The 113642-nt window shown below is 67.6% G+C and carries 103 protein-coding genes, 2 pseudogenes and 1 riboswitch (2 of these 106 cut by a window edge); of the genes and pseudogenes, 35 read left to right on the top strand and 70 right to left on the bottom strand.

Features of this window, described 5'->3' with window-relative positions:
• The 3 genes from WS61_RS28095 to infA all read left to right on the top strand — a co-directional run.
• On the top strand, window positions 1-316 hold the 3' portion of the coding sequence (locus tag WS61_RS28095) for a type II toxin-antitoxin system VapC family toxin (RefSeq protein ID WP_179949714.1). The gene continues 101 nt to the left of window position 1, outside the view; the window shows 316 of its 417 coding nt (coding positions 102-417); its start codon lies off the left edge, out of view; the stop codon is at window positions 314-316.
• 422 nt (window positions 317-738) lie between these two features.
• Window positions 739-942 (top strand): cold-shock protein, encoded by a 204-nt coding sequence (locus WS61_RS28090; RefSeq protein WP_006483056.1) that lies wholly within the window; start codon window positions 739-741, stop codon window positions 940-942.
• 468 nt (window positions 943-1410) lie between these two features.
• Window positions 1411-1674 carry a translation initiation factor IF-1 gene (gene infA, locus WS61_RS28085; protein WP_027780754.1) on the top strand — a complete coding sequence of 88 codons (264 nt, stop codon included), beginning with the start codon at window positions 1411-1413 and terminating at the stop codon, window positions 1672-1674.
• Between the two features lie 150 nt (window positions 1675-1824).
• On the opposite strand, the gene WS61_RS35335 is transcribed toward infA, so the two are convergent.
• Together WS61_RS35335 and WS61_RS28075 are read right to left on the bottom strand one after the other, a co-directional pair.
• The gene (locus tag WS61_RS35335) at window positions 1825-2166 is read right to left on the bottom strand and encodes a hypothetical protein (protein ID WP_059505376.1); all 342 of its coding nucleotides are present in this window, start codon (window positions 2164-2166) and stop codon (window positions 1825-1827) included.
• Complete coding sequence (locus tag WS61_RS28075) at window positions 2163-3551, bottom strand: MFS transporter (RefSeq protein ID WP_059505374.1); 1389 nt, start codon at window positions 3549-3551, stop codon at window positions 2163-2165. Before WS61_RS28075 ends, WS61_RS35335 begins: the two co-directional genes overlap by 4 nt.
• A 40-nt stretch (window positions 3552-3591) precedes the next feature.
• Between WS61_RS28075 and WS61_RS28070 the strand changes: the two genes are divergently transcribed.
• The gene (locus WS61_RS28070; protein ID WP_157692789.1) at window positions 3592-3906 is read left to right on the top strand and encodes a hypothetical protein; all 315 of its coding nucleotides are present in this window, start codon (window positions 3592-3594) and stop codon (window positions 3904-3906) included.
• A gap of 12 nt (window positions 3907-3918) precedes the next feature.
• Here the strand turns inward: WS61_RS28070 and WS61_RS28065 are convergent, their stop codons facing one another.
• Window positions 3919-4209 carry a hypothetical protein gene (locus tag WS61_RS28065; protein WP_157692788.1) on the bottom strand — a complete coding sequence of 97 codons (291 nt, stop codon included), beginning with the start codon at window positions 4207-4209 and terminating at the stop codon, window positions 3919-3921.
• 253 nt (window positions 4210-4462) lie between these two features.
• Between WS61_RS28065 and WS61_RS35855 the strand changes: the two genes are divergently transcribed.
• The 6 genes from WS61_RS35855 (at window position 4463) to WS61_RS28030 (ending at window position 8744) form a co-directional block, all read left to right on the top strand.
• Window positions 4463-4711: a hypothetical protein gene (locus tag WS61_RS35855; RefSeq protein WP_034204763.1), complete on the top strand. Its 249-nt coding sequence runs from the start codon at window positions 4463-4465 to the stop codon at window positions 4709-4711.
• Between the two features lie 219 nt (window positions 4712-4930).
• Entirely contained in the window at window positions 4931-5230 is a 300-nt protein-coding gene (locus WS61_RS28055; RefSeq protein ID WP_059505367.1) for a hypothetical protein, read from the top strand.
• Window positions 5231-5396: 166 nt separating this feature from the next.
• Window positions 5397-6041, top strand: a complete 645-nt coding sequence (locus WS61_RS28050; protein WP_059505365.1) for a DUF1326 domain-containing protein — start codon at window positions 5397-5399, stop codon at window positions 6039-6041.
• Complete coding sequence (locus tag WS61_RS28045) at window positions 6038-6829, top strand: DUF2182 domain-containing protein (RefSeq protein ID WP_059505363.1); 792 nt, start codon at window positions 6038-6040, stop codon at window positions 6827-6829. Before WS61_RS28050 ends, WS61_RS28045 begins: the two co-directional genes overlap by 4 nt.
• A 53-nt stretch (window positions 6830-6882) precedes the next feature.
• Window positions 6883-7230 carry a copper-binding protein gene (locus WS61_RS28040; RefSeq protein WP_059505361.1) on the top strand — a complete coding sequence of 116 codons (348 nt, stop codon included), beginning with the start codon at window positions 6883-6885 and terminating at the stop codon, window positions 7228-7230.
• A 260-nt stretch (window positions 7231-7490) separates the two neighbouring features.
• Window positions 7491-8744, top strand: a complete 1254-nt coding sequence (locus WS61_RS28030; RefSeq protein WP_179949712.1) for a collagen-like triple helix repeat-containing protein — start codon at window positions 7491-7493, stop codon at window positions 8742-8744.
• A gap of 112 nt (window positions 8745-8856) precedes the next feature.
• Here the strand turns inward: WS61_RS28030 and WS61_RS28025 are convergent, their stop codons facing one another.
• Complete coding sequence (locus tag WS61_RS28025) at window positions 8857-9318, bottom strand: Lrp/AsnC family transcriptional regulator (RefSeq protein ID WP_059505357.1); 462 nt, start codon at window positions 9316-9318, stop codon at window positions 8857-8859.
• A 116-nt stretch (window positions 9319-9434) separates the two neighbouring features.
• On the opposite strand from WS61_RS28025, the gene WS61_RS28020 reads away from it, so the two are divergent.
• Entirely contained in the window at window positions 9435-10067 is a 633-nt protein-coding gene (locus WS61_RS28020) for a LysE family translocator (RefSeq protein ID WP_059505355.1), read from the top strand.
• Here the strand turns inward: WS61_RS28020 and WS61_RS35850 are convergent.
• The 8 genes from WS61_RS35850 to WS61_RS27985 all read right to left on the bottom strand — a co-directional run bounded on the left by WS61_RS35850 (window position 10064) and on the right by WS61_RS27985 (window position 17010).
• Entirely contained in the window at window positions 10064-10195 is a 132-nt protein-coding gene (locus WS61_RS35850; RefSeq protein ID WP_257127374.1) for a hypothetical protein, read from the bottom strand. The genes WS61_RS28020 and WS61_RS35850 overlap by 4 nt on opposite strands.
• Before the next feature lie 7 nt (window positions 10196-10202).
• Window positions 10203-11204, bottom strand: coding sequence for an alpha/beta hydrolase (locus WS61_RS28015; RefSeq protein ID WP_059505353.1), 1002 nt, complete (start codon window positions 11202-11204; stop codon window positions 10203-10205).
• 22 nt (window positions 11205-11226) lie between these two features.
• Window positions 11227-11799 (bottom strand): TetR/AcrR family transcriptional regulator, encoded by a 573-nt coding sequence (locus tag WS61_RS28010; protein WP_059505509.1) that lies wholly within the window; start codon window positions 11797-11799, stop codon window positions 11227-11229.
• A 107-nt stretch (window positions 11800-11906) separates the two neighbouring features.
• Window positions 11907-13835 carry a TonB-dependent receptor domain-containing protein gene (locus WS61_RS28005; protein ID WP_059505351.1) on the bottom strand — a complete coding sequence of 643 codons (1929 nt, stop codon included), beginning with the start codon at window positions 13833-13835 and terminating at the stop codon, window positions 11907-11909.
• Window positions 13836-14049: 214 nt separating this feature from the next.
• Window positions 14050-14243, bottom strand: a riboswitch (cobalamin riboswitch).
• Between the two features lie 201 nt (window positions 14244-14444).
• Window positions 14445-14693, bottom strand: a complete 249-nt coding sequence (locus WS61_RS28000) for a hypothetical protein (protein WP_059505350.1) — start codon at window positions 14691-14693, stop codon at window positions 14445-14447.
• A 116-nt stretch (window positions 14694-14809) separates the two neighbouring features.
• Window positions 14810-15784, bottom strand: a complete 975-nt coding sequence (locus WS61_RS27995) for a threo-3-hydroxy-L-aspartate ammonia-lyase (RefSeq protein ID WP_059505348.1) — start codon at window positions 15782-15784, stop codon at window positions 14810-14812.
• Window positions 15785-15853: 69 nt separating this feature from the next.
• Entirely contained in the window at window positions 15854-16492 is a 639-nt protein-coding gene (locus tag WS61_RS27990; RefSeq protein WP_059505346.1) for a transcriptional regulator, read from the bottom strand.
• On the bottom strand, window positions 16489-17010 hold the full coding sequence (locus WS61_RS27985) for a YbaK/prolyl-tRNA synthetase associated domain-containing protein (RefSeq protein WP_059505344.1): 522 nt from the start codon (window positions 17008-17010) through the stop codon (window positions 16489-16491). The genes WS61_RS27990 and WS61_RS27985 overlap by 4 nt, the downstream gene beginning before the upstream one ends.
• 404 nt (window positions 17011-17414) lie before the next feature.
• Between WS61_RS27985 and WS61_RS27980 the strand changes: the two genes are divergently transcribed.
• Window positions 17415-18998: an isocitrate lyase gene (locus WS61_RS27980; RefSeq protein ID WP_059505343.1), complete on the top strand. Its 1584-nt coding sequence runs from the start codon at window positions 17415-17417 to the stop codon at window positions 18996-18998.
• Between the two features lie 72 nt (window positions 18999-19070).
• On the opposite strand, the gene WS61_RS27975 is transcribed toward WS61_RS27980, so the two are convergent.
• A complete protein-coding gene (locus WS61_RS27975) occupies window positions 19071-19322 on the bottom strand; it encodes a hypothetical protein (RefSeq protein WP_157692787.1) in 252 nt (83 codons plus the stop codon).
• Window positions 19323-19833: 511 nt separating this feature from the next.
• On the opposite strand from WS61_RS27975, the gene WS61_RS27970 reads away from it, so the two are divergent.
• Window positions 19834-21699 (top strand): phosphoenolpyruvate carboxykinase (GTP), encoded by a 1866-nt coding sequence (locus WS61_RS27970; RefSeq protein WP_059505338.1) that lies wholly within the window; start codon window positions 19834-19836, stop codon window positions 21697-21699.
• Window positions 21700-21839: 140 nt separating this feature from the next.
• On the opposite strand, the gene WS61_RS27965 is transcribed toward WS61_RS27970, so the two are convergent.
• A complete protein-coding gene (locus WS61_RS27965; RefSeq protein WP_059505336.1) occupies window positions 21840-23504 on the bottom strand; it encodes an acid phosphatase in 1665 nt (554 codons plus the stop codon).
• A 461-nt stretch (window positions 23505-23965) separates the two neighbouring features.
• Between WS61_RS27965 and ftsH the strand changes: the two genes are divergently transcribed.
• Window positions 23966-25942, top strand: coding sequence for an ATP-dependent zinc metalloprotease FtsH (gene ftsH / locus WS61_RS27960; RefSeq protein WP_059505334.1), 1977 nt, complete (start codon window positions 23966-23968; stop codon window positions 25940-25942).
• A 142-nt stretch (window positions 25943-26084) separates the two neighbouring features.
• Here ftsH and otsA read toward each other — a convergent pair whose 3' ends face one another.
• The 3 genes from otsA to WS61_RS27945 form a co-directional block, all read right to left on the bottom strand.
• Window positions 26085-27491, bottom strand: coding sequence for an alpha,alpha-trehalose-phosphate synthase (UDP-forming) (gene otsA, locus WS61_RS27955; RefSeq protein ID WP_034204779.1), 1407 nt, complete (start codon window positions 27489-27491; stop codon window positions 26085-26087).
• A gap of 352 nt (window positions 27492-27843) precedes the next feature.
• Window positions 27844-29478 (bottom strand): methyl-accepting chemotaxis protein, encoded by a 1635-nt coding sequence (locus tag WS61_RS27950; protein WP_059505332.1) that lies wholly within the window; start codon window positions 29476-29478, stop codon window positions 27844-27846.
• 446 nt (window positions 29479-29924) lie between these two features.
• Window positions 29925-32009 carry a TonB-dependent receptor gene (locus WS61_RS27945; RefSeq protein ID WP_095211846.1) on the bottom strand — a complete coding sequence of 695 codons (2085 nt, stop codon included), beginning with the start codon at window positions 32007-32009 and terminating at the stop codon, window positions 29925-29927.
• A gap of 309 nt (window positions 32010-32318) precedes the next feature.
• On the opposite strand from WS61_RS27945, the pseudogene WS61_RS35845 reads away from it, so the two are divergent.
• A pseudogene (locus WS61_RS35845) lies at window positions 32319-32559 on the top strand (zinc-dependent alcohol dehydrogenase); the annotation flags it as partial.
• Between the two features lie 90 nt (window positions 32560-32649).
• On the opposite strand, the gene WS61_RS27940 reads toward WS61_RS35845, so the two are convergent.
• From WS61_RS27940 to WS61_RS27930, 3 genes are all read right to left on the bottom strand, one after another.
• Window positions 32650-34095, bottom strand: a complete 1446-nt coding sequence (locus WS61_RS27940) for a sialidase family protein (RefSeq protein WP_059505330.1) — start codon at window positions 34093-34095, stop codon at window positions 32650-32652.
• Window positions 34096-34549: 454 nt separating this feature from the next.
• Window positions 34550-34981 (bottom strand): MarR family winged helix-turn-helix transcriptional regulator, encoded by a 432-nt coding sequence (locus tag WS61_RS27935; protein WP_059505328.1) that lies wholly within the window; start codon window positions 34979-34981, stop codon window positions 34550-34552.
• On the bottom strand, window positions 34978-35895 hold the full coding sequence (locus WS61_RS27930) for a serine aminopeptidase domain-containing protein (protein ID WP_059505326.1): 918 nt from the start codon (window positions 35893-35895) through the stop codon (window positions 34978-34980). Before WS61_RS27930 ends, WS61_RS27935 begins: the two co-directional genes overlap by 4 nt.
• A 290-nt stretch (window positions 35896-36185) precedes the next feature.
• On the opposite strand from WS61_RS27930, the gene WS61_RS27925 reads away from it, so the two are divergent.
• Both WS61_RS27925 and WS61_RS27920 read left to right on the top strand, forming a co-directional pair.
• Window positions 36186-37154, top strand: a complete 969-nt coding sequence (locus tag WS61_RS27925; protein ID WP_059505324.1) for an ABC transporter substrate-binding protein — start codon at window positions 36186-36188, stop codon at window positions 37152-37154.
• A 52-nt stretch (window positions 37155-37206) separates the two neighbouring features.
• Window positions 37207-38301 (top strand): LLM class flavin-dependent oxidoreductase, encoded by a 1095-nt coding sequence (locus WS61_RS27920; protein WP_059505322.1) that lies wholly within the window; start codon window positions 37207-37209, stop codon window positions 38299-38301.
• 71 nt (window positions 38302-38372) lie between these two features.
• Here WS61_RS27920 and WS61_RS27915 read toward each other — a convergent pair whose 3' ends face one another.
• From WS61_RS27915 to WS61_RS27865, 10 genes are all read right to left on the bottom strand, one after another.
• Entirely contained in the window at window positions 38373-39305 is a 933-nt protein-coding gene (locus WS61_RS27915) for an ABC transporter substrate-binding protein (protein ID WP_059505320.1), read from the bottom strand.
• 34 nt (window positions 39306-39339) lie between these two features.
• Window positions 39340-41139, bottom strand: coding sequence for an amino acid ABC transporter permease/ATP-binding protein (locus WS61_RS34330; RefSeq protein WP_095211845.1), 1800 nt, complete (start codon window positions 41137-41139; stop codon window positions 39340-39342).
• A 60-nt stretch (window positions 41140-41199) separates the two neighbouring features.
• The gene (locus WS61_RS27900) at window positions 41200-42552 is read right to left on the bottom strand and encodes an LLM class flavin-dependent oxidoreductase (RefSeq protein WP_059505318.1); all 1353 of its coding nucleotides are present in this window, start codon (window positions 42550-42552) and stop codon (window positions 41200-41202) included.
• 10 nt (window positions 42553-42562) lie between these two features.
• Window positions 42563-43612 carry an LLM class flavin-dependent oxidoreductase gene (locus WS61_RS27895; protein ID WP_059505316.1) on the bottom strand — a complete coding sequence of 350 codons (1050 nt, stop codon included), beginning with the start codon at window positions 43610-43612 and terminating at the stop codon, window positions 42563-42565.
• A 53-nt stretch (window positions 43613-43665) separates the two neighbouring features.
• Complete coding sequence (locus tag WS61_RS27890) at window positions 43666-44619, bottom strand: ABC transporter substrate-binding protein (protein ID WP_059505314.1); 954 nt, start codon at window positions 44617-44619, stop codon at window positions 43666-43668.
• Window positions 44620-44685: 66 nt separating this feature from the next.
• Window positions 44686-45246, bottom strand: a complete 561-nt coding sequence (locus WS61_RS27885) for a GNAT family N-acetyltransferase (protein WP_059505503.1) — start codon at window positions 45244-45246, stop codon at window positions 44686-44688.
• 491 nt (window positions 45247-45737) lie between these two features.
• Window positions 45738-46658 (bottom strand): recombination-associated protein RdgC, encoded by a 921-nt coding sequence (locus WS61_RS27880; RefSeq protein ID WP_059505312.1) that lies wholly within the window; start codon window positions 46656-46658, stop codon window positions 45738-45740.
• Window positions 46659-46715: 57 nt separating this feature from the next.
• Complete coding sequence (locus WS61_RS27875) at window positions 46716-47750, bottom strand: succinylglutamate desuccinylase/aspartoacylase family protein (protein WP_059505310.1); 1035 nt, start codon at window positions 47748-47750, stop codon at window positions 46716-46718.
• A gap of 253 nt (window positions 47751-48003) precedes the next feature.
• Entirely contained in the window at window positions 48004-48279 is a 276-nt protein-coding gene (locus WS61_RS27870; protein WP_059505308.1) for a hypothetical protein, read from the bottom strand.
• A gap of 254 nt (window positions 48280-48533) precedes the next feature.
• On the bottom strand, window positions 48534-50084 hold the full coding sequence (locus WS61_RS27865) for a sensor domain-containing diguanylate cyclase (RefSeq protein WP_059505306.1): 1551 nt from the start codon (window positions 50082-50084) through the stop codon (window positions 48534-48536).
• A 453-nt stretch (window positions 50085-50537) separates the two neighbouring features.
• Here WS61_RS27865 and WS61_RS27860 point away from each other — a divergent pair, with 453 nt between their 5' ends.
• Genes WS61_RS27860 through WS61_RS27850 form a run of 3 tightly spaced genes read left to right on the top strand, consistent with a single transcriptional unit; the run spans window position 50538 to window position 55365 of the window.
• Window positions 50538-53417: a xanthine dehydrogenase family protein molybdopterin-binding subunit gene (locus WS61_RS27860; RefSeq protein WP_059505304.1), complete on the top strand. Its 2880-nt coding sequence runs from the start codon at window positions 50538-50540 to the stop codon at window positions 53415-53417.
• Window positions 53414-54109 carry a (2Fe-2S)-binding protein gene (locus WS61_RS27855; protein WP_059505303.1) on the top strand — a complete coding sequence of 232 codons (696 nt, stop codon included), beginning with the start codon at window positions 53414-53416 and terminating at the stop codon, window positions 54107-54109. Before WS61_RS27860 ends, WS61_RS27855 begins: the two co-directional genes overlap by 4 nt.
• Complete coding sequence (locus WS61_RS27850; protein WP_059505301.1) at window positions 54106-55365, top strand: cytochrome c; 1260 nt, start codon at window positions 54106-54108, stop codon at window positions 55363-55365. The genes WS61_RS27855 and WS61_RS27850 overlap by 4 nt, the downstream gene beginning before the upstream one ends.
• A gap of 91 nt (window positions 55366-55456) precedes the next feature.
• On the opposite strand, the gene WS61_RS35325 is transcribed toward WS61_RS27850, so the two are convergent.
• The 5 genes from WS61_RS35325 to WS61_RS27830 all read right to left on the bottom strand — a co-directional run bounded on the left by WS61_RS35325 (window position 55457) and on the right by WS61_RS27830 (window position 59883).
• Entirely contained in the window at window positions 55457-55612 is a 156-nt protein-coding gene (locus tag WS61_RS35325) for a hypothetical protein (protein ID WP_179949711.1), read from the bottom strand.
• Between the two features lie 133 nt (window positions 55613-55745).
• A complete protein-coding gene (pal, locus tag WS61_RS27845; RefSeq protein ID WP_034206187.1) occupies window positions 55746-56237 on the bottom strand; it encodes a peptidoglycan-associated lipoprotein Pal in 492 nt (163 codons plus the stop codon).
• A gap of 421 nt (window positions 56238-56658) precedes the next feature.
• Entirely contained in the window at window positions 56659-57870 is a 1212-nt protein-coding gene (locus WS61_RS27840) for a porin (protein ID WP_059505299.1), read from the bottom strand.
• Between the two features lie 319 nt (window positions 57871-58189).
• On the bottom strand, window positions 58190-58636 hold the full coding sequence (locus WS61_RS27835) for a VOC family protein (RefSeq protein ID WP_059505298.1): 447 nt from the start codon (window positions 58634-58636) through the stop codon (window positions 58190-58192).
• A 287-nt stretch (window positions 58637-58923) separates the two neighbouring features.
• Entirely contained in the window at window positions 58924-59883 is a 960-nt protein-coding gene (locus WS61_RS27830; RefSeq protein ID WP_059505296.1) for a LysR substrate-binding domain-containing protein, read from the bottom strand.
• Between the two features lie 110 nt (window positions 59884-59993).
• On the opposite strand from WS61_RS27830, the gene WS61_RS27825 reads away from it, so the two are divergent.
• Together WS61_RS27825 and WS61_RS27820 are read left to right on the top strand one after the other, a co-directional pair.
• A complete protein-coding gene (locus tag WS61_RS27825; protein ID WP_059505294.1) occupies window positions 59994-60392 on the top strand; it encodes a RidA family protein in 399 nt (132 codons plus the stop codon).
• A gap of 413 nt (window positions 60393-60805) precedes the next feature.
• Complete coding sequence (locus WS61_RS27820) at window positions 60806-61858, top strand: hypothetical protein (RefSeq protein WP_157692786.1); 1053 nt, start codon at window positions 60806-60808, stop codon at window positions 61856-61858.
• Between the two features lie 82 nt (window positions 61859-61940).
• Here the strand turns inward: WS61_RS27820 and WS61_RS27815 are convergent, their stop codons facing one another.
• The 10 genes from WS61_RS27815 to WS61_RS27770 all read right to left on the bottom strand — a co-directional run bounded on the left by WS61_RS27815 (window position 61941) and on the right by WS61_RS27770 (window position 73141).
• On the bottom strand, window positions 61941-63386 hold the full coding sequence (locus tag WS61_RS27815; protein WP_059505291.1) for an NAD-dependent succinate-semialdehyde dehydrogenase: 1446 nt from the start codon (window positions 63384-63386) through the stop codon (window positions 61941-61943).
• Window positions 63387-63539: 153 nt separating this feature from the next.
• Complete coding sequence (locus WS61_RS27810; protein ID WP_059505289.1) at window positions 63540-64850, bottom strand: cytochrome c; 1311 nt, start codon at window positions 64848-64850, stop codon at window positions 63540-63542.
• 15 nt (window positions 64851-64865) lie between these two features.
• The gene (locus WS61_RS27805; protein ID WP_059505287.1) at window positions 64866-67085 is read right to left on the bottom strand and encodes a xanthine dehydrogenase family protein molybdopterin-binding subunit; all 2220 of its coding nucleotides are present in this window, start codon (window positions 67083-67085) and stop codon (window positions 64866-64868) included.
• Window position 67086: 1 nt separating this feature from the next.
• On the bottom strand, window positions 67087-67542 hold the full coding sequence (locus tag WS61_RS27800; protein WP_059505285.1) for a (2Fe-2S)-binding protein: 456 nt from the start codon (window positions 67540-67542) through the stop codon (window positions 67087-67089).
• A gap of 148 nt (window positions 67543-67690) precedes the next feature.
• Entirely contained in the window at window positions 67691-67990 is a 300-nt protein-coding gene (locus WS61_RS27795; RefSeq protein ID WP_006482784.1) for a putative quinol monooxygenase, read from the bottom strand.
• Between the two features lie 92 nt (window positions 67991-68082).
• Window positions 68083-69141, bottom strand: coding sequence for an NADP-dependent oxidoreductase (locus tag WS61_RS27790; RefSeq protein ID WP_059505283.1), 1059 nt, complete (start codon window positions 69139-69141; stop codon window positions 68083-68085).
• Between the two features lie 234 nt (window positions 69142-69375).
• The gene (locus WS61_RS27785) at window positions 69376-69999 is read right to left on the bottom strand and encodes a TetR/AcrR family transcriptional regulator (protein ID WP_059505281.1); all 624 of its coding nucleotides are present in this window, start codon (window positions 69997-69999) and stop codon (window positions 69376-69378) included.
• Window positions 70000-70168: 169 nt separating this feature from the next.
• Window positions 70169-71188, bottom strand: a complete 1020-nt coding sequence (locus WS61_RS27780; protein WP_059505280.1) for a DNA-binding protein — start codon at window positions 71186-71188, stop codon at window positions 70169-70171.
• A gap of 339 nt (window positions 71189-71527) precedes the next feature.
• Window positions 71528-72448 (bottom strand): alpha/beta fold hydrolase, encoded by a 921-nt coding sequence (locus WS61_RS27775; protein WP_059505278.1) that lies wholly within the window; start codon window positions 72446-72448, stop codon window positions 71528-71530.
• A 6-nt stretch (window positions 72449-72454) separates the two neighbouring features.
• Entirely contained in the window at window positions 72455-73141 is a 687-nt protein-coding gene (locus WS61_RS27770; protein ID WP_257127373.1) for a hypothetical protein, read from the bottom strand.
• Between the two features lie 312 nt (window positions 73142-73453).
• Here WS61_RS27770 and WS61_RS27765 point away from each other — a divergent pair, with 312 nt between their 5' ends.
• The 3 genes from WS61_RS27765 (at window position 73454) to WS61_RS27755 (ending at window position 76342) form a co-directional block, all read left to right on the top strand.
• Window positions 73454-74119, top strand: a complete 666-nt coding sequence (locus WS61_RS27765; RefSeq protein ID WP_059505273.1) for a cation diffusion facilitator family transporter — start codon at window positions 73454-73456, stop codon at window positions 74117-74119.
• 472 nt (window positions 74120-74591) lie between these two features.
• Window positions 74592-74999, top strand: a complete 408-nt coding sequence (locus tag WS61_RS27760; protein WP_059505272.1) for a helix-turn-helix domain-containing protein — start codon at window positions 74592-74594, stop codon at window positions 74997-74999.
• Between the two features lie 2 nt (window positions 75000-75001).
• Window positions 75002-76342: a type II toxin-antitoxin system HipA family toxin gene (locus tag WS61_RS27755; RefSeq protein ID WP_059505271.1), complete on the top strand. Its 1341-nt coding sequence runs from the start codon at window positions 75002-75004 to the stop codon at window positions 76340-76342.
• A 158-nt stretch (window positions 76343-76500) separates the two neighbouring features.
• Here the strand turns inward: WS61_RS27755 and WS61_RS27750 are convergent, their stop codons facing one another.
• Complete coding sequence (locus WS61_RS27750) at window positions 76501-77628, bottom strand: 4-hydroxyphenylpyruvate dioxygenase family protein (protein ID WP_059505269.1); 1128 nt, start codon at window positions 77626-77628, stop codon at window positions 76501-76503.
• Window positions 77629-77986: 358 nt separating this feature from the next.
• On the opposite strand from WS61_RS27750, the gene shiA reads away from it, so the two are divergent.
• Window positions 77987-79291 (top strand): shikimate transporter, encoded by a 1305-nt coding sequence (gene shiA, locus WS61_RS27745; RefSeq protein WP_059505267.1) that lies wholly within the window; start codon window positions 77987-77989, stop codon window positions 79289-79291.
• Window positions 79292-79504: 213 nt separating this feature from the next.
• Complete coding sequence (locus WS61_RS27740) at window positions 79505-80806, top strand: UDP-N-acetylglucosamine 1-carboxyvinyltransferase (RefSeq protein WP_059505265.1); 1302 nt, start codon at window positions 79505-79507, stop codon at window positions 80804-80806.
• A gap of 72 nt (window positions 80807-80878) precedes the next feature.
• Here the strand turns inward: WS61_RS27740 and WS61_RS27735 are convergent, their stop codons facing one another.
• Both WS61_RS27735 and WS61_RS27730 read right to left on the bottom strand, forming a co-directional pair.
• Entirely contained in the window at window positions 80879-81292 is a 414-nt protein-coding gene (locus WS61_RS27735) for a PIN domain-containing protein (RefSeq protein ID WP_059505263.1), read from the bottom strand.
• Complete coding sequence (locus WS61_RS27730) at window positions 81279-81512, bottom strand: AbrB/MazE/SpoVT family DNA-binding domain-containing protein (protein WP_059505501.1); 234 nt, start codon at window positions 81510-81512, stop codon at window positions 81279-81281. The genes WS61_RS27735 and WS61_RS27730 overlap by 14 nt, the downstream gene beginning before the upstream one ends.
• Window positions 81513-81676: 164 nt before the next feature.
• Between WS61_RS27730 and WS61_RS27725 the strand changes: the two genes are divergently transcribed.
• Complete coding sequence (locus WS61_RS27725; protein WP_059505261.1) at window positions 81677-82447, top strand: IclR family transcriptional regulator C-terminal domain-containing protein; 771 nt, start codon at window positions 81677-81679, stop codon at window positions 82445-82447.
• Between the two features lie 107 nt (window positions 82448-82554).
• On the opposite strand, the gene WS61_RS27720 is transcribed toward WS61_RS27725, so the two are convergent.
• The 5 genes and pseudogenes from WS61_RS27720 to WS61_RS27700 form a co-directional block, all read right to left on the bottom strand.
• Window positions 82555-84855: an ATP-dependent DNA helicase gene (locus WS61_RS27720; protein WP_059505499.1), complete on the bottom strand. Its 2301-nt coding sequence runs from the start codon at window positions 84853-84855 to the stop codon at window positions 82555-82557.
• Complete coding sequence (locus WS61_RS27715; RefSeq protein WP_059505259.1) at window positions 84852-86546, bottom strand: VRR-NUC domain-containing protein; 1695 nt, start codon at window positions 86544-86546, stop codon at window positions 84852-84854. The genes WS61_RS27720 and WS61_RS27715 overlap by 4 nt, the downstream gene beginning before the upstream one ends.
• Before the next feature lie 107 nt (window positions 86547-86653).
• Window positions 86654-87532 (bottom strand): MipA/OmpV family protein, encoded by an 879-nt coding sequence (locus WS61_RS27710; protein WP_059505257.1) that lies wholly within the window; start codon window positions 87530-87532, stop codon window positions 86654-86656.
• A gap of 203 nt (window positions 87533-87735) precedes the next feature.
• Window positions 87736-88047: a hypothetical protein gene (locus tag WS61_RS27705; protein WP_059505255.1), complete on the bottom strand. Its 312-nt coding sequence runs from the start codon at window positions 88045-88047 to the stop codon at window positions 87736-87738.
• A gap of 307 nt (window positions 88048-88354) precedes the next feature.
• A pseudogene (locus WS61_RS27700) lies at window positions 88355-88665 on the bottom strand (hypothetical protein).
• A 138-nt stretch (window positions 88666-88803) separates the two neighbouring features.
• Between WS61_RS27700 and WS61_RS27695 the strand changes: the two are divergent.
• The 3 genes from WS61_RS27695 (at window position 88804) to WS61_RS27685 (ending at window position 90460) form a co-directional block, all read left to right on the top strand.
• Entirely contained in the window at window positions 88804-89052 is a 249-nt protein-coding gene (locus WS61_RS27695) for a hypothetical protein (protein ID WP_059505253.1), read from the top strand.
• Between the two features lie 367 nt (window positions 89053-89419).
• Window positions 89420-89851: a CBS domain-containing protein gene (locus tag WS61_RS27690; RefSeq protein ID WP_059505251.1), complete on the top strand. Its 432-nt coding sequence runs from the start codon at window positions 89420-89422 to the stop codon at window positions 89849-89851.
• 105 nt (window positions 89852-89956) lie between these two features.
• The gene (locus WS61_RS27685) at window positions 89957-90460 is read left to right on the top strand and encodes a PRC-barrel domain-containing protein (RefSeq protein WP_059505249.1); all 504 of its coding nucleotides are present in this window, start codon (window positions 89957-89959) and stop codon (window positions 90458-90460) included.
• A gap of 22 nt (window positions 90461-90482) precedes the next feature.
• On the opposite strand, the gene WS61_RS27680 is transcribed toward WS61_RS27685, so the two are convergent.
• The 4 genes from WS61_RS27680 to WS61_RS27665 all read right to left on the bottom strand — a co-directional run bounded on the left by WS61_RS27680 (window position 90483) and on the right by WS61_RS27665 (window position 94241).
• Window positions 90483-91109, bottom strand: a complete 627-nt coding sequence (locus tag WS61_RS27680) for a DUF4142 domain-containing protein (protein ID WP_059505496.1) — start codon at window positions 91107-91109, stop codon at window positions 90483-90485.
• 28 nt (window positions 91110-91137) lie between these two features.
• A complete protein-coding gene (locus WS61_RS27675; RefSeq protein ID WP_034204843.1) occupies window positions 91138-91683 on the bottom strand; it encodes a hypothetical protein in 546 nt (181 codons plus the stop codon).
• 79 nt (window positions 91684-91762) lie between these two features.
• Window positions 91763-92170, bottom strand: a complete 408-nt coding sequence (locus tag WS61_RS27670) for a BON domain-containing protein (protein ID WP_059505247.1) — start codon at window positions 92168-92170, stop codon at window positions 91763-91765.
• A gap of 88 nt (window positions 92171-92258) precedes the next feature.
• Window positions 92259-94241, bottom strand: coding sequence for an ATP-binding protein (locus WS61_RS27665; RefSeq protein ID WP_059505244.1), 1983 nt, complete (start codon window positions 94239-94241; stop codon window positions 92259-92261).
• 396 nt (window positions 94242-94637) lie between these two features.
• On the opposite strand from WS61_RS27665, the gene WS61_RS27660 reads away from it, so the two are divergent.
• Window positions 94638-95678 carry a sigma-54-dependent Fis family transcriptional regulator gene (locus tag WS61_RS27660; RefSeq protein WP_059505242.1) on the top strand — a complete coding sequence of 347 codons (1041 nt, stop codon included), beginning with the start codon at window positions 94638-94640 and terminating at the stop codon, window positions 95676-95678.
• Between the two features lie 36 nt (window positions 95679-95714).
• On the opposite strand, the gene WS61_RS27655 is transcribed toward WS61_RS27660, so the two are convergent.
• On the bottom strand, window positions 95715-97514 hold the full coding sequence (locus WS61_RS27655) for a methyl-accepting chemotaxis protein (RefSeq protein ID WP_059505240.1): 1800 nt from the start codon (window positions 97512-97514) through the stop codon (window positions 95715-95717).
• Between the two features lie 200 nt (window positions 97515-97714).
• Entirely contained in the window at window positions 97715-97969 is a 255-nt protein-coding gene (locus WS61_RS27650; protein ID WP_059505238.1) for a DUF3562 domain-containing protein, read from the bottom strand.
• A gap of 533 nt (window positions 97970-98502) precedes the next feature.
• On the opposite strand from WS61_RS27650, the gene WS61_RS27645 reads away from it, so the two are divergent.
• On the top strand, window positions 98503-98934 hold the full coding sequence (locus WS61_RS27645) for a hypothetical protein (RefSeq protein ID WP_059505236.1): 432 nt from the start codon (window positions 98503-98505) through the stop codon (window positions 98932-98934).
• Window positions 98935-99360: 426 nt separating this feature from the next.
• Here WS61_RS27645 and WS61_RS27640 read toward each other — a convergent pair whose 3' ends face one another.
• From WS61_RS27640 to WS61_RS35075, 6 genes are all read right to left on the bottom strand, one after another.
• The gene (locus WS61_RS27640) at window positions 99361-100296 is read right to left on the bottom strand and encodes a universal stress protein (RefSeq protein WP_059505234.1); all 936 of its coding nucleotides are present in this window, start codon (window positions 100294-100296) and stop codon (window positions 99361-99363) included.
• A gap of 212 nt (window positions 100297-100508) precedes the next feature.
• Complete coding sequence (locus WS61_RS27635) at window positions 100509-101891, bottom strand: amino acid permease (RefSeq protein WP_059505232.1); 1383 nt, start codon at window positions 101889-101891, stop codon at window positions 100509-100511.
• Window positions 101892-102590: 699 nt separating this feature from the next.
• Complete coding sequence (locus tag WS61_RS27630) at window positions 102591-103616, bottom strand: DedA family protein/thiosulfate sulfurtransferase GlpE (RefSeq protein WP_059505230.1); 1026 nt, start codon at window positions 103614-103616, stop codon at window positions 102591-102593.
• Between the two features lie 185 nt (window positions 103617-103801).
• Window positions 103802-104308: a cupin domain-containing protein gene (locus tag WS61_RS27625; RefSeq protein ID WP_059505228.1), complete on the bottom strand. Its 507-nt coding sequence runs from the start codon at window positions 104306-104308 to the stop codon at window positions 103802-103804.
• Between the two features lie 335 nt (window positions 104309-104643).
• Window positions 104644-105114 (bottom strand): universal stress protein, encoded by a 471-nt coding sequence (locus WS61_RS27620; RefSeq protein WP_059505227.1) that lies wholly within the window; start codon window positions 105112-105114, stop codon window positions 104644-104646.
• Between the two features lie 152 nt (window positions 105115-105266).
• On the bottom strand, window positions 105267-105428 hold the full coding sequence (locus WS61_RS35075; protein ID WP_156440506.1) for a hypothetical protein: 162 nt from the start codon (window positions 105426-105428) through the stop codon (window positions 105267-105269).
• Between the two features lie 3 nt (window positions 105429-105431).
• Here WS61_RS35075 and WS61_RS27615 point away from each other — a divergent pair, with 3 nt between their 5' ends.
• Together WS61_RS27615 and WS61_RS27610 are read left to right on the top strand one after the other, a co-directional pair.
• Window positions 105432-107534, top strand: coding sequence for a PAS domain-containing sensor histidine kinase (locus WS61_RS27615; RefSeq protein WP_059505225.1), 2103 nt, complete (start codon window positions 105432-105434; stop codon window positions 107532-107534).
• Window positions 107531-108178, top strand: coding sequence for a response regulator transcription factor (locus WS61_RS27610; RefSeq protein WP_034204855.1), 648 nt, complete (start codon window positions 107531-107533; stop codon window positions 108176-108178). Before WS61_RS27615 ends, WS61_RS27610 begins: the two co-directional genes overlap by 4 nt.
• Before the next feature lie 136 nt (window positions 108179-108314).
• On the opposite strand, the gene WS61_RS27605 is transcribed toward WS61_RS27610, so the two are convergent.
• The 5 genes from WS61_RS27605 to WS61_RS27585 all read right to left on the bottom strand — a co-directional run.
• Window positions 108315-108719: a lysozyme inhibitor LprI family protein gene (locus WS61_RS27605; RefSeq protein WP_059505223.1), complete on the bottom strand. Its 405-nt coding sequence runs from the start codon at window positions 108717-108719 to the stop codon at window positions 108315-108317.
• Between the two features lie 467 nt (window positions 108720-109186).
• Window positions 109187-109513 (bottom strand): DUF4148 domain-containing protein, encoded by a 327-nt coding sequence (locus WS61_RS27600; protein ID WP_059505222.1) that lies wholly within the window; start codon window positions 109511-109513, stop codon window positions 109187-109189.
• Between the two features lie 205 nt (window positions 109514-109718).
• Window positions 109719-112310, bottom strand: coding sequence for a penicillin-binding protein 1A (locus WS61_RS27595; RefSeq protein WP_059505220.1), 2592 nt, complete (start codon window positions 112308-112310; stop codon window positions 109719-109721).
• Window positions 112311-112507: 197 nt separating this feature from the next.
• The gene (gene lhpH, locus WS61_RS27590) at window positions 112508-113515 is read right to left on the bottom strand and encodes a trans-3-hydroxy-L-proline dehydratase (RefSeq protein WP_059505218.1); all 1008 of its coding nucleotides are present in this window, start codon (window positions 113513-113515) and stop codon (window positions 112508-112510) included.
• A 68-nt stretch (window positions 113516-113583) separates the two neighbouring features.
• Window positions 113584-113642, bottom strand: the end of a protein-coding gene (locus tag WS61_RS27585) for a branched-chain amino acid ABC transporter substrate-binding protein (RefSeq protein WP_059505216.1). Its footprint extends 1063 nt past the window's final position; the window shows 59 of its 1122 coding nt (coding positions 1064-1122); the start codon falls outside the window, past its right edge; the stop codon is at window positions 113584-113586.

Raw genomic sequence — 113642 nt, 5'->3', positions numbered from 1 at the left:
CCCGCTTTACCTGTCGGTCGTGACGGTGGCCGAGTTGCGGCGCGGTGTCGATCTGATCCGTCATCGCGGCGATCACAGCCAGGCGTCGGCGCTCGAGGCCTGGATGACGATGATCCTGTCCGGCTATGCGCCGAACATCCTGCCGGTCGATATCGAGATCAGCCAGATGTGGGGGCATTTGCGTGTGCCCGATCCGACGCACGAACTCGACAAGCTGATCGCAGCCACCGCGCTGATCAACGATCTGACGGTCGTCACGCGCAACGTCGACGATTTCGCCCGCACCGGCGTCCGGTTGCTGAATCCGTTCGACTAGTGTCGCAGCGGCCGCCCGACGTCGTGTGAAGTCGGGCGGCCAGGCTACGCACGACGTCTGGCTCCCGTGGCCGGCTCGACACGGCCGCCACATTTCGCGCTCCGGGCACCGAATCGTCTGCCGGCGCGCTTTCGCGGCGCAACTCCGCCTTTTACCGTCCATGCTCCCGTCCCGACAGACGATGTAACGCGCTCGACCGATCGGCCTCCTTGACGGCGCCTGAAGGTCCGCGCTTGTGCGCTGCATCAAAATAACTTGACGAGGCGGTCGTTACCGCGTAGTGTCCGAGACCGAAGTCGTCAAGAAGTCCGATTGCTCATCATTGGCCGCACACCGTGCGGCAGTCGTTGGTCTCTCCCTCTTTGATTCTTTCTGTGCCCGTCGCGGGCGCATGTTCAATTATTTGTATTAAGGAAGTATTTGTGGATACCGGTACCGTCAAGTGGTTCAACGAAACCAAGGGCTTTGGTTTCATTTCCCCGGACAACGGCGGCGACGATCTGTTCGCCCATTTCTCGGAGATTCGCGGCACGGGCTTCAAGACCCTGGCCGAAGGCCAGAAGGTCAGCTTCGAAGTGAAGCGCGGCCCGAAGGGTCTGCAAGCGTCGAACATCACGCCGCAGTAAGCCGCATCGGCAGCGGTCGCCGAGCGGCGGCCGCTGCCGGATGGAGTATCGCGCGGGGCGCCGCATGACGGCGGCCTGTGCGTTCCGATGCGCACGACCGATGCATCGCGACATTCACGATGCATCGGTCGTGACGCCTCCCTCATCGCATGCGTGACCCGCGTGCGACGCAACGCCCTCGCGAAGCGCCTGGCGCTTCGCCTGCGCATCACCGCTTCAACGCATCAACCCGAGCAGGCCGCCGCCATGCCCCGTAGCCGGCGCGGTCCCGACTTGCGCGGCGCTCATTGCGCCGCCGCCACCGACCGCCCGAACGCCGCAACGCGCCGGGCTCCGATCGCAAGACAGGCCAGTGGCCCGTCTGAACGAACCGATCCCGGCCGCCTGCCGGCCGCCGTCCCGTTTGGGGGAGCCGGCGCCGGGCAGTCGCCGCGGCCGCGGTCAATCACCTTGTCTGGAGGAATTGGTTTGGCAAAAGAAGAACTGCTGGAACTGGACGGAATCGTCGACGAAGTGCTGCCGGACAGCAAATACCGTGTCACGCTGGAAAACGGCGTCGTGGTTGGCGCGTACGCGTCGGGCCGCATGCGCAAGAACCACATCCGCATTCTCGCGGGCGATCGCGTGACGCTGGAACTGTCGATGTACGACCTCACCAAGGGCCGCATCAACTTCCGGCACAAGGACGCGAACTCGCCGCGTCCGCCGCGAAGCGGCCAGCCGCGCCGCTGAGCGGCCACGACCGGTGCGCATCGGCGCGCACCGACCGACACCTGTTCGGCCGCATGGCCGGATGAACCGGATGAACGGCGCACGGTGCGCCGTTCATCGATCGCCGGCGGCGCCGTCGCGCCGCGGCGGCTTTTTCCGCCTCTCCCGCCTTTACCGGCGCCGCGCGTGTTCCACGCTCAGGCGGCCGCGTCCCGCAGGAAACTCCATCATCACGGTCCGCACGCGTCGGCGAAACGCATCGTCGTTCGCACCGGCCGACGACTGAACGAACGCGTTGCGACGCCGTTCGCCTGCGGCTTTACGCACGGGCAGGTGCGGCAATACATCGAGGAACTGATGCCGGCGCTGTTGCAGAAGCGCGCCGAACATCGGGCGCGCAAGCAGGGCCGGGAGCATCGTTGATTCGGGCGGCGGGTATAGGCTATGGCCGTCATTTGCGACGGTCGCATGCGATGCGCGCGGGCCTTCGTGCGGCCGGCCGCGCAGCGTCACGCCGATTGCTGCGCGCGTCGCACACTGACCGCCGATCCGGCAGCGCCCGCCAACTGCACCGCGGCACCGGCGAACATCGCCGCGCGCAACCCTGCGGTGCCGCCATGCGCGACTGCGAACAGCGTGCCGAGCACCGCGATCCCGAGCGTCGCGCCGGTCATCCGCGCGACGTTGACGAGCGCGCTCGCGGTGCCCGAGCGCGCGGCATCGACGGCGCCGACCGCGACGGTCATCAGCGGGCCAGTCGCGATCCCCATCCCGAGCCCCGTCATGGCGAGCCCGATCTCGGCACCGAGCAGGCTCGACGAACCGGCCGATGCACCGATCGCGGCGAGGCCGCTTGCGATCACCGCGACCCCACCGGCCGTCGTCACCTGCGTGCCGATGTGCTCCGACAACCGCCCCGAGCATGGCGATACGGCGACGAACACGAGCGCCATCGGCAGCAATGCGAGGCCGGCGCCGGTCGAATCGAGGCGGCCGGTGCTCTGCCACGTCAGCGGCAGCAGGAACAGCACGCCGTACATCCCGAACGTCATGCCGGTGGTCGCGGCGATCGCGCCGCGAAACGCGCCGATCCGGAAAATGTCGAGCGGCACCAGCGCGGATTCGCCGTGGCGGCGCTCGATCGCCACGAACGCGACGAACGACGCGACCGCGATGCAGCCGGCGATCGCGCATGCGACCGGCGTCTCGCGGAACACGATCGCCGCATACGCGAGCGCGCCGAGTGCGAGTGCGCCCATGACTTGCGCCGCGCCGTCGAAATGCCGGCCGTGCGGATCGGACGACTCGGGCACGGCCGGGATCGCGAGCAGCATCGCGGCGATGCTCAGCGGCACGACGACGAAAAAGATGCTGCGCCAGCCGAAGTGCCGGATCAGTACGCCGCCGAGCGTCGGCCCGATCGCCATCGCCACGCCGTTGCACGCGGCCCAGATGCCGAGCGCGCGGCCGCGTTCGACCGGGTCGCGCCACACGACCCGCACGATCGCCAGCGACGCCGGCAGCAACAACGCCGCGCCGACGCCGGCCAGCGCGCGGGCGGCGATCAGCACCGACACCGACGGCGCAAGCGCGCACAGCAGCGACGCGATGGTGAAGACGGCCGCGCCGGCCACGAAGACGCGACGGCGGCCGTACAGGTCGGCGAGCAGCCCACCGGTCAGCAGCAGCACAGCGTACGTGAGGTTGTAGCTGTCGACGACCCATTGCAATGCGCCGACACCGGCATGGAAATAGGCGCCGATCGCGCGCGTGGCGAGATTGACGACGGCCGTGTCGACCTGGGCCACGAGTACGGCGACGCACAGCGTGAACAGGGTCACGCCGCGGCGTTTGACGGTGCGTTCGGCCAGTGCGGCCAGTCCTTCGGTATGGGCCAAGGGCGGTGCTCCTCGGGTGTCGGTCGATCGAGTCTGGACGTTGCCTGCTGACAGCGTGGTGTCAGCAGCCGAGAAACATCCGGCGTGCAAGCGGCATGCCCGCGCGTCACATGACGACGTGGTTTGCGCCCCGGTTTCCGTCGGCGTCAGTGGGGTCGTGAGGGCCGGCGCGACGATCGTCGCGACCCGGGGCATTCGTGAGGCCGGCTACGACGTGCCGCTTGCGAGCATGCCCGCACGTGTCGTGAGGCAACAGAGCGACGCGAAGGCGAACGGCACGCGGATTCATTGGCAACCGGCGGCGGACTACCTGAAGACCATCAGGTCGATCGCCGGTTGGGCGGGGGCGCTTTGAGCCGCCCGCGATTCATGCGGCGCCGCGCTTGATCGCTCGAAATCCTTCCACCGTCGACACGAAGCCAGAAAATCCGAACGCGTACAACGCGTGTCGCAGGCGCGCGGAAAGCGGCGTGCCGTAAACCGCCAGAATCGCGTGGCCGTCGAGATGCATCGCGTCGCCGTGATGGTCGTCCACCGCATCCAGTATTCCGGCGCACCAGCTTTCGCGGTCGTCGCCATGACGCAGGAACAGGGTCACGCCGCCTTCGGCGGCTCGGTCCGACTCCGCCCGGCGCGTATTCCAGATCTGCCTGATCACGGGATCGTTCGTGTCGCTCGTCACGACCCACGTATGCCGCGCGTGCGCGGCGATGTCGTGAATTCGCTCGCCGCTGTCGGGATCGACGATCAGTGCAATCGTGTTCCGTGTGGTCATGGTGGTCCGCATTGCCGGCGCGAGTTCGATGGGCATTCCTGCATGCCGGTCAATCGGGTCGATACCGGGTCGATTGCGTCGCGCATTGCCATTGACTTAAGATCGGTCGGGAGATCATCCCAAGCCTTCAGCGCCAATGAAAAAGAGCATACGCCTGCGGGTCGCCGTCATCGCGTCGGCCGTTGCCGTGTACAGCATCTACATGCATATCCAGCAGTTGATCAGCGGTTGCATGTGGGTCAGGGGCCATCAGCGCTGCAGTTTCGAAAACAGTACGAATTTCCAGGGCCTGATGGATCTGGACCTGATGATCACCTGTTGCTGGGTCGCCGCGGCGGTAGTCGGGTGGATTTCCGTTGCGCAGGGCACGAAGAAACCGGGCTAGCAACGTCATGGTCGTGCTGCCCGATTGAACGGGCACGAAATACCGCTCGTCCGGACCGAACCCGTCAATCCGTGACAACGCGCATTCGCCGAAGAGTGGAGACGGTGTGCTCATGCATGCGAGTCCGAAACGAACGCCTGATTCCGCTGCCGGCGGACAAGATTATGCCGATCTCCGGAGACAGGCGTTGCATCGCGCGCCGCGCGAGGGGAGGTTCCCGTGCAATTTCCAACAGGATCGGTGGTTGCGCTCAGCTCGGCCGCGGCGACGATGTTCTCGATCGGCATGCTGTTTCTCGGCTACTGGGGATTGCACGAAGCATCGCCCTGGCGGTTCGGCGACTACGTCGTGATCGTGCTCGCGCTAGCCGGTTTCGCATGCCTCGCCAGCGTGCCGTTTCTCGCGACGTCGCCGATGAAAACACCGGACGACGAATCGCGAATGTTCGTCGCGCGGCGCGTGTTTCTGTGCGGCGCGGGCGCGGTGTGGTGGGCGATCGTCGCGTCGTTATTCGTGTGAGAACGGATGACGAGACGGTTTCCGGAACCGCGCGGCGAACGCATTCGGAAATGTCTTACGTGAGGCCGAAACCCACGTTTTTCACGCTGCCATTACCGCTTTGCTTTCCCCGATGGCGTGCACTAGATTCGAAGCGTTCGTCCGTTTCAGAGCGCGAGGTGGAGCCATGACGCCGTGGGAGATTCAGGGCACCGAAATGATCAGTTGCAATTGCTCATACGGTTGCCCTTGCCAGTTCAATGCGCTGCCGACCAACGGCAACTGCGAAGCGATGGGGGCGATTTCGATCGACAGCGGCCATTACGGCGACGTGGTGCTCGACGGCGTCAGGATCGCGGTGGTGTTCCAGTGGCCGGGCGCCGTTCACGAAGGCAAGGGAAAGTGCCAGCCGATCGTCGACGAGCGCGCGAGTCCGGCGCAACGCGATGCCGTGCTGAAGATCATGACCGGTCAGGATACCGATCCATTCGCGACGATGTTCTCGGTGTATGCGTCGACGCTCGAGCACGCGTTCGATCCGATCTTCACGAAGATCGATTTCGACGTCGATGTCGATGCACGGCGCGGCCGGATTCACGTGGACGGCGTGTTCGACGTCGCCGGCGAACCCATCCACAATCCGGTGACGGGTGCCGAGCATCGCGTGCGGATCGACCTGCCGAACGGTTTCGAATACGAGCTTGCCGAGGTCGGTTCGGGCACGGGGCGCTCGCAGGGCAACATCGCGCTGAATCTCGACGGAACGTATGCGCAATTCGCGCGACTGCATCTGAACAACCACGGGCTGATCCGGCATCGCGCCGCGGCATGACGCCGTTCGACACCTGGCTCGCGCGCGAGCGCGCCGTCATGCTGATCGGCATGGCCGCGCTCGTCGGCCTGTGCTGGTTCTACCTGTGGACGGGCGCGGGAACCGGCATGTCGGCGCGGGAGATGACGGCCGTCGCGCTGTTTCCGCATCGGCTGGCGGACGGCATGGGCAGCATGGATCCGTCTCTGCCGATCGTGATCGCGATGTGGTGGGTGATGATGATCGCGATGATGACACCCGGCGCGGCGCCGGTCGTGATGCTGTACCGGCGCGTGCTGCTGCAGCACGGCAACGGGGCGGCGGGATCGGCGTTCACGTCGGTGGCGCTGCTGGCCGGCTATCTGACGACATGGCTCGCGTTCTCGATCGGTGCGGCGTTGCTTCAGGCGCTGCTGCAGCCGGCCGGGCTGATCTCGGCGATGATGTTGTGGTCGAAGAGCGCGAGCCTTTCCGCCATCGTGCTGGCGCTGGCCGGACTCTATCAATTCTCGCCGCTGAAACGCGCGTGTCTGCGGCAATGCCGCGCGCCGGCGGCGTTCCTGATCGCGCACTGGCGTCCCGGCGTCGCAGGCAGCTTTCTGCTGGGCGCGCGGCACGGCATGGTTTGCGTGGGCTGCTGCTGGTTGTTGATGGCGCTGCTGTTCGTCGGCGGCGTGATGAATGTCGTGTGGATCGTCGCGTTGTCGCTGTTCGTGTTCGTGGAAAAGGTCCTGCCCGGCGGCGATCGTATCGGCCGGGTGCTGGGCGTCGTGCTGATTGCCTGGGCCGGCGTGACGTTGATCGTGTAAGGCGCGGCACCGGCTGGCAGCAGAAACACGCCGGACGCGAAGGGAGGCGCTCGATGAAGATCCGCTTTCACGCTGTCGCGATGTCGTGTGCGATGGCGGTCGTTGCAATGTCGGCACTCGCAGGCGGCGACATGTCGGGCATGAATTCAGGCGACGCGAGCATGTCGACGCAGGATGCGAAGCTGACCGATGCCGAAGTCAGGGAAATCGATGCAGGGCGCAGACTCGTGACGCTGAAGCACGGCGCACTCGACAACATCGGGATGCCGCCGATGACGATGGCATTCAAGGCCGGCGACGCGGCGATGATCCCGTCGCTGCATGTGGGCGACAAGGTCCGGGTTCGGGTGGAAAACGTCAACGGCACACTGACGATCGTGAAGCTGGTGAAGCGGCCGTGACGACGATGCGGCGCGTGTACGGTGCGCCGTCGATTTTCTCTTCTCGTGCTACGTAACGCGGGGGCGGTGTTACGTCAGCGTTATCGGACGGCCTGCACGGGCCGAGCCGGGCGGCACGATCCGGATCCGATGCGCGCTGCCCCGCAGCGCGGCCCGGACGGCCAGTGTAAGGCAATTGTGAAACTGTGAAGGAGGCCGATGGAAATGGCACGGTAGATGCTTGATGAAATGCTTGCGCTGAATAATGGACGGGGGCTTCCATGCGAAATCATTTCATCACGGCGAACGTTGCGCTCGCCGCTATGGCCGCGGCGTGTACGCTCGCGGCGTGCGGCGGAAGTGACATTACGGCGCCGACGCTTGCTGGTAACAACATTGGGACGAGCACGAGCGGGACGAGCGGTAGTAGTGGCTCAAGCGGCAGTAGCGGCACCAGCAGTAGTGGCACCAGCAGTAGTGGCACAAGCAGCAGCGGCACGAGCAGCAGTGGCACGAGCAGCAGCGGCACAAGCAGCAGCGGCACGAGCAGTAGCGGCACGAGCAGCAGTGGCACGAGCAGCAGCGGCACAAGCAGCAGCGGCACGAGCAGCAGTGGCACGAGCAGCAGTGGCACGAGCAGCGGCAACACCAGCGGCTGGGGCACGAGCGGCGCGCCGGGTACGAACGGTATCGTCAGTTCCATCGGCGGAATCGTGATGGACGCGGGCGCCACGCTCGGCAGCGTGAGCGTGCCCGGCGTCAGCAAGGGCGTCACCGTCGGGCCGGCCGATACGGTAACCGGCGTCGGCACGATCATCCGCGATACGTCGAACGCCGTGAGCGGCGGTCTCGGCCAGATCGGCATCGTACCGAACCCGGTCGGCACGACGGTCGGCAGCCTCGGCACGGTCGTTGTCGCGACCGGCAATCCGGTCAGCGGCATCAGCGAAACCGTCAAGGCGCTCGGCTCCGGCCCGCTGTCGCCGCTGGCGCCGATCACGACGCCGGTCAGCGGGCTGCTCGACACGGTGGCGAGCGGTTTGCGCACGGGCGGCGCGACGCTCGGCGCGTCGCTGTCGTCGGCCCCGGTCCAGCAGGCGACGCAGGCGGTCAGCACCGCGATCACGCCGCTCGTGACGACGGCGGGCCACCTCACGCAGCAGGTCGGCACCGCAACCGGCCTCGGGCAGCCGGTCGCTGGCCTGCTCGGACAAGTCGGCGGGGCGATCACGTCGGCCGGATGGAAAGTGACCGCCGCGTCGCCGCAGCCGATCGTCGGTGGCGTCGGCGACCTCGTCCGTGCGGTCGGCAACACGGTAACCAATGTGGGCGGCCTCGTGAACCCGGCCGGTGCGAACGGCGCGGTGCCGATCTCCGGGCTGGTGACGAGCGTGGTCGGCGGCATCCCGGCCACCGTGCACGACGGCGCCGCGACCGGTACGGGGGGCAGCTCGCCGCTGGGCGGCCTCGCCAATCCGCTCGCGCCGGTGACGTCGCTGGTGGGCGGCCTGCTCGGCGGCGCGGTCGGCAAATAGCCGGCGCGTACCGATCGTCATGCGGGAACCGGTCGCATGAGTGCGGACGGCCGCCGTCGATCGTCGCCGGTCCCCGCACGGAACCGGCCGACGATCGCGAAACCGCGACTCGCTACCTGCGGCCGTCGCCGGGCTTCGCAGCCGGGCGCGCCATCCCGCGCGCCGGCAGCGGCGTCGACATCACGATCGACGTGCGCGTTTCGCCGTACAGGTTGATGCGTTCGATCAGTCGTTCGAGATGGGCCATGCTGACGGCAACGAACCGCATCACATACGAATCCGCGCCTGTCACGTGATGGCATTCGACGACTTCGGGAATCGTCTCCAGCAGCTTGAGGAACTTCGCTTTCGCCGGTTGCGGCACCGTGATGCCGATCAGCGCGCTCACCGGATAGCCGGCCGCGGACGGATTGACCCGGGCGGTGTAGCCTTCGACTACACCGGCCGCTTCAAGACGCTTCACGCGTTCCGTCACCGCCGGCACCGACAGGTGAACCTGGCGCGCGAGCTCCGTATAGCTGATGCGTCCGTTGTCCTGCAACAGCGCCAGTATCTTCCAGTCCAGATCGTCCATCGCAGCGGGAATTTTTAAGGTGGAGCCGCCATTTTTCCTTAAAAACCGCATTCAACGGGGAGCGGACTTTCCCTACGATGCCTGTTCGATCCATGGGATGTTGGAAGGGGCAGGCGATGCTGTTCGTCAAATCCGTCGTGATGGGGTTGTCGATCGCGGTGCCGGTCGGCCCGATCGGCATGCTGTGCATTCAGCGCAGCCTGAGCCGTGGCTTCCGGGCGGGATTCGCGACGGGCATCGGCGCCGCATGCGCCGATGCGATTTACGGCCTGCTCGGCGCGCTGGGCGTCGCGGGCATCGTCACTGCGTTCCCGATGCTGACCGTCGGCCTGAAAATCGGCGGCGGCGCGTTTCTCGTGTGGCTCGCGTGGACCATCGCGCGCCAGGCGCCGGCCGCACCGGCGGGGCAACGCGAGCTGCCGCGTACGACCGTCCTGCGCGATTTCCTGACGACGTTCGGTCTCACGCTGTCGAACCCGATGACGATCGTGTCGTTCGTCGGGATCTTCGCGGCGCTCGGCCCGCTGCCGGGTGCGCGGGAAGGCGCGATGTGGGCGACCGTCGCGCGGATGGTCGCCGGCGTGTTCGTCGGCTCGGCCACGTGGTGGCTGTGCCTGAGCAGCGCAACCGCCGCGCTGCGCGCGAAGCTGTCGGTCGCGTTCATGCACGGGTTGTCGCGCGCGTCGGCAGCCGTCGTCGCGATATTTGGTGCGATCCAGGTGGTCGCCGGCCTGCGCGGGCTGATCTAGTCGTGCGGGGCTGCGCGGGCCGACCGGATCGCGTCGACAGCATGCCCGTGGCCGCCCGCGAGACCGCCGCATTCGATCCAGCGATCCGGGCCGATGCCGATGTCGTCTTCGTGTGCTTTTCCGTTCATCGCCGGCTCAATTCGATGCGTGCAAATGCAAGTGCGCATGCACGAAGCGTGCGATTTCCCGGCTCAGCTCGATATCCTCCGGCGCGCCCATGAACCCGCCATGCGGCATCGCCTCGAACACGTGCAGCTCGGTCGGCACCTGCGCACGCCGCAATGCGCGATGCAGGCGAACGGCGTTCGACAGAAACAGGTCGCGTGTGCCGCTCTGGATGAAGGTCGGCGGGAAGCCGGCGGCGAAATCGCCGAACAGCGGCGACAGGTACGGATGCGCGAGATCGGCGCCGTTCGCGTAGAGCAGGTTGTTCGCCATCAGTGGCCCCGGCAACACGACGTCGACGAGCCGGTTGGTCTCGAAACTGTCGCCGGATTCGGTCAGGTCGGCTTCCGGCGACAGCAGCACGAGCGCGGCCGGCAGCGGCAGGCCCTCGTCGCGGGCCCGCAGCACCATCGCGGCAGCGAGATTGCCGCCGGCCGACCGGCCGCCGATGACGACGTTTTCCGGGGCGTAACGCTCCAGCACGTAGGCATAGGCCGCGATGCAGTCGTCGAGCGCGGCCGGATACGGGTGTTCCGGCGGCATCCGGTAGTCGACGCCGTAGCAGCGAATGCCGAGCCGATCGGCCTGCATCTGCGCGCCGGCGCGGCACGCGGCGCCGCCGCCGACGACCAGCGCGCCGCCATGCAGATCGATGATCGCGCAGGCGTCGGAAGCCGCCGCTTCGGGGGTCGCGACATGCACGTCCGCATCGCCGACGCGGACCGTTTCGACGTGCGAACGCAAATAGCCGGCGAGCTGCTCGACTGCGGCCGCGTAATGCGCGTCGGCGCTGGCCTTCACGCGCATCCACGCGTCGATGTCGTCCGGGGCCGGCATTACGTGCGCTGCGTTCAGCGGCACGCCGTCGTCGCCGGTCAGGCGTTGCAGCGCCGCGCGCGCTTCGTCGCTGATCGAGGTCGGGAAGGGGACGACTCGGCTCGGCAGCACGACGCCGTCTGGTTTGTCTTTCATCGCCTGGGTTGCGTTCGGGGCGTCATGCGGCCGAAGGCCAGTGGCGCAACATCACGTCGAGCGCATCGAGGCAGCGCGACCACGACGCGTCGGCATCCGGCGCGCTGTGCGAGAAGCCGCCGGCGTTTTCGAGCGTCACGTAGCCCATGAAGAAGCCGCCAAGCAGGCGGATCGCATGCGCGTGTTCGGTATCGGGCAGGCCGTAGCCGCGCAGCACCGCCGACGTCATCCTGACGAGCTGCCCGCCCGCGCTCGCGGCGGCGCGCTCGGCGCTCACCGGATGGCGAGCGGCCGCGAAGCGGCCCGGATGCGTACGCGCGTAGTCGCGATAGACGTTCGCGAGCGCGGCCAGCGCGTCCTTGCCGGTGCGGCCGGCCAGCGCGTCGGTGGCGCGATCGGCCAGCTCCTGCAGCGCGAACAGCGCGATGCGGCTCTTGAGATCGTCGAAGCTCGGGATATGGGAATACAGGCTCGCGAGCTTGACGTCGAAATGCCGCGCGAGCGCCGCGCCGGTCAGTTGCTCGAAGCCGGTTTCATCGGCCAGCTGCGCGCCGGCTTCGACGAGCTTGTCCACGGTGATACCGGCACGCGCCATGACGAATACCATGCGGGTGAGTCAAAAAACTAATTCTATTAGCTTTTGCCGCGATGTCAATTTCCCGCGCGTGCCGGTGTGGCGCGTTTCGTCGATGCGCCGGGCCGTCAGAACGTGTAGCTGACCTTGCCGAACGCGGTGCGCCCGAGCGTGTTGTAGCCGTACGCGGTCATGTATTGCCGATCGAACAGGTTCGACAGCGACGCCGACACCGTCAGGTGCGAATTGATCCTGTACGACGCGCGCAGGCTCACCGTCAGGTACGACGCCAGATACTGCCGGTTGGCCGGATCGTCGAACGTCGAGCCGCCGTACAGCAGCGACGCACCCGTGCTCAACGCGTGCAGCTTCAGTTCGTCCCACGTGTGGTCGACGTTTACGCTGACCGTCTGGCGCGGCCGGCGGCTGAGCCAGGTCTGGTTGGTCTCGTCCTGTGGATTCAGGATGCCGACGGCAACGCTCACCGGCGTCGAGCGGCCGATCGTCCCCTTGTACGACAGGTCGATGCCGCGAATGTGCGAACGGCCGATGTTCATCGGCGAGAACGTCGCCGGGTTGTACGCGATCAGGTTGTTGACGCGCGTGTCGTAGATCGCTGCGGTGAACGTACCGTATGCCGTGTTCGCGTCGAGCGCGGCCTCGACCGACGTGCTGCGCTCCGGGCTGAGGTTCGGATTGCCGTAGCCGGGGTAGTACAGGTCGTTGAACGTCGGCAGGTGGAACGCATTGCCGTACGACACGCGCGCCGCGTAGACCGGCGTGATCGCCCACGACAGCGCGGCGTTGCCGGTGTTCACGGCTTGCCCGGCGATGATCTCGTGACGGCCGGCGACGAACATCGTCACGCTGCCGAGCGTCGCCGACTGGTGCAGCGAGAACGCGGAGTCGTTGCGTGTCGGCACGCCGCCGGGAATGTCGACCGGCAGGAACGCCTGTTCGCGCGTGAAGTCGTAGGCGAGCTTCGATTCGCCCGACAGCGGCAGGCCGAACAGGTGAAACCCGCGCTCCTGATGGGTCAGCGACGTCGACGTGCTGATCCGCTGCGAGTCGATCTGGTCCGTCGCGAGGGCCGGGTTGTCCGCATGGATGAACTGGCGATCGTTCGCATAACCGAACGACTGGTCGAACTGCGTATCGGGCGTGATGTCGAGATGGAACGCAACGCCGGTCGTCAGTTGGTGATCCAGCTCGCGATTGGCGTAGCCGCTGTTGTCGTAGGACAGATCGGAGCGGTGATACAGCGCGAACGTCGAGATCGACCAGTTGTCGCGCGCATAGCCGAGCCGCGCATCGAGATCCTGCGCGTGATACGGATTGCGGCCGTCTTCGTGGCCGTAGAAGAACGGCCGCGTCGCATCGATGCCGGCCGTGTTGTAGTCGTGCAGCCCGAGCGAATAGGTGAGCCCGCCGAGTGCGGCGAGGGGCCCCGTCGACGGCACCGTGCCCGACGTGCGGAACTGCGTGTCGAACGTCTTGTTCGAGCCGCCGCCGAACGACACGGTGGTCTGGTTCGGCTGGTTGGCGGCGCGGCGCGTGAACAACTGCACGACGCCGCCCATCGCGTTGTTGCCGAACGATGCGGCGGCCGGGCCGGAGATCACTTCGACGCGCTCGAACGCTTCGGTCGGCAGGTTGGCCCACGGCGCGATGCCGGTGGTCGGCGAGCCGATCCGGATGCCGTCGATGAATACGGCGACTTGGCTCGCCGACGCGCCGCGAATGCTGACCGTCGCGGACGAGCCGGGCCCGCCGTTCTGCGCGACGGTCACGCCCGGCAGCGTCGCGAGCGCCTGCGTGATGCTCGGGTCGGTCGGCGACAGCCGGTCGAGATCCTCGCGCGTGAGCACCTGCGTCGACGCATAGCGCCGGTCGAACGATTCGGGCAGGTGCCGCGTGTCGGTCACGCTGATCGTCGGCAGGTCCGTGCCGTCGGCGGGCGCGGCGGGCCGTGCAGGCGCAGTGTCGCCGGCCGCATGGGCGAGCGGGGAAAACAGCGCGGTGGCGACGGACGTGGCGAGCAGGTGACGAATGTTCATGAGGCGGCGGGACAAAGCGTAGGGCGGGTACGGCGATCGTGAGCGCAAGGCGGACAGGGGGCGCATGCCGACGGCGTGTCGGTGCGACGCTTCCGGCCGGGAAGCGGATTCGGGAACGATGGACATCTGGCGGATCCTGAGGTCGGGTCGTCCATGCAACGGGCGGCCGCCAACGGCGGTGCTTGCACATCGGGACACCCCGCCCGGTGCGGCTGCTGGACCTCGGGTCGATGGCAGGTCTCCTGGCTCGCGGGTCGCCATCCGTGCAGGCCTTCCCGGTTTCCCAGTGGCACGCGGTGGCACGGATTCGCCGCTCACAGTTGCGGGGGCAGCCGCAGATTCGAGGCGTCGCCTCGCCTGCGTTCCCTTTTGATCCCGTCTCCGGGAACCATCAGCGCGCAAGGGTAATGGCGTGCGCGCGGGCACGTCAATCGTTCGTCTGCGCGCGGATGCGAAAAAACGTCATCGATCGGCGCCGGCTTTCCAGATCCTTTCGTTCGATGTGCGCGGACGGCGTTTCAGGTCTGAAGAAACGGCCGGGTTCGACCGCATGCCGCCGTGCCGGAACCGGCTGCCGTCGTTCAGAATCCCGACGGCCGGCGCGTGTCGTTACATATGCGTGCCGGCGTGCGTGCGGCCGCCCGGTTCGCCGCCGCGATCGGGCGGCGTATTGTTCTGATCGATCTTCGCGAGCACGAAGCCGGCGGGCGGCCACGCGGCGGGCGAACGGTGCATCGCGTGCCCGACTGCGGGGTGAGGCGAGGCGGCGGAAACACCGGATGACGTCACGTCCGGTTGAGCGAACGCCGACAGGGAAGCGGCCGCGAGGGCGGCGGCGGCGATCGCGTGCGTATTCATGAACACTCCTGCATGACCGATTTCGGGGCGACGTAATCAGTCTAGGGAGCGAAACTTACGCGGCGTGAAGGCCGGGCGGCGCGCGCATGACAGGATCTTCATGCGCGCGCAGACGGTCAGGCCGGTGCCGACACCAGCGCGCAGAAGTTCTCGAGATCGACGTTGCCGCCGCTGATCACCACGCCGACGCGCTTGCCCTGCAGCGCATCCTTCATCCGCCGCGCGGCGGCGAACGACAGGCAGCCGGTCGGCTCGACGACGATCTTCATCCGCGTGGCGAAGAAGCGCATGCAGTCGACGAGTTCCGCGTCCGTCGCGGTCAGGATGTCGTCGACGTCGCGGCGCAGGATCGGGAACGTCAGGTTGCCGAGATGCTGCGTCTGCGCGCCGTCGGCGATCGTACGCGGCGTGTCGATGTGCACGATCGTGCCGGACCGGAACGATTGCTGGGCGTCGTTGCCGGCTTCGGGCTCGACGCCGTACAGCTTCGCATGCGGCGACAGCGCACGCGTGGCGAGCGCGGTGCCCGACAACAGCCCGCCGCCGCCGAGCGGCGTGAACACCGCGTCGAGCGGGCCGACTTCGTCGAACAGTTCCTTGGCCGCGGTGCCTTGGCCGGCGATCACGTCCGGGTGATCGTAGGGCGGAACCAGCGTGAGCCCGTGCTTCTCCGCGAGCGCGCGCCCGATCTGCTCGCGATCCTCGGTGTAGCGGTCGTAGGTCACGACATTGCCGCCGTAGCCGCGCGTCGCGGCCATTTTCGCGGCCGGCGCGTCCTGCGGCATCACGATCGTCGCGGGAATGCCGAGGATGCGCGCCGACAGCGCGATCGCCTGCGCATGGTTGCCCGACGAGAACGCGACGACGCCGTGGCGCCGCTGTTCCGCGTTGAAGCGCGACAGCGCGTTGAATGCGCCGCGGAACTTGAAGGCGCCCATGCGCTGCAGGTTTTCGCACTTGAAGAACACCTGCGCGCCGAGTGCGTCGTCGACCGTGCGCGACGTCATGACCGGCGTGCGGTGTGCGTGGCCTTCGAGCCGGGCCGCGGCGGCGGCGACGTCGTCGTACGTGGGAAGCATCGGAGAGTTCATGGTCGCTCGAGAGCCGAAAAGATCAGTCAACGGGAAAACTCGAAATGGGGAAGTCGGACGCGCGGCGCGTCACTTCGCGTCGTTGTAGACGGTGGCGCGCGAGACGCCGAGATGCTGCGACACGATCTCCATCGCGCGGCGCACCTCGAGGAAGCCGTCGGCCTTCAGCGCCTGCATCAGCTCGCGGCGCTGGTCGGTCTTCAGCTCACGCGGCGTCGTCGCGAGGCGCGTCGCGAATGCGTCGATGCGCTGCCGGATCGCGTCGGCACCGGCCGGGTCGAGCGTTTCGACGACGGCTTCGCCGTCCGTGCGGCAGAACTGGTTGAGCATGCCCTGGAAGCCGCGGAACAGCGTGACGTCGGCATTCAGGCACAGCGCGGCCACGTAGCGCCCGGTCGAATCCTTGATGCCGATCGACGTGCTTTTCGCGGTGCGGCCGTCGGCGAAGCGGTTCGGGTAATTCGCGAGCACCTGCGGGAAATCGTCGTCGGCGATGCGGGCGAGGCCGAGTTCGGTCGCGGGATCGCCAACCGCGCGTCCGGACAGGTTGTTGTGGATCGCGAGGATCGCATGCTCGGGCGTGCGCAGGTCGTGCACGACGACCTCGGTGAACGGCGCGAACATCTCGCCGAGCCCTTCGGCGATGCGCTGCACCTGCTCGATCAGCGATGCCTGCTCCGACGGCGGCGGTTTGCGGTTCGTGCTCATGCGTGGTCCCGGGAGGCGGGCGTGTCCGTCGTTTCCGGCCGCGTGATGTCGGCCAGCAGCGGGCGCGCGATCCGGACATAGTCGGCCGCGTCGAGCACGACCGAGCGGTCGAGGCGGCCCGCGTTGAACGCGATCTCGGCGTTGCGCTCGACCAGCGCCGGATCGACGACGAGCGTCACGTTCGGATCGAATACGAATGGCGGCACGGCGCCCATCACGCAGCGCGTGACGGCGGCCGCGACGTCGGGCGACGCGAGCGTCGCCTTGCGCCGGCCCACCGCATCGGCGACCTTGCGGAAGTCGATCTTCAGGTGGCCGGGAATCACCGCGAGTGCGGCGGTGTCGCCGCCATCCTTGAACGTGCAGAGCATCGCCTTCGCGCCCTGTTCGGGGCGTGTGCCGCGCAGCGCGGCGATCGCATCGGATTTGCCTTCCGCCGGATGCTCGAGCACGCGGAAACGCGCGCCGGACGTATTCAGCAGTTCGCAAAGGGTGTCGAAAACGGGAGAGTCGTTCATGTCGATCCGGGACGCAGGCCGATGCGCTGACACGCGTGTATCAAATAATCGTCCAAGTATAGACGTTTTGTCATGGCGATGACAAAGCCTGACGGTCGTCGTTGCTCCCGGCCTGATCGAAGCGTGCCCGTCCTTCAGCAGCCGAAAGGGCATTTCATATCGCGAGATGCTGGCCGGATTCCTGCCGCCGCGTTTTACCGCCGCTTGAAACCGTGTTTTGCATCGCAAAAACGCTTGGCTATCTCATTGAAAAACAATAGAAATTTATATCTTATGTCTTATATAAGACTTGGCCGAAATCGCGCCGGGCAGGATTACTATTGAGTCCATGCAGTTCGCTTCGTCACACGCGGCGGGCACGCTGAACCCTTTACTCAAATGCGCTTCGTTCCCAGGAGATAGACATGTCCCAATATCAAGACGACATCAAGGCAGTGGCAGGTTTGAAGGAAAACCACGGCAGCGCGTGGAATGCCATCAACCCGGAATACGCCGCCCGCATGCGTGCCCAGAACAAGTTCAAGACCGGCCTGGACATCGCGAAGTACACCGCGAAGATCATGCGCGCCGACATGGCCGCGTACGATGCCGATCCGTCCAAGTACACGCAGTCGCTGGGCTGCTGGCACGGCTTCATCGGCCAGCAGAAGATGATCTCCATCAAGAAGCACTTCAACAGCACCGAACGCCGCTACCTGTACCTGTCGGGCTGGATGGTCGCCGCGCTGCGCTCGGAGTTCGGCCCGCTGCCGGACCAGTCGATGCACGAAAAGACCTCGGTCAGCGCGCTGATCCGCGAGCTGTACACGTTCCTGCGCCAGGCCGACGCCCGCGAGCTGGGCGGCCTGTTCCGCGAGCTGGATGCCGCGAAGGACGCGGCCGCCAAGGCCGCGATCCAGCAAAAGATCGACAACCACGTCACGCACGTCGTGCCGATCATCGCCGACATCGACGCCGGTTTCGGCAATGCGGAAGCGACCTACCTGCTGGCCAAGCAGTTCATCGAAGCGGGCGCATGCTGCATCCAGATCGAAAACCAGGTGTCGGACGAGAAGCAGTGCGGCCACCAGGACGGCAAGGTCACGGTGCCGCACGAGGACTTCCTCGCGAAGATCCGCGCGATCCGCTATGCGTTCCTGGAGCTGGGCGTGGACGACGGCATCATCGTCGCGCGCACCGATTCGCTGGGCGCCGGCCTGACCAAGCAGATCGCCGTGACCAACGCGCCGGGCGACCTGGGCGACCAGTACAACTCGTTCCTCGATTGCGAAGAGCTGTCGGCCGACCAACTGGGCAACGGTGACGTCGTCATCAAGCGCGACGGCAAGCTGCTGCGTCCGAAGCGCCTGCCGAGCAACCTGTTCCAGTTCCGCGCCGGCACGGGCGAAGCGCGTTGCGTGCTCGACTGCATCACGTCGCTGCAGAACGGCGCCGACCTGCTGTGGATCGAAACCGAAAAGCCGCACATCGCGCAGATCGGCGGCATGGTCCGCGAGATCCGCAAGGTGATCCCGAACGCGAAGCTGGTGTACAACAACAGCCCGTCGTTCAACTGGACGCTGAATTTCCGCCAGCAGGCCTACGACGCGATGAAGGCCGAAGGCAAGGACGTGTCGGCTTACGACCGTGCGCAGCTGATGAGCGTCGAATACGACGAATCCGAACTGGCCAAGCTGGCCGACGAGAAGATCCGTACGTTCCAGGCCGATGCATCGCGTGAAGCAGGCATCTTCCACCACCTGATCACGCTGCCGACGTACCACACGGCCGCGCTGTCGACCGACAATCTGGCCAAGGAATACTTCGGCGACCAGGGCATGCTCGGCTACGTGGCGGGCGTGCAGCGCAAGGAAATCCGTCAGGGCATCGCCTGCGTGAAGCACCAGAACATGTCCGGTTCGGACATCGGTGACGATCACAAGGAATACTTCAGCGGCGAAGCGGCGCTGAAGGCAGCAGGCAAGGACAACACGATGAACCAGTTCTGATCGTCGTCCGACCCGAAGCACGACGCCAGCCCCTTGGGGTTGGCGTTTTTTTTGCCTGCCCGAGCAGGTGCGTTACCCGTGCACGCCCTTCGCGACGTGCCGGTTCGTCGGCACACCGTCGATCTCGTCGAGATCGACGAAGCATTCGCCACTGTCGATCATCCCGCCCACGTCGTGCCGGAATCGTGCGTCGTCGCCAACCGCGTCGAACAATGCCGGCGGACCGTCATCGCGGGACCGGCAGTACTCCTCGACGATTCGCGTCGTAGCCGGGCGCGTATTACCCCGGATTGCCACGCGCACCGTCATGAGCGGTGGCTGCATCGGGGCATTCGATCAGGATGTTTGTGTGCGCAACCTAATTCAGGGTTTGCCTGAGTAGCGAAAACGCGAATGGGCGCTGTGCGTGTTCGCATTGCCGGCATGGACGATACGCAGGTTGAAATTACCGCTCGCGCGAAACCCTTGCCGGGCGGCTGTCGCGGCCGTTTTGTCCCCCAGTCGCCTGCGATGACACCGTAAAAAAGCACCTGTCTGCAACGCGCGTGCCGGTGCGCCGTCACAGTTGTTTCTTGTTGCAACGCAACGCCCGCCCAATAACGGCGATGGTATGCTGGCCGGCATGGAGTTGTATGGCAGGTTGCTTGCATGGCGAAACTCGCGTTCGCACCCTCTAACGAGACTTCACCTTCTCTCGCACGCATCGCGGCATCGACGCGCGCTCCGCTCGCGCGTCCCGTTCCACGTGCCGCATCTTCCTGCGCTCCGCACGCATTCCCCATCTCGCGGGCTCGCCCGCATCCCCATCCCTGCCCAATAATCTGGAGACATCCCCATGTCGCAAAACACTTTGGCCGAAGCGACGCACGGCCCGCTGATCGCTCCGCCGGCTTTCGTCAAACATCGCAAGCTGATCGACTGGGTAGCGCGCATTGCGGCGCTCACGGAGCCCGAGCGCATCGTATGGTGTGACGGTTCGCAGGAAGAATACGACGCGCTGTGCCAGGCGATGGTCGACCAGGGCACGCTCACACGCCTGAATCCGGCGAAGCGCCCGAACTCGTATCTCGCGCAATCCGATCCGTCGGACGTCGCGCGCGTCGAGGATCGCACGTTCATCTGCGCGGCGTCGCGCGACGACGTCGGCCCGACCAACAACTGGATCGATCCGGCCGAAATGCGCGAGACGCTCAACGGGCTGTTCCGCGGTTCGATGCGCGGTCGCACGTTGTACGTCGTGCCGTTCTCGATGGGGCCGCTCGGCTCGCCGATCGCGCACGTCGGCGTCGAGCTGTCCGACAGCCCGTACGTCGCGGTGAACATGCGGATCATGACGCGCATGGGGCGCGACGTGTACGACGTGCTCGGCGAGGACGGCGATTTCGTGCCTTGCGTGCACAGTGTCGGCCATCCGCTCGAGGCCGGCCAGCAGGACGTGCCGTGGCCGTGCAATCCGGTCAAGTACATCGTGCATTTCCCGGAAACGCGGGAGATCTGGAGCTTCGGCTCAGGCTACGGCGGCAACGCGCTGCTCGGCAAGAAGTGTTTCGCACTGCGCATTGCGTCGACGATGGGCCGCGATCAGGGCTGGCTCGCCGAACACATGCTGATCCTCGGCGTGACGTCGCCGGCCGGCAAGAAGTATCACGTCGCGGCCGCGTTTCCGTCCGCGTGCGGCAAGACCAACTTCGCGATGCTGATCCCGCCGCAGGGCTTCGACGGCTGGAAGGTCACGACGATCGGCGACGACATCGCGTGGTTGAAGCCCGGCCGCGACGGCCGCCTGTATGCGATCAATCCGGAAGCCGGCTTCTTCGGCGTGGCGCCGGGCACGGGCGTGAAGACCAATCCGAACGCGATCGCCACGCTGAAGGAAAACGTGATCTTCACGAACGTCGCGCTGACGGAAGACGGCGACGTGTGGTGGGAAGGGCTGACCGACACGCCGCCCGCGAAGCTGACCGACTGGCAGGGCAATCCGTGGACGCCCGAAACGGCCAAGGAAACCGGGCGCAAGGCCGCGCATCCGAACTCGCGCTTCACCGCGCCGGCTGCGCAGTGCCCGTCGATCGACGACGACTGGGAAAACCCGGCCGGCGTGCCGATCGACGCGTTCATCTTCGGTGGCCGCCGCTCGACGACGGTGCCGCTCGTGACCGAGGCGCGCGACTGGGTGGAAGGCGTGTACATGGCCGCGACGATGGGTTCCGAGACGACCGCGGCAGCCGTCGGCAAGCAGGGCATCGTGCGCCGCGATCCGTTCGCGATGCTGCCGTTCTGCGGTTACAACGTCAGCGATTATTTCGCGCACTGGCTCGAACTCGGCAAGCAGCTCGAAGCCGCCGGTGCGAAGCCGCCGAAGATCTATTGCGTGAACTGGTTCCGCAAGGATGCGAACGGCAAGTTCGTGTGGCCCGGCTTCGGCGAGAACATGCGCGTGCTGAAGTGGATGCTCGATCGTCTGGAAGGCACCGGCGGTGGCGGCGAGCATGCGTTCGGCGTGTCGCCTTCGTATGAAGACCTGCACTGGGACGGTCTCGATTTCACGCGCGATCAGTTCGATGCGGTGACGTCGATGAACGCGGACGAATGGCGTGAGGAGCTGAAGCTGCATGCGGCGCTGTTCGAGACGTTGAAGCTGCGCTTGCCGGCTGAAATGACCGACACGATGAAGAAGATCGAGCAGCGTATCGGCGGCTGACGCGCGGAATCGGCGTCGCGCACGTTGCGCGCGGCGCATGGCCCGGCGCCGCATGGCATCGCCGGGCCGAAAACGAACGACGCCCCGGGCCATCCATCGCGTGGCCCGGGGCGTCGTTGTTTCCGGTGATCGACGGGCGATCAGCCGAGATCGAGCGCGTTCGTCAAATCGCCCGGCGGCGTCGCGCCGCGTGCGGCGAACGCGTTGTTGCGCAGGACCACGCCGTCGAGCGGCGCGAGGCCGTGCACGCGGCTGATGAAGCGCAGGATCGAGTTCGTGTCGTACAGCGTGTGATCGACGAAGCCCTTTTTCGCGAACGGCGAGATCACGAGCGCCGGGATCCGCGAGCCGGGGCCCCAGCGATCGCCGACCGGCGGCGCGACGTGATCCCACCAGCCGCCGTTCTCGTCGTGCGTCATCACGATCACGGTGTTTTCCCATTGCGGCCCGCGCCGGATATGGTCGATCACGGTTGCGATGTGACGGTCGCCCGATTCGATGTCCGCATAGCCCGCATGCATGTTCAGGTTGCCCTGCGGCTTGTAGAACGTGACGGCCGGCAGGCGGCCCGCGTCGATGTCGGCGATGAAGCGGTTGGTCGACGGCGCGTCGCCGAGCCCTGCATCGCGCAGGTGCTTGCGGCGGGCTTCGGTGCCGGGCGCGTAGTTCGCGAAGTAGTTGAACGGCTGGTGGTGGTACTGAAAGTCGGGCACGGCGCCGGTGTCGCGATGCTCGAGTGCGTACTGCCACGCGCCGCTGTACCACGCCCAGTCGATGTTCTTTTCCGACAGGCGGTCGCCGATCGTCGCGTAGCCCTGCGGCGGCATCACGCGATGGTCGGCCGGATCCGCATACGCAGCGTTGCCCGGATCGGGCGGCGGCACGTAGCTCGGCTGGTACGGCGGCGCCATCGTGTTCACGCCGTAGCCGTCCGGCGTCAGCGGGCCGTCGGCCGCGAACTTCGGCGGGCCGTCGAGCGCGGACGCGGGCGAATCGTCGGCGAGCTTCAGGCGCGTGCCGGCCGGGTCGTCGCCTTCGACCTGCGACAGCAGTTTCGCCGCATGCGGATGCTTGTGCGCGTCCGGATACCGCGGCGGCTGCGCGGAGATCAGGAACATGTGGTTCAGCCACGAACCGCCGAAGGCCGCCATGAAGAAGTTGTCGCACAGCGTGTATTGCCGGGCGAGATTCCACAGGCGCAGCGTGTCGGCCGAATTGCGGTAGTGGCCCATCACGAGGCCGCCCGAATCGGCCCATGCGGCGAACTGGTCGTTGCGGCCGCCCGCGATCTGCATCTGGTTCTGGTAGAAGCGATGCCATAGATCGCGCGTGATCACACCGTTCGGCAGCGGCTTGCCCTGCGCGTCGGTAATCGGGAACGGCGCGTTCGGCAGCTTGTCGATGTCGCGCTCGGCGATCGCGTAGCGCTTGCCGTCCACTTCCTGCGCCTGCGGCACGAGCCCGCCCCAGATCTTCGGCAGCACCGGCAATGGCGTCTTGCCGTCGCGATCGAGCTGTCGTGCCTGTTCGGGCCGCACTTCGCCGAGCGGATAGCGCACGCCCGGGAAATCGCCGTACAGGTTCGCGAAGCTGCGATTTTCCGCATAGATCACGACGATGTGGCGCACGCGCTGGCGCAACGCTTCGTCGATGCGCAGGTCGGCGGCCGAACGCGGCGCGTTGCCCGCGGTGGTTTCGCAACCGGCGAGCGCGACGCCGGCACCGAACGCAGCGAGGCCGCCGAGCACACGGCGGCGGTCGGGATCGGCGGGCAGGTCGTCGGGGCGATCGGGGGTGTCGTTCACGTCGTGGGCTCCTCGGATGGGCGGTGGGCGTTGTCGTTCGATGCGCGCCGGCGTCGCGCGGGTTGCCGCGACACAGGACGGAATGCAACGGCTGGCATCGCGCGGTGGCGCGACGCGGCTGTCACATAAATGTCATGAACGCGACTATAGCGCGCCAAGGGGGCAGATGAAAGCCGTTCGTCGGACGATTCGACGCTCGCGCGGCGAGCGGTGCGCGACGCCCGCGCGCGAACTAGACTGGAACCAGGGGCGGCGCGTCGCGGCGTGCCGCCCGGGCGAGGATCGCCCCGCGACGCCGGCCGACGGTGTTGCCGAGGCGGCATCGATGCAGCGAACGATTCGAGACAGCGAGGCGACGATGGCGTGGATGCTTGCCATTTTCGCATGGCGGCCAAGTACCGGTTCCGCGCGCGTGCCGGCGTGAGCGCACGCCGCGCAGCAGAGACGGCCGGCCCGATGCCATGGACAAGAAATTCGACTACCCGGGATTGCTGATCGCGGCGGGCTTCTTCGTGCTGTTCGCCGCGCAGTTGCTGATGCTGCACCCGACGTCGACGCCGATCGCGTACAGCGATTTCCGCCGGCTCGTCGCTGCGCGGCTCGTCGACGATCTCGAGGTCGGCCCCGCGTCGATCTCGGGCGCGCTGAAGATGCCGCAGGCCGGCACGATGCTGCCGGCGTCCGACGCGGCGGTCGTGCAGCAGGCCGGCGCGCCGTGGCGCTTCACGACCAGCCGCGTGACCGACGAACACCTGATCGACACGCTGACCGCCGCCGGCATCCGCTATCACGGCACGCCCGATACCGGCTGGATCGCATCGCTCGCGTCGTGGCTGCTGCCGCTCATGCTGCTCGTGTTCGTGTGGAACATGATGCTGCGCAAGCGCGGCGGGCTGCAGGACTTTACCGGGATGGGCAAGAGCCGCGCGCGCGTGTACGTGCAGCAGGAAACCGGCATCACGTTCGACGACATCGCGGGCATCGACGAAGCGAAGGCCGAATTGCAGCAGCTCGTCGCGTTTCTGCGCAATCCCGATCGCTACCAGCGGCTCGGCGGCAAGATTCCGAAAGGCGTGCTCGTCGTCGGCGCGCCGGGCACGGGCAAGACGCTGCTCGCACGCGCGGTGGCCGGCGAGGCGGCCGTGCCGTTCTTCTCGATCAGCGGCTCGGCGTTCGTCGAGATGTTCGTCGGCGTGGGCGCCGCGCGCGTGCGCGACCTGTTCGAGCAGGCGCAGCAGAAGGCGCCGTGCATCGTGTTCGTCGACGAGCTCGATGCACTCGGCAAGGTGCGCGGCGTCGGCCCGATGTCGGGCAACGACGAGCGCGAACAGACGCTCAACCAGTTGCTGGTCGAGATGGACGGCTTCCAGGCCGGCTCCGGCGTGATCATCATGGCCGCGACGAACCGGCCCGAGATCCTCGATCCCGCGCTGCTGCGGCCGGGCCGTTTCGACCGGCACATCGCGATCGACCGGCCCGACGTGAACGGCCGCCGCCAGATTCTCGGCGTGCACGTGAAGCACGTGAAGCTCGCGGCCGACGTCGATCTCGGCGAGCTTGCGTCGCGCACGCCGGGCTTCGTCGGCGCCGATCTCGCGAACGTCGTCAACGAGGCCGCGCTGCATGCGGCCGAACTCGGCAAGCCGGCGATCGGCATGGCCGACTTCGACGAGGCGATCGACCGCGCGCTGACGGGCCTCGAGCGCAAGAGCCGCGTGATGAACGAGCAGGAGAAGCTGACGATCGCGTATCACGAAGCCGGCCATGCGCTCGTCGCGGAAAGCCGCGCGCATTGCGACCCGGTGAAGAAGGTGTCGATCATTCCGCGCGGCGTTGCCGCACTCGGCTACACGCAGCAGGTGCCGACCGAGGATCGCTACGTCCTGCGCCGCAGCGAGCTGCTCGACCGGATCGATGCGCTGCTCGGCGGGCGCGTGGCGGAAGAGCTCGTGTTCGGCGATGTCTCGACCGGTGCGCAGAACGACCTCGAACGCGCGACCGCGATGGCGCGCCACATGGTCATGCAGTACGGGATGAGCGAGAAGATCGGGCTCGCGACGTTCGACGACGGCGACGCGCGCACGGGCACGCCCGGCACGTGGCATGCGGACGGCGGCCGCTGCAGCGAGCACACCGCGCGCATGATCGACGAAGAAGTGCGCACGCTGCTGACCGATGCGCATGCGCGCGTCGCGACGACGCTCGGCGAACGGCGCGACGCGCTCGAGCGCATCGCGCGACGGCTGTTGCGATGCGAGGTGCTCGAACGCGACGCGCTGCAGGCGCTGATCGACGGACGCATCGAACCGTCGTCGGCGACGTCGGCATTACCGGGCGACGAAACGAATGCGCGCGGCGGCGCGATCGGAACGGAGGGGGGCTCCACCGTCGAACGCGATTTCGTCGCGTACGGACGGCCGCACGAATCCGATCGCTGAAGTCGTTGCGCGGGCCGGCGACGGCGCGCGTCGATATTCCTTCTATTTCGCCATGGAGTCACCATGAGCGGCGCGCACGCATCGATCGAACGGTGTCGTGCTGGCATGCACGACGAAGGGGGCGCGAGCGCGCGTCAGCGCGTCAGGATTCGGTCGCGGCCGCAACTTCGGCCGCTTCGGCGAGCGCGTCGAGAAAGCGCGTGCGCCACCAGTGCACGTCGGTCTTGCGCACGATCGCCATCAGCGCGGCGTGACGCTGGCGGCGCTCTTCGAGCGGCATCGTGAGCGCGCGCTGGATCGCCTGCGCGGTGCCTTGCGTGTCGTACGGATTGACGAGCAGCGCCGATTTCAGTTGCTCGGCCGCGCCCGCGAAACGCGACAGCACGAGCACGCCGGGGTCGGCCGCGTCCTGCGCGGCGAGGAACTCTTTCGCGACGAGATTCATCCCGTCGCGCAGCGGCGTGACGAGGGCGACCCGGCTCGCGCGGTAGAGGCCCGGCAGGCGCTTGCGCGCGACGGTGCGGTGAATGTAGCGCATCGGCATCCATTCGAGCTCGCCGTAGTCGCCGTTGATCGCGCCGCACAGGCTGTCCATCTCGCGCCGCAGGTCGTCGTAGGCGCCGAGATCCTCGCGGCTCGGTGCGGCGATCTGGATCAGCGTCGCACGGTCGCGGTTCTCCGGATACTGCTCGAGCAACTCGCGGAACGCGTGCACGCGCTGCGGCAGCCCTTTCGTGTAATCGAGCCGGTCGACCCCGACCAGCAACTGGCGGCGCGAATATTCGTCGCGCATGCGTTCGAACATCGCGAGGCCGTCGCGGTCGCGCGCGAGCGACTCGAATTCGTCGACGTTGATGCCGATCGGAAACGCGCCGGCCGACAGCGTGCGGCCGAACGCGCGCAGTCGGCCGTCCGGCAGCCGTGCCGCCCCGGCTTCCGCTTCGACGTAGTGCTCGAAGTGGAGCAGATCCGATTCGGTCTGGAAGCCGACGAGGTCGTACGCGAACAGCGCGCGCATCAGCCATTCGTGCTCGGGAATCGCGGCCATGATCGGCGGCGGCGGCATCGGGATGTGCAGAAAGAAGCCGATCGGATTCGTGCAGCCCATCGCGCGCAGCTCGGCCGCGAGCGGAATCAGCTGATAGTCGTGGACCCAGATGGTGTCGTCGGGCCGCAGCAGCGTGCGCAGCTTGCGCGCGAACAGCTGGTTCACGCGTCGGTAGCCGTCGGCGAAGCGCCGGTCGAACTGCGCGAGATCGAGCCGGTAGTGAAACACCGGCCACAGCACGTTGTTCGAGTAACCGAGATAGTAAGCGTCGTAATCCTGCGGATCGAGATCGACCGTCGCGAGCTGGATGCCGCCGACGTTCTGGACCTGCACGTCGTCGCCATGCGCGCTTTGCTCGTCGCCGCCGCGTAGCCTCCCGCTCCAGCCGAACCAGACGCCGCCGGTTTCCTGCAGGCTGTCCTTCACGGCTACGGCGAGGCCGCCGGCCGCGGCTTTACGGGGATCTGCGATGCGATTGGATACGACGACGAGTCGGCTCACCAGCTCTCCTGACGATTGTTGGGGAAGGTTCGTGCGGCCAGGGCGCAAGAGGCAGACGCCGCCATCGGCGCGCGGTGCGCGATACGACGGGGCCGCATGGCGATCGGACGGGAGTCAGGGCACGCGATTCGCCGTCCGGTCGAAAAGTGCTTTTTTAGGATACTCGTCATTCGTGCGTTTTAAAAGTCCGTGTCGACGAACGGCTCGGACGAACAGGTCGCGCGGTATCGATGGCGCCTATCCTGCAACCGGCGCTGCCCGGGCGGGACCGAAACTTGCGCCGCGCTGCGACGCAGTGTGTGCCGGGTCATGCGGCGCGTCGGGCGCAATGGTGCGGACGACGCGCATGCCGTTACGCGGCGGCCGGTTGCCAGTGGCGCGTGTCGGCTTCCAGTGCATGCGTGCCGGGCGATACCGCATGCACGCCAGCCGGCATCCGGAACGCGGCGACCGTTTCGGACAACTCGCGGCCCTGCGCCTCGAGCGACTTCGATGCGGCGGCCGCCTGCTCGACGAGCGCCGCGTTCTGTTGCGTCGTCTGGTCCATCTGCGTGATCGTCAGGTTCACCTGGTCGATGCCGCGGCTCTGCTCGGCCGACGCGGCCGCGATCTCGCCCATGATGTCCGTCACGCGCGCCACGGCCTGCGTGACGTCGGACATCGTCTTGCCGGCTTCGCCCGCGAGCGCGGAGCCGTCGCGGATCGTCTGCACCGACGCGGAGATCAGCGCCTTGATTTCCTTCGCCGCCGTCGACGAGCGCTGCGCGAGACTGCGCACCTCGCTCGCGACGACCGCGAAGCCGCGACCCTGTTCGCCCGCACGGGCGGCTTCGACCGCCGCGTTGAGCGCGAGGATGTTGGTCTGGAACGCGATGCCTTCGATGATGCCGGTGATGTCGGCGATCTTCGACGAGCTGTGGCCGATCTCCGTCATCGTGTCGACCACGCGGCCGACCACCGAGCTGCCGCGTTGCGCGACGTCCGACGCATTCGCGGCGAGCGTGCTCGCCTGCTGCGCGTTTTCCGCGTTCAGGCGCACCGTGGACGTGAATTGCTCCATCGTCGCCGCGGTTTCCTGCAGCGAAGCAGCCTGTTCCTCGGTGCGCTGGCTCAAGTCGAGGTTGCCCGATGCGATCTCGCTCACCGCGTGCGCGATGCTGTTCGACGAGTCGCGCACGCGGCCGACGATGCCGGTCAGCCGCTCGTTCATCGTCCGCAGCGCATCGAGCAGGTCGCGCGTTTCGTCGTTGCCGCGCACCTCGATGTGGCTGCCGAGATCGCCGTTCGCCACCGTGCGCGCGACGTCGACGGCCGAGCCGATCGGTGCCGTGATCTTGCGCGTGAGCCACAGGCCGCCGCCGGCCGCGATCGCGACGGCGATCAGGCAGATGCCGGCCAGCAGGTTGCGCTCCACCGTGTAGCGATCCGCGAATGCCTGCGCGATCGCGATTTCGCGTTCATGCGTATAGGTCGCGTAGGCGTCGGTCGCACGCACCAGTTGCGCGAGCAGCGGGCGGCAATTGTCGTCGATGTCGGCGATCGCGTCGTCCCTCCTGCCGGCCTGCGCGAGCCCGACGATGCGCAGCGCAACGGGCCCGTAGCGGGTTTCGATGCGCACGATCTCGGCTACCAGCTCGCGTGCGCGATCGGACGTGTCGGTCGCGTTCGCCATGAGGCCGTTGAGCTTCGCGAGATGGTCCTGCACGTCCTTGTGCGCGTGGTTCACCTCGGCCAGTTCGGCCTCGATGTCGGACGGCCGCGTGGCGAGCACGAGATTGCGCGCGGCGATCGCGCGCCGGTCGACCGCGGTGCGGATTTGTGCGGCCAGGCTGGCCCGCGCGTTGATGCCGTTCATGTAGCGTGAAAACTCGGCGTTCGTATCGGACAGTGCCTTGAGCGCCATGCCCGATACGGTCACGACGACCGCGGCCAGCAGGCCGAAGCCGCCGAGGAGTTTCGTTTTGATGCTGATTCTGACGATTTTCACGTTTCGGCCCCTGTGCGTGTGGTTGTAAATGGAATTTATCGTTCGACCAGATACGGGTTCGTGCCGGTTTTAACGGGTATTCGGGATGATTCTTTACCCTTCGAAAACCCTTACATTCATTTTTCTTGGCACTGACGGCCTTATTGGGCGGTCGTTCTTGATCTTGATCAAAAGGCTCGTGGGGCGCTTTTATTCGATGTGTTATGCGCGGAATTTGAATGTGTTTTTACTGGTGAAACAAAAAACATCTTTTTTATAATATTTGTCTGATGATTTCGTTCTGATTTGCCGACGAATAAGGGAATTTCGTTGCGGTGCGCGCGTTCGACGTGAGCGACGTAATCGAAGTAATCGGCGCGATGGATTGACGAATAAACGGAGCGGCGCGGCCGGTTCGGTTCGCGCCGGTAAAAGGCCCGCGGCGGGCGCCGCGAGCCGTACGAGGGTCAGAACGTGGTGCGCAATCCGGCCATCACGCTGCGGCCGCCTTCCGGTGCAAAACCGCGTACCACCGAAGTCGAGTAGCGGATCTCCTGGTTCGTCAGGTTGTCGCCGCGCAGGTACGCGAGCCAGTGCGTCGCGCCGACACGGAACTTGTAGGTCAGCATTACGCCGAGCGACGTGTAGCCGTCCGTCGAGAAGTCGTTGTCGGGTACGCGATGCTGCGACCAAGCGTGCGTGACCTGCGCACGCGCACCGAACGGGCCGTAACCGTAGTCGGCCGCAAGCGTCGCACGCAGCGGCGCGATGCGCGGCAGCGGCTGGCCCGTATCGACGTTGCGCGCGTGCGTGTAGTCGGCCGTCAGTTCGAGATCGACCGTATGGCCGCGCCGCGCGAATGCACGCCACTTGCCGTCCAGCTCGATGCCGTAGAACTCGGCGCGCACGCCGCGATAGATCGCCTCGTTGAGCGAGCCGTCGGTGCCGGGCGCGACGGGCTCGCCGTCGTCGTCCACCACGCGACCGGTGTTGTACTCGGTCAGGTAGTTCGAGAAGCGGTTGTAGAACACGCCGACGCTGCCGCGGTTCGGCCCGCTCGCATAGCGCAGCGACAGGTCGGTCGACACGGCTTTTTCTTTCGACGCGTTCGGGTTGCCGATCAGGAACTGGCCGGTCGCATCGTGCGGGCCGTTCGAATACAACTCGTAGAAGGTCGGCGCGCGTTCGGTGTAGGCGACGTTCGCGGCGACCGACCATACCGGCGTCAGCGAGAACAGCGCGCCGGCCGACAGGCTGCCGGCGTTGAAATCGCGCGGCTGCGCGAGCGCGAATTTCTCGATGCCGGCCGGATCGGGGTCGACCTTCACGTGCTCGAAGCGGCCGCCGAGGCTCAGTTTCAGCGCCGGGACGACCTGCCATTCCTCGAGACCGAACAGCGCGACGCTGTTGGTGCGCGTGGACGGCACGAGCATTTCGTCGCCGAGCGCGGAAAAAGTGTTCTGGCCGAACTGCACACCGATCGCACCTTCGAACGGGCCGATCTTGCGATGGCGCGCCTCGATGCGCGCCTCGTAGCCGCGGTTGCGGAAGGTGGTCGCCGTCTCGCCGTTGTCGACTTCCTTGTGGCGGTAGTCGGTGTACGCGAAGTCGAATTTCAGCGTCGTGAAAGGCCCGCTCAGGTTGCGCACCTCGGACGCGAGCGCAAGGCGTTCCTGGCGCATCCGCAGCCGCACGTCGCTTTCCGCGACGGAGCCGTAGTTCGATTCGTATCCGCTGTACGACAGGCCTGCGAAACCGTCCGCCCACGTGTACGACGCGCCGACCGCACCGCCGTGCACGCGGCCGTCGCTGTTCGGCACGCTGCCTTCCGGTTGCGGCGTGTCGGGGCCGTCGATCGCGCGTTGCTGGCTGCTGCGCGCGTAGCCGGGAATCCGCAGCTTGCTCGTTTCGCGATCGAATGCATCGACGTGGAACGCGAAGCGGCCGTTGCCGCCTTCGACCTGCGCGGCACCCGCGCGCACGGAATTCGCGCCGCCGTAGCGCGCGTCGAGCGCGCCGGTCACACCCTCGATCGCTTCGCGCGGAATCCGGTTGTCGATCGTGTTGACCACGCCGCCCACCGCGTTGCCGCCGTACAGCAGCGCGGCCGGCCCGCGCACGATTTCGACGCGCTCGATCGACAGCGGATCCTGCGGCACCGCATGGTCGTACGACAGCGACGACGCGTCATACGCCGCGACGCCGTTCTGCAGCAGCCGGATCCGGTCGCCGTCCATCCCGCGGATGATCGGACGGCCGACCATCGGCCCGTAGGTGGTGGTCGACACGCCGGGCAGCCCGTTGAGCGTTTCGCCGAGCGAATCGGCCTGGCGGCGCGTCAGCGCATCGCCGGAAAGCTGGACGGTCGGTGCGATCAGTTCGGTGTCGCCGAGCGGGTTCGCGGTCACGAAGATCGGTGCGAGCGGCGCGGGTGCGGCGGCCGGCGTGCCGGACGCGGCGGGCGCATCGGTCTGCGCGTGGGCGACGGCGGCGAACAGTATCAGCGACAAGGACGAGAGCGGGCGAAGCGGTAAGCGAGGGAGGTCGCGCATGGTCGGTGAATCGGTTGGAATCGGATCGGATAACGAGCCATGCGGATCATCGCTGGATACGATATATTGTTGCGTCACTGACGCGCAATGACCCGTTGGAACATGGCTCGGCGAGGCGCAGCCACCTGGGTTGGAACGGCGTCAGGCGGACGAGCACGCGAAATGATATGTTATATCATGTCAAATTCCAAGCCGAACGGCAGGATCCCGTCGGGTTTCTGTCGGATCGGCTAGGGTCGCGGCAGCAGCGGGGCGGCGTGCAACCGCCGGCGCGGGCTTTCGCGTCGACCGGCGCGAAGCCGCATCGACCGGCGCGGTGGCACGGTGGGCGCTAAACGGCCTGCCTCCGGGCGATTTCCCGTTGCCGATCTTCTCGACCGTGCTGAATGGCATCACCGTACGCAGGTCGATCGTCGGCACGCGGCGCAATCTGCAGGAGTCGCTCGATTTCGCGGCGCACGCCTGGTGCGCGCGTATCCGCCGCGACCGGCTCGCCAGCATCGACGACGTATTCGCGAAGCCGAGGGAAGGAACGGTCGACGGACGCATCGCGCCGATCGCCCTGCATCGATGCCCTGAACAAGCGCACGGCGCCGCGCGACGCATGGCGTCGTGCGGCGCAGGAACGGTCATCCTCGCATCACGGCGCGAAGAACACGTCGGTGCGGTTCGTCAGGTTGCCCGCGTTGGTCTGGACGAAGAACGGATGGAACGACGACGACGGGAGGACGTCGAGCCCCTGGTAGTCGCCGATGAAGAACCCTTCGGCGTTGGGCGCGAGCTTCATGTCGAACGGGCCGCCGACGCGCCGCTCGTCGACGAACGTGGCGCCGCCGTCGTGCGAGATCTTGCGCCAGAAGCCGGTCGGCAGCGTCGTCGTGTTGCCGGCCTGCAGGTCGCGGAAGTCGTAGTACGTGACCATCACCGCGCCCGTGTTGTCGACGCGCACCGACGGATTGAACGCGGGGCGCCCGGTCGGCGTGTTCACCTGTAGCGGCGCACTCCATGTCGCGCCGCCATTCTTCGACGTCGATATCGCGATCTCGTCGTACGTGCCGCCGTTGAAGCGGCTGTCCTGCCACACGACGTAGAGTTGCCCCGATGCCGGGTCGATCGCCGGCTCCGGAATGATGTCGCCGGTGCGCACGGGTTCGCCGGTGTTCGGATCCGTGACGCCGACCGTCTGCAGTCCCGCGATCACCTGCGGCTTGGTCCACGTCGCGCCGTCGTCGGTCGACTTGATGAACGCGACCTTGCCGGCCGCCTTGCTGAACGGCGGCTGGATCAGGTCGAAGAAATCGTAGAGCGTGCCGCTCTTCGGATCGACGACGATCTGGTTGCCGATCGTCTGCTGACGCGAAGGAACGTCGACGATGACCTTCGCGGCGCTCCACGTCTTGCCGCCGTCGGTCGTCTTGGAGAATAGCGTCGGCCCGCGGAACGCCTGCGTGTGCAGGTTCGCGTACGGGTTGCCGTTCGGCAGTTCGAGGCGGTCCCATACCGCGTACGCGGTGCCGGCCTTCACCGGGTTGGCGGTCACCGATTCCTTGTCGTTGAAGAATTGCGTCGTCGGTTCATCGTTCGCGATCAGCACGGCAGGGCTGCTCCACGTCTGTCCGCCGTCGGTCGAGACCGATGCGCCGACCGCATTGCTGTTGTTCGACTGATTGAACGAGATCGACACCGAATACGCGGTGCCGTCCGGCCCGAACGATACCCATGGATCGGATGCGCGCTCGTACTTGAGTCCGCCCGGCGCGCATGCGCTGAACGGCTGCGGCGTGCGCGCCCAGGTTGCGCCGGCATCGAACGAGTAGCCGGCGACGAGCCCGTGGGCGCCGCCGTTCGACCAGCGGTCCTGCTGCCACACGCCGATCATGTTGTTCGGGTTCGCGGGGTTGACCGCGAGCCACGGTTCGACTTCAGCATTCACGTAGTTCACGCCCGGGCCGCCGATGGTGCACGCGGCGAACGGGCTCGGGCCGGACACGACGGTGGGCTCGGCGTGCGCCGCGGCAGCGGCGGCCAGCGCCATCGCGGCGGACAGGCGGGTGACAAGCGGATGGGACACGATCATGCGTCGCATGGACGACTCCTCGATGAGGTGCGGATGCGCTGGCGGGGCACGACGAGGCGACCCGATCCGGGGCGCGGCCGATCATGCCGCGCACGTCGTTACGGGGCGTTCAGCATGCCGCTTCGGTCATCGCCATCCGCGTGCGCTGGATGCCGCCAGCGCTTCGGTTAAGACTCCTCTTCATTTTCATTGCTTGTCGGGTGTGCCTGCGATGTCGACCCGACGGGAAAGCCGGTCAGAGCATGCGACGAATGTGTCGAAGTGGATTGCAATGTAGGCGATTCGAATGCGGCGCGACAGGCGGTTTTTTGTAACAGAGCGTAGCCGGAAAGCGTTGCCGGAAGCGGGCGCGGGCACGCAAGATTTGCCGCTGCGCCGGCATGAAAATCGAATCGAAAACGCGAATCGCAATCGCTTGCGATTGCGGCCGGCGCGAGCCGGTTGCGAGCGCGCGATGCGCTGCTCAGCGCTCGGCCGGAAACCGCTCCTGCAACGCGTGCAGCCAGCGCGCGACGACATCGAGTTCGTCGTCGGAAAACCCGTCGCACAGCTTGCCGTTGAGTTCGCGCAGCAGCACGCGCGCGCGCTTGAGTGCCGCGTGGCCTTCGTCGGTCAGGTACAGCCGCGTCGCGCGGCCGTCGTCCGAATCGGCATGACGCGTAATGAGGCCGGCTTTCGCCATCCGGTCGGCGAGCCCCGTCATCGCGGACGGCGCGAGCTGCAATGCGGCGCCGACTTCGCCGATCAGCGCGCCGTCCTGCTTCGCGAGGCAGAACAGCACGCCGGCCTGCGCGGCGCTCGCGCGCGTCTCGGTTTCGGCCTTGCGATCGATCCAGCGCTGCACGCGCCGCTGGCCGATGTTCAACATGAAAAACAGGCGTCGGTCTTCGCTCAAGCTGGGTTCCCGGCTGCGATGGAAAGGGAGGGGCGGCCCGCGGCGCGAGGCGTGTCGAGCGCCTGCGCGAGCCAGTCGGCGACCTCGGGCCACAGCACGGCGCCGGGCCGGCTGCGAAAGAAGCCCATGTGCCCGACCGGGCCGCTGCCTGCCGCGCGCGGATCGATCTGGCGGCGTTCGACCTTCGCGCGGGTCAGATAGCTTACCAGCAGGCCGATCGCGGCAGGGTTCGCCCACGGATCGTCGTCGAAGCCGAGCGCGAGGATCGGCAACTGCTGCTTCGAGAAGCGCTCGGCCGCGCCGAGTGTCGGATCGTCGAAGAAGTAGTGCGGCAGCGTCGTCCAGCGGCTCCATTCGCGAAACACGCCGGCCGGCAGATCCTCGCCGAGCCCGAGCCGCTTGCCGGGCACGTAGCCGAGCAGCGCGGACATCAGCGGCCCGAGCACGCGCAGGATCAGCCGCACCTTCAGGCGTTCGGCCGCCTGCGCGATCAGCCGCGTGCTGCCCGCATGCGCGGCGACCAGCACGGCGGCGCGCAGATGGGGCGTCGCGCCGGACAGCCCGATCGCGTGGCCGCCGACGCTATGGCCGACCGCGAGCAGCGGCAGCCCTTCATGCGTGTGCCGGGCCCACGCGGTCGCGGCGCCCACGTCGAGCTCCATCCAGTCGCGCATGCGGGCCTGCAGCGCGCCCAGACGCGCAGGCCGCGAGGCGCCGATGCCGCGATAGTCGTAGGTCAGCGCCGCGAAACCGCGTTCGGTCAGAAAGCGCGCGAAGCCCGCATACAGCCGCTCGGGCACGGCCGTGGCCGGATGGATCAGGACCAGCGCACGCGGCGTCGCGGCCGGCGACCACAGCGTGCCGTGCAGGACATAGCCGTCGGCGGCGGAAAATTCGATGGGGTGGGAGGTCATGGCCGTCCTGGGGCAGTTATTTCGTATGCGAACTATAGTCCGCGATTTATTTCGTGCGCGAAATATTTATCGAGGAATCGTTCGAACTCCGTAGTCCGGCGGCCGGCGGCGAGCGCCGCGCAAGTGCGCGCGATTCATAAAATATTTGCATCTTTGCATAGAAGAATATTGCGTTTGTGTCATGAAGTGGATCGACGTATCTTCACCGGTTCCATCCGTTCCGCCGGCCGTCGCGCAGGCGGAAAGAGGGCGCGCCGTCGCGCGGCCGTCCGCCAACCTTCCGGGAGATCATGTTGCTGAGCCGAATCGTCACGGCGCTCATGCTGGCGCTTGCCGCGCAGCCGGGCATCGCCAAGGACACCGTCACGCTGCGCGTCGGTGAACAGAACTACTTCAACATCCAGGCATCGATGGAAGCGTCCGGCGTGCTGAAGGACCTGCCTTACGCGATCGAATGGAAACATTTCCAGGCCGCCGCGCCGGTCGCCGAAAGCCTGAACGGCAACGCGATCGACATCGGCTTCCTCGGCGATTCCGCGCTGCTCACGCTGGCCGCGCGCGGCGCGCCGGTCAAGGTCGTCGCGGTGTCGCGGCAGAGCCTCGACGGCGTCGCGATCCTCGTGCCGAAGCATTCGCCGGTGCGCACCGTCGCCGACCTGCAGGGCAAGACCATCGCGGTATGGCGCGGCGCCTGGAGCCAGCAGCTCGTGCTGCGCGCGCTCGAACACGCGGGCCTGCGCGCCGATTCGGTGAAGTACGCGTACCTGATGCCGATCGACGCCACCAATGCGCTCGCGAACGGTTCGGTCGATGCGGTATCGCTGTGGGAGCCGTTCGTCAGCACGCTCGCGTTGCGGCAGGGCGCGCGGCCCGTGACGACCGCACAGGGGCTGATGCCGGCGCTGAGCTTCGTCGCCGCGAACGAGCAGGCCGCCTCGGGCAAGCGTGCCGAGATCACCGATTTCCTGCGGCGCGTGGTGGCCGCGCGCCAGTGGGTCGACAGCCATCCGCGCGAGTACGCGGACCTGTGGGCGAAGCGCGCGAAGCTCGAGCCCGACGTCGCGTATCGCTGGCTCGGCAACGCCAAACAACGCGTCGGGCCGGTAGACGAAGCGGCCGCCAAAGATGCGCAGAACACGGCCGACTTCCTGCACAAGGCCGGCGTGATTCCCGCCGCGTACGACACGTCGAAGCTGCTCGACCGCTCGTATGCGGGCGCGTTCGCCGTGCCTGCGCAAAAGACGGCCGCCGCACAATGACCGTGCGGCACGCTTCGCGATTTCCGATCGATATATCCAAGGACATCCCGACATGCCAGTCGACATCATCGGCATGATCACCGCGACACCCGGCGCGGAGGTCGACGTACCGGGCGGCGCGGCTGTGCAGCCCGACTACGTGCGCCGCTTCGCGCAGGCGCACGAGGCCGCCGGCTTCGACCAGATTCTGGTTGGCCATTTCAGCAACGCGGCGGACGGCTTCATCGTCGCGTCGTTCGCGGCGGCCGCGACCGAACGCATCCGCCTGCTGCTCGCGCACCGGCCGGGCGTGATCGTGCCGTCGGCCGCCGCGCGGCAGATAGCGACGCTCGACGTGTTCAGCGGCGGAAGGCTGGCGCTGAACGTGGTGTCCGGCGGCGACGATGCGGACCTGCAGCGCGACGGCGACTTCGTGCCGCACGATGCTCGCTATCGCCGCACCCGCGAATATCTCGACGTGCTGAAACGGATCTGGCTGGCCGATGCGCCGGTAGACCACGACGGCGCGTTTTATCGGCTGCGCGGCGCGTCGCCGGTCGTGAAGGGCGCGCAGCGGCCGCATGTGCCGATCTATTTCGGCGGCTCGTCGCCGGCCGCGCTCGCGGTCGCGGGCGAACACGCGGATGTTTACATGACGTGGGGCGAACCGCTCGACGCGGTGCGCGAGCAGATCGCCCGCGTGCGGGCCGCGGCCGCGCCGTTCGGGCGGTCGCCGCGCATCAGCGTGTCGTTCCGGCCGATCGTCGCCGATACCGAGGCGGCCGCGTGGGAGAAGGCCGAGGCGATTCGCGAGCGCGTGCGCGCGGCGCGGCTCGCGAACGGCCAGCCGATCGCCGGCCATGCGCCGCAGAATGCCGGCTCGCAGCGGCTGATGGCGGCCGCCGCGCAGGGCGACGTGCTCGACGAGCGCCTGTGGATGGGCGTCGCGAACCTGACCGGCGCGCGCTGGAACTCGACCGCGCTGGTCGGCACGCCCGAGCAGGTCGCGCGGGCGCTGGGGGCGTATTACCGGCTCGGCGTATCGACGTTCCTGATCCGCGGTTTCGATCCGCTCGACGATGCGCTGGCCTACGGGCGCGACCTGATCCCGGCGATTCATGCGCATATCGCGGAACTCGATCGATATCGGGCCGCGGTGCCGGTGTAGACGAGCCTGCCCGCGAGTCGCGTGCCCCCGGCATCGCCGTCACGGCATGCCGGGGCGCTTGCATGGCGCGTTCAGAACGACGGCAGCCCCGGCGGATTGGTCTCCGCCCGCGCGATCGCCTCGCTCTGCAAACCCCAGCGCGCGAGCGCCTGCCCGTAGCGGCCGTTTCCGATCAGCGCATTGGTCGCGAGCGTCAGCGCGGGCGCGAGCCCGCTGCCGCGACGCGTCGCGATCGCGACATCGGCATTCGCCGGCCAGCCGGCGTTGACGACGCCGACGCGGCGGATCTTGCCGCTGCGCGCGGCCTCGTACGCGAGTGACGCGTTCGGGTTCAGCTCCGCGTCCGCACGGCCCGACAGCAGCGCGACGCGCGCCGTCGCGTCGTCGTCGAAATAGAGCAGCTCGGCCGGCTTGAGCCCCTGCGCGACGTTGCGCTTGCTCCATTCGAGCAGGATGCGCTCCTGGCTCGTGCCGGCGCCGGTGATGATCCGCAGGCCGGCGACGTCCTTCGGTTCCGCGATCTTCGCGATCGGGCTGCCGATGCGCACGTAGAAGCCGTGCAGCCCGAGCCTGTAGGTCGTGAAATCGTATTTCTCCTTGCGCTTCTCGGTCACGCCGACGTTCGAGATCACCGCGTCGTACTTGCCGGACGTCAGGCCGAGCGGCCAGTCGGCCCATGCGATCGGCACCAGCACGAGCGTACGGCCGAGCGCGTCGGCAACGAGCTGCGCATAGTCGGGATCGGCGCCGACCACGGTGCGCGCGTCGGTCGCATAGGTCGATACGGGCGGCGCATGCGGCGAAATCGCGACCGTGAACGCGCCGTCGCGCACCCAGCGGTAGCCGCTTGCCGCGCGAATGGCCGCGTCGTCGGGGCCGGCGCGCACGCGGCCGGCCTGGCGCGGGTCGAGGTCGGCCGTCGCGGCGGCTGCGCGAGCCGCACGCCACGGCAGGCCCGATGCCGCGACCAGCGCGGCCGTGACGAACTGGCGTCGATCGGTCATCGTGCGGCACCTCGCGAGTCGGAAGCGGCGCGCATCACAGCACCCGCGACAGGAACGCGCGCGTGCGCGCATGTGCCGGTGCATCGAGCACGACAGCAGGCGGGCCGGCCTCGACGATGCGCCCGCGTTCCATGAACAGCACGTTGTCCGCCACTTCGCGTGCGAAGCCGATCTCGTGCGTGACGATCACGAGCGTCGTACCCGAGCGCGCGAGTTCCTTGATTACGTCGAGCACTTCGTTGACGAGTTCCGGATCGAGCGCCGACGTCGGTTCGTCGAACAGCAGCACCTTCGGCCGTAATGCGAGCGCCCGCGCGATCGCGACGCGTTGCTGCTGCCCGCCGGACAACTGGCGCGGGTATGCATCGGCCTTATCCGCGAGGCCGACCCGCGCGAGCAGCGTGCGCGCGGCGCGCTCGGCCGCATCGCGCGCCATGCCGGCGACGGCGACCGGCGCTTCGACCAGGTTCTCGAGCACCGTCAGGTGCGGGAACAGGTTGAAGTTCTGGAACACCATGCCGACGGCCGTACGCCGCTTCAGCACGTCGCGTTCGTTCAATTCGTGCAGCACGTCGCCGTCGCGGCGATAGCCGATCAATTCACCGTCGATGTCGATGAACCCGTCGTCGACGCGTTCGAGATGGTTGATCGTACGCAGCAGCGTCGACTTGCCGGAGCCGGACGGCCCGACGATCACGGTCACGCTGCCGCGCGGCGCGACGAACGACACGTTGTCGAGCACGCGTTGCATGCCGAACTGTTTCGACACGCCATGCACGGCCACTTCGCCGCCGGTGCGCGACACGGCGGCCGCGGCATCGGCATGCGTGCCGGCATCGCTTCGTGCACTGGCGCTCGATGCCGCGCGGCGCGACGCGACGCGTCGCCACAGCCCGCCGATGCGCGCAAGCGCGAACGTGACCACGGACGGCGGCGGATTGCGCAACGCGCCGCGCGCATAGTGCCGCTCGACCTGCACCTGGATCGCGGACAGCACGGTCAGGATGATCAGATACCAGACGGTCGCGACCATCAGCAGCGGAATCACTTCGAGGTTGCGGCGATAGATCACCTGCACCGTATAGAACAACTCCGGCATCGCGAGCACGTACACCATCGACGTGCCTTTCGCGAGCGTGATCAGGTCGTTGAACGCGGTCGGCAGGATCGCGCGCATCGCCTGCGGCAGCACGATTCGCGACGTTTGCCGGCCGCGCGGCAGCCCGAGCGCGGCGGCGGCTTCGAGTTGCCCCTGGTCGACCGCGAGAATGCCGCCGCGAATGACTTCCGCGGAAAACGCCGCATGGTTCAGCGTGAGGCCGAGCACGGCCGCGAGGAACGGGCTGATGAGATCGGTGGTCGGCGCGTCGAACCAAACGATGTCGGTGAACGGGACGCCGAGCCGCACATGTTCGTACAGGTAGCCGAGGTTGTTCAGGATCAGCAGCAGCACGATCAGCGGAATCGAGCGGAACAGCCACACGAAGGTCCACGCGCTGGCGGACAGCAGGCGCGAACGCGACAGCCGGGCCAACGCGACGAACGCGCCGAGCACGAAGCCGAACACCGCGCCGAGCAGCGTCAGCATCAGCGTGCGCGCGAGCCCCGACAGTACCGGCGGCGACAGGAACCATTCGGCGAACACCGGCCAGCCCCATTGCGGGTTGCCGAGGATCGAATGCAGCGTGATCGCGATCAGCACGAGCGCGAGCACGGTGCCGGCCGTGCGCGACCGGTGGCGCGCGGGTACGATCCGCAAACCCGCGCCGGGCGCTCGGGCAACGGGGGAAGAGAGCGGCGGCAGCGCGCCGCCGAGATGGGTCGTGTCGCTCATGTCGTTTGAATCCTCGAATGGATGATCGGCGGGTGCCCCGCGCACGGGCGGCGTACGGCGTCAGGCGTGCGCTTCGGCGGCCGTTTCCCGTGCGGCGCCGGGCGTCGCGTAGCGGCTCGCCTTGCGCGGCAGGCCGAGGTGATCGCGCAGCGTGACGCCGGGCAGGTCGCGGCTGTAGCGGCCGCGCGCCTCGAGCACCGGAATCACGAGTTCGACGAAATCGTCGATGCCCTGCGCCTGTACCGGAAAACCGAGGATGAAACCGTCGCCGGCGCCGGCGTCGTGCCAGCGGATCAACTCGTCGGCGACGTGCTCGGCCGTGCCGATGAAGTTCGGGCGCGGCGTCGCGACCGCAAGCGCGGTTTCGCGCAGCGACAGGCGTTTTTGTTTCGCATCGGCCTTGATCCGGTCGGTGGTCGAGCGGAAGCTGTTGCGGCCGAGCTCGCCGAGTTCCGGGAACGGCGCGTCGAGCGCGTACTGCGTGAAATCGTGGTGATCGAAATAGCGGCCGAGGTACGCGAGCGCCTCGTCGATCGTCAGCAGGTCGCGGATCGCCTGGTATTTGTCCTCCGCTTCGGCGGCCGTGCGGCCGACGATCGGCCCGACGCCGGGGAAGATCTTCACGTCGCCGGCTTGCCGCCCATGCTCGATCGCGCTCCGTTTCACGCGCTGCGTGAACGCGGCCGTCTCCTCGATCGACGGCGAATGCGTGAATACTGCATCCGCGTATTTGCCCGCGAGGCCGATCCCGGTGTCGGACGAGCCGGCCTGGAAGATCACGGGCTGCCCCTGCGGCGAGCGCTGGATGTTCAGCGGGCCCGCGACCTGGAAGAAGCGGCCGCGGTGATCGAGCGTATGGAGCTTGTCGCGATCGAAGAAGCGGCCGGTCGCGCGGTCGCGCACGAATGCATCGTCGTCCCAACTGTCCCACAGGCCCTGCACGACCTCGAGGTATTCGTCGGCGATCTCGTAGCGCAGCTCGTGATCCGGGTGCGCCTTGCCGAAATTCTTCGCGGTGCCTTCGAGCGGCGTCGTCACGACGTTCCAGCCCGCGCGCCCGCCGCTGATCGCGTCGAGCGACGCGAGTTGGCGCGCGACCGTGAACGGCTCGCTGTACGACGTCGAGATCGTGCCCGCGAGCCCGATCTTCTTCGTCGCGACCGCGAGCGCGGACAGCACGGTCAGCGGCTCGAAGCGGTTCAGGAAGTGCGGGATCGACTTCTCGTTGATGTAGAGGCCGTCCGCGACGAACGCGAACGCGATGCCGGCGGCCTCCGCCTTGCGCGCGACGCCGATCGCGAAGTCGAGGTTGATGCTCGCGTCGGGCGGGTTGCTCGGATGCCGCCACGCGTTCATGTGGCTGCCTGCGCCTTGCAGCATCAGGCCGAAGGGGATCGATCGTCGGGTCGTCATGATGGGAGCGTCACGCGTTCTGGTCGGGGGAAAGGGAACGGTCGGCCGCGAGGGCCGCCTGCAACGGCGTGGTCGACAGCGCGCCGCCGAGCCATTCGGCCGATGCGAGCCGTGCCGCGTAGTCGGACACCGGCGAATCGATCACGAACGCATCGACGTCGAGGCGCCGGCTCAGCGCGTCGAGCGCGCGATGCACGCGGTCGGGCGTATCGGCCAGCACCGTCGGGCGCAGCTCGTCGATCCGGTAGTCGGACGCGCCGCTTTGCCGCGCGAATTCGGCGGCCGCCTGCGCGCTGGCGAGATTGAAGCTCTGGCCGCCCGCGAACTGCAGCTTGAAGATCTTCAGCGGCCCGATCAGTCGCTCGGCCTCGTCGCGCGTCGGGGCGGCGACGGCGTACAGCGCGACGAGCGGCTTCTGGCCGCCCGCGCTGCGGTATGCGTCGAGCGAGCGTTCGAGATTCGCGTCGTCGCCGTTGAAATGGCCCGCGTAGCAGAAGCGCCAGCCGTTGCGCGCGGTGAGCGCGCCGCTGTCCGGCGAGCCGCCGAGCAGGATCCGTTCGGGCAACTGCGGCGGCACCGGCATCGCGACCGCGCCGGCGAGTGGATGATCTTCGGCCACGCCCCAGCCCAGAAACGCGTCGAGCTCCGCGAGCTGCCCCGCGAAGTCGGGCTTGCGCGCCTTGTCGTGGAACCACTGCAGCGCGCGTGTGGTCAGCGGCAGCCCGCCGGGCGCCTTGCCGATGCCGAGATCGACGCGACCCGGCGCGAGCGCGGCCAGCAGCTTGAACGTCTCGGCCACCTTGAACGGGCTGTAGTGCTGCAGCATCACGCCGCCCGAGCCGACGCGGATGCGCGACGTGCGCGCGAGCAGATGCGCGACGACGATCTCCGGCGCCGAGCTCGCGAAGCCCGGCGTGCCGTGATGTTCGGCGACCCAGAAGCGCGCGTAGCCGAGCTGTTCGGCGCGTTGCGCGAGCGCTGTGGTGAAGCGCAGCGCGTCGGCGGCGTTCGCGCCGTCGGCGATCGGACTCTTGTCCAGCAACGAAAGCGAATAAGACATGGTGAGCGGCGTTCCTGCGTGAGCGTGGATGGACGGTTGCGGGCGTACGGCACTCAGCTCTTCGGCAGCCCGGGCGGATTCGTGCGCGACTGGTCGATCGCTTCGGACGCGAGGTTCCACCGGTCGAGCACCTGCCGGTAGCGGCCGCTCTTGATCAGCCCGTTCAGCGCGACGGTCAGCGGCTCGGCGAGACCGCTGCCGCGGCGCGTGGCGATCGCGATGTCGGCCGTGCGCGGCCAGCCGCCGCTGATCGCGCCGACGAGCCGCGTCTTGCCTTGCTGCGCGCTTTGATATGCGAGCACCGAGTTCACGCTGAACACCGCGTCCGCCCGGCCCGACTGCACGGCGACGATGCGCATCGCCTGGTCGTCGTAGTACTGGATCTGCACGGGTTTGAGCCCGTGCGCGATGTTCTCGCGGTCCCACGCGAGCAGGATCTTTTCCTGGTTGGTGCCGGCATCGGTCACGATGCGCAGCCCGGCGACGTCCTTAGGCTCGCGGATCGCCTGGATCTTGCTGTCGTTGCGCACGTAGAAGCCGACCTGATCCTTGCGATAGGTTGAAAAATCGAACTTCTGCTTGCGTTCCTCGGTGACGGTCACGTTCGAGATCACCGCGTCGACTTTCCCCGATTCGAGCGCCAGCGGCCAGTCGGCCCAGGCGAGCGCGACGATCTTCAGCTTGCGGCCGAGGCTGTCGGCGACGAGCTGGCCGATGTCGGCGTCGAAGCCGACCACCGTGCGTGCGTCGGTCGCATACGAGCTGATCGGCGGCAGGCTCGGCGCGATGCCGATCGTCAGCGTGCCGGGTTCGGTGAACCTGAACGACGCAGGCACCGCGCGCTCGACCGCCGCATCGGCTGCGCCGCGCGGGCGGCCGCGCTGCTCGGGGCTCAGGTCGAACGTCGCGGCGGATGCGGCCGCGACGGCGGCGAAGGCGCTCAGGCCGATCAGCGCGGTGGCCAGCGTACGCACGGCACGGAATGAAAGCGGTACGGCTCGATGCATGAAAACGTCCTGTCGTGAAAGCGTGGAAAGCGGAATGGGCAACGTGAAAGGCGGGACGCCGTGCGCTCAGCGTGGCAGCACCGGTTCGGGCACGGGCGCCCAGAGGTCGGCCAGCGTCGACGTGCGCGACGGATCGACGAGGTCCTTGCCGAAGCGCAGATGGAAATACGCTTCGGGATCGATCGACGAGTCGAATAGCCGCGTATAGCCGGTGCGGTCGTACAGCGCCCACGCTTCGGGCTGGCGAAAACCGGTCGTCAGGTAGAGGCGGCGGTAGCCCTGCTGGACGGCGCGCAGTTCGAGCGCTTCGACGACGAGCCGCGCGAGGCCCTGGCGGCGCAGATCGGTGCGCGTCCAGATGCGTTTCAGTTCGGCGGTCTGCGCGTCGTAGCGCTTGAACGCGCCGCCGCCGATCGTTTCGCCGTCGCGCAGCAGCAGCACGAACGCGCCGTCGGGCGGCGCGAACAGTTCGGCCGGGTAGCGCGCGAGCTCGTCGCGGGCCGACGCGCGGCTGTCGGGACGGTACGCGTCGTAACGGGTCGAATACTCGTCGATCAGCGCGTCGATCAGCGGTTGCGCGCGGACGTCGAGCGGCGTCGTGTCGATGATGCGGTCGTTCGTGGCCATGGGCATCGCGAATGGCGCGCGATGCGGACGTTCCTGGCCCGGGTGCGGGCACGCGACCCGTGCGGTCCGTTCCGTTATCGCGACGCAGTTGTCGTGATGGCGGCGGCTGTCGTGCTTCGTGCGAGGCATCCCGGCGCGCCGCCGTGTTTCGAACACGTTAGCGGCGCGGCCGGCAAAGGCGAACGAAGCAATTTCGATAAGGATTTCGCGGGAGGCGGAAGAAGGCTTGCAGCGGGAGTGGGGTGGGGCGAACGGGGGGGGCCGGCGCCGTGCCCGTTCGAAGTGTGGGCGACGCAGACGAGCGCCGCGGATCGGCGGCGTGTCGCCGTTTCGATGGCCTGCCGGTCGCGCCGATTCGGGGCGGGTTGTTCAGGATCGCGCGCGCCCGACCGCGATTCGCCGCCGCCAGGGTGGCGACGGTTCTCCTCCAATCGTCGCGTCGGCGCGAAGCCCCACCGACGCGGGGCGATGATCCTCGACGACGACGGCGTTCAGGCTGCTTCCTGACGAGTCGCGTCCTGCCGCTCGCCGCCCAGGCTATCGACGAGACTCGCCAGCATCCGCGCCAGCTCACCCGTCATCAGCGCGACATCCGAGTCGAAGCGTTCGTCGTCGTTCTGCGCGGTCGGATCCGCCGCCTCCTTGATCACGTCGAGCGGCGTGACGCGCTTGATCGTCAGCGACGGGGTCAGCACGAACGAGATTCGGTCATCCCAGGTCATCGCGAGGCGCATGCATTGCTTGCCGGCTTCGATGTGCCGGCGCATGTCGTTCGCTTCCAGCGCGTGGCCGACGTATCGCACCGTGGCGCCGCCTTCGCCGCTCGAGCGCAACTCGGCGTCCTGGTCCACGGTGAATCCGCCCGGCGCGTCGCCGGACAATAGCCAGTCCGTCATCGCGGCGACCGGTGAACGCGCCACCTGCACGCCCGCGAGCGGCAACGCTTCGATCGATTTGACGAGCAGGCTGCGAACGTCGTCGGCGAGCGCCTGGGCAGCCGCATCGATGACGAGCCAGCCGTTCGCCGTGTCGATCCACACGCGGGTATCGCGGCGAATGCTGAACGCGCGCGGCAGCAGTTCGTCGGTAACCTGTTCCTTGAGTTCGCGCAGTTGTTTGCGGCCAACCTTGAAGCCCTGCTGCTCTTCGACTTCGAGCGCACGCGCCTTGGTCACCTGATTGACGACCGACGCCGGGAGCAGCTTCTTTTCGGAGCGGAACAGCAGCAGCATCTGCCGGTTGATCGAATACACGAGCGCGCCGTCGTCACGCGGCGATGCCCAGCCGACGCGCTGCATTTCGACGCTGCTGCCCGGCTGGAACGCGTGAGGCGCCAGCCATTTTTCCATCTGGTCGGGGGTAACGGCCCAGGGTGCCGGAAGACGGTGAAGCTGAAGATTCTTGAACCACATAGGCGTACGGGCAAAGCGCGTCATTCTATCTGACGGCGCGATTGCCAGTCGGTTGCGTCACGCGATGACACGCGGCGGCGTCGACAACTCCGCCAACTGAAACAGGCAATCTCCTCGCCGCACCTGCGCGGGCACACGCTTGCACACCACCTCGCCGTCGCCGTTGAACCGGTGCAGCACCGGTTCGCGCAACGGCGTATCGGGAAAATGCACCCACGCGGCCGGCTGCCCGGCCTTCACCTGGTCGCCGAGCTCGACGAGCGGCTCGTACAGCCCGCGCTCGTACGCATAGACGAAATGGCGATCGCCGTCGACGCGCATGAAGCGCGTGACGGTCGGCGGCGCGTCGGGCACGAGCGCGCCGTGCAGCAGCCCGATATAGCCGAGGTAATGCAGCAACCCGTGCCGGCCGAGCCGAATCAGCGACGGATCGGCCATCCCGGCGCCGCCGAGTTCGGTGACGATCGAGATCGCGCCTTGCCGGCGCGCGGCCGACGCCGAATGCACGGGATTCGGCGCGTGCAGCAGCGCATTCTGCAGCCCGAACGCGTTCAGCAGCCCGTTGAGCTTCGCGGCTTCGTCCGCGTCGAGCGGATCGATCGCGAGCATGTTGCCGCCCTGGTAGAGCAGCGAACTGCCGCCCGAGTGCAGATCGACCAGGTACTGCGCGCGCGACAGCAGTGCGTGCTCGATGTAGTGGGCGATCATCTGCGTCGGCGTGCCGGTCGGGTCGCCGGGAAAGCTGCGGTTCAGGTTGCCTTCGTCGAGCGGCGACACGCGCAGGCCCGCATCCGCCGCCGGAAAATTCGCCATCGGCAGCAGGATCAACTGCCCGCTGACCATCTCGGGTTCGATCTCGCGCATCAGTTGCGACACGATGATCTGGCCTTCGTACTCGTCGCCGTGGTTGCCGGCCATCACGAGCGCGACCGGGCCGTCGCCGTTGCGGATCGACGCGATCGGGATCGGCAGCCAGCCGTATGCGGAGCGGTGCACGGAGTGCGGCAGCCGCAGGTAGCCCGCGTGCTTGCCCGGCGCGTCGAGATCGATTTCGCAGTGAATGGGATTTCGGTGTGAGGAGGAAGCGGTCATGGCAGCGTCGTTCGATGCATGGAATCTGCCATCTTATAGAGGAAACGAGCGCTGCGCGCCGCACCGGGCGCGCTCGGTGCCGAACGCCTGCACGCGTCGATCGAAACACAGTTCCCGTATCGACGACGATGCCCCGCCGGACCGATGCGGATGTTGCAGCGATGAACGCATGCCGGCGCGCCGGCCGGCCGCATGCATACGTCGGATCTCGCGCCGATCCCTTGCCGCGACGGGGTCGGCGCGCGCAACCGGGTTACCGGCCGGATGTTTCAGCTTCGAGACGTCCTTCTTCCCACAGGGCCCAGAAACGGCTGCCGGCGCGATACGGATTCGCGCGCCCCGCAGCGTGATCGGCGACGCCCTGGCGAAACGCGCCGTACAGCGTGAGCGGCGGATTGTCGACGCATGCGGCTTCGTACGCGGCCGGCGGCCGGCTGTCGGACACGAGCCGGCGAATCAGCGATGCGCCGTCGATCACTGCCTGTTCGTCGATGATTTCGGTTCGTGCGAGGACGTCGACGGTATTCATGTGGGGCTCCCTGAAACGTGCTTTCCTCATCAAGGAGCAATAAGGGTGCCAGCCGCGAAATGCCGCACTCGGCCTCGATCGTGCAGGCTTCTGCAGTCATCTTTCGGCGTGCCGGGCGGCGATGTTACGGAACACGTCACGTGACACGCGAACGCGCGGCGCCGCGTGCGAACCGGCAAAACGTTTCGGCATTGAATCGTCGGGAGGCCGCGCGGGTGAGCAAAGGGCAATGCGCGGCGCGGCGCGGCGCCGGCTCAGCTTGCGGTGGCCGGCGCCATGCGGCGGCTGCCGCTCGAATAGAAGCAGTAGATGCCCTTGCCGGCCGATTTCGCGTCGTACAGCGCGCTGTCGGCCTGCCGGATCAACTCGTCGGGCGAGCCGTGCCCGTCGTCGAGCGCGATGCCGATGCTGATGCCGATGCAGACGGTCTCGCCGATCGACAGCGCATACGGCGCCGAAATCTGCCGGATGATCCGCGCGGCGAGGATCGAGCATGCTTGCATCGTCGTGTCGTCGATCGCGACGATGAATTCGTCGCCGCCGATACGTGCCGCGAGCTCGCCCGGCGGCAGCGTCTTGCCCAGCCGCTCGGCGACCTGCGTGAGCACTTCGTCGCCGGCCTGGTGGCCGAAGCGATCGTTGATCGATTTGAAACCGTCGAGATCGAGATACATGACCGCGAACGCCGGGCTCGGCAACCGCGGCCGGCGCGCGAGCATCCGCTCGAGTTCCGCATGCAGTTCGTGGCGATTCGGCAAACCCGTCAGCGCGTCGTGTCGCGCGAGGTGCCGGATGTGCTGTTCGGTCTGTCGGCGCGCGGTGACGTCCTCGACGATGATCACCGCGTTGCCGTCCGGCACGCGGTGACGCGTCAGTTCGAGCTGGCGGCCGTCGGCGAGCGCGATGTCGAGCGGCCCGGGCTCGTGGCGGCTCAGCCAGTCGTCGCACTGCGCAGCGAGGCCGGCGCCGCCGGGATCGATCGCGGCATGGGCGCCGAGCGCGGCGACGACGGCCGGAAGCGGCGTATCGAGCATGATCTCGCGCGGCGAGCCGAACAGTTGCGCGGTGCGTCGGTTCGCGACGATCACGCGGCTGTCGCCGTCGATCATGCACAGGCCGTGCGGCATGTAGGTGAGCGCGGCGTCGAAGCGGGCAACGAGTTCGGCGTTGCGCTGGCGCGCGGCGATCAGCGCGACGAGCACGCGATAGTGGCGCTGCACGACCGTGCGCATCGCCGCGAGATAGATCGCGAGCGGCGGCACGAGCAGCCACGCGCCCGGCCGAGGGGCCAGCAGCGCACCGACACCGATCGGCAACACGCCGAGCGCGATCTGCGTCATCGCGAGCCGCGGCAGCGCCGAATTGCGCGATGCGATCCCGCCGAACACGCCGCCCGCGACCATCACGGACAGCGTGCCGAGCTCGACGTCGGCGGCCTGCACGCAGCCCATCGCGCCGAGGCCGAGCACCAGGCACGCGACGAGCGACACCGGCGCATAGCGCATCGCCCAGTATTCGGCGCGATCGTCGCCGGCGTTGCGCCGCACCGTGTACGCCCGTGCGATCGACAGGCGCGCAACGAGCAGGCCGACGTCGGCAACGAGCCACGCGAGGCACCACAGCTGCTGCAGCCGGAGCAGCGCGACGGCGGCGACGAAACCGCTCGCGAGCCCGGACAGCGCCATCGGACGCACGTCCTCGAACAGCGTCACGAGCATCGACGGACGCAGCGCGGCCGTCACGCGGTGGTTGCCGGAGGGGGGAGTGGCGAGAACGGAGTTCAGGAGAGATGCCCTGACTGCCATGGTTATTGACCTCGACACGATATCGCGATGGCTCGCGGCACCCGCACGGCACGTGGCGGAAGCCCGGCCGAGCCGGATGCGCACGACATTACCATGAAAAACCCGCGGCGCGGGCCGGCCGGCGGGCGCCGCGCACTGTCTCGCGCGAGGGTCGTCGACCGCGGCCGCGGGCGGCTTGCGGATTCGTCGGTGCGAAGGCGGCGTCGTTGCGAACGGAACGATGCGGGCGGCGGACCGGCGACCGCGAAGCCGGCGCGACGGCATCCAGCCGCACGCAAACGGCCAACGGGACCGCCGGCCGCAGTCTGGCCGAGTCCAGTTATAAGAAATTCAATAAGTATTTCATGCGGGAAATACTATAGGCGATATATCGAAAACAATGCCAGAATGCGCGCCGCTCCGAACGCCGCGACACCCGATCGCCGTCCGAGCCGCCTCAGGAGGTTCCCCCCAATGAAAAACCACGGCCTGTCACGGCGGGGTTTTCTGAAAGCCAGCGTGCTGGCGGGCGTCGCGGTGTATGTCGCGCCCATCGGCAGCCGCGCGTTCGCGGCGCTCTTCGAAGAAAAACTCCTCACGCCCGTCAAATGGGATAGCGTCACCGGCATCCCCCAATTCCGCATCGACGGCATCGCGAAGGTCACGGGCGCGAAAGTGTTCGCCCGCGACGTGCGCGCCGCGGACATGCCGCACTGGCCGCAGCAGCAGTCGCATGCGCTGATCCTGCGCGTCACGCAGGCCGACCGCACGTACGAAGGCTTCGACCTGTCGCTGCTCGGCGACGAGCTGAAGCCGGACCGCGTGGTCACGGCCGACGATCTCGCGCGCGACGGCGTCGCATTCCCGGCGTTCTACGGCGACGACATGCTGTTGCCGGCCGGCAAGACGCCTGCGTATCTCGGCCATGCGGTCGCGATCCTGATCTATCACGACTTCGCGCGCTTCCGCTTCGCGAAGAACGCGCTGAAGTTCCGCGACGACGTGATCCGCTACGGCGCGGTCACCGGCCCGCTCGAGCGCGATCCGTGGGGCACCTTCCGTTACGTGCGCGTGGGCGGCAAGACCGCCTATGACGACGACGTCTATTCGAGCCTGAAGGACGCGCCGATCTTCCCGAGCATGATGCGCAAGCACCTGCCGGTCTGGCCGGACGGCAAGGAGCACGGCAAGCTCGACGAGCAGGGCATGTTCCTCGCCGGGCAGATCGCCGGCGAGCTCGACCGTCCGCCGGCCGACTGGCTCGTGTTCGATCGCGAATACAACACGCAGTCGGTCGATACGGCCGCGCTCGAACCCGACAACGCGAACTGCTGGTACGACGCCGCGACGCAAGCGCTGCATCTCGTCGTGCCGACCCAGTCGCCGCGCGAAGTGTCGGAGAACGCGGCCGCGATGGTCGCGAAATGCCGCTTCCCGGTGAAGAAGCTGTTCGTGCATCCGTGCTACACGGTCGGCTACGGCTCGAAGGATCACTTCAACGTGCCGTTCTACGGCCTCGTCTGCGCGCTGTACGCGGACGGCCGCCCGGTGCGTTTCGCGAACGACCGCTACGAGCAGTTCCAGACCTCGCTGAAGCGTCACGCGTTCAAGATGCGTTACCGGATCGCGGTCGACCGCAACACGGGCCTGCTGCAATCGTTCAAGGGCGACTTCGAGGCGAACGGCGGCGGCCGCTCGAACTTCTCGCCGTCGATCGCGATGGTCGGCGCCACCGCCGCGCAATCGATCTACTACTTCCCGAAGAGCGACCTCGCGGCGGTCGCGATCGCATCGCGCGCGATCGACGCCGGCTCCGCACGCGGCTACGGCACGCTGCAAAGCATGGCCGCGACCGAGATGGCGGTCGACGAGATCGCCGCGCAACTGCACATCGACCCGATCGACTTCCGCCTGCGCAACGCGCTGCGTTCGGGGATGAAGAACACGCAGGGCGCGATCCCCGCCGGCGCGCTGCGCGTCGACGAAGTGCTGGAGCGAGCGAAGCAGCATCCGCTGTGGACGCGCCGCGCCGCGCGCAAGGCCGAATTCGAGGCCGCACATCCGGGCAAGCGCTACGGCGTCGGTTTCGCGTGCGTGCAGAAGGATTTCGGCACGGGCGCGGAAGCGTCGTTCGCCAAGGTCGAATTCGACGCGCACGGCAAGGTGTCGCTGCAACACACGGCCGCGGAGATCGGCACCGGGATGTCGACGTCGCAGGCCGTCGCGGTCGCGAAATGGCTCGGCCGCCCGGCGACCGACGTCCGCGTGGCCGTGACCGAATGGCCGGACCTGCCGGTCGAGACGAGCGGCGATCCGTACCTGATGTCGCAGGCCGACCAGGACCGCCTGAGCACGAACCCGCGCTGGTCGCCCGGCTATGCGTCGCCGTCGAGCGCGACGAACTCCGCGTACTACTTCACGCACAGCACGCGCGAGGCTGCGCGCGCCGTATTCCGCTACGGGCTGTGGCCGGCCGCGATGTCGATCTGGACGCGCGGCCTGGGCGGCGGCCAGGCCGCGCCGTACACGATTCGTATCGAAGATGCGCGCTGGGTCGACGGCAAGCTGACCGCCGACGGCCTCGAGCCGCTGACGTTCGAGCAGCTCGCGAAGCAGGCGCATGCGCTCGGGTTGCCGACCGGCGCCGTCGTGCACGTGTTCAACCGCTGGCAGTGGACCGATGCCGAATTCGAGATCGGCGGCGCGCTCGAGCGTCTGCCGATCGACGGGCTGTCGCTGCGTATCGGCGCGCCGAAGACGGGCGCCGACGACGGCCCGTTGCCCGGCACCGCCGCACCGGCCGGCGCGACCGCGCTGCACGGTACGCTGCCGCCGACCGCGAACGGCTATCGCGTGCTCGATCGCAAGCGCGTGTTCATCCCGCCGACGAGCCGCAACAACGCGGCCGTCACGTACTACACGGCGGTCGGCACGCTCGTCGAGCTGGCCGTGCACGAAGCGACCGGCAAGGTCGAACTGCTCACGCACCACTCGATCATGGAATGCGGCAACCAGATTTCGCCGCAGCTCGTGTCGGGGCAGTTGCAGGGCGGTCTCGCGATGGGCATCGGCCATGCGCTGCACGAGTACCTGCCGCTCTACGAGGACGGCCCCGGCAACGGCACGTGGAACTTCAACCGTTATCGGTTGCCGCGCGCGTCCGACGTCGCCGTCTGGACGCAGACGGGCGACGTGCTGCCGCCGCTGTCGGAAACCGATCCGCCCAAGGGTGTCGCCGAAGTGGTGATGATCCCCGTCGTCGGCGCGATCGTGAACGGCATCGCGCACGCGATCGGCCATCGTTTCACCGACTTGCCGGTGACCCCGCAAAAGATTCAGGAGGTGCTCGCATGACGACCGCCCAAACCGCGGCTTCGGCCGCGAGCGCCGGCGCGGCTGCGACCGGCGCTGCCGCGCCGAATGCGGCTTCCGTCGCACCGGCGTTTGCGCCTGCCGCGCCGGCATCGGCACCGGCAGCCATCGAGCGTCCGCTCGTCCGGTTTCAGCAGAAACCGCTGTCGGTGAACATCAACGGCAAGTCAGTCGGCCCGATGCAGGTGCCGGAAGGGCTGATGATGATCGAGTTCCTGCACGAGTACGTGGGCCTCACCGGCTCGCGGCTCGGCTGCGGGCAGGGGATCTGCCACGCGTGCGTCGTGATCGTCGACAAGCCGGACGGCACGAGCGAGGAGATGCGTACCTGCATTACCGGCGCGCACTTCTTCCACGGCCGTTCGATCCGCACGATCGAAGGCCACGCGAAGCGCAACGAAGCCGGCGAAGTGGTCGAGCTGTCGCCGATCCAGCAGAAATTCCTCGAGCACTTCAGCTTCCAGTGCGGCTACTGCACGCCGGGCTTCGTCAACGCGGCGACCGTGCTGATCGAACGCCTGAAGCGCGAGCCGATCGCGAAGACGGACGTGGAGCGCACGATCACCGACGCGCTCGACGCGCATCTTTGTCGCTGCACGGGCTATGTCCGCTACTACGAAGCCGTCAAGGACGTGGTGCTGACGACGCCGGGACTCGTGAAGGACAGCGCATGAAACGCACATTCGCTCATCGTGCCGCGCGGGCCGCGGGCCTGCCCGCGCTCGCAGCGGCCTGCGCGTTGCTGCTCGCCGCCTGCGGCGGTCGCGACGCGCCGGCGTCGAGCGCGGCGTCCGGCGCCCCCGGCGCCGACCAGATCGCGCGCGGCCGCTATCTCGTCAAGGCCGCCGACTGCGCGGCGTGCCATACCGCGAAGGACGGCGCGCCGTTCGCCGGCGGCGCGGCGCTCGAATCGCCGTTCGGCACGTTCTACGGCTCGAACATCACGCCCGACAAGGATCACGGGATCGGCAACTGGAGCGCGGACGACTTCTACGCCGCGCTGCACGACGGCAAGGCGCCGGGCAAGCGCCTGTATCCGTCGATGCCGTACACGTCCTACCGGCAGCTCACGCGCGCTGACGCCGACGCGATGTACGCGTACCTGAAGACGGTCAAGCCGGTCGCGCAGGAAAACCGCGCGCATGAACTCAAGTTCCCGTACAACCTGCGCTTCGGCATGGTGTTCTGGGACATGGTGTTCCTGAAGGACAGCCTGCCGGATGCGTCGGCCGGGCAATCCGCCGACTGGCAGCGCGGCCGCTATCTCGCGGGTGCGCTCGGCCACTGCGCGGAATGTCACACGCCGCGCGCGTTCACGGGGCAACTCGACGGCGCGAAGCCGTTCGCGGGGGCCGCGCTCGGCCGCGTGGCCGCACCCGACATCACGCCGGCCGGCCTCGCCGCGCGCGGCTGGACCGGCACCGACCTGCAGACGTTCTTCGGCGTCGGCATCGCGCCGCAAGGCTCGGCGTTCGGCGAGATGTATCCGGTCGTGCACCTGAGCACGCAGTACCTGACGAAGGACGACCTGCGCGCGCTGTCGACGTACCTGCTCGGCGATACGCCACCCGCGCCGCAACCGGCGAAGCCGGTGTCGGCCGATGCCGCGCAACTGGCCGCCGGCCGCTCGGTGTATCTCGCGGTCTGTGCCGGCTGTCACGGCTTCAACGGCGAAGGCAAGCCGCACGTAGCGGTGCCGATGAACGGCAACTCGACGGTGCGGCAGGGCGATCCGCGCAACCTGCTGGTCGCGATGCTCGACGGCATCGACGAGCAGAAGTTCGCCGGCGTCGAAAACCTGCAGCCGATGCCGGGCTTCGCGCACACGCTGAGCGACGACGAACTCGCGCAGCTCGCGAACTACCTGCGCGCGACGTGGGGCGGCCAGCCCGCGAGCGTCACGCCGGCCGACGTGAAGGCGATGCGTTGAGCCGTGCCCCGGGGCGGGGCGTCGCGAGCGAGGCAGCCGGTTTCCGGCGATCGCGCGCGATGCGCCGCCCCGTTTTCCTTGCCGCGGCGCGTCAGTAACCGCCGCCTCCGCCTCCGCTTCCGCCCGAGCCGCCATACCGGCTCATGCCCGGTCCTTGCGACACGCCGCTGCCCGACGACGTACAGCCCGCCGACAGCACGAGCACCAGCGCCGCGATCAGCGCCGCAACCAACGTTACCGATTTCATTGCAATCTCCTTGCAGCGCGCAGGCGCCAGGAAAGGCGGCTCGCGTGAACCGCGCGTCTGCGCGATGAGAAGACGTTTCGGCGAAGCGGTTATTCCATGCTTTTTACGTATCGCCGCGGCGGCGGCGCGTGGATCAACGATAGACGAGATCGGCGCGGCGGTTCTGCGCCCACGCTTCCTCGTCGTGGCCGAGCGCGACCGGCTTTTCCTTGCCGAGGCTGACGGCCTCGAGTTGCGTGGCCGGCACGCCGAGCGTTTCGAGCGCGCTCATCACGGCCTGCGAACGGCGCTGGCCGAGCGCCAGGTTGTATTCGGACGTGCCGCGCTCGTCGGTGTTGCCCTGGATCAGCACGCGCCGCGCCGGGTGGCTGCGCAGGTAGTCGGCGTGCGCCTGCAGCAACGACTGGAATTCGGGCTTCACCGAGTACTGGTCGAAATCGAAGTAGATGCTGCGCTTGGCGAGCGGGCTGTTCGGATTGTTCAGATCGTCGGCCGTCACCGTCGCGACGGCTTCGCTCGATGGCGTCGGCGCCGCGCCGGCATTCTCGGGCGTTTTCGCCGCGTTGTGACAACCGGCCAGCAGTACGAAAGTTGCCAGGACCGCAATTCGGTTCATTTTGCTCATCGTTCGTTTCTCCAGCGGTTGACTGCGTTGAAAGCGGGGCGCGTGTCATCCGCACGCAGCCGTCCGGCCGCCGTGGCGCGAAAGGTCCGGCTCCGTTGCCGTGATGCGGGCTCGTAAGCCGATGGTGCGCCAGATGAAAGAATGTAGCGACCGGAACGCCGGATCGCGGCGTCGCTGCAAATAGATTAGGAAAAATGTCACAACGTGCCCAGTTTCTCCGCATTTTTTGCGCAAATGCGACAGCCGGGCGGCATTCTTGCTGCCGCGAGCGGTGTGCGGCATGCGTCGCATGCCACAGCGAAAAAAGGCCGCGCACGGGGGCGCGGCCTTGTCGGTGGCGGCGACGGGGAGCGGGTGATGCGGGGAGCACTTGCCGGATGCCGTCGGTCGTCCGCGTGACGCCGCAGCGCACGCGGCCTCGTCAGAATTTGTGCCGCAGCCCCAGCGCGACGACGGCCTGATTGCCGTTCGCGGAAGGGGTCAAGGTCCAGACGGCCGCGTTGAACGCCGGATGGCCGTTGCCGCCGCTCACGCTCTGGTACGTGCCTTCGAGATACGCATCCGTGCGCTTCGACAGCGCATAGTCGGCCTGCGCGACGACCTGGTTCCATTTCGGGCGCGTCTGACCCGTGCGGGTGTCGAAGCGGCCCATCGTATATGTGTACGCGGCGGCGACGCTCAGCGCACGCGTGACGAAATAGCGTCCGTCGATCGTGACGTTGTCGAACACCAGCGATTCGCCCTTCAGCGGCACGATGTTGCCGCCCTGGAGCACGCCCGTCGCGCCGTCGGTGGTCGAATGCGACCACGCGGCGCCGACCGAGTGCGGCCCGAACGCATAACGCCCGGCCATCGCCCAGATCTGCTGATTGCCGCCCGTGATCGTCGCCGAGCCGTCGACCGTGCTGAGCGCGCCGTCCGGGTTCGGCGCATTGCGGTCCCGGCTGATCTTCAGGTAGCCGGCGCCGAGCTTCAGCGGCCCGTTCGCATACGACACCCCCGTGCTCCACACCGCGTTGTTGGAGAACTGGCCGGCCGTGTTCGAGAACCCGACCATCGCGCCGAACCTCAACCCGCGAACCATCGGGCTCGTGTACTTCACCGCGTGGTTGATGCGCAGGTTGCGGTTCGAATCGTCGTTGTCGTACGGGTGGACCGCGAGGTTGCCGCCCCAGCCGGGACCGGACGCACCGAGCGGCGTCACGAAATCGAGGATCAGGTCGTACTGGCGGCCGAACGACAGCGTGCCGGCCGTCTGCGAACTCAGCCCGATCCATGCCTGGCGGCCGAACAGGGCGACGCCTTTCTGCGACAGCTTGCCGGTGGTGCCCGAGAAGCCGTTTTCGAGCGCGAAGACCGCGGCCATTCCGCCGCCGAGATCCTCGCGGCCGCGCAGCCCCCAGCGCGACGCGTTCAGTGCGCCGCTCGTCATCGCGACGCCGCCGCCGCCGGGCGAACCGGCACCGCGCGTGCGCTGGTTGGTCGAGTAGGTGATCGACGTGTCGATCAGGCCGTACAGCGTCACGCTGCTCTGGGCAAGCGCGAGATCCGGCACGAAGCCGGTCAGGCAGGCGGCAATGACGGTCCCCGCGACGCGTGCGCCGGCGTGCTGGTTCGTTTGGGAGAAGGGCATAGGCGTTTGTTGTTGTTGGACCGGCCAGGCGGCCGATGGATCGGGCGGCCATTATTGGAATCTTTCGGCAGCCGATTAAGGCGTCGCACAGGAAAGGTCCTCTGCGGAATCGCTCGGAATCGCGATGCGTCGGCTGCGGAGAGGCGGTCGGGGAGGGGGCGTGCGTGGCGGTGCGTGCGAGTCGGCGCGCCATCGCGCGAGGGTGTGCCGAGCGCTAGCGGCGGGCGATTGGCAGCGCGGCCCGGTGCGCGCCGCGCCAGCCATACTGCATGCCGCGTGTCAGGTCGGGGGATCGCTCCGGGTATGCCGTCCGGATTGCTTAACGATCGCCGGACATCAGCGCCGTGTAACGCCGCTGCATTTCGTCGGGTTCGACCGCTTCGATCGTATGCCCGATCAGCCAATCGTAACCGAACGGATCGCGGATCCTGCCCGAACGCTCGCCGTAGAACTGGTCCTGGAGCGCACGTGTCACGCGCGCGCCGGCAGCGACGGCGGCGGCGATCGTCGCATCGGCATCGTCGACATGAAGATGGAGCGCCATCGGCGCGTTGCCGTCCGGATCGAGGGCGAAGAGATCGTATTCCGGGAACTCGTCCGAGATCATCAGCGTGCACGGCCCGAGTTGCAATTCCGCGTGACCGATGCGCCCCGACGGCTCGACGAGCCGAAATTTCTCTTGCGCGCCGAATGCCTTCGCATAGAACGCGATGGCGTCCTCCGCGCGTTTGGCGCGCAGATACGGAAAGACTTCGTGAATCGCCATGGTGCCCTCCGGTGGGGGTGTGGGTGTGGCTCGATCCTATCGCGCATTCGGTGCCCGGTCTTGAACGAAATTGATCGCCGCCAGATGGCGGAGAACGCCGCGATGCACGCGGCAAACCACCTCCCGGGGCCGAATCCGCTGAACTCGATCGATCCGAGGACCGGGTTGCCGTATCCGTCGCTGCAACAAGACACGCAGCGCTGGTGCACGATGATGGGCAACGGTGTGGGCGGTCGGGTTCCGTGTTGAAGCAGGGCGCTCAACGGAGGACTATTTCTCGATAACGATTACGTCGTATCGAAGGCTGGCGCCGGAGTGGGCAGCACGCCTGCGTTTGTTTCGGCGGCTTCCGCACACCGATGCCCGGCAAATTCCCGAAGCACCCAGTCTCGCAATATTTCGGTTGCCTGTCTCGTCGCGGAGCGAGGGCTGTAAACGAGATCGTACTGGAAGCTATCCAGCGCCAGGTCGAACGGCCGCACCAAGGTGCCGTTGGCCAATTCGTCGGAGACCAGGGTCAGGCTTATCAGGCCGATTCCCTGTCCGGCAAGGGTCGCCTGCATTGCATGGACTTCGTCGTTGAATCGGAGGCCATCGTTCGGATCGGTGCCGCGTATTTTGGCTGCCTCCAGCCAGCGTGCCCATGTAATTGCGCGTGGATCGTCGCGGACGGAGGGACCCCAATCGAAGTGAATCAGCGTCGCGCGCTGCAGGTCTTTTTCGTGTGCGATCGACAAATGCGGACGACACACCGGGGTAAACCGGTCCCTGAAAAGCGGTTCCGACATGAGCCCGGGATAGTAGCCCGAACCGTAACGGATCGACGCATGCGCGGACTGGTCGAGGTCCACGATGGCATTGGTGGCGTCGAGCCGAAGGGTCCAATCGGGATACGCGGCACGAAATCCGCCTGCTCGAGCCGCGAGGCATTTCGCGGTGAATGCCACCGTGGACGTGAGCGTTGCAACCTTGGTTTCGTCGATGTTTCGCGCTGCCTCGATTGCGCGCTCGAAGCTGTCGAAGCCGTCACGAAGAGCCGGGAACAGCGCCTTGCCGTTTTCCGTCAGCCGGACGCCGCGCGTCTGGCGCTCGAACAGTTTGACGTCGAGCCATTCTTCGAGTTGACGTATCTGGTGGCTGATGGCGGTAGGGGTGACGTTGAGTTCTTCAGCCGCCGCTTTAAAGCCGGCGCGCCGGGCCGCGGCTTCGAATGCACGTAGCGCGCTCAACGGAGGCAGTTTGCGCATGGGTTAGAAAAGCTCATCTGTAAGGTGAGAATTGACCATTTGTTGCGCTCGAAAGCTCCATCGATACTCCGATCCCTGACAATCACCCGGAACTCGACGGAGAGCCTTCCATGAAAATCGAACAGGTGCACACGAATCCCGATCCCTATGCGCCGTTTGCATTATCTCAAGCAATTCGGGTAGGCGGTTTCGTCTTCGTTTCGGGGCAGCCTGCCATTGGCGACGACGGCGAAATCGAAGGGCCCGGAGACTTCGATCGCCAGGCCAGACGCGCATTCGGCAATCTGGAGCGTGCATTGAAAGCGGCCGGTTCGGGCATGAACCAGGTCGTCAAGACGACGATCTTCCTGAAGTCGATGTCGTACCTCGACAGAATGGTCGACGTCCGTCGCGAATGGTTTTCCGCGCCGTATCCGGCGGAAAGTCTCGTCGAAGTCTCCGCCCTGTATTCGCCGGACGCGCTGATCGAGGTGGAAGCGATCGCGGTCGTCCCGGATGCGGCGTCGTAGAAACGTTGGCCGTGCGCTGCGGCTATTGTCGCGTCGGGCGCTGCGTATCCGCTGGCCGGACAGCTTGCGCAACCCCAAAGCGGACATTTGAACTTAGCTGCCACAACCAAAACTATCGATAATTCACGTTATGTAAAATTGAGTACCTTGGCTCATTAGTGTGTCACTTCCTGTCCCATTCCAAGAACTGCTTGATCCATCCAGCCAGTCCGATGCGTGACTAACGCCCGGCACCCCTCGGTTCCCCGGGCGGCTCACAACGGCTCGTCCCGAGCGTCCTTCCTCCTGTGTCCTTCATCCCGCGACGTCGGGCAGCGCTGTCGGCCCATAAGCCATCTGCGTGCGCCGGCTCGTCGTTGATGCATGCCCGCTCGCGGACCCTTTCCCATCCACGAAATCACCGGAGCCCGTTCATGGATATCGATTGTCACCGTATCGGCGGCACCTTGGGGATCGCCGCATGTTCGTTTGCCGCCGCACTTTCTTTCGCCGCGCAGGCGCAAGGGGCGACCGCCTGCTATGCCGTCGCCATGCGCGGAGGGCCGCTCTACGTCACGTCGGATGTGTTGCGCGAAGCCGCGCTCAGGGTCGCGAACGCGAAAGTCGACACTGTCGTCGAGCGTATGAAGCTGAGGCCGGAAGCGCCCCCGCCCGACCCGAAACGTTGCGACGGGGCGAACGATCACCTTCCTGCGGCCGGTCCCGACAAGCGCAACTACTTCGGCAACGTCGTGAGCCCGTTGAAATTCCTGCGTCTCGCGGCCTATCAATGCGCTGGTGCAGAAGGCCGGAGCCAGTTCTTCTCGATGAACGAGGCCATTTATTATCGCCAGTGCGGAGGCGGACAATACTCGAACTACATTCACTTCTGGGGCCGAGCGAACGGGAACCCGAGCACGTGTTTCGCCAGCGACTACCCGACGATGTTTGCCAGGGCCGCCAAAGACAGGACGTCGGCGGAACTGCTCAAAGCGATGAAGACGGTTTACGCGGGCGGCCTGAGCGGAGCCGCCGCGAACGATCAGGCGCTCGGCAACGCGATGGCGGCGATCCTGATCGCCGAAAGCAATCGCGACTATCTCGTCAATCTCGAGAACTACATGCTGCTGGACCTGGCCGACCTGAAGAAAGCCACGCCGGAGCAAATCATCGGGGGCCACTGCGTGCCGAATGCCGACTCCTGCCAGAACCGTCGCGAGTCGCAGGACGGCAAGCACCCGCTCGCGTGGGGCGGCGCGCAGGAAACCATGATGGTGAACGGCTGGGGCCAGGCGGCAGGCGCCAATAGCCCCTTCGGCATGAGATTCGAAGGCCATCTGTCCGGCGAGTGGGCGGTCGCGAAAGAAAAGGTCAAAAGCGCGAAGGTCGCCGAATGCGGCGAGTTTCCGCCCAGCTACGGAGATCTGAACCCCGACCAGCAGAACGCAGTGAAAAGTGTCTTCGAGGGCATTCTGCCGATCCGCTGAGGTTCGCCGCCGGTCGACGCGCCCGAAAAAAAGCCGCCGCCCCGTACTCGGAAGCGGCGGCCTCGCTATGCTCGACCTGTCGTCAAACCGCCATCACGGTCACCGACTTCGTGACGAGATACGGCTCCAGCGCTTCCGGCCCGCCCTCCGACCCGTAGCCCGAATCCTTCACGCCGCCGAACGGCATTTCCGGCCACGGCGTCGCGGGCTGGTTGATCCACAGCATTCCGACCTCGAGGCGCTGCGTTAGCAGATGCACGTTCGCGAACGAGCGCGTGAACGCGTAGCCTGCCAGCCCGAACGGCAGACGGTTCGCCTCGGCGATCGCATCCTCGAGCTTGTCGAAGCCGCGAATCGCCGCGACCGGGCCGAACGGCTCGTTGTTGAACACGTCCGCTTCGAGCGGCACGTTCGCGATCACGGTCGGAGCGAAGAAGTTGCCTTCCGCGCCGATGCGCTCGCCGCCGGTCTCGATGCTCGCACCGACCTTGCGCGCGTTGTCCACGACCGACGCCATCGCGGTCAGCCGTCGCGGGTTCGCGAGCGCGCCGAGCGTCGTGCCTTCGTCGAGGCCGTTGCCGACCTTCAGCCCTTCCGCATGCTTGACCAGCGCGCGCGTGAATTCGTCGCGGATGCTGTTGTGCACGAGGAAACGCGTCGGCGAAATGCAGACCTGCCCCGCGTTGCGGAACTTCGCACCGCCGGCGGCCTTCACCGCGAGCGCGACGTCCGCATCCTCGGCGACGATCACCGGCGCGTGGCCGCCCAGTTCCATCGTTGCGCGCTTCATGTGCTGGCCCGCGAGCGCGGCCAACTGCTTGCCGACCGGCGTCGAACCCGTGAACGTGACCTTGCGGATCACCGGGTGCGGAATCAGGTACGACGAGATTTCGGCCGGATCGCCGTACACGAGGCCGATCACGCCGGCCGGCACGCCTGCGTCGACGAACGCGCGCAGCAGCGCGGCCGGCGATGCCGGGGTTTCTTCCGGCGCCTTCACGAGGAACGAACAGCCGGTCGCGAGCGCCGCGCTCAGCTTGCGCACCACCTGGTTGACCGGGAAATTCCACGGCGTGAACGCCGCGACCGGGCCGACCGGCTCCTTCACGACCGTCTGCTGCGCACCGAGGTTGCGCGGCGGCACGATCCGGCCGTACACGCGGCGGCCCTCGTCCGCGAACCATTCGATGATGTCGGCCGCCGACAGCACTTCGACGCGCGCTTCGGTGAGCGGCTTGCCCTGCTCCTGCGTCATCAACTGCGCGATCGTGTCCGCGCGTTCGCGCACCAGCGCGGCCGCCTTGCGCATCGTCGCCGCGCGCTCGTGAGCGGGCACCTTGCGCCATGCTTCGAAGCCGCGCTGCGCGGCGGCGAGCGCACGGTCGAGATCGGCGATGCCCGCGTGGGCCACCTTGCCGATCGGCTTGCCGGTCGCCGGGTTCACGACGTCGATCGTCTTGCCGCTCGCGGCGTCGACCCACTCGCCGTCGATCAGCAGTTGCGTATCCGTATAAGTCACGTTAGCCATCCAGACACCCCTACATTGCGTCGATAAAACGCGCGCTGCCGCGAACGGCCGCGCGCCGGTTGACAGAAAAAGCCACGCCGCCGGGGCAGGCACGCACCGGGCGGCATGGGCGGCAGGCACGGCGGCCCGCCATCGTTGCGCAGCGTGCCGCGCTCAGTGCGCGGCCGCCGTCGCCTTGCGGAGTTTCGCGACGTCCGCCGCCTGCACCGCCGGCGCGCCGTTGTTCCAGCCGGCGCGCATGAACGTCAGCACGTCGGCGATCTGCCGGTCGTTCAACTGGTTCGAGAATGCCGGCATCGGATAGGCGGACGGCACGCCGCCGATCACGAGCGTGTCGCTGCCGTTCAGCGTCACGTTGATCAGCGACGACGCATCGGCCTCCAGCACGTTCGGATTGCCGGCGAGCGGCGCAAGCAGCGGCGCATAGCCGCGCCCGTCCACGCCGTGGCAGTGCAGGCAGTAAGCGTTATACACCTTCGCGCCCGGATCGGTTGCCGGTCGGCCCAGCGCGGCCTGCGTCGCCTTCGGATCGTAGCGGTACGGCGGCGCGCCCGTGCCGCCTGCCGCCGGCAGCGATTTCAGGTAGCGCGAGATCGCGGCCAGATCGTCGTCGGTCAGTTCCTGCGTGCTGTGGTTGATCACGCTCACCATCGAGCCGAACGCGGTCGCGTGCTGGTTCGCGCCGGTCTTCAGGAACTGCGCGACGTCGGCCTCGTTCCAGCGGCCGAGCCCCGTATTGTGCTCGCCGGTCAGGTTCGACGCGAACCAGTTGTCGATCGAGGCGCCCGACAGGAACGCCGCGCCGCTTTCGTCGAGCGCCTTCTCCTGGAAGCCGACGCCGCGCGGCGTGTGGCACGAACCGCAGTGTCCGAGCCCCTGCACGAGATACGCGCCGCGGTTCCACATCGCGTCCTTCGCCGGCTTGTCCGCGTAGGGCGTCGTGTCGAGGAACACCATGTTCCACAACGCGAGCGGCCAGCGCATGTTGAGCGGCCACGGGATGTCGGACGGACGGTTCGCCTGCTTCACCGGTTCGACGCCGTGCATGAAGTACGCATACAGCGCCTTCACGTCGTCGTCCTTCAGCTTCGCGTACGACGGATACGGCATCGCCGGATACAGGTTGTGACCGTCCTTCGCGACGCCCTTGCGCAACGCGCCGGCGAAATCGGCTTCGGTATAGCCGCCGATGCCCGTCTCCGGATCGGGCGTGATGTTGGTCGTGTAGATCGCGCCCATCGGCGTGACCATCTTCAGGCCGCCGGCGAACGGCGTGCCGCGTGGCGCGGTGTGGCACGCGACGCAGTCGCCGGCTTTCGCGAGATACGCACCGCGCGCGACGAGCGCGCTGTCGGCGGGCGCCGGCTGCGCGGCATGCGCGGCCGTGCCGACCGCCAGTGCGGACAGCGCGAGCAACGAGGCGCGGAGCGCATTCAGGCTCGGGTTCAGGGTGAGATGTCGCATGGTCGTCCCCTCCCCTCAGGCCGTTTTCAGCTGATTGCCGACCGGCAGCTTGCGCAGCCGCGTGCTGGTGGCCGCGAAGATCGCATTCGACAACGCCGCCGCGGTCGCGGCCGTGCCCGGCTCGCCGATCCCGCCCGGCGCTTCGCCGCTCTTCACCAGATGGACTTCGATCGGCGGCGTCTCGTTGATTCGCATCACCCGGTAGTCGGTAAAGTTGGTCTGCACGACGCGGCCGTCCTCGATCGTGATCTCGCCGTACAGCGCGCCCGTGATCCCGAAGATGATGCCGCCCTGCACTTGCGCCTCGATCGTGTTCGGATTCACGTACATGCCGCAGTCGACCGCGCACACGACGCGCTTGACCTGCACCTCGCCGCCATCCACCGCCACGTCGATGACGATCGAAAAGAAGCTGCCGAACGCGTGCATGACCGACACGCCGCGCCCTTGCCCCTTCGGCAGCGACGCGCCCCAGCCGGCCGCCTTCGTCGCGACGTCGAGCACGTTGCGCGCGCGCGGCGTCTTGTCGAGCAGTGCGCGGCGGTACTGCACCGGGTCGGTCTTGGTCTGCGCGGCCAGTTCGTCGATGAAGCTCTCGACGACGAACGTGCTGCGCGTGGGCCCGACGCCGCGCCAGAACGCGGTCGGCACGTGGCGCGGCTCCTGGCGCACGTAGTCGACGAGCTGGTTCGGCAGGTCGTACGGCAGCTCGGCCGCGACCTCGACCGCGTCGGGATCGACGCCGTCCTTGACCGCGGGCGGCGCGAAGCGCGCGAGAATCGACGAGCCGACGATCCGGTGCTGCCACGCGATCGGCTTGCCGTTCGCGTCGAGGCCGGCCGAGATCGTGTCGTAGTAGCACGGCCGGTACATGTCGTGCTGGACGTCTTCCTCGCGCGTCCAGATCACCTTCACGGGTGCCGCGACCTGTTTGCCGACCTTCACGGCCTGGCCGACCATGTCGGTTTCGAGCCGCCGGCCGAACCCGCCGCCGAGCAGATGGTTGTGCACGACGATCTTGTCCGGCGCCAGCCCGGTCAGTTGCTGCGCCGTGTCGCGCACGCGGGTCGGCACCTGCGTGCCGACCCAGATCTCGCAGCCGTCGCCGCGCACATGCACCGTGCAGTTCACGGGCTCCATCGTCGCGTGGGCGAGCAACGGCTGTTCGTAGACGGCGTCGACGCGCGTCTTCGCGTTCGCGAACGCCTTGCCGACGTCGCCTTCCTTGCGCGCGACCGCGCCCTTGCCGTTCGCCGCCGCATGCGCGAGATCCGCGAAAAGATCCTTCGTCGACACCTTTGCGTCCGCGCCTTCGTTCCACTTCACGACGAGCGCCGATGCGCCGCGCTTCGCGGCCCACGTGTGATCGCCGACCACCGCGACCGCGTTGTCGACGCGCACGACCTGGCGCACGCCGGGGATCTTCCTCGCGGCCGTGTCGTCGACGCTCGCGACCGTGCCGCCGAACACCGGACTGTTCACGATCACCGCATACAACATGCCGGGCACGCGCACGTCGAGCCCGAACTGCGCGGTGCCGTCGACCTTCTCCGGCGAATCGAGGCGCTTCGCGGGCGTGCCGATCAGCTTGAAATCCGCCGGCTGTTTCAGCACGACGTCCTTCGGCACCGGCAGCTTCGCCGCGGCGTCGGCCAACTGGCCGTACGATGCGCGCCGGCCGCTCTGCGCATGCTGCACTTCGCCGTTCGCCGCGCGGCAACTGGCCGGATCGACGTTCCATTGCTTCGCGGCCGCCGCGACCAGCAGCGTGCGCGCCGTGGCGCCCGCGCGGCGCAGCGGTTCCCACGCGTAGCGCACCGACGTCGAGCCGCCGGTGAGCTGGCCGCCGAGCAGCGGGTCGAGGAACAGCTTCTCGTTCGGCGGCGCATGGTCGAGTGTCACGCTCGACAGCGGCACTTCGAGCTCTTCCGCGATCAGCATCGGCAGCGCCGTATAGACACCCTGCCCCATCTCGACCTTCGGCATCACGAGCGTGACCTTGCCGGCGCGGTCGATCTGCACGAACGCGTTCGGGGCGAACACGCCGGGGGGCGCGGGTTCGGCCGCGTCGCCGCCGATCACCGAGCGGCGCGCATCGTCGCCCGCCGCCGGCAGGCTGAAGCCGAGCAGCAAGCCGCCGCCGGCCGCCGCGCCGAGCGACATCCCAAGTTTGAGAAACCCGCGGCGCGACACGCCCGCGCCGGCCCGACCCGCTTCGATCAGTCCACGTGACATGTCAGGCCTCCTTCGCGGCTTGTTTGACGGCCGCGCGAATCCGGTGATACGTGCCGCAGCGGCAGATGTTGCCGGCCATGGCCGCGTCGATGTCGGCATCGCTCGGATTCGGGTTCGCCGCGATCAGCGCGGTGGCGGCCATCACCTGCCCCGACTGGCAGTAGCCGCACTGGACGACGTCGAGCTCGCGCCACGCCTGCTGGACCTTGTGGCCGGCCGGCGTTGCGCCGACGGCTTCGATCGTCGTGATCTTGCGGCCCGCGACGGCCGCGACCGGCAGTACGCACGAACGCGCGGCAACGCCGTCGAGATGCACGGTGCACGCGCCGCATTGCGCGATCCCGCAGCCGAACTTGGTGCCGGTGAGGCCGACGACGTCGCGCAACACCCAGAGCAAGGGCATGTCGTCGGGGGCGTCGACCGAGCGGGTTTCGCCGTTGATGTTGAGGGTGATCATTCAGCCTCCGGGGCCGTTGTATTGGGGAAGCGGCGCGAACGGGGCGTGCTGCGCCGTGGGGTCGTCGTCGCCATTGCGTCGTGCGCAACGGCTGCCGCGCGGCCCGGGTGCGGGCGAGCCGCGGCGGTGGTGTTGCATGCTTGCGTCGTTACTCGGCCACGTCGATGCCCGACAGTACCTTGATGACCGGCGGTGCGGTGAACCAGTCGGCCGACTTCGTACGGAATTCGCCGAAATACGGGCTCGCGAGGTGTGCGTCGAACGCCGCCTGGTCGTCGTAGATTTCGTACAGATGCAGGTTCGGCGAACCGTCCTGCTCGCGGAACAGGTCATAGCGCCGGTTGCCCGGTTCGGTGCGCGTCTTGGCGACCATGCTGCGCAGTTCGGCCTCGGCGGCCTGCGCGTGTTCGGGTTTCAGGAACAGCGAAGCAATCACGTGAAGCGCCATTTTTTCCACTCCTTTGAAAACGGAAACGAGCATGCCACAAGCCGGCGCCTCGCGACGCCAGCGTGCAGCGGTGGTCTATCGCCGAGCGGGGATCAGGCCAGTTCGTCCGGGCCGACCCGCACGACGACCTTGCCGAAATTCTTGCCGGCGAGCAGGCCGATCAGCGCTTGCGGCGCGTCGGCGAGATCGGGAACGACGTCCTCGAGCGTCTTCACCTTGCCTTGCGCGACCCACTCGCTCATGTCCTTCAGGAACGGCGCATAGCCGGTTGCATAGTGATCGAGAATGATGAAACCCTGCACGCGGATGCGCTTGCGCAGGATCGCGCCCATCAGCGCCGGCACGCGGTCGCGGCCGATCGACACGGCCTTGTCGTCGTATGCCGCGTCGTTGTAATGCGCGATGATTCCGCAGACGGGCACGCGCGCATGGTCGTTCAGCAGCGGCCACACCGCGTCGAACACGGCGCCGCCGACGTTTTCGAAATAAACGTCGATGCCGTTCGGGCACGCGTCCTTCAGCTTGGCGGCAAACGCCGGATCGCGATGGTCGACGCACGCGTCGAAGCCGAGCGTGCCGGTCACGTACGCGCACTTGTCGGCGCCGCCCGCGACGCCGACCACGCGGCAACCCTTCAGCTTCGCGATCTGTCCGACCACCGCGCCGACCGCGCCACTCGCGGCCGCGACGACCACGGTTTCGCCGGCCTTCGGTTCGCCGATCGTCAGCAGCCCGGTGTACGCGGTGAAGCCCGGCATGCCCAGCACGCCGAGCGCGTACGACGGGTGCGCGAAGTCGCGGCCGAGCGGGATCAGGTCGCGCCCGTCGGACAGCGCATAGTCCTGCCAGCCGGCGCCGGCCACGACGAGATCGCCTTCGCGAAACGCCGGCAAGTTCGACGCCACCACGCGGCTGACCGTGCCGCCGACCATCGGCTGGCCCAGCTCGGCCGGCGGCGCATAGGACGGCGCGTCGCTCATCCGGCCGCGCATGTACGGGTCGAGCGACAACCAGACGGTGCGCAGCAGTACCTGGCCGGGGCCAGGCACCGGCACGTCACCGGTTTCGGCGCGGAAGTTGTCCGGCGTCGGTGCGCCGACCGGGCGCGAATTCAGGACGATCTGGCGGTTTGCGGTTTTGCTTTGCGGCATGTGAGCCTCCGTCAACGGGAATGAACGTGCTGCGTGCGCACGCTCGGATCAGGGATGGACCAGCGGAAAGGACGCGCCTGCGGCGGCGTCGGCGGTCGAGCCGGTGCGATCGCAGGCAGGCGATTGGAACGATCGGGACAGCGTAACGCGGTGTGAGGCATTCGTCATGAATGATTGAGTAGACCAGTCGTCTAGAATCAGGGCAAAAACAAGGCGCGCCCAAGCGCGCCCGGATTACGACTGCGCCCCGTTGCGTGGCGCGGCAGGCGGCAGGTTCAGCATGCGCCGCGTTTCGGCCATCGCCCTTTCGAGCGGTTTGCGGTTGCGGTGAATCTTTTCCAGCAGCGTCGCGCCCAGCCACAGCTCGTACAGGATCGCGGCCGTGTACGACGGATCGTCGACGCCGCTCAGCGAACCGTCGGCGAGGCCGGCCTCGATGCCGCCCGCGAGCCGATCGATGATCTGGCTGGTGCCGCGCCGCAGTACCGTGCGCATCGCTTCCGACAGATCCGACACTTCCGCACCGAGCTTCACCGCGAGGCACTTGCCTTCCGGATCGTCTGCGCATTGCGTGTGCAGCCAGTTGCCCCAGTACGTCATCAGGCGCTCGGCGCCGGTGCCGGCCTGCTGCTTGAGCAGGTTGTCGAGATGCGCGAGATAGCCTTCGAAATACGATTCGAGCAGCGCTTCGCCGAATGCCTCTTTCGAGCCGAAATAATGGTAGAACGAGCCCTTCGGGATGCCCGCCGCGGCGAGAATCTCGTTCAGACCGACCGCCGAGAACCCCTTGTGGAGCATGATCGGCTTCGCGATATTCAGGATGTGCTGGCGGACTTCGGCGCCTGAAGATGCATTCATGATGGCGTATGGTAGCAACGATTAGACCGGTCGTCTAGTAATGTCGAACCGGCATGTTGAGCGGCACTTTACCCGATCCCCGCCACGGGCCCAATGCCTGGCCGGCGCGCTTCTCGCCTGCCCGGGGCGTACACGCGTGGCACGACATCGCGGCGACTCGGTTGCGCCGTCAGCGCGGCGCTTCGTCGGCGCGCTTTCTCATGCGCGCCCGACGCTCGCTCCGTTCGGCGGCCGGGGCACTCTTGACCCCGCGCAACGGCGGCCGCCGCAACAGTGCCGCCATCTCGCGCCTCAACGCATCGAGTTCGTTGCCGCGCGCCGCCTCGGTCGCCAGTGCGCCATCGAGCTGCCCTTGAAGCACGCCGCAGCGATGCAGCGCGTCGCCGAGTTGCGCCTGTAGCGCGGCCATTTCTTTCCGCTGCTGCGCATCGCGTTGTTCCGCGCGCGATGTCGCCGCGTCGAGTTCCTTTTGCAATCGCGCGGCGGCGAGCCGCTCGCGATCGATTTCCTGAAGCGCCCGCTTCTCCGATGCGCGCAGGCGCTCCTCGGCGCGGCGGGCGTCGTCGCGCAACCGGTCGAGCTGGGTAGTGAAATCCGCACGGGCCTCGGCGAGCGCACGATCGCCCTCCGCGTTGTCGGCCGTCAGGCGTTCGATATCGGCTTGCAGCGCTTGCCGGGAGGCATCGTCGGCCGCCCTCGCCTGCTCCAGCTCCTGAATGCGGACCTGCGCGGCCAGCAGCGCGGCCGTGCGTTGCTCCAGCGCGGTTTCGGTGCGGGCCAGTTCGGCCTGCAACGTCGCGACTTCCGTTTGCGCCGTGGCTCGCTGCGCTTCGACTTCCGCGCGCAGCGCGTCGAGGGCCGCTGCCGCGGCGGTGCTCGACCGGTTCCACAGTGCCGCGACGAGTTCACCGGCCGCCGCCTGCAGATCGGCCGGCAGGTCCGGATGCTCGATGCGCACGCGGCTTTTTTCCCGCAGCTCGGCCCAGAACTCGCCGAGAACGGCCGTCGGCGTGCTCATGCTGCCCTTGCGAACGAGCTGGTACAGGCGGTTCGCCGTCGGCGTGATGCCGAAGCGGAAGAACAGCAGCGCGCAGACTTCGCGGTACAGCTCGCGCGTTTTCGGGAAGTCGGCCTTGAGGCGCTCGATTTCGGCGGTCAGGCGAGGTTCATCGGCGACGAGATCGGACATGGCGGGTTCTATCGAGGAATTTTGTCGATAATATAACGTAAACCGTTAAATATCCAATCATCGGCCGGTTTTAGTTTGACATTATTTCTATAATGTCGAGAATTGCTCAGGGGAAGATGAACGAAGCCGGCCCCGCTCGTTACGGCGTGGCGCGGTGCGGCATCGAAACGCCGGAATCCCCTATCGGGTCATGTCCGCAGATTTCACCGAGCGTCTCGGGGCATCCGCTGGATCGGGACAGCCACCCTTTGCACGGCAGCCGGACAAGTACGATCGCGCCACACGCGCGGCAACCAAACACCAGCGTGGGCGCGCCGGCGGCGCGAAGCGCGCCTGCCTTCAGTGGCCGGGCGCCGCTTCCCTGAAGAAGTCGATCAATTGGCGCGTCAGGAAGGCCGGATTCTCGTCCGGCAGCCAATGACCGGTGTTCGGCGCAACGGCTCCACGCACGTCCAGCGCCAGTTCCCTCGCCATGTCGAGTTCCTTGGCGCCGTTGCTCTTGTCGCCGGCGAGCGCCAGCACCGGCATCGGGAGCTTGTGCTTCATGAACGCCTTGAACTGCGTCTCGTCCTGCGCAAACGCGCGATAGAGTTCGAATCCGGCGCGTAGCGCGCCTGGCGCCGCATAAGCGGCGGCGTAGACGGCGATATCGTCGTCCGACAGTGGGACGTGGGTTCTCTTCTTGTAGAAATCGAGGATGTACGCGTGCTCCTTGCCCGCAATCAGCATTTCGGCGATATCGCGCTGCTGATGCAAGCCGAAATGCCAGATCTGCGGATCGGCACGGGCCTTCGCTTCGTCCCAGATTCGCGTGCCCGGCACCGGAACGTCGAGCATCGCAAGCTTCGCGATCTCGGCAGGCCATTGCGCGGCGTACGCGTAGGCGACCATCACGCCGATGTCGCGGCCGACGAGGTGAATGCGCGTCGCGCCCAACTGGCGGACGAGCGCCCGGATGTCGCCTGCCATCGAGGCCTTGTCGTAGCCGCCGAGCGGCTTGTCCGATTCGCCCGCGCCGCGGTAATCGACCGCGACGACGCGATACCCCTCTTCCGCCAGCACCGGCATCACGTGACGCCACGTGTACCAGGTTTGCGGCCAGCCATGCAGCAGGATCACCATCTCGCCGTCGTCCGGCCCGCCGGTCACGTAATGGAGACGCACGTCGTCGACCTGCGCGTAGCGCCGGCTGAATCGCTGATGGAAACCGGCCGGCAAGCCGGCCGCCGGCATCCCTGACATCGATCGTTCATTCTGCATGGGTCGTCATCCGTTACGTTGCCGGTCGCTCAGCCTGTCGACCTGCTTCACGCCCCGGAGCAGCCATGGCCGAAGTTGCCTCGTGAGGAGCGGCATGATGATCCAGGTCAGCGACGAAGTCAGGAGTGCGGAGCTGAGCGCGAGTTGGACAGGACGCTCCAGCGCGGGAAGGAGCGCGTTCAGAAGGAAGGTGATCGACAGCAGGACCGGATAAACCGCCAGCCACGTCACGAGAAACGTCTTCCACTTCGGTGCAGCGGGCTTGCCGGCAATCGCGAACCACGCATCCATGCCGACGGCGGCGTCGCGATGTTCGTCCGATATCTCGTCGCCCTTCGCAACCAGCTTTCGTCGTTCCCCGGAGGCCTCCCACGCATGCAGGTGCTCCGGCGAGTCGAAACGATAAACCAGATAGTTGATGCCGCTTGAATCGCTCAGGCGAACGTTTCCGAGATGCCCCGGGTAACGCCGCGCTGCCGCGTCGATCTCGCGCGCCCATCGATCGAATTGCCTTTCCCGTCCCGGATGAACGACGCGGCCGACGACGATCGTGCTCGACTCGCGAATCGTATCGGACGGGGAAAGGCGTTGGCTGTCGTGCATCTGATTGCTGAAGCGAAGGGGCGGTACATTTCGTCGCTCGGCGGTGCCCGATGGCGTCCGAGAAAAAACATACGCCGTTTGGGCGAACATGCCGGGCTGTCGCGCGAGCAAATCACGGTCCTGCCCGCACGCCGGCAGCGGCGCTTGTCGCGCTTCGACGCTCGCGCGAGCGGCCTGCGTCGACGGCGCGGCAGCCTCATGCGATGCCGTCGAATTCGCTACCAACGAACGCGCGCTGTAATTTTTTCAGCATGATCGAAAGCGTGGGGGCGCTACGGGTGAGCGGAAAGTGGATCGCCGGGGGCCTAATCGTCGCTCAGGGCCTTCGTTCGGTCTGTCATTCGCGTGCCACCGTAGGCCGGTAACGTTCGAAGCCGCCCCGATTCCGACAAGCGAACCGACATGCAGCGCCCGTCGCGCGCCACGCCCCACGTTTACGCAGCCACGTCCCGCGCCCTCGCTATCAGCCTCGCGATCAACCTGCTGCTGCTCGCCGTCGAGACGGCGGCGGCATGGTTCGCGCATTCGTCGGGGCTGCTCGCGGACGTCGCGCACGCCGCGATCGATCTTGCGGCCGATGCGCTGATCCTCGTCGCCTGCCGGTTCGACGCGCGCCTGCCGCCGGAGCGGCGCCCGACCTACGAGCCGCTCGCACTCGCGGGCCTCGGCGCGTTGCTGGCCGCGACCGGCGCGCAGATGATCTGGCATGCGCTGACCCGGTTCGATACGCCGCCCGTCGTGCAGCCGGGCGCGACCGCGCTCGCGCTGGCTGCCGTCACGCTCGCCGGCAAGGCCGTGCTGTCGTACTGGATGCTGCGCAAGGCGCGCGAGACCGGCTCCGCGCTACTCGAGGCGAGCGGCTGGCACGTGCGGACCGATGCGCTGTCGTCGTTGCTCGCGGCGCTCGCGATGAGTGCGGCGCTACTCGGCTTCGGCCGCCTCGACGATCTGGCGGCGCTCGCGATCGGTGCGCTCGTGATCCGCACGGGCGCCGGGTTCATCCGGCGCGGCTATGCGCAGTGGCCGGCACTGGCCGATTGGGCGAATCGCTCGACGCGCGGGTCGTGAACGCGGATCGTCGCGCCGCTCGTCGATGCTTCGATGCGCGTGATCGACTGCACGGAATGAAGAAGAGGCTCGCCCCCGCGAGCCTCTTTTGCGAGATGTCGCCATCGGCATGTCGTTCCTGGCGTACCGATGCTATCGCCCACCCGAACGGCACGACACTCCCGGGCAAAATCCGCACGAGCGCCGCCGGGCAACGGCCGCGGCATACACATCGGACGGTTTCGCGCAATGGAATATCGGGCCGCCTTGCACGGCATCCCGCGACGCACACGTGTGCGCCGCAGGCGGCGTGATGGGGCGATGCGCGGGCGTCGTGCGCGACGACCGCAGGCGGGTTGACCGATCGGGCTCCGCGTAACAGGCTATTGCTTGTATTTTGTTAATACAGTCTGTAGTTTGTATTTTGACGATACATGCCATAGACTGTATTTTCCGATTACAAACGATCACCTGTCATCTCGCGGAGCGCCCGATGGCCTTTCCTGTCCAGACCTTGACCCAATTGCGCCCGATCCTCGTCGGTTTCCGCAAATCCGCGGGGCTCACGCAGGCGCAACTGGCCGCCCGCCTCGGCATCACCCAGCAATCTTATGCTCAGCTCGAAGCCAACCCGTCGGCGGTCAGCATCGAACGGCTTTTCAAGGTGATGAACGCGCTTGGCGTTCGCATGTTGCTCAGCCTCGACGAGCGGGATGCACCGGCGGAAGCGGCCGATTCGGCTCCCGATGCCGAACCGGTGGTGCGCCGCAAGCCGGTCGCGAGCAAGCGCGGCACCACGGCCGCCACAACCCCGACCGGGGCCGCCGTTAGAACTGCGCGGAAGCGCCCGACAGCGACGACTCGGGCCAGGCCACGCGCGTCGGAGCGGGAGGACTGGTGACGATGGTCGCACGCGCCCGCAGCAACCGGCTCGACCTGTGGATGAACGGCATTCCTGTCGGCTACTGGGAAATCCGGCGTGGGGTCGAGCGTCTCGTCTACCTGCCGGACTGGCTCGACGATCCCCAGGGCCGGCCGCTGTCGTTGTCGCTGCCCTTCACGCCCGGCAACCAGCCGCACCAGGGCGCGATCGTGGCCGACTACTTCGACAATCTGCTGCCGGACAGCGAGCCGATCCGCCGTCGCATCGCGCAGCGTTACCGGCTCCGGTCGACAGCGCCATTCGACTTGCTCGCGTCGATCGGCCGCGATTGCGTCGGCGCGATTCAAATGCTGCCGCCCGACGAGACACCGGTCAATCTCAACGGAAGCGAAGGCGCGCCGCTCGACGACGCAGCCGTTGCCGATGTGCTGCGCCACGCGACCGCCGCGCCGCTGCCCGGCCACGGGGAACCGCACGGCGACCTGCGCCTGTCGATTGCCGGCGCGCAGGAAAAGACCGCGCTGCTGCGTCAGCGCAACCGCTGGCTGCGGCCGTCGGGCAGCACGCCGACGACCCACATCTTCAAGCTGCCGCTCGGGCGCGTCGGCAACATGCAGGCCGACATGCGCACGTCCGTCGAAAACGAATGGTTGTGCTCGAAGATCGTCGCCGCGTACGGCTTGCCGGTCGCACCGTGCGAGATCGGCCGGTTCGACGATCAGAAGGCGCTGATCGTCGAGCGCTTCGACCGGCGCCCGTCGCGCGACGGCTCGTGGATCCTGCGGCTGCCGCAGGAGGACATGTGTCAGGCGACCGGCACGCCGTCGGGGGCGAAATACGAAGCGGACGGCGGCCCCGGCATCGAGACGATCATGGGTATCCTCGCGAATTCGGCCGACGCTTCCCGCGACCGGATGAATTTCTTCGTCGCACAGCTCGTGTTCTGGGTGTTGGCTGCGATCGACGGCCACGCGAAGAACTTCAGCATTGCGCACCTGCCCGGTAATACGTATCGCAGCACGCCGCTGTACGACGTGCTGTCCGCGCATCCGATCATCGGTACGCGCCGTAATCAGATCCCGCCGAGCCGCGCGCGCCTGGCGATGGCCGTCTGCGGGAAGAACCGGCACTACGTGATCGGGGAAATCCGGCCGCGCCACTGGATCGCACAGGGCCGGCGCGTCGGCCTGACCGAAGACGACGTGCGAGCCGCGATGACGGCCGTCGCAGCACGGACGGAGCCCGCGATTGCCGAAGCCGCCGCACAGATCCCGGCGGATTTTCCGGCGGACGTGGCAGACGCGATATTCGCGGGCATGCGTCGGCAAAGCCGCAAACTCGCGGCGGCCGGCGCGGCGTGACAAATCGACCGGCTGCGACGGGCTGCCGGTCTTCACCGCAATACTTCGACCCTCGGTCGACGGGCGGTCCTGGCAGGACCGAAGCGGTTATGCCGCCGCAGATACGGACATCGAACGCCCCGCCCCGAACCGCTTGCCGGCCGCCGGCGCCTGATCGTTCAGCCGGCGTCGCGCGCGCGGGCGAGTGCCGCGAGGTTGCCCTCGCCGAACCCGTGGTGCCCCTTGCGCTGCACGATCTCGAAGAAGATCTCGCCGGGGCGGCGTTTGACGAAGGTCTGGAAGAACAGTCTCGGCACCCCGTCGTCGCCGATCTCGCCGTCGACCAGCACCGCGCGGCGGCGCAGCGCGTCGAGATCGACACCGTGCGCGGGCAGCCGCGCGTCGACGTCGTCGTAATAGCGTACGGGCGGCTCGATGAATTCGACGCCGTTCGCGCGCAACGCATCGACGCACGCCAGGATGTCGTCGGTAGCCAGCGCGACGTGCTGCACGCCCTCGCCCGGATGGTCGGGCAGGTACGCATGCATCAGCTCGGTGCGCCGCGTACCTTCCTCGTAGACCGGAATCCGCACCGCGCCGCACGGCGACACCATCACGCGCGACTCCTCCGACACATGCCAGTGCGCGTCGATCTGGTGGATCTCGCGAAAATGCAGCAGGTCGTGGTAGAAATCCAGCCACTCCTGCATGCGGCCCGCGCCGACGGTTTGCGTGAAGTGGTCGACCTGCTGCAGGCCGACGCCCGCGCAATCGAGATCGGTATGCGCGGTCGCGATGTCGATCGGCCGGAAATCGATGTCGAAGATCGAGATGTCGCCGACGCCGCCGCGCTGGCCGCCCCGCCCGCGCCAGCGATCGACGAAATACAGGTGCGAATCGCCGATGCCCTGGATCGCCGGGATCCTCAGCTCGCCGACGCCGACCTTTTCGCCTTCGAACGCCCACGCCCCGAGCTGGATCGCGCGCTCGAACGCGCGCCGGGCGTTCGCCACGCGCAACCCGATCGCGCAGACGCCCATCCCGTATTCCTCCGCATAGCGCGCGGCGAACGAATCGGGCTCGGCGTTGATGAGGAAATGCATCTGCCCCTGCCGGTACAGCGTGACGTTCTTGCTGACGTGCCGCGCGATCGCCTTGAACCCGAACTGCTCGAAGCGCTGCGCGAGCGCTTCCGGCACGGGCGCCGCGAATTCGACGAATTCGAGGCCGGCCATCCCGAGCGGATTGGCGGCCGGATCGGCAACGGGCGGCGTATCGCTGGACAAGGGGTGGAAATTGCCGGGCATTCCAGTCTCCGGGGGCATGCGGTCGATGGGGGTTCGTGCCTGTCGCGTGCGGCATGCGCGGCCGATGCGGCGGCCTCGCGTCCGCCCCGAACGGGCGAGTTGTCGATGTTGCAGATTTTAACCAGATCGTTCACCGCGGCACACCCCGGCCAAACGGCATATCGTCGCGCCGCTTAGTGCAAACCCCAAAAGCGTTCGATAATCGCACGTAATTGAACGATAATCGCGCAAATTGTCCGATTGGCCAATTGCCGCCGTGCGGCCCGCGCCCTATTCTCCGTTCACTCATCGACTTCAATGCAGCATCGGACGCGGCGCCGCCACGATTCCACGATGCGCCGTGCCAGGAGACATCGCCATGACCCCCACCTTCGACACCCTCGACACCGCCGGCGCTCGTGCCCGCAGCCAGGCCCGCAAGGCTGCGATCGGCAGCTTTGTCGGCGCCGTCGTCGACTGGTACGACTTCCTGCTGTACGGGATCGTCGCCGCGCTGGTGTTCAATTCCGAGTTTTTCCCGAAAGTCAGCCCGACGATGGGCACGCTCGCGGCATTCGCCACCTTCGGCGTCGGCTTCCTGTTCCGGCCGCTCGGCGGCATCGTGTTCGGCCACTACGGCGACCGGCTCGGCCGCAAGCGGATGCTCGTGCTGACCGTGATGCTGATGGGGCTGTCGACGGTCGCGATCGGCCTGCTGCCGACGTTCTCGACGATCGGCTGGTGGGCGCCCGTGCTGCTGGTGCTGATGCGCGCGATCCAGGGCTTCGCGGTCGGCGGCGAATGGGGCGGCGCGGCGCTGATGGCCGTCGAGAGCGCGCCGAAGCAGAAGAAGGCGTTCTACAGCAGCGGCGTGCAAGTCGGCTACGGCGTCGGGCTCGTGCTGGCCACCGGCATCGTCTCGATCCTGAGCCATACGCTCGGCGAGGCGGCGTTCAAGTCGTGGGGCTGGCGCCTGCCGTTCGTGTTCAGCATCGTGCTGGTGCTGATCGGACTGTGGGTGCGCAAGAACATGGACGAATCGCAGGAGTTCGTCGAGAAGGTCGAGCACGGCAACCGCAAGCTGCGCCTGCCGGTGCTGGAGGCGCTGACGCGCCACCCTAAGGCGTTCCTGCTGATCGTCGCGCTGCGGCTCGCCGAACTGTTCACGATGTATATCGTCACCGCGTTCGCGCTCAGTTATTCGACGACGAACCTCGGCATGTCGCGCGACCTGTTCCTGAACATCGGCCTGCTGGTGGGCGCGGTGAGCTGCGTGACGATCCCCTGCTTCGCATGGCTGGCCGACCGCTACGGCCTGCGCCGCATCTACCTGATCGGCGCGCTGATCGGCCTCGTATCGGCGGTGCCGTTCTTCGTCGCGCTGGAAGCTCGATCGATCGCGTGGATCGTGATCTTCTCGATCCTGCTGGCGAACGCCGCGCACGACATGGTCGTGAGCGTCCAGCAGCCGCTGTTCACCGAGTTGTTCGGCGCCGAATACCGCTACAGCGGCGCGGGTGTCGGCTACCAGTTCGCGAGCGTCGTAGGCGGCGGGTTCACGCCGTTCATCGCGGTCGGCCTCGTCAGCGTGGCAGGCGGTTCGTGGCACCTCGTCGCCGGCTATCTGGCGTTCGGCTGCCTGATCTCGCTGGCGGTCGCCGCGCGGATGCGGGCGGCGCAATGACGGCCTGACCGTTGGCCGACCCGATTCGCGGTCGGCCAACGCGGCGGTCGTTCGGCCATGCCGGCCGGCATTCGACCCGCCGCATCGCGGCGCGACGTCAAACACTGTCAGTTACGCGCGCCGATTCCCCTTTTCCCCTCCGAACACTCCACGCCGCATGCCGACCAATGGCATCATATGGGCCTACGTCAGTCACCGATACGCCCCCATATCATGTCGAATCTCATCGTCCACGGCGGCACTCCGCTGCGCGGGGACATCAAGCCGTCCGCGAACAAGAACGCCGTCCTGCCGATTCTGTGCGCCACCCTGTTGACCGATCAGCCGCTGCGCCTCGTCGGCGTGCCGGACATCACCGACGTACGCAAGATCCTCGACATCTTCCGCACGCTCGGCAGCGACGTGTCGGTCGATTTCACGACGGGTCTGCTCGAACTTCACCATCGCAACACGCAATTCGATCCGGCCATCCACCGGCTGCCCGAGGCGATGCGTTCGTCGATCATGCTGATTCCGCCGCTGCTCGCGCGCTTCGGCGTCGCGCGCCTCGAGAACGACGTGAAGGGCTGCACGCTCGGCGTGCGCGAGATCGATCCGCACGTCGAGGTGTTCGAACGTTTCGGCGCACACATCGAGCGCACGCCCGATTCGCTGATCGTCCGTACCGACGGGCCGCTGACGGCCAACGCTCATTGGCTCGACTACGCGTCGGTGACGACCACCGAGAACTTCGCGCTGTGCGCGACGGCCGCGAACGGCACGTCGACGTTGATGAACGCGGCCTCCGAGCCGCACGTGCAGGAGTTCTGCCAGTTCCTCGCGATGATCGGCGTCGCGATCGAGGGCATCGGCACGTCGCGGCTCTGCGTGACGGGCGGCGGCAAGCTCGGCGGCGGCGAGTTCCGCTTCGCCGAGGATTTCCATGAAATCGCGACGTTCCTTGCGCTCGGCGCGATCACGGGCGGCGACATCACGGTGCGCAATTCGTCGCCCGAGCATTTCCCGCTGATCGACCGCACGTTCGCGAAATTCGGCGTCACCGTCACGCACCGGGACGGCTGGTCGCGCGCGGAGCGCGACGGCCCGCTGCGCGTGCGCCGGCCGTTCACGCAGAACATCCTGACCAAGGTCGAGGCCGCGCCATGGCCGTACCTGCCGGTCGACCTGCTGCCGATCTTCATCGCGCTCGGCGTGCGCGCGGAAGGCAGCGCGATGTTCTGGAACAAGGTCTACGACGGCGCACTCGGCTGGTCCGGCGAACTGTCGAAGTTCGGCGCGCACGTGCTGTTGTCCGATCCGCACCGGCTGATCACGTTCGGCGGACTGCAACTGACGCCGGCGCGCGTCGAGAGCCCGTACATCATCCGCGTCGCGATCGCGCTGCTGATGGTGGCCGCGAGCATCGAAGGCCGCTCGGAAATCATGAACGCGCTGCCGATCCGCCGCGCGCATCCGCATTTCGTCGAGAACCTGCGTTCGGTCGGCGCGAACGTCGAGTGGACGAGCAGCGAGTAAGGCCATGGCGGATGCGGCGCGCGTAACGGTCGCGTCGCATCCGGTTCCTCCGCTTTTCCGGTTCGTCCGTCCTCAAGCAAACGGGTTGCGCAATACCGGACCGCCCTCCACTTGCAGGCCGCCGTACATGGCTTCGGTGTACAGATATTCGCCCCCCTCGATCGAAGCAGTTGCCACGATGCATGCGTCGTAGAAGGACAAGCGATGCCACTCCGCCAGCCGCCGCGCGAGGTCGTGCGCATCGACGGTGAGCGGCACGACATGGCACAAACGCCTGATCGGCTCCAGAAACTCCCCTACCTCGCGCCACGGCATCCGCAGTTTGCGGTTGCAGACACTGGCGATCTCATTCAATACCTGGACGCTGATGGTTGGCCGGCGAAGGAACAGCGCCTCCGCACGATTTGCCTTGGTTTCGTCGTCGAACAGCAGATAAAGCACGACATTGCTGTCGACGAACGATTTCTCCGTCTCAATCCTGCTCATTCGCATCGTCCCGGCTGAACTTGAAATCCGCGGGCAACTTGCCCCTGAAACGCCGCAGTCGCTGCAGAATCTCGTCGGGCCTCGGCTTGCGGCTTACCGCGAAAACGCGGGGACTGTCGACCACGATCTCGATATGGTCGCCTTCGCGAAGTTCCAGTGCGTCGACCACACTGGCCGGAAGCCGAACCGCCAGGCTATTGCCCCATTTAGCGACCTGCATCCGAGCCTCCATGGATATACGTCGTCGTTTCTATATTGTTGGTGCGAATCCGCAATTCGACTGAATGGACAATTGGGCCGGCACGCGCACCCCATTACCCATGACTCGCGCGATAATCGCTCACTCCCGCGCGAATACCGCGCATCCACTGCCCGCCTGCGACGATGAAAAAGCCCGATCTCGACCGACGCGACTGGATTGCCGGCCTCGAAAAAGGCCTGATGATCCTGGAGGCGTTCGACAGCCAGCACGCGCGCATGACGCCCACGCAGGCCGCCGCCCGCACCGGCCTCACGCGCACGGCCGCGCGGCGCTACCTGCTGACGCTCGAGTCGCTCGGCTACGTGTACACCGACGGCAAGCTGTACGGCCTCACGCCGCGCGTGCTGCGGGTCGGCTGGTCGTACTTCGATTCGGCGCGGCTGCCGCGCACGGTCCAGCCTTATCTGCAGCAACTGAGCGCGTCGCTGAACGAATCGGCGTACGTCAGCGTGCTCGACGGCTGGGAGCTCGTGTTCATCGCCCGCAACGGCGTGTCGCGCGTGATGACGACGGGCTTCGTGCTCGGCGCACGCGTGCCGGCGCCGCTGACGTCGCCCGGTGTCGTGCTGCTCGCCCATCATCCCGACCGCGAGGCCGTGCGCGCGTGGCTCGACGAGACCGAGTTGCCGCCGTTCACGCCGCACACGATCACCAACAAGGCGCGGCTGCTCGAACAGGTCGACCAGGCGCGCGACGCCGGCTACGCGGCGATCGAGCAGCAGTTGCAGGTTGGCGTGCGCGGGATCGCGGTGCCGCTGAAGAACCGTCACGGCGAAGTCGTCGCCGCGCTGAGCACGAACATGCCGATCGGCGCGGAGACGACCGACGCGGCCGTGCGGCGCGTGCTGCCGCATCTGCAGGAAGCGGCGCTCGCGATGCTCAACGTGCTGTAGCGCACCTTGCTCGCCGCGAACGGCCCCGGTGCAACGCCTGCAATCCCGCTACGTAACGAATAGCGTCCTGCGCCGCAACCGGCAGTCCGTCGGACGATTTTTGCCCTTCACCCGATCCGCCACCAACGCGGCAACAGATTGCGCACCTCGCGCCGCCGGTAACGGTCGTCGATCAGATGCACGACCCCCTCGTCGTGCTCGGTCCGGATCACGCGCCCGGCCGCCTGCACGACCTTCTGCAGCCCCGGGTACAGATACATGTAGTCGTAACCGTTGCCGAAGCGCGCGTCCATCGCGCGCCGCATCTGCTCGTTGACGTCGTTGACCTGCGGCAATCCGAGCGTCGCGATGAACGCGCCGATCAGCCGCTCGCCGACCAGGTCGACGCCTTCCGAGAAAGCCCCGCCCAGCACCGCGAAACCGACGCCGCGGCCGGCCGCGTCGAAGCGCGCGAGAAACGCGTCGCGCTCGCTTTCGGCCATACCGGGCGCTTGCGCCCACACGGGGACGTCCGGATGGCGCGTCTGCATCAGCGCGACCACGCGCCCGAGGTAGTCGAAGCTGCTCAGGAAGCCGAGATAGTTGCCGGGCCGGGCCGTGTATTGCGCGGCGATCAGGTCGGCGATCGGCTCGAGCGAGCGATCGCGGTCGCGCCAGCGCGTCGACACGTGGCTCGCGACGCGCACCGTCAGTTGCTCGGCGCGGAACGGCCCGTCGACGTCGAGCCAGCCCGTATCGCCGGGCAGCCCGAGCGTGTCGCGGTAGAAATGGAACGGGCTCAGCGTGCCCGAGAACAGCACGGTTGCGCGCGCGGCTTCGTAGCGCGGCGCCAGGAAACCGGCCGGGATCACGTTGCGCACGCACAGCGTCGACTGGACGCGGCGCCGGCGGCCGGCCGTCGCCACGCCGTCGAGCGCGGGCTGCCGCGGCATCGGTTCGCCATGCAGCGTCGCGTCGAAGATCGATGCGCTGTCGAACGCTTCGGCCAGCACGCCGAACTGGATCGCCTCGAAATGAAAGCGCAGCAGCGCGTCGCCGTTCGCGCGCGGCGCGTCGGTCAGGTGTTCGCCGATCGCCGCGACGAGGTTTTGCACGGCCGACACGATCGGGCCCGGCACGTCGGGATAGGCCGCATAGCGCTCGGCCTGCGCGCGATTGAGCGTGCCCCACGCACGGGCCAGCCGGTCGAATGCCTTGCGCAGCGCCGCGGGCGCGGCTTCGCGCGCGGCCGCGAACGCGAACGGATCGAGCGACGCGCTGTACATCTTGCGGGCGCGGTCGAGCAGGTTGTGCGCTTCGTCGACGAGCACGCCGACGCGCCACTGGTTCTGCTGCGCGAGCGTGTGCAGCATCGCGCTGCCGTCGTAGTAGTAGTTGTAGTCGCCGATCACCATGTCCGACCAGCGCGCGAGCTCCTGCGCCAGGTAATACGGACAGACGTCGTGCGCGAGCGCCGCGGCGCGCACGGTGTCGCGATCGAGCAGCCCGGCGTCGATCGCCGCATCGCGCGCGGCCGGCAGCCGGTCGTAGAAGCCTTTCGCGAGCGGGCACGATTCGCCGTGACACGCGTTGTCCGGATGCTCGCACGCCTTGTCGCGCGCGACGAGTTCCAGCACGCGCAGCGGCAGCGCGGGCGTGCCGGCGCCGAGCGTCGTCGCCGCTTCGAGTGCGAGCGCGCGGCCGGGCGTTTTCGCGGTCAGGAAAAACACATGGTCGAGCTCGCCTTCGCCGCATGCCTTCAGCAGCGGGAACACGGTGCCGAGCGTCTTGCCGATGCCGGTCGGCGCTTGCGCCATCAGGCAGCGTTCGTCGCGCGCCGCGCGATAGACGGCCACCGCCAGCTCGCGCTGGCCGCTGCGGAACTGCGCGTGCGGAAACGCGAGCGCGCGCAGCGCCGCGTCGCGGGCGGCGCGATGGGCCGTCTCGCGTTCGGCCCAGCCGACGAAGCACGCGCACTGCTCGGCGAAGAACGTCGCGAGCGTGCCGGCATCCAGCGTTTCCGTCAGCACGGTCTCGCGCTCGGACACGATGTCGAAATACACGAGCGCGACGTCGATTTCCTCGAGATCGCGCGCGTCGCACATCAGGTGCGCATAGACCTTGGCCTGCGCCCAGTGCAGTGCACGATGGTTGTCCGGCATCGCGTCGAGGCTGCCGCGATAGGTCTTGATTTCCTCGAGCCGGTTCGCCACGGGATCGTAGCCGTCCGCGCGGCCGCGCACGGTGAGCGTCCCCCACGTCCCCATCAGCGCGATCTCGGTTTCGTAGCGCGCGCCGCGCTTCGACGTGACCGCGCCGTGGCCGGCGATGCCTTCGAGCGCGGTCGGCGCGGGCGTGAAGCGCAGGTCGAGATCGCCGCGCCGCGCGGTGAACTCGCACATGGCCCGCACCGCGACGACGTAGCTCATGCGGACAACCCCGCCGCTTCGGCGTGCGCGGCGGCCGCGCCGGCCCACTCGACGTCGACGACGCGCACCGGCATGCGGTGCGCGACGCAGTAGGCGAGCCAGCGTGTCTGGTTGTCCTGCAGCCGGTCGCCGGGGCCCTTCACCTCGATCAGCTCGTAGCGGCGTTCGTCGGGCCAGAAGCGGACGAGATCGGGCAGGCCGGACCGGTTGCTGCGGATATCCGCGAGCAGGCGCGTGAACCATAGCCGCAGGTGCTCGGGCGGCAGGCAGGCGAGCGCTTCGTCGAGCAGCGTGTCGGTCAGCACGCCCCAGAACACGAACGGCGATTGCAGCCCGGCCTTCGTCGCGAAATGCCGGCGGATCGTGTCGCGGTACGCGCCCGAATCGAGCTGCGCGAAGCATGCGTCGAAGGCCGCCGCGCGGCGCATCGCGAAATCGGGTGCGTGCAGATCGGCCGGGCCGCGCTGGAACGGGTGAAAAAACGCACCGGGCACGGCCGCGAACACGGGCTCCCAGCACAGCAGCCCGAACAGCGAATTGATCAGCGTGTTTTCGACGTAGTGGACCGGCGAAGCCGGCTGCGCGAGATGATCGCGCACGGCGAATTCGACGCTGACGGATGCGTCGGGACGTGCAAGCACGAGCGTCTCGCGCGGTACGTCGGCGGCGGCAGCCGCGCGTTCGACCCGCTGGCCGGCGCGGCGTTGCAGGCGCGGCAGCATGCGCTCGACGCGCTGACGCTCCTCGTCGCTCTCGAAGCCGCCGCGTGCGTCGAGCGCCAGCGCGAGCGCGTCGTCGTCGCGTCCGCAGCGTTCGAGCACGCGGATGCGACGGTGGCGGCTGCCGGGCCACGCGCTGCGGGTGTACGCGTCGAGGGCGGTACCCCAGTCGGCACGGCGCTCGCACGCTTGGCCGAGCGCGAACAGCAGCTTCGCGCGGCGCGTCGCGAGCCACGGCTGCGCACAGTCGACTGCGGCCAGCGCGCGGATCAGGTCGTCGAACGGCAGATCGTCGGGCCATGCATCGAGCGCGTCGCGGCACATCTGCAGCGCGAGATACGCGTCGACGTCGCCACGCTGCTGGAACGCGCGCGACGACGGCGCGATCGGCACGCTTTCGTACTGGAACACGCCGAGATCGGCGAGCACGAATTCGCTCCAGTCCTGATGCAGATTGCCGAAGAACATCAGCCGCAGCCGGTCGCACAGTGCGCCGACCGTCACGCGCAGTACGCGGTCGTCGGCCTGTGCGCACCACGCGTCGAGCGGTTGCGCGACGTCGTGCGCGGGCCGCAGCCGGTCGAGCCAGTCGGCCTTGCGTTCGCCCGCGTGCGCGGCGAGCGACGGAAAGATGCGCAGCAGATCGGCCTTGGTCGACAGCGCGAACAGCTCGTCGAGCGTGAGCGGCGGTGCCGGATCGACCCAGCCGAGGGCGACGAGCGGCGCGGCGGCGTCGAGCGTGCAGCCGATCTCGTCGTACACGAGCTTGCTCGCGCGGAAATCGGACCCGTTGCGCATCAGCATCCGCACGAGCAGCGCCCGCGATGCCTGCGGCAGCGCCGCGAACTGCCGGACGAACGCGTGCTCGTGCGCGTCGAACAGGTCGTCGTAACGCTCGCCGAGCCAGGCCAGCGCGCGTTCGAAATTGGTCAGGTAGTAAAACGCCGGAGGCGTCGGTGAGGCAGGCGTCACGGGGATCGATCACTGTACGTTTGTACAGGTCGCAATCATATCAAATGTGACGGGCGATGCCGTACGCGGCATCGCCCTCCCGCTATCCGCCTGCGATCCGGCTTCGGTCAGAACTGGTAATTCACCGACATGTCGAACACGCCGTTGGTCGACTGCTGCGTGATCGGGCTGCGCGCCGCGCGACCGACGAGCTGCTCGATCGCGCCGTCCATCGTGACGAACCAGTGCTTGTTCACGAACCACACCATCGTCACGCCGAGGCCGGCCGACTTGATCCCGGCCCCCGACGAATAGGCCGGCAACCCCGAGCGCGCGGCCGCGCCCTGGTTCACGCCGAACCAGCTGTTCATGTAGCGGGAATCGGCGAACGACACGGTCGGCCCCGCGAACCAGAAGAAGTGCTCGTTGCTGCCGGGCATCGGCATGTACGCGGAGAAATCGCCGGTCCAGCCGTTCGACCCGCCGATGCTGCGCCGGACGTCCGCGCGCAGCACGAGCGGGAAATCCTTCGAGACGACGTAATCGGCGGCGAGCTTCATCACGGGCGCCGCGTTGATGTTGTCGAGGCCGTTCAGGTGGCCGAGATCGTCGGCCGAACGCCGTCCGAGGTCATAGCCGACCGCCAGGCTCACGCGCCAGTTCGGCCCGCGCAACACGTTCGCGCCGAGGCCCTCGCCGGTCGACAGGAAGAACAGGTCGCGATAACGGATGTCGAAATTCGGGCCGCCCATCACGCGATAGCGGTCGGAGCCCGCGTAGCGCGGCTGCAGCGTCATGGCGGCGCCGACGCTCACCTGCCAGGCGGGAATATTCGGATCGAAGAGTTTCTGGAGCGGTACGCCCGCCGTGTATTGCCATTCGCCGAGCGGCGAAGGCGTCTGGGCCGCCGCGTCGCGCGCGCCGGCGGCAAGCGCCGCGCATGCCGACAGGCCGGATACGAACCGGCGTGCGCCGGGTGACAGCAACAGGCGAGCAACAGTGGTCAAGGCGGTCTCCGTCGGCTGCACGAAACGAACCTGAAGGAAAGCGTGTCGCGCTTCAGCGGCTGCAACAGTCGGCAGCCCGCTGCGCGAACGTAGTGTGCGCTGAATTAACGGACATCCTACGCGACACGCGTGCGGACGCAAAGCGCCCGTTGTGTACGGGCACTTTGCCGGGATCCGGCATGCGCCGGCGGATGATTGCGGAATCAGAAACGCTCGACGTGATAGTCGCCGGCGAGCGCGGCCGGACTGCGCGACGACATCATTCGCGAGAAGCCGTCGGCGAGCCGGCCGAGCGCCAGCTGTTTCTGGCTCGCGTCCCAGTGCGTATAGGTGTCGTACGCGGCATCGTCGAACGAAACGGTGACGGCGACCGGTCGGCCGCTGGCGCGAAAGCCGATCTGCAGCACGCCGCCCGGCAATTCCTCGATGTGATAGTGCAGCGAACGCGATTCGAAATAGCGGCCCAGTACCTGAGCGATCGCGCGCTTGTCTGGCGATTGCACGTGAATGTCCATGACGGTCCTCCTTTCAGTGTTCGCGCGGCCGGTGGTGGCGCACTGCCCCCGTCCGGCATCCGCATCGGCGGCGGGTTCGACGGCGGATCGCCTTGCGGCAGCCCGTCGGGCACGGGCGGGTCGACCGGGTCGTCGTGCCCGGGCGGCGGCGGATCCGGGTCGACGTCGGGTGTCGTCGGTTCGGGGCGGTGCAGCGTGGATGGCGTCTTCATGTCACTCCTGCGCGACGGCGCGCGCATTTCGATGGCGAGGCGAGCGCCCGCAAGCGCCGTGCCCGCTATCGCGCCGTGCCCCGTCGCCGTCGGGTTCAGTCGTCGTAGGCCGCCATGACGAGCCACATCGTGCGCCCCTCGGCGCTCAGTTGCACGGCAAGCGCGAACGGATCGGACGGTTCGCAATGGGCGACGAGCGCCTGCTGCGCGCGCTCCGGGCCGTCGTAGACGGTGTCGTTCAGCTCGCGTACCTCGTCCTTGCCGTCGAACATGCGCCGCTCCGGCCGATAGACCCGCGATTCCCGCTCGATTCCCGCTTCCACGTGTCGAACCGCTCCCGCACGTGGCCGAAATCGCCGCCGCATACGTTCGCGTCGTAACGTATCCTTTCCCTGGCTGCATTCATCGCGATGTCCTCTCGTCCATACCGGCCCCGTGCGCGTCGTACCCGCATGCCCGGCCGGTCCTCGCGGCTTGCAAGCGCCGTGCCGCGGTTGCCGCGGGTACGGCGCTTGCGCCTTCTCATCGACAAGGAGGTTCGATCATGACCGTTCACGCCCCCGGCCGCCGCGACGCCGTGTCACCGGCTGCCGGACTGCTCCGGTTCGCCACGTCGCGTCCGCCGTCCGAAGACAAGACGGAGGAACGCATCGACGAAGGGCTCGAGGAGACGTTCCCGGCCAGCGACCCGCCCGCCGTCGGCGGTGCGACGCGTATCGACCCCGCCAAGCCGTCCGGCGAGCGCGAACGTCGCGCGCCGCACGTCCCTTCCCCGCCCCGCGATCACGGCTGACGGCGGCACCCGGCACGCGCTGCGTGACAGCGCAGCCGCGCGCCGGCCCAATCAGGAGCGATCGATGAAAGTCCTTGAACGCAGATGGCATGAAGTAAGCGGCGCAGCCGGCGTCGCGGCGCTGGCCGCGATCGAAAGCGCGGTGGTCCTCGCAATCGTCACGATGACGGGCATCGGCCACTGACGTCCCGCATCGACGGCCGCGTCTGCGCCGTGGAAGATGTACAAGCAGGCTGGCAAATTTCTCCGTCGCCGGCTATCCGGCGCAAGCCCGTTATCAGCGTGAAGAGGCCTTGGGGCCGACGCGTGCGCCTCGCGCGGCACGCGCGGTGCTCCCGCATCGTCCCCGCTCACGAAGGAGACGTTCATGTATCGCGTCAACGAGATCATGTCGCGCGACGTAGTGTGCGTCGCGCCGACCGACACGATTCGCCATGCAGCCGAATTGATGCAGCGCTTCGATATCGGCGTGCTGCCCGTTTGCGACGGCGCCGAACTCGTCGCGATCGTGACCGATCGCGATCTGGCGGTGCGGGCGCTGTCGCACGGCCATTCGCCCGATACGCCCGTGCAGGCGGTTGCGTCCAGACCCGTGCAATGGTGCGTCGAGGACGACGGCGTCGGCGATGTCCAGCAGCGGATGGCCGACGTGCAGTTGCACCGCTTGCCGGTGCTCGACCGCAATCTGAAGCTGGTCGGCATGGTGTCGCTCGGCGACATCGCCACGCGCGCGGGCGGCCCAGCTCGCGACGAGCTGGCCAATACGCTCGAGGACGTATCGCTGCCGCGCCGCCGCTGAGCGGCGTTCCCATCCATCATCCCGCGCGGCCTGCCGCCCCGGCGCAATACCCGCGCGACGAATTCGCGCGCGGGCCGGGTTGCCGCTTCGACCAGGAGGTTTTCGATGACAACGGACAAACCGTCGCGCGACGCCGCGCGCATCGTCGGCACGAATCCGCGTACGGCCGTCGGCGGCCCGGGCCCCGACGTGATGGCCGCCCGCACGCTCGAAGGCGATCGCGTGCTGACGCTGGACGGCGACGACATCGGCAAGGTCACCCACATCATGCTCGACGTGCGCGCCGGACGAATCGCATACGCGGTCGTGTCGTCGGGCGGCCTGCTCGGGATCGGCGACAAGCTGCTCGCGGTGCCGTGGAACGCGCTCGTACTCGATGCCGAGCGCGAATGCTTCGTGTTGCCGGTCGACACCGCGCGTGTGCGCGAGGCGCCCGGCTTCGACAAGAGCCGGTGGCCGACGATGGCCGACCCCGAATGGGCCGAAGCACTGCATGCGTACTACGGCCGTTCGCCGTACTGGCTGATCGAGGAAGGCGAAACGGCGCTCGATTCGCCGCCGTACGAGGCGTCGCCGGGCGGCCCCGAAGACGGCACGCGGCAGCACTGAAGCCCGTCGGCCGAAAGGCGGATCACTGCGCGGCGGCCACCGTCTTCGCGAGCTGGCGGGAGGCGCTCAGGTGTGCGTTCAGCATCGGCAGCGTGCGGGCCGCGAATGCGCGAAGCTGCGGGTCGCGGCCGTCTTTCGCTTCGGTTTCGTAAAGCCGGACCGCCGCTTCGTGTGCGCGAGGCCCCGCCAACGCCACGTACGCCGTATCGAACGCGCGCCCGTTCTTCGCGCGCAATGCCGTCACCGCCGGGTCGACGAGCATGCGCGTCTGGACCGGTATGCCCTTTTGCGCGCCGATGTGCCGCAATTCGTCCGCGATACGCGCATGGTCGTCGACCATCCGGCGGGCGAAGGCCTTCACGTCCGCGTTCGACGAGCGATCGAGCGCAAGCTGCCCGGCCTGCCGTTCCACCTTGCCGATCATGCCGGCCTTGTCGACGAACTCGGCGTCGATGCCGACCGGCCGCTGGGTCATGCCCGCCTCGTCGGCGGTCGGGCCGGGGCGCACGACGCCCGGCGCGACCTGCGCGGACGAAGCAGGCGGCGCCTGCGCATGCGAGAGCGCGAACGCCAGCGCGCCCACGGCGGCAGTCAGGACGATTGCCGCCGATCGACGCCCGCGTGGCTTCATCCGGTTCGTTTTCGTCATCCGGGCCTCCGTATCGGGCAACGGAGCGTCACGCGGGACGATGGGCCGACGTGAAGAAATCGGTCCACTCGCCGTTGTGCCATGCGCCCTCGGTGCGCTCCACCGATAGCGCGCCGGCGGCGAGCATCGTCCGCTCCGCGAACGCGATCGTGCGCCGCGTCACGTGCGCGGCCAGCACGACGCCGTTTTCGCACTGCTTCAGCGCGCCATGCCCCTCCGGCGCATCGCCGCGCATCCGGCCGAGCGCGCCGCACAATGCGCCGACGTACCCGCCGACGAGCGGCACGCCGATCCACGCGAGCGGGGAATGAAGGCCGCCCAGATAGAGCAGCGCGGCCCCGGCGAGCCCGACGATCGCGCCGATGGCCACGCCTTCCAGCGCGCCGATGCCGCCAGGCCGCGCGGCGGAGTCCGCATAGACGTCGCCGCCGAGCCAGAACAGCGCGTGCTGTCCGGGCGGATTGAGAAAGAAGACCTTCACGTCGTCCCGATGCATGGCGTGGCCGCGCAACTGCTCCGCGCAGCGTTCCGCCTGCTCGAGCCGCGAGAAACGGCCCGCGATGATGGTGTCCATGTCGAACCTCCTGCCCGGTGACGCGCAGGACCGCGGGCGCGCGACGCCCGATCGGCCCGGCGCTGGCCCGCGCATCACGTTACTTCCGGCGGATCTGCAGCTTGTCGCGCACGCCGCTCACGCCGCTGACGTCGTGCGCGACGCGGATCGCGGTCGCGCGTTGTCGCTCGTCGGGCACGTTGCCCGTCAGTTCGACCACGCGGTCGCGAACCTGCACGTCGATGTCGCCGGAGGCCAGGCCGCGTTCGGCGACGAGCGCGGCCCTGACGCGGGACGCGAGCGTCGCATCGCGGATCTGCCCCCCGACGGCCGACGCCTGGCTCGCAAGCTTCGCACGGGTGCCCTCCTCGGCCGATGCGTAGCGGGGCGTCGCGATCCATGCACACGACAGCATCAGTATGCTCGCGATCGGCACGACCGTCCTATGCCTGGTGCGTGCCGGCTCGCTGCCCTTGCCGTCGCGCCGCGTGCCTTTCGTTGCGTCCATCGCGCCTCCTTTCTCGTATGCGGCCGGACGGCCACGCGGCCGGATTGCCGCGCCGCGTGTGCGTCGGTTATACGTCGGGTATGTACCGCTACCGCTCGCGCGGCTTCCCGTCGCCCATGTCGTCCGGCACGACGTCGACGATCACGCTCGCGAGCGTCGACATGTCGACCGGCTTGCACAGATACGCATCGAACCCGGCGGCCATCACCCGGCGCCGGTCGGCCTTGCCTGCATGCGCGGTCACCGCGACGACCGGCAGATGTCCGCCGCCGTTCGGCAAATGCCGGATCCGGTCCAGCAGCCAGTAACCGTCGCCGTCCGGCATCGCGAGATCCGACAGCACGACGCTCGGCTGCTGCCGCTCCACCGCGTCGAGCGCGTCGTGTCCCGACCGGGCGGTCGATACCTGCGCGCCCATGGTCTCCAGCGCCGCCGCGAGGCTGGTCCGCGACGTCGGATCGTCGTCGACCACCAGTACGCGCTGACCGTCGAGCGCGACCATGTCGGCCTTGCCCTTCGCGCGCGACGGCTGCTCGACCGGATCGTCGGCGTCCCAGCCCGCGGGCAGCGTCACCGTGACGGTCGTTCCGCGCCCGGCGCCTGCGCTCGTCGCGACGACCTCGCCGCCGTGCAGCTGCGCAATGTTGCGCACGATCGACAGGCCGAGCCCGAGGCCGCGCCGGGGAGACGTGAACGCGCCTTCCGGCCGGCTGAACGTATCGAACAAGTGCGGCAGGTATTCCGGCGCAATCCCTTGCCCGGTGTCGGAGACCGACAGCCGCACGCGCTCCCCCGCGCGGGTCAGCGACACGTTGATCCGCCCGCCCGGCGGCGTGAACTTGATCGCATTCGACAGCAGGTTCGACAGGACCTGGCGCAGGCGCTCGCCGTCCGCCGGGATCACGCAGGCCGGCATCGCATACGACGTCGACAGCACGAGCCCGTTCGCCTGCGCCGTCGCGTCCAGTTCGCGCGTGGCGTCGCGCACGATCCGAACGAGATCGACCGGCACGCGTTCGAGGCGCAGCCGGCCGGTCGCGAGGGACGATGCGTCGAGCAGATCGGCGACCATGTGCGACAACGACCGCGCGCTGCGATCGATCGCGTCGACCGCCTGCTGCGCGAAGCCTTGGCCGTCGGCGTTGCGCAGTACCTCGACCCAGCCGTAGATCACGTTCAGCGGCGTGCGCAGTTCGTGCGACACCGTCGCCAGCAACTCGTCCTTCAGCCGGTTCGACGTGTCGGCCTGCATGCGCGCGTCGCGTGCGCCGCGCAGCGAGCGAAGGTTGTAGCGCTCGTTGCGGCGGTGTTCGCCCGCTTCGCGCAGCGTCAGCGACAGGCCCGCGCAGCGGTCCTGCGCGTCGACGATCGGCGAGGCGACGAAGGTGGCGCGAAAACGGCCGCCGTCGCGGCGCACGCACAGTACGTCGAGCGGCCCGACCGGCTCGCGCAGGTCCGCGAACGACGCGGGCACCGCATGTCGGCGCAGCCAGCGCGGCGCGATCATCGTGGCGACGTCGCGTCCGTTCGCCTCGGCCGTATCGATGCCGAAGATTCTTGCCGCGGCCGGATTCCAGCTGGTGATCCTGCGCTGCGCATCGGTCCCGACGATCGCATCGGGCGACGCATCGACCACGCGGCGCAGCAGCGCGTCGTCGGACACGCAGGCGACGGACGACGGCTCACGGTGCGGTGGGTACGGATCGCCGTCGTCGTCATCGATCTCGCGCAAACGGTCGTTTGCGAGCAGCGGCTTCACCGTCGTCACCAGCACGCATTCGGCGAAACCGATCGCGACGAACGCGCCGGCTTGCGCGAGCAGTGTCGCCAGCGACGCGTCGCGCCACCAAAATGCGGCGATCACGCCGAGGCTGGCGGCGGTCGCGACAAGGCCGCCGGCGAGCGACGTCAGCCATGCGGCGGCGGCCACACCGGCGTAAAAAGGCAGCGGCGCAAAGGGCGCGTGCTTGCCGACAGCCTGAATCGCCCACGCCTGCAGCGCGGACGCCACCCCGACAGCCAGCACGATCCATGCACCCTGCCGAAGCAGCTCACGGGTCATAGTCCTCATTGCATCCTTGCATCGCGCCGGCTCCCGTCTGGTGCGGGGGGATGCCGCATTTCGACCATCCGGCATCCCGTCGAGCGCGCCGGGCGAGCAGGAACGCGTCAGCAAACAACGTACCCGGCGCTGGCCAAGGTCGCGCTCGCGGCAACGCATGGCCGCGCCCTACGCCCGCGCCGCCGGCGGGCCGGGCGGCGGGCCGTCGGCATCGCCGCGCGCCGCGCCGCGATGTATCGCCAAGCGCTTTTTTTCATCGGATTTCTGTAAAAAAGTGGCGATCCAACCCCGACCGCGGCGTCACACCGACGGCGGGCGACCGGCCCGATGGCCCGTTTCTGTCGGTCATGTCGCGCACATTGGAATTTTCTATTCCGCGGCACCTTCGCGGCCGTTTCGCTGTCGATGATAAATATTGCAAGCAACGGAACCTGCGATGCCGTTTTTCAAAACGGCCCACGAACGCCCATGGGTGAATCCGCAAACCGGACGAAGCAGCGCGCGGACAGTCGCCGGCTGTCCGGCCGGTCCGCCGCGATGCGCACGCTGCTCGGCCGTATCGAGAAAATCGCGCCGACCCGCGCGAGCGTGATGATTGCCGGCGAAAGCGGGGTCGGCAAGGATATCGTCGCGCGGCGGCTGCACGATCTCAGCGCACGGCATGACGGCCCGTTCGTGCCCGTGACCTGCGGCGCGATTCCGCCCGAGCTGGCCGAGGCGCAATTGTTCGGGCACGAGAAAGGCAGCTTTACCGGCGCGACCACGCAGCGCGAAGGGTTCTTCGAAGCCGCGCGCGGCGGCACGCTGCTGCTCGACGAAATCGCGGAAATGCCCGCGGCGCTGCAGGTGAAGCTGCTGCGCGCGATCGAGTCGAATACGATCGTGCGCGTGGGCGGTACCGAATCGATTCCGCTCGACGTGCGGTTCGTGTCGGCCACCCGCCACAATCCGGCCGACGCCGTGCGCGACGGCCGGCTGCGCGAGGATCTGTTCTACCGGCTCGCCGCGTTCGCGATCTACGTGCCGCCGCTGCGTCAGCGCGACGGCGACGTCGAGACGATCGCGCAGGAATTCGTCGACACGCTGAACGAGCGGCATCGCTCGCACAAGCGGCTGACCGGCGCGGCGATCGCCGCGTTGCGCGCGTATTCGTGGCCAGGCAACGTGCGCGAACTGCGCAACACGATCGAGCGCGCGTACCTCTTGTCCGACGAAGGCATCGAGATCGCGCTGCCGAAGCAGCCGATGCCGGCAGTCGACAGCACGTCGGAAGGCGCGATGGCGCTGCCGCTCGGCGCGACGCTGCACCATGCGCAGCAGCGCTTCATCGTGGCGACGCTGCGTCACTTCGACGGTAACAAGCCGCGTGCGGCCAAGGCCCTCGGCATCAGCCTGAAGACGCTCTACAACCGGCTCGCGCTGATGCGCGACCAGGGCGGCTCGTGAGCATCGCGGGCCGTACGCCGCGGGCCGCCGGCCGCGTCAGGCGACCTTGAACTGCCCGACCGTCGTCGCCAGCGCGTTCGCTTGCGATTGCAGCGCGGTAGCCGCCGCGGTCGACTGTTCGACGAGCGCCGCATTCTGCTGCACCATTTCGTCGAGCTGGCTGACGGCGCGGTTCACTTCCTGGATGCCGCGCGTCTGCTCGTTCGCCGCGTGCGTGATCTCGGAGATGATGGTCGTCACGTTCGACACGTTGGACACGATCTCGCGCATCGTGTCGCCGGCCTGGCGCACCTGCCCCGATCCGGCCGACACGCTCGCGACCGTCGATTCGACCAGCACCTTCACTTCGCGCGCGGCCTGCGCGCTGCGTTGCGCCAGGCTGCGCACTTCCTGTGCGACGACCGCGAAGCCGCGGCCCTGTTCGCCCGCACGGGCCGCTTCCACCGCTGCGTTCAGCGCGAGGATGTTGGTCTGGAACGCGATCCCGTCGATCACGCCGATGATGTCGCCGATCCGGCCCGACGCTTCCTCGATCTTCCCCATCGTCGCGACGACGTCCGACACGACCACGCCGCCGTGCGACGCGATCCTCGACGCGGCCGCCGCGCGTTCGTCGGCCTGGCTCGCGGCTGCCGCCGACTGGCCGACGGTCGCGGTGATCTCTTCCATCGACGCCGCCGTTTCCTCGAGGCTCGCCGCCGCCGATTCGGTACGCGACGACAGGTCCTGGTTGCCCGCCGCGATCTCGTTCGCGGCCGTGCGCACCGATTCGCTCGCATCGCGGATCTGGCGCATCACGTCGTTCAGCTTGTCGACGAAACTGTTGAACGAGCGCGCGATGTCGGCGACTTCGTCGCGGCCGTCGGCCGGCAGGCGCTGCGTCAGGTCGCCGGCGCCCGAGCCGATCGCGGCCATCGCCTGGCGCACCTGCGACAGGCGGCGGAACGCGGTCGCGGTGATCGCGCCGATGATCAGCGACGCCACGCCGACGATCACGATCAGCGTCATCAGCGACGCGGTCAGCAGCGAACGCATCCCGGCCGTCGCTTCGGTCTTGTCGAGCAGCACCAGCGCGTACCAGTCGGTACCGGGCACCGGTTTCGCGCGCACCAGCTTCGCGTCGCCGCCGACGCCGACCTCGACCGGTGCGCTCGCCGCCGCGATCGATGCAACGCCCAGCGAGCCGAGTTCGGGCGATACGTCGGCAACCGGCTTCAGCGTGAGCTTCGCGTCCGGGTGCGCGACGACGTGGCCGCTGCTGTCGATCAGCATCCCGAAGCTGGCCGGCGTCGGGCGGATCGACTTGACGTTGGCGATCACGCTGTCCATCGACACGTCCGCGGCGACGACGCCCTTCAGCGCGCCGTCGCGCAGGATCGGCACCGCGAACGTGACGACGAGGTTGCCCGTGCCGGCATCGACGTACGGCGGCGTGACGACCGGCTTGCCGGCCTGTGCGGCCTGCTTGTACCACGGCCGGCCGGTCGGGTCGTAGTCGGGCGGGATGCCGGTCGGGTCGGAGAAGTGGAACGCCTTGTCGGCGTAGCCGGCATAGACGTTCGTGAAGCCGCCGGCCGCGGCCATCTGCTTGAACACCGGCAGCGGATCGGGCGTCAGCGCGGCATCCTGCAGCGACGCGATCATCCGGCTGCGGGTGGCGACCCAGTCGGCGATTCCGACCACGTGGCCGCTGGCGACCGAGGTCAGATTGCGGTCGATCGCATCGTCGTTGTACGAACGCGCGATGAAATAGTTGATCAGCGTCGTGGCGACGAGCGCGAATACGACGATGGCGACGCACGCGGCGAGGATGCGGGCGCGAATGGACGAGAACATGGCAACGACTCGGTAAGGGAGCGGGAACGCCCGGTGGACGAATTCACCGGGTAAACGGCAAATCGCGCCGCTTACTTGAGGTCGTTGTGACAATTCGTTGAAACGTATGACGAAACGCGCCGGCGACTGTCGGCAGATCGTCAGGATGGCCGGGCGGCGGGTGTGCCTCGCGCCGGTCCCGGCGCCCCGGCCGCTACCCGCTACAGCCGATGCCTCGGACGCGGATCGGCGTCCGCGGGCGCGTCATCGGCCCGGGTGTCGCGATCGAAATCGTCCTTCTGGCGCATCCGTTCGCGCAGGTGCCGGATCGCGAATACGTGAATGTAGTCGTGCACGCGTGCATCGGACGACAGCGCGCGCACTTCGTCGTCGAGCATCGCACGCAACTGATCCGCGCCGATCGCGCGCCGTTCGGCGGCTTCCTTGAGTGAATCGAGCAAATTGTCCTTGGACATCGACAGACTCCTGACGGTCGAGGAACGAAAAAGATGACGGTACTGGAAGCTTAAAGACTAAGACAGACGCGCGGCGTACGATGCGCCGGCGCGTGTTTGCGCGCGATCAACGGCACCTTGCGTGCCGCCGTGCGGATCCGTTTTCCGAATCGGCCGCGCAGCGTTCGTCGTGCACATGGCCCGCGAACGATACTGAAACCCTGTCACGCCACCCCGGGGCGCGGCACTGGCGACGGGCGACAAGTGGAACGCCGCGCGACGCCGATGCAGTGGGGAAACTTAGACCGTCCGAAATCATGCGTCAAGCGCGCTGCCATTCGTCCGACGAACGCGCCGGATCGGCCGGTCGGCCGCCGCGCGTGTCAGCAGATTCCGATACGCGTCGCGCAATTTCCTGACAGCGACTTCAGCGCGCGCCGCTTGGCAGTGCGCCATCGCCACACGATACTGATCACATGAACCAGGCGTTCATACCCGAACATCGCCCAGCCGGCCATCGAGCCGGCACGCGGGGTTCGGCGCAGGAGACCACCATGGCACATCGCAACTTACCGGGCCACGGCCAGCGGCGCGCGTCGAGCAACGCGCGCGCCCTGCCCGACCGCACCGAGTCGGCCGGCAACCGTCCGTCCGACGACCTCGACACCTTGCTCGCGCTCGCACGCGAGGCCGGATTGCTCGTCACGCTCGACGGGCAGATCGGCCGCGAAAAGTATCAGAGCGTCGTGGGGTCGGTCCTCGCTTTGCAGCGGTTCGCCGCGGCGCTCCACGCGCGAAACGCAGCCGACGCACCAGCCAGGTCGGAGCCGCGTCGCAAGGCTCGCCCAGGCTGGCCGCATGCGAATCGTTTGCGCAACCGCACGTGCAACGCATGCGCACCGCTCCATGTCGTGCATCCGCATGCGCGGGTACGGCGCGGCGCGGACCGCCGGCACGACCAGCGATCGATTCTTCGTACCCTCTGATCGGCGCACGGAAACGACGCACGGCACGGGGCCACGCAATGGTTACGCGTACGATGGCGCGCCGCTCGACGCGGCCGCATTCAACATCATTGCTGCGGGGAAGCGAATTCGACGGGGCAAGGCGGAAAGCGGACGGGGTGACTTGCACCCCGCCCGTCCTCCAAGGCAACCGTCGGTTGCCTACCCTCGTGCCAGAGAGTTCCCGGTCGGATGACGCGCCGGACAAACACGTGGCGCCGCTCCTGAAAACGATGTGACGGTGGCAAGCGCGGTAGCGATCGCTTCCTGCATGCAGGCGCGGTCGGGAATCGCACATGCACGACGGGCCAGCCGCATCGCCGACGTTTCGTCACTGTCTCACGCGATGTGCGCCGCGTTTCTGATGCAGGTCAATCCAAACCCGCTTCGATTGCGATAACGCGGGATTCATTCCGCGCCACGCACCAGCAGCACGGGCACCTGCGCGAGATGCGCGACCCGCCGCGCGACGCTGCCGATCAGCCAGGCAGCGATGCCGCGACGGCCATGCGTGCCGACCACCAGCAGCTCCGCCCGCCAGTGCACGGCCTCGCGCATCAGCGCATGAGCCACGTCGTCGCTGGTCGGACGCGTTTCGACGATGCCGCGCTTGGTCGGATTGCCCGTCGCATGGAGCAGCGGGCCGATCTTCGCGAGCGCATCCTCGCCTTCCGCGCGGTACGCATCCTCGAGCGCGCGCACCGGCACGACATCGGTCAGGCGAACCGCGCGATCGATCACGTACGTCGCATACAGCAACGTCGTCGGCGCCGCGAAGCCGAGCCCGACGCGCAGCGCGTGCAGCGACGGCTCGCTGCCGTCGACCGCGAACATCAGCCGCTGCAGCGCGCCGTCCGACGGCCGTGCATAGGTGCCGGGCACGATCAGCAGCGCACAGCGCGCGCGTTTCGTCAGCGTGTCCGACATCGCGCCTTCGACGAGCCGCAACAACCCGTGATGCGGGTTCGCGCCGATCGCCAGCACGTTCGCGTGCCACGTCGACGTATCGTTCACCAGGGCGTCCGCCACCGAGCCGCCCGTGATCGACGTATCGACGACCGTTCGTTCGACGTCGACGCCGCTATCGGCGAACAGCGCCGCGATCCGCTCGCAGGTGGCTTGCGCTTCGCGCACCATGTCCTCGCGCGCGGACGTCAGCAGCGCGTCGATGCGCGGAATGTCGGGCAGCACGAGGCGCGGATTGTCGATCGCGCACACGATGCGCAATCGCATGCCGGGACGCAGCAGCGTGCGCACGTAACGTGCGGCGGTCAGCGATTCGGGCGTCGGATCGACGGCCAGCGCGATCCGCGCGAGCGTCGGGATGGACAGGGCAGGCTGCATGGCGAAGGTCTCCGTGCGTGCACGTCGTCGCCGAACGACGACGGGGGCTTCGCGCGGCAGCGGCGCCGCCGCGTCGGACCGCCGCCGTGGCCGCAGGATCGGCGGGCTGTCACGCGAAGCGCGGACGAGCAATGCGTTCGTTCAGCATAGGCCGTCCGGCCCGCGCGTGCATGATCGCGATCAACGATCGTGCGGCACCCTGCCTGTGCCGTTTACGGCTTCGTCGGCATCGACGCGGCCGGACGGTTCGCATAGAACAGCGCGTACGCGATGCCGAGCAGCACGATCCACACCGGCCCGATCACCAGCGCGACGCGCGTATCGGGCGTAAACGCCATCAGCACGACGACCAGCACGAGAAAGCCGAGCGCGACGAACGAACCGAGCGGATAGAACGGCACGCGGATCGGCAGGCGCGCGATCTTGTCGGCCGACAGCGTGCGGCGAAAACGCATCTGCGCGATCAGGATCACGCACCACGTCCAGATCGCGCCGAACGTCGATACCGACGTGAGCCACGTGAACACGTGCTGCGGCGCGAGATAGTTGAGCAACACGCCGATCAGCAGCAGCGCGACCGACACGGCCACACCGTACACGGGCACGCCGCTGCGATTCACGCGACCGAGCGCGGCCGGCGCCTGGCCCTGCTGCGCGAGGTTGTAGAGCATCCGCGCGGTGCTGAACAGGCCGCTGTTGCACGACGACAGCGCAGCGGTCAGCACGACGAAGTTGATGATGCCAGCGGCGGCCGGAATGCCGAGCCGCGAGAACGTCATCACGAACGGGCTGCCCTGCGTGCCGATCCGGTCCCACGGATAGAGCGACATGATCACGAACAGCGCGCCGATGTAGAAAATCAGCACGCGCCAGAACACCGAATTCACGGCCTTCGTCAGCGACTTCTCCGGGTTGCGCGCCTCGCCGGCCGTGAGGCCGAGCATCTCGACGCCGAGATACGCGAACATCACGATCGGCAGCGCGGCGATCACGCCGTTGATCCCGTTCGGCATGAAGCCGCCGTGCGACCACAGGTTCGAGATGCCGGTCGCGACACCGCCGTTGCCGATGCCGAACGCGATCATCAGGCCGCCGCCGACGATCATCAGCACGATCGTGACGATCTTGATCAGCGCGAACCAGAATTCGAATTCGCCATACAGCTTGACCGCGATGAAGTTCACCGAGCCCATCGCCAGGAGCGCCGCGAGCGCCCAGATCCAGTTCGGCACGCCGGGGAACCACATGTGCATGTAGACGCCGACCGCCGTGATTTCCGCCATGCAGGTGACGATCCACACGAACCAGTAGGTCCAGCCGGTCAGATAGCCCGCGAGCGGGCCGAGGTAGTCGCGCGCATAGCGGCTGAAGGCGCCGGCGACCGGGTTGGTGATCGCCATCTCGCCGAGCGCGCGCATGATCAGGAAGATTGCGAGGCCGCCCAGCAGGTAGGTCAGCAGGATGGCCGGGCCGGCCGTGCGGATCGCGGTGGCCGAGCCGAGGAACAGGCCGACGCCGATCGTCGCGCCGAGCGCCATCAGGTTGATGTGCCGTTCTTCCAGCCCGCGATGCAGTTGATCTTCTGGTTGTTTCAAATTCGTCTCCTGGCGGCCGCGGGCGGGCCGCCGTCATTGTGTCGATGACAATGCGCGACCGTTCATGCCGATTTCGGCAGCCGAAAACGAAATAATCCCCATTGTCGATTTCCGAATAAGAAACGACACGGATGCCGCGTCAATTCGGTTGGAATTGCCGCGGATTATCCGTATTTCCCGGAACAGTCCGGATATACGGATAGGGCCTTTCACGGAGTACACCCGACCGACCCGCGCGACGCGGCTGTGCGCGTGACGAGCGGCAACGGGATTCATCGCTTTCGGCGCGAACGAACGCGCGTCGAATGTGCGCAATCGAGCGCACGCAATATGCAGGCGGGATTATAGGGAGGATCGGCGGTTTCACGCCAGGCGATTTTCGGGAAAATCGCGGTGGGTGAAAGCGGTGATTGGATTCGAATGCGCGCGGCGGACGCGCATTCTTGAGTTCAGACCTCGATTTACGAGACCGACTGCGATGCCGCCAGCTTCGGCGGCGTCGGAGATGCGCACCGGCAGAGGTCGTCGCTGAGGGCTTTGTTATCACCCGCTTACACGAAGTCGTCGCCGATCTGCTCGGGAATGCAGGCCAGTTTCGCCTCCCCGATGAGATTCATATCGCCACCGGTAGCGATGACGCGATCGAACAGGCCAGGATGCGCGCTCACACGCTCAGCGATACCAGCAACGCCGGCTGCATCACTTCGACAACGTCGCCCGCACCGTATACTCGCCTTCCAGCCCACCCTGCTCCGGCCGCACGAAATACCGCGACGAATCGAGATCCGCCGGCAGCGGCTCGACCGGATAACCGTGCTTTTCCCACGCATCGAGGCCGCCCTTCAGCGCCCGGATGTTGTGGATCATCTTCTTGCGCTGCATCTTCGCGATCAGCCGCTTCGCGGTCGCCTCGTTCGGGCACACGCAATAGACGACGATCGGCCGTTTCAGCACTTCTGGATCGAGCAGGTCCGGCGAATCGAGATCGACCGGCACCGCACCGGCAATCCGGTACGGCTCGCGTTCGCGAATCGCCTTCGGACGTGCATCGAAGATCAGCGGCGGTTCGTCGGACGTCATCATCTCCACGAGCTGCGGCGGCGAGATGCGCACCTGCGCGAGATAGCGGCGGAACTGCACGCGACGCACCCAGCGGTACAGCAGGAACGTGATGAAGATCGCGAGAAACGCGTCGAGAATCGTGCCGCCGCTCGCGCGCACCCACAGCACGAACTGGACGATCTGGTCGTGAATGGCCGCGCCGCCGATCAGCCAGAACGCCGCCCACAGCGACGCGCCCGCCAGATCCCAGAACAGGAATACGCCGACGCCGATCGCGGTCGTGCCGAGCAGCGGCGCCGACACGAGGCCAAGGCCCGGCAGGAATTTCGACAGCACGAGCAGCGGCGCGCCGTACCTTTCGAATACGTTACGCGCGAAACGCAGCGTCGTGTCGAGCGAAAGCGAGAAGCGCACGAGGCCGTTCAGCAGGCGCCGGCCGCGCGTGCGGCCCATGAAGAACCAAAGGGAATCGGCCAGCATCGTCGCGCCGATCGCCGCCGCGAACATGCTGACCCAGGACGCCTGCCCCATCGCCGCCATCGTGCCGCCGAGAATCAGCATCGGCACGGCCGGCACCGGCACGCCGAGCTGCGTGATCAACACGCTCGCGAACACGGCCCACGGGCCGAGCGACGATGGAATAGCGATGGGAAAGTGCCACACGGCGGCGCTCCTGGAAGACATGCGGGCCGCGCGACAGGGCCGTCGGTACGGCGGCGCAACGGCCGCCGCGGCACGTCCGCGATCGACCGATGCATCATGCGCATTCTAAACGGGTTTGGCCTCGCTCGCGCGGAACACCGGCCGGCGGCGCGGGCTTTGCGCGCGGCGTGACGCGACCGTGACGGTCACACGTCGGAGCGCGGCGCGAGTTGTGCGATATGTTCCGCGTAGTCGGGAAACTCGGCCGCCAGCGCGGCCGCATCCGCCAGCTCGAACTCCGCGAACTCGAATCCGGGCGCAACCGTGCAGCCGACGAGCGCGACGTGCTGCGGCGACGCGCAGCGCGCGCCGAACCAGCTTCCGGCCTGCACGACCGTCTGGAACACGGTGCCCGGATGGGTGAGCGGGTTGCCGAGCCGGTGGATCGTCAGCCCGTCGCGCGCATCGAGCACCCACACTTCGATCGGATCGCCCGCGTAGAAATGCCAGACTTCGTCGGAACGGATGCGATGCCACGACGAATACGCGCCGTCGCACAGCAGGTAGTAGATCGCGGTCGACGCGGCACGCGGCGCGCCGTCGGACGGGCGCACGACCGACTCGGTCGCGCGGTAGGTTTCACGGAAATAGCCGCCTTCGGGATGCGGCTGCAGGTCGAACTGGCGAATCAGGTCGGTCGCGGAAATCGGCATGGCGGATGACGTCGGTAAGGTAGAAAACCGGCATCCGGCCGACTGTCCGATCGCGATTCATGCGCCCGGGTGCCGCCGGATGCCCCTGCGTCGATCGCGGCTGCCATGCACGCGGCGATCGAGCGGACACCGGCCGATGCTGCCAGAACTGCATGCCGGGATGCAACTGCGGACGCGCAATCGCGTATCGGCGATGCGTATCGGCGCTGCTCGCCGCGCCGTGTTGGGCGATTCGACGACGCAGCACACCTGCTCACGCAAGAAGTCCGGAATGCCGCGCGGCAGCCCGCCAACTGCGCGCGCTGCTGCCGCATCGGCCCGCCGTACCGCGTCGGTCACGCAGCCGCCGACGTGCCCGCCTCGTCGTGCCGTACCAGCAGCACCGGCCGGTCGGCCGCACGCAGCAGCGATTCCGCCACGCTGCCGAGCAACAGCCTGCGCAGGCCGTGCCGCCCGCTCGTGCCCATCACGATCAGATCGGCGTCGGCTTCGGCCGCGGTACGCATCAGCACCGTCGCGATGTCCTCGCCGTACGCGTCGAGCGCACGCACCGTGCCTCGCACATGCTGCTGCGCGAGCATCGCTTTCGCTGCGTCGAGTACCGGCGTCGCGGCATCGGTCGCGGCGACATCGCCGTCGTGCTCGGCGGCGAAGCCGGCGTCGACGTCGACGAGCTGCGGCCGATGTTCGACGACGTACGCACACGTCACTTCGCCGCCGGACGCCGTCGCGATCCGGATCGCCTCGTTCAGCGCGAGACGCGCGCTCGGGCTGCCGTCGAGCCCGACGAAAATCCGCTTGTACATGGTCCGCCCCTCCGACCGGGCAGGCGTCGCGCGTTGCGCAACGACGGCCCGTCATCGCAAGCCGGCCCGGCGCCGGCTTGCCTGCCGAACAGTCTGCCCCACGTGCCGGCGCGTGCGTTGACGCGCGTCAACCGCGGCCGGCGCGCGCTGCTTCACGCGTTTGCTGCAATTTCAACCGACCCCATTACAAAAAACGTATAAAACGCGCACAATTTCATCTTGAAAATAATCGTTGCATGCAGCCGGTGCGAGTTTTCCCCGGTTTTGCCGCGCTGCCCGAGTGCCCCGGGTAGTCCGAACAACAGAATGGCCATCGAATGACCGCCAGTGGAACCCCGACGCGGGACGCCCGAGGGCCCACGCGCCTTCAGATCATGTTACGCCAGCCACTCGCGACCGGCGTCGTTACGCTGTGCGCGGGTGCGGTGCTATCGCTCGGTGTCGCGCTCCTGGTGCGCGAGCAGTGGCAAGGCGCCGTTCACACGCGTTTCGAACGCCGCACGACGCACGTGACCGCGATGCTGCGGCATGAACTGCAGGCCGGTGCCGCCGTGCTCGAAGGCGCGCGCGGCGCGTTCGGCCTTGTGCCGGACATGACGCCCGGCCAATGGCGCCGGTATGCGGAAACGCTCGATCTCGACAGCGGCCGCTCGCCGGTCCGGCAGATCGGCTATGCACCGCTGACGCCCGCGGCGCGCGGTGCGCTGGCCGGCACGAAGCCGCTGCCGGCCGATGCGCTCGCGGCGGCGACGCTCAGCGCCCCCGCGTCGAACGCGCCGGTCGTGCGCTTCGGCGCGTTCGACGCGGCGCCGCTCACGCGTGCGCTGCGGACCGGCGATATCGCGCTCGGCGTCCACCCCGCCGACGACGACAGCTCCCACGACGCACGCACCCTGACGCTGTTCCTGCCCGTAACGACCTCGCCGCTGGCCGCCGCCACGCCGTCCGGCACGCGCGAAGCCGGCGCCGACGGAATGCTGTTCGCGGCGCTGAGCGCGCGGCGCCTGGTCGAGCGCGCGCTCGACGCGGAGCGCGGGATCGATCTGCGGATGACCGCCGGCGGCGATTCGCGCGCGATCGTCAGCGTCGAGACGACGACCGACGAAGCGTCGGCGTCGCCCGACCTGATGCGGCGCACCGACGTGCTGAATTTCGGCGGCACCGCGCTGACGCTTGCCTATTCCGCGGACGGCCGGCCGAGCGCGACCGGCGCGCAGCGTGCGGCCGGCACCGTGCTCGCCGCCGGGCTGATCGCGTCGTTCGGGTTCGCGGCGCTCGTCCATGCGCTGCTGCGCGGGCGCGCCGATGCCGGCGCGAGCAGCCGCGGCATCCTCAACGAGGCGCGGATGATGGGCATCATCCGTTCGTCGATGGAAGCGATCATCACGATCGACGAAACGCAGAAGGTCGTGATCTTCAATCCGATGGCCGAACAGGTGTTCGGCGTGTCCGCGATGGAGGCGATCGGCGCGCCGCTGTCGCGCTTCATTCCCGAGCGGTTCCGCGCCGCACATGCGAAGCACGTCGACCAGTTCGGCGTGACGGGCGTGTCGGAGCGGCAGATGGGCCGCCAGCGCGTGCTGTTCGGGCTGCGGGCCAACGGCGAGGAATTCCCGATCGAAGCGTCGATCTCGCAGATCCGCGACGCGTCGGGCAAGCTTTATACGGTGATGCTGCGCGACATCACCGAGCGGCAGCGGGCCGAGAACGCGCTGAAGCAATCGCGCGAGGAATTGCGCGAATTGTCCGCGAACCTGCAGAACGTGCGCGAAGAGGAAAAAACCCGCATCGCGCGCGAGCTGCACGACGACCTCGGGCAGCAGCTCACCGCGTTGAAGATGGACCTGTCCGTCGTCGAGCAGCAATTGCGCATGCCCGGCCGCGCGCAGCCCGACGAAGGCGTGCAATTGCATCTGCAAGGCATGCGGCGGCTGATCGACGCGACGGTCGCGTCGGTGCGGCGCATCGCGGCCGACCTGCGGCCGGTGATGCTCGACGATCTCGGCCTCGTGCCCGCGATCGAATGGCTCGCGAACGATTTCACGAACCGCTACGGGATCGATGTCGAGCGTCACATCGAAACGGGCGGCCTCACGTTCACCAGTACGGGCGCGACCACGCTGTTCCGCATCGTCCAGGAAGCGCTGACGAACGTCGCGCGTCATGCGGATGCGACGCGCGTGACGTTGCGGCTCGACATCGAGGAAGGCTTTTGCGTGCTGCGCGTCGCGGACAACGGCCGCGGCGCGGCGCCCGGCGGTCCGGCCCACGAGGACAAGTCGTTCGGCCTGATCGGCATTCGCGAACGCGCACACATGCTGGGCGGCACCGTGACGATCGACACCGCGCTCGCGCGCGGCTTCTCGATTACCGTCGCGTTTCCGCTCGGCACCGTTCAACAGGACACGCTCATCACATGATCAAGGTGCTCATCGCCGACGACCATACGCTCGTACGCGACGGTCTGCGGCACATCCTCCAGAACGCCACCGGTTTCGAGGTGGCCGGCGAAGCCTGCGACGGCCCGTCGACGATCGCGCTGGTGCGTGCGACGCCCGCGCAGGTACTCGTGCTCGACCTGTCGATGCCGGGCCGCAACGGCGTCGAGCTGATCAAGCAGATCAAGGACGAGAAACCCGCGCTGCGCGTGCTGGTGCTGACGATGCACGCGGAGCAGCAATACGCGGTGCGCGCGTTCCGCGCGGGCGCGTCCGGCTATCTGACGAAGGAAAGCGCGAGCGCGGAGCTGGTCGGCGCGGTCGCGAAAGTGGCGTCGGGCGGCGTCTACGTGAGCCTCGCGATGGCCGAGCAGTTCGCGCAGAGCCTGAACGAGCCGGCCGAAACGCTGCCGCACCAGCGGCTGTCGGACCGCGAATTCGACGTGTTCCGGCGGATCGCCGCCGGCCAGACGCTGACCGAGATCGCGAATGCGCTGTGCGTGAGCGCGAAGACGGTCAGCACCTACAAGACGCGGATTCTCGAAAAGATGCAGATGCCGCACGAAGCGGCGCTCGTGCGTTACGCAATGCGGCACAAGCTGCTCGACGAAACGGACGACGTGTAACGGACGACGTGTAACGGACGACGTGTAACGGACGACGTGTAACGGACGACGTGTAACGGACGACGTGTAACGGCGACGTGTAGCGGACGACGTCTAGCCAGTGTAGTGCGGGCCTCGACGGGCCCGCGCGTGATCGTTACTTCGCGGGCACCGGGCACGCGAGGTCGCCCTCCTCGCAGGACAAATAGCCCTTCAGCGTTTCGGTGCGCGCTTTCGTCAAATCGTCGAGGCAGGTCGATACGACCATCGGATACGCACTGCCGCCCTCGGCATTCGCGCTCGAGAAATGGCATTCGGCATCGCGGTACGCGATCCACGCGCGCTGTGCATTCACGAGCTTGTCGGCAAGCGGACGCGCATCGCGCAGGCGCGCGGTGACGGCCTGGTAAGTCCGGTTCAGTTCCCCGTCGGATTTCTTGTACGCGCGATCGGCACACGCCGTCATCGTCGCCTGATCCGTCGCGTCCGCACAATTCGCCTGCGCATGGGCGACGCTCGCCACCAGCGCCAGCGAGCCCAGCAGACCGGTCAAGACACGCATGGATGCTCCTTGTTGTTCGTTGAAGTTGGAAACCCGGTGCCCTGCGGCGCCCCGTGTGGATTGGCCGCGCTCCCCGCGGCAACATCGACCGCGATGCTAGCGCACGCGCGGCGGATTGTCAGCGGGGGGCCGGGGTTGCAGCCGGACACTCGCTCGGGAACGATTGCGCATGCACCGCAATCGCGGTCTCGGGTGCTGCAGGTGGTCGCGGTCGATTGCCCGCGGATCTTGCTCGAACGAACCCATGGAAAGAGAGACTTCCCGGCGTCGGCCCGAACGAACCCATGGGAAGAGAGACCTCCGGCATCGGCAAATATCGGATTGCCCGGCCGACGATTTCGCCCGCCGTGTGCGCCGGTTCGCTGAGCTTCGTATCATGGAAAAAGCCCGCACTCGGAACTGAACCGAGTGCGGGCTTTCGATACGACGTCAGCCGCGGCCTTCAAGGCCGCGAAACGACGGCTGGCTTAGTGGCCGAAGTACACCGACGAGCGGTCGCTCACGGCCGGCACGACCGCGCGCTGGCCCGACTGCGACGTCGCGACCGGGTTCGAACCGTAGCCGGTTGCGTCGGCTTGCGCACCGGCGTTCTGCGCGGCGATCTTGGCCTGGGCGGCCTGGATGTTTTCCGGATAGTTCATCCAGTCGTTCGGGTTGTAGCCGGCCTTTTCGAGCTGGACCAGCTCGGCGCGCACCTGCGCGCGGGTCAGCGGCTGCTGGTTCGATTGGGCAAACGAGACGACCGGTGCGGCCACCAGGGCGGCCAGTGCAACTGCCTTGATCAGCGATTTCATGATGCGTTACCTCCGGGATTGTTTTGTCAGGCGCTTCGGACTCGAGGTCGTTGCGCATGAGTAGAAGTCTAGGAGGCTCGGCTATCAGGGTAAATACTTAAATCGCAAATTCACTGTTGATCGAAACCGTACAATCGAGCGGGAATAAGTCGTTTCGTCAGACGATTATCGCCGCCTGCGCGCCGAATGCCGCGACACGGCTTCGTTACTGCGAAGCGCCGGTCGGATCGGGCGCGGCCGGCATCGGCACCGACGGCGGCGGAGCCGGCACGGCCGAAGGGGCGACGCCGATACCGGCGCTGCTTCCACTCGTCGCACTGGCGCCTGCCGGCGGCGGCGCAGGCTGCGGCTGCAGTTGCGAGGCGCCCGCCGACAGCGCGGCGGCCGACGCGGCCACTTCGGATGCCGGCACCCATTCCTCGACGATACCGCCCGATGCGGCATCCGGCGCCGATGCGGCGGATGCCGCCGATGCCGCCCCCTCGTCGGCCTCGGCCGGGCGCTCGATACGCTGCGTCCTGACCGGCACGGGCACCTTCTTCGGCTCGGGCGGGAACCACGTGTCGAACAGGTCGGCCGCGCGCTCGCGCAGCGACGCGAACCAGCCCGGCGACGGCTCGGTATCGAATTTCGCCTTGGTATCGACGATCCGGGCGCGCTGCGCGCGCTGGAAGAAATCGCCGACGATCGGCAGCGCGCTGTGCGCGCCCTGCCCCCAGTAGTCGCTGCGCAGCGTCACGCGGCCGTCGTCGAATCCGACCCACGCGCCGGCGACGAGGCCCGGCTGCATCAGGATGAACCAGCCGTCCGCATTGTCCTGCGTCGTGCCGGTCTTGCCGGCCACGTCGCCGCGGATGCCGAAGCGCGTGCGGATGCTGCCGCCCGTGCCGCGCGTGACGACATCGCGCATCACGTCGAGCAGCATCTTGTCGGTTTCGGCATCGAGCGCGCGCTCGGGCGGCGCCGGTGCGTATTCGGCGAGCACGTCGCCCTGGCGATTCTCGATGCGCGTGACCATCTGCGGCTCGACGTACAGCCCGCCGTTCGCGATCGTCGCGTACGAGGCGACCATTTCCTTCAGCGTGACCGGGCTCGTGCCGAGCGCGAGCGACGGCACGCGTTCGAGCGGGCTTTCGCGCACGCCCATGTCGCGCGCCAGCCGCGCGACGGCGGCCGGGCCGATCTTCTCCATCACCTGCGCGGTGATCCGGTTGCGCGACAGCGCGACCGCGTCGCGCAAGGTCATCGGCTTGCCCGTAGGCGGCACTTCGTCGTTCGGCCGCCAGATCTCGCCGCCTTTCAACGGGATCTCGACCGGCTGGTCGATGAACGTGTCGTCCGGCTTCATCCCGCTCGCAAACGCGGCGCCATAGACGAACGGCTTGAACGTCGAGCCCGGCTGGCGCCGCGCCTGCGCGACGTGGTCGAACGGCTCACGGGTGAAGTCGCGGCTGCCGACCCACGCGCGGATCTGCCCGTCGCGCGGATCGATTGCGAGGAAGCCGGCCTGCACGTCGGTCTTCGCCTTGCACAGCGCATGCAGGAAACCGCGGTCGGCCGCGAGCATCTTCATCGCCGCCGCGTCGTCCTTGCCGGCGTCCTGCGCCGCCTTGTACTCGGGCGATTCGCGCATGAAGGTGCGGAACACCTCGTTGTCGGTGCCGCAGCCGTCGCGGCCGCTCCATGCGTTGTTCGCGATGCCCTGCAACTGATTGCCCTGCAGCGTGAGCGCCTGCGTCGCCATCTGCTGGAGGCGCGAATCGATCGTCGTGCGCACGATCAGCCCGTCCGAGTAGATGTTGTAGTCGTTGCGGTCGGCCCACGCGATCAGCCATTTGCGCAACTGCTGCGCGAAATGCGGCGCCGGCCCGGGCGGCTCCTTCTGGCGTTCGAAGTCGATGCGCAGCGGCCGGCGCTGCAACTGCGCGAACTGCGCCGGCGACAGCTTGCCGTACTTCACCATCTGGCCGAGCACCGTGTTGCGCCGCTGCAGCGCGCGCTCGGGGTTCAGCACCGGGTTGTAGTAGCTGTTGCCCTTCAGCATCCCGACGAGCGTCGCGCTGTCGAGCACGTCGAGTTCGTCGGCCGACTTGTCGAAATAGGTGCGCGCGGCCATCTCGACGCCGTACGCGTTGTACAGGAACGGCACCGTGTTCAGGTAGGTCTCGAGGATCTGGTCCTTGCTGTAGACGGCCTCGATCTTCAGCGCGGTGATCGCCTCCTTCACCTTGCGCGTGAGCGTCGGCGCGCGGCCGATCTCGTCCGGATACAGGTTGCGCGCGAGCTGCTGCGTGATCGTCGAGCCGCCCTGGCGGCTGCCCGAGAACGTATGGAGCGCGGCCGACGCCGTGCGCTTCCAGTCGAGGCCGTGGTGCGCGTAGAAGCGGTGATCCTCGGTCGCGATCAGCGCGTCGACCATGTGCGGCGAGATCTGCTTGAGCGGCACCCATTCCCGGTTCGACGGCTTGAATTCGGCCAGCAGCTTGCCGTCGGCCGACAGCACCTGCGCCGGCTGGTCGACGCGCGCCTTGCGGATGTCGCCGATGCCCGGCGTGAACGGAACGAGCACGACCACATACGCCGCGAACAGCGCCGGCACGGCGGCGGCGGTGAGCAGCACGCCGCGGCGCGTCGGGTGGCGGACATGGTGCCACGCGGCGGCGGCGAGAGGCTTGACCCGCGCGACGGCGGCTGCCGCGACAGGTTGAGCGCGCGCGACCCATCTGGCACACAAGTCACGCACTGACGACACGTTTCGGCGATTCACGCGGGTGGAGCTCGGCTGAAAAGGCTGCATCGTACCAAACTCGCGCGGCCGTCCGACCCGCGGCGGCGCCGGGCGGGCACACGGCGATGCGGTTTCGCGACGGCGCCGACGCAAAAAAGGCGCGTGCTCCGCGACCGGAACGACGCGCCAAACCTGGTACCACAACCTGAACGCCGCGCGGCGAGGTCGCAGCGAGGACGCGACGGCGGCGCGACCGGCGCTGCGGCTCAGCGTACGAGAAATCCGTACGTGAGCGGATCGCGCTCGTCGACGATCCAGTTCGCGAACCCGCAGATATGCGCGCTGCCCTCCACTTCCGGGATGACGGCCGGGATGTCCCCGACCGTCGTTTCGCGCAGCACGCGCCCCTTGAAGACCGTGCCGACGATCGATTCGTTGACGAGCGTGTCGCCCGCCGCGAGCAGCCCGCGCTGGTAGAGCTGCGCGACGCGCCCGCCGGTGCCGGAACCGGTCGGCGAGCGGTCGACCTCGCGATCCGCGAACACGCAACAGTTCGCCTGCGTCGAACCCGCGTGGCGCGGCGCGTTCGCGATGATCGTGCCGTAAATGTGGTTGATTTCCGGGATCTCCGGATGCACGACCGGATACTTCACGTTCGCGGCCGCCTTCACTTCCGCGCCGAAGCGGATCAGTTTTTCGACCGCCGATTCGCGCACCGGCAGGTCGAACGGCGCGCCGTCGACATAGAAATAAAACGCGCCGCCATACGCGATGTCGCCGGTCACGGTGCCGAACGACGGCGTGTCGACCGACACGTCGCGCCGCCAGATGAACGACGGCACGTTGACGAAGCGCACGGGCCCGGCATGTTCGCCGTCCCATTTGACGAAGGCCTCGATGAAGCCGCACGGCGCGTCGATGCCGACCCGCGTCTCCGGCACCGTGCGCTGCACCCAGCCGAGTTCGACGGCCGCCGTCGACAGCGCGATCACGCCGTGTCCGCAATGGTCGCTGTAGCCTTCGTTGTGCACGAAGATCACGCCGAAATCCGCATGCGGCGACACGGGCTCGGTCAGGTAGCCGCCGTACATGTCGGCATGGCCGCGCGGTTCGAACATCAGCGCGCGGCGGATCTCGTCGGCGTTCTCCTTGAGCCACGCGCGGCGCTGGACGATCGTGTCGCCGGGCAGCCGCGGCAGCCCGCTCGTGACGATGCGGAACGCCTCGCCGCCGGTGTGCGCTTCGACGGTGGAAAGGGAGCGGGAAATTTTCATGGGGATCGAATGCGTTGAAACGAAGGACGGCGGCGCGGCCGCCGTCCGGTGACGGGTGGGTGCGGCGATTACTTCGCGTACGGTTGCGGCAGCCCGTTGCGGATCACGTAGACGGTGGTCGGCGCGC

The organism is Burkholderia sp. ABCPW 11, from assembly GCF_001523445.1.
In the GTDB taxonomy this organism is placed as follows: Bacteria; Pseudomonadota; Gammaproteobacteria; order Burkholderiales; family Burkholderiaceae; genus Burkholderia.
Note: the sequence above shows the minus strand (reverse complement) of the source record. Positions and strands in the feature narration are given on the sequence as shown.

Excerpts from the sequence above, each read along its gene's own strand:
- WS61_RS35850 (WP_257127374.1), bottom strand. The coding sequence starts at position 10,195 with ATGAACGGAAAAGCACACGAAGACGACATCGGCATCGGCCCGGATCGC.
- WS61_RS27975 (WP_157692787.1), bottom strand. The coding sequence starts at position 19,322 with ATGCAGCCACCGCTCATGACGGTGCGCGTGGCAATCCGGGGTAATACG.
- WS61_RS27900 (WP_059505318.1), bottom strand. The coding sequence starts at position 42,552 with ATGACGACCCGACGATCGATCCCCTTCGGCCTGATGCTGCAAGGCGCA.
- WS61_RS27930 (WP_059505326.1), bottom strand. The coding sequence starts at position 35,895 with ATGACCTCCCACCCCATCGAATTTTCCGCCGCCGACGGCTATGTCCTG.
- WS61_RS27915 (WP_059505320.1), bottom strand. The coding sequence starts at position 39,305 with ATGACCGATCGACGCCAGTTCGTCACGGCCGCGCTGGTCGCGGCATCG.
- WS61_RS27970 (WP_059505338.1), top strand. The coding sequence starts at position 19,834 with ATGTCGCAAAACACTTTGGCCGAAGCGACGCACGGCCCGCTGATCGCT.
- WS61_RS27860 (WP_059505304.1), top strand. The coding sequence starts at position 50,538 with ATGAAAAACCACGGCCTGTCACGGCGGGGTTTTCTGAAAGCCAGCGTG.
- ftsH (WP_059505334.1), top strand. The coding sequence starts at position 23,966 with ATGGACAAGAAATTCGACTACCCGGGATTGCTGATCGCGGCGGGCTTC.
- WS61_RS27850 (WP_059505301.1), top strand. The coding sequence starts at position 54,106 with ATGAAACGCACATTCGCTCATCGTGCCGCGCGGGCCGCGGGCCTGCCC.
- shiA (WP_059505267.1), top strand. The coding sequence starts at position 77,987 with ATGACCCCCACCTTCGACACCCTCGACACCGCCGGCGCTCGTGCCCGC.
- WS61_RS27720 (WP_059505499.1), bottom strand. The coding sequence starts at position 84,855 with ATGAGCTACGTCGTCGCGGTGCGGGCCATGTGCGAGTTCACCGCGCGG.
- WS61_RS35325 (WP_179949711.1), bottom strand. The coding sequence starts at position 55,612 with ATGAAATCGGTAACGTTGGTTGCGGCGCTGATCGCGGCGCTGGTGCTC.
- WS61_RS27830 (WP_059505296.1), bottom strand. The coding sequence starts at position 59,883 with ATGCGCAAACTGCCTCCGTTGAGCGCGCTACGTGCATTCGAAGCCGCG.
- WS61_RS27730 (WP_059505501.1), bottom strand. The coding sequence starts at position 81,512 with ATGCAGGTCGCTAAATGGGGCAATAGCCTGGCGGTTCGGCTTCCGGCC.
- WS61_RS27805 (WP_059505287.1), bottom strand. The coding sequence starts at position 67,085 with ATGTCACGTGGACTGATCGAAGCGGGTCGGGCCGGCGCGGGCGTGTCG.
- WS61_RS27980 (WP_059505343.1), top strand. The coding sequence starts at position 17,415 with ATGTCCCAATATCAAGACGACATCAAGGCAGTGGCAGGTTTGAAGGAA.
- WS61_RS27780 (WP_059505280.1), bottom strand. The coding sequence starts at position 71,188 with ATGTCCGATCTCGTCGCCGATGAACCTCGCCTGACCGCCGAAATCGAG.
- WS61_RS27790 (WP_059505283.1), bottom strand. The coding sequence starts at position 69,141 with ATGCCGCAAAGCAAAACCGCAAACCGCCAGATCGTCCTGAATTCGCGC.
- WS61_RS27735 (WP_059505263.1), bottom strand. The coding sequence starts at position 81,292 with ATGAGCAGGATTGAGACGGAGAAATCGTTCGTCGACAGCAATGTCGTG.
- WS61_RS27865 (WP_059505306.1), bottom strand. The coding sequence starts at position 50,084 with ATGGCAGTCAGGGCATCTCTCCTGAACTCCGTTCTCGCCACTCCCCCC.
- pal (WP_034206187.1), bottom strand. The coding sequence starts at position 56,237 with ATGAGCAAAATGAACCGAATTGCGGTCCTGGCAACTTTCGTACTGCTG.
- WS61_RS27825 (WP_059505294.1), top strand. The coding sequence starts at position 59,994 with ATGAAAATCGAACAGGTGCACACGAATCCCGATCCCTATGCGCCGTTT.
- WS61_RS27680 (WP_059505496.1), bottom strand. The coding sequence starts at position 91,109 with ATGACGAAAACGAACCGGATGAAGCCACGCGGGCGTCGATCGGCGGCA.
- WS61_RS27875 (WP_059505310.1), bottom strand. The coding sequence starts at position 47,750 with ATGACCGCTTCCTCCTCACACCGAAATCCCATTCACTGCGAAATCGAT.
- WS61_RS27800 (WP_059505285.1), bottom strand. The coding sequence starts at position 67,542 with ATGATCACCCTCAACATCAACGGCGAAACCCGCTCGGTCGACGCCCCC.
- WS61_RS27605 (WP_059505223.1), bottom strand. The coding sequence starts at position 108,719 with ATGCGTGTCTTGACCGGTCTGCTGGGCTCGCTGGCGCTGGTGGCGAGC.
- WS61_RS28040 (WP_059505361.1), top strand. The coding sequence starts at position 6,883 with ATGAAGATCCGCTTTCACGCTGTCGCGATGTCGTGTGCGATGGCGGTC.
- WS61_RS27620 (WP_059505227.1), bottom strand. The coding sequence starts at position 105,114 with ATGTACAAGCGGATTTTCGTCGGGCTCGACGGCAGCCCGAGCGCGCGT.
- WS61_RS27785 (WP_059505281.1), bottom strand. The coding sequence starts at position 69,999 with ATGAATGCATCTTCAGGCGCCGAAGTCCGCCAGCACATCCTGAATATC.
- WS61_RS28030 (WP_179949712.1), top strand. The coding sequence starts at position 7,491 with ATGCGAAATCATTTCATCACGGCGAACGTTGCGCTCGCCGCTATGGCC.
- WS61_RS27855 (WP_059505303.1), top strand. The coding sequence starts at position 53,414 with ATGACGACCGCCCAAACCGCGGCTTCGGCCGCGAGCGCCGGCGCGGCT.
- WS61_RS27600 (WP_059505222.1), bottom strand. The coding sequence starts at position 109,513 with ATGAAATCGCTGATCAAGGCAGTTGCACTGGCCGCCCTGGTGGCCGCA.
- WS61_RS27945 (WP_095211846.1), bottom strand. The coding sequence starts at position 32,009 with ATGCGCGACCTCCCTCGCTTACCGCTTCGCCCGCTCTCGTCCTTGTCG.
- WS61_RS28020 (WP_059505355.1), top strand. The coding sequence starts at position 9,435 with ATGCTGTTCGTCAAATCCGTCGTGATGGGGTTGTCGATCGCGGTGCCG.
- WS61_RS27895 (WP_059505316.1), bottom strand. The coding sequence starts at position 43,612 with ATGTCTTATTCGCTTTCGTTGCTGGACAAGAGTCCGATCGCCGACGGC.
- WS61_RS28005 (WP_059505351.1), bottom strand. The coding sequence starts at position 13,835 with ATGAACATTCGTCACCTGCTCGCCACGTCCGTCGCCACCGCGCTGTTT.
- WS61_RS27705 (WP_059505255.1), bottom strand. The coding sequence starts at position 88,047 with ATGGACATTCACGTGCAATCGCCAGACAAGCGCGCGATCGCTCAGGTA.
- WS61_RS27940 (WP_059505330.1), bottom strand. The coding sequence starts at position 34,095 with ATGCGACGCATGATCGTGTCCCATCCGCTTGTCACCCGCCTGTCCGCC.
- WS61_RS27685 (WP_059505249.1), top strand. The coding sequence starts at position 89,957 with ATGACAACGGACAAACCGTCGCGCGACGCCGCGCGCATCGTCGGCACG.
- WS61_RS34330 (WP_095211845.1), bottom strand. The coding sequence starts at position 41,139 with ATGAGCGACACGACCCATCTCGGCGGCGCGCTGCCGCCGCTCTCTTCC.
- WS61_RS27775 (WP_059505278.1), bottom strand. The coding sequence starts at position 72,448 with ATGCAGAATGAACGATCGATGTCAGGGATGCCGGCGGCCGGCTTGCCG.
- WS61_RS35855 (WP_034204763.1), top strand. The coding sequence starts at position 4,463 with ATGAAAAAGAGCATACGCCTGCGGGTCGCCGTCATCGCGTCGGCCGTT.
- WS61_RS27645 (WP_059505236.1), top strand. The coding sequence starts at position 98,503 with ATGGCACATCGCAACTTACCGGGCCACGGCCAGCGGCGCGCGTCGAGC.
- WS61_RS27890 (WP_059505314.1), bottom strand. The coding sequence starts at position 44,619 with ATGCATCGAGCCGTACCGCTTTCATTCCGTGCCGTGCGTACGCTGGCC.
- WS61_RS27880 (WP_059505312.1), bottom strand. The coding sequence starts at position 46,658 with ATGTGGTTCAAGAATCTTCAGCTTCACCGTCTTCCGGCACCCTGGGCC.
- WS61_RS27885 (WP_059505503.1), bottom strand. The coding sequence starts at position 45,246 with ATGGCCACGAACGACCGCATCATCGACACGACGCCGCTCGACGTCCGC.
- WS61_RS27650 (WP_059505238.1), bottom strand. The coding sequence starts at position 97,969 with ATGTCCAAGGACAATTTGCTCGATTCACTCAAGGAAGCCGCCGAACGG.
- WS61_RS27795 (WP_006482784.1), bottom strand. The coding sequence starts at position 67,990 with ATGGCGCTTCACGTGATTGCTTCGCTGTTCCTGAAACCCGAACACGCG.
- WS61_RS27995 (WP_059505348.1), bottom strand. The coding sequence starts at position 15,784 with ATGAACTCTCCGATGCTTCCCACGTACGACGACGTCGCCGCCGCCGCG.
- WS61_RS27835 (WP_059505298.1), bottom strand. The coding sequence starts at position 58,636 with ATGGCGATTCACGAAGTCTTTCCGTATCTGCGCGCCAAACGCGCGGAG.
- WS61_RS27640 (WP_059505234.1), bottom strand. The coding sequence starts at position 100,296 with ATGCAGCCTGCCCTGTCCATCCCGACGCTCGCGCGGATCGCGCTGGCC.
- WS61_RS27690 (WP_059505251.1), top strand. The coding sequence starts at position 89,420 with ATGTATCGCGTCAACGAGATCATGTCGCGCGACGTAGTGTGCGTCGCG.
- WS61_RS27625 (WP_059505228.1), bottom strand. The coding sequence starts at position 104,308 with ATGCCGATTTCCGCGACCGACCTGATTCGCCAGTTCGACCTGCAGCCG.
- WS61_RS27990 (WP_059505346.1), bottom strand. The coding sequence starts at position 16,492 with ATGAGCACGAACCGCAAACCGCCGCCGTCGGAGCAGGCATCGCTGATC.
- WS61_RS27655 (WP_059505240.1), bottom strand. The coding sequence starts at position 97,514 with ATGTTCTCGTCCATTCGCGCCCGCATCCTCGCCGCGTGCGTCGCCATC.
- WS61_RS27755 (WP_059505271.1), top strand. The coding sequence starts at position 75,002 with ATGGTCGCACGCGCCCGCAGCAACCGGCTCGACCTGTGGATGAACGGC.
- WS61_RS27610 (WP_034204855.1), top strand. The coding sequence starts at position 107,531 with ATGATCAAGGTGCTCATCGCCGACGACCATACGCTCGTACGCGACGGT.
- WS61_RS27810 (WP_059505289.1), bottom strand. The coding sequence starts at position 64,850 with ATGCGACATCTCACCCTGAACCCGAGCCTGAATGCGCTCCGCGCCTCG.
- WS61_RS27925 (WP_059505324.1), top strand. The coding sequence starts at position 36,186 with ATGTTGCTGAGCCGAATCGTCACGGCGCTCATGCTGGCGCTTGCCGCG.
- lhpH (WP_059505218.1), bottom strand. The coding sequence starts at position 113,515 with ATGAAAATTTCCCGCTCCCTTTCCACCGTCGAAGCGCACACCGGCGGC.
- WS61_RS27695 (WP_059505253.1), top strand. The coding sequence starts at position 88,804 with ATGACCGTTCACGCCCCCGGCCGCCGCGACGCCGTGTCACCGGCTGCC.
- WS61_RS27675 (WP_034204843.1), bottom strand. The coding sequence starts at position 91,683 with ATGGACACCATCATCGCGGGCCGTTTCTCGCGGCTCGAGCAGGCGGAA.
- WS61_RS28010 (WP_059505509.1), bottom strand. The coding sequence starts at position 11,799 with ATGGCGCGTGCCGGTATCACCGTGGACAAGCTCGTCGAAGCCGGCGCG.
- WS61_RS27750 (WP_059505269.1), bottom strand. The coding sequence starts at position 77,628 with ATGCCCGGCAATTTCCACCCCTTGTCCAGCGATACGCCGCCCGTTGCC.
- WS61_RS27740 (WP_059505265.1), top strand. The coding sequence starts at position 79,505 with ATGTCGAATCTCATCGTCCACGGCGGCACTCCGCTGCGCGGGGACATC.
- WS61_RS28045 (WP_059505363.1), top strand. The coding sequence starts at position 6,038 with ATGACGCCGTTCGACACCTGGCTCGCGCGCGAGCGCGCCGTCATGCTG.
- WS61_RS28050 (WP_059505365.1), top strand. The coding sequence starts at position 5,397 with ATGACGCCGTGGGAGATTCAGGGCACCGAAATGATCAGTTGCAATTGC.
- WS61_RS27920 (WP_059505322.1), top strand. The coding sequence starts at position 37,207 with ATGCCAGTCGACATCATCGGCATGATCACCGCGACACCCGGCGCGGAG.
- WS61_RS27770 (WP_257127373.1), bottom strand. The coding sequence starts at position 73,141 with ATGTTCGCCCAAACGGCGTATGTTTTTTCTCGGACGCCATCGGGCACC.
- WS61_RS27725 (WP_059505261.1), top strand. The coding sequence starts at position 81,677 with ATGAAAAAGCCCGATCTCGACCGACGCGACTGGATTGCCGGCCTCGAA.
- WS61_RS27840 (WP_059505299.1), bottom strand. The coding sequence starts at position 57,870 with ATGCCCTTCTCCCAAACGAACCAGCACGCCGGCGCACGCGTCGCGGGG.
- WS61_RS27615 (WP_059505225.1), top strand. The coding sequence starts at position 105,432 with ATGACCGCCAGTGGAACCCCGACGCGGGACGCCCGAGGGCCCACGCGC.
- WS61_RS27815 (WP_059505291.1), bottom strand. The coding sequence starts at position 63,386 with ATGGCTAACGTGACTTATACGGATACGCAACTGCTGATCGACGGCGAG.
- WS61_RS27820 (WP_157692786.1), top strand. The coding sequence starts at position 60,806 with ATGGATATCGATTGTCACCGTATCGGCGGCACCTTGGGGATCGCCGCA.
- WS61_RS27670 (WP_059505247.1), bottom strand. The coding sequence starts at position 92,170 with ATGGACGCAACGAAAGGCACGCGGCGCGACGGCAAGGGCAGCGAGCCG.
- WS61_RS27870 (WP_059505308.1), bottom strand. The coding sequence starts at position 48,279 with ATGAATACCGTCGACGTCCTCGCACGAACCGAAATCATCGACGAACAG.
- WS61_RS27765 (WP_059505273.1), top strand. The coding sequence starts at position 73,454 with ATGCAGCGCCCGTCGCGCGCCACGCCCCACGTTTACGCAGCCACGTCC.
- WS61_RS27665 (WP_059505244.1), bottom strand. The coding sequence starts at position 94,241 with ATGAGGACTATGACCCGTGAGCTGCTTCGGCAGGGTGCATGGATCGTG.
- WS61_RS27660 (WP_059505242.1), top strand. The coding sequence starts at position 94,638 with ATGATAAATATTGCAAGCAACGGAACCTGCGATGCCGTTTTTCAAAAC.
- WS61_RS35075 (WP_156440506.1), bottom strand. The coding sequence starts at position 105,428 with ATGGCCATTCTGTTGTTCGGACTACCCGGGGCACTCGGGCAGCGCGGC.
- WS61_RS28000 (WP_059505350.1), bottom strand. The coding sequence starts at position 14,693 with ATGAATACGCACGCGATCGCCGCCGCCGCCCTCGCGGCCGCTTCCCTG.
- WS61_RS27985 (WP_059505344.1), bottom strand. The coding sequence starts at position 17,010 with ATGAACGACTCTCCCGTTTTCGACACCCTTTGCGAACTGCTGAATACG.
- WS61_RS27760 (WP_059505272.1), top strand. The coding sequence starts at position 74,592 with ATGGCCTTTCCTGTCCAGACCTTGACCCAATTGCGCCCGATCCTCGTC.
- WS61_RS28025 (WP_059505357.1), bottom strand. The coding sequence starts at position 9,318 with ATGGACGATCTGGACTGGAAGATACTGGCGCTGTTGCAGGACAACGGA.
- WS61_RS28015 (WP_059505353.1), bottom strand. The coding sequence starts at position 11,204 with ATGAAAGACAAACCAGACGGCGTCGTGCTGCCGAGCCGAGTCGTCCCC.
- WS61_RS27595 (WP_059505220.1), bottom strand. The coding sequence starts at position 112,310 with ATGCAGCCTTTTCAGCCGAGCTCCACCCGCGTGAATCGCCGAAACGTG.